Origin of the sequence: Mesorhizobium sp. C120A, from assembly GCF_030323105.1 — a bacterium.
GTDB lineage: Bacteria > Pseudomonadota > Alphaproteobacteria > Rhizobiales > Rhizobiaceae > Mesorhizobium.
On sequence record NZ_CP100476.1, the window covers coordinates 3,122,336 to 3,237,678 of the forward strand.

Genomic DNA, 115,343 nt, shown 5'->3' on the forward strand with positions numbered 1-115,343 from the left:
GCGGCTTTTTCGGTTTCGCCAGGCTGGCGCCGGCGCTGTTGTTTGCCGTGCTGGTTTCGGCGGCGGTCCAGCAGGGCACCTACGCTTTGATGCCGGTCTTCGGTGCTGCCTATGGCTTGCCCGAAAGGACGCTGGCGGCCCTGGTGATGGCACTGTCGCTGGGAAACATCTTCCTGCAAATCCCGCTCGGCCTGCTGGCCGAGCGTTTCGGCGGGCGGGCGATGATCATCTTCTGTGCGTTGGCGACAACGGCCTGCGCGGTTTTGCTGCCGTTGCTGATCACGACGCCGGCGATCTGGCTCGTCCTTCTCGTCATGGGCGCGGTCGGCTATGGCGTCTACACCATGGCGCTGGTGGAGCTCGGCAGCCGCTTCAGGGGAACCGTGCTGGTCGCCGGCAACGCCGCCTTCGCATTGATGTGGGGCGCCGGCGGCATTGTCGGCCCGCCTGGCGCCGGTGCCTTGATGCAGACCATCGGTCCGCTCGGTCTGCCGGTGGTGATCGCCGGCCTCGACGCGCTGCTGGTGAGCTTCGCGCTCTATCGATCGTTCAAGCGCCAAAACTCCTGACGGCCCAAAACTCCTGATAGGCCAAAACTCCTGACAGGCCCAAAAACTCCTGACAGGCCTTGTCTGGAGCAAACGGTTTTTCCCGGGGCGGGGCTTACCCGTGTCGGACAGAAAAGCTAGTCCTGAACCTGGTTTAGGTCCCAATGATGAACCTGGCGGAAGCTGACAACGAGAAGATGCAGTGGGCGGCGATCAGCGGCGTGATCGCGACCGTCTCGGTGTTCGCCATCGCGCAAGGCCTGTCCTATCCGCTGCTGAGCTTCATCCTGCAACGCCAGGGCGTTTCGCCGGCCATCATCGGGCTCTCGGCGGCAATGACGCCGATCGGCTTCATTGTCTCGTCGCCGCTGATCCCGGCACTGGCGCGCCGGTTCGGGGCAGGGCGCACCGCGCTTACCTGCGCGGCGTTTTCGGCTATTGTGCTTGCGCTGATCGGCTGGACGCAGAATGTCTATCTGTGGTTTCCGCTGCGCTTCTTGATCGGGGTGGTGACCAATCCGCTCTATGTCTTGAGCGAAATCTGGGTCATTGCACTGGCGCCGCCATCGCGCCGCGGTCGCGTCATGGGTGTCTATTCAACCATCATCTCGGCCGGCTTCGCTGCCGGGCCGCTCTGCCTGCTCGCTGTCGGCACCGTGGGATGGCCGCCATTCCTGGTGGGGATCGCCGCCTTCATCTTCTGCGGCGCCTGCCTCGCGCTGGTGCTGCCGCGACTGCCGAAGGTCGACGAAGCTGGGCGCCGGGTTTCGGTCATGGGCTTCGTGCCACTGGCATGGCTACTGCTGTCGGCGGTGGTCGTTGCCGCCGGTTTCGAACAGGGCGTGCTGGCGCTGCTGCCGGTGTACGGCACGCACTATGGCATCGCGGAAGCGCGCATGTCCGCGCTGCTGTCGGTGATGATCGCAGGCAACATCGCCATGCAGGTGCCGCTCGGCTTGCTGGCGGAACGGCTGACGGCGCGGCTGGTGCGATTCGTCTGCGTCGTGGTGACTGTGCTGGGCTGCGTGCTGCTGCCGCTGCTGATCGAGACGCCGTTGATCTGGCCTTGCGTCTTTATCTGGGGCGCGGTCTCCTATGGCATCTACACCATGTCGATCATCGAGCTCGGCGAGCGCTTTACCGGCTCGGCGCTGGTCGCCGGCAATGCCGCCTTCTCCCTGATGTGGGGCATCGGCGGCATCGTGGTGCCGCCGCTGGCGGGTGGCGTCATGGATGTGATCGGCGCCTCCGGCCTGCCGATCACGCTGGGCACGATTTGTCTGGCACTGGCTGTGGCCACGGTCCTGCGTCGGCGGATGGTTTGAGGTCGCATTCCCACCCATGACCGAACGTCACCATCTTGAATAAAACCGCTTGGAACGCGATGTAGGCAGGGCTGCCCGCCACTAGCCTGGAGACCGTGCGTGACCCAATCGACGACAAAACGCCAGACGGATGCCACCGTGGAGGACAAGTTCCTCTGGCTGGAGGACCGGACCAGCAAGGAATCGCTCGACTGGGTGCATCGCCAGAACGAGATCACCGTGGCCGAACTACAGGGCGATCCGTCCTACCAGGCGGCCTTCGAGACGGCGCTCGACCTGATGACGGCCGAGGACAACATTGCGGCCGGTGCCGCGCTCAACGGCCAAGTCTATAATTTCTGGCAGGACAAGACCAATGTGCTCGGCCTCTGGCGCCGCACGACGGTCGCTTCCTACAAGACCGAGAAGCCTGTGTGGGAGACGATCATCGACTTCGACGTGCTGTCGGCCAAGGAGGGGGTGAAGTGGGTGTTCAGCGGCGCCAGCCGCCTTTACCCCGATTTGAACCTTTGCCTGGTGGCGATGTCGCCGGATGGCGGCGATGCCAGCGAGATGCGCGAATTCGACATCGAGACCAAATCATTCATCGAGGGCGGCTTCCGCGCTCCCGCCTCGAAATCCGGGTTTTCCTGGCTGGACAAGGACACGGTCATTGTCTCGGCTGCCTTCCATGAAGACGACAAGACCCAGTCCGGCTATCCGCGCGTCGTCAAGCTGTGGAAGCGCGGCACCCGGTTGGAGGATGCGACGCCGATCTTCGAGGCCGAGAAGCAGGATCTCGCGGCCGGCGCGGGAGTCGAGCATGATGGCGACAGGCAGTATTTGTTTCTGGCCCGCACGATCGCCTTCTTCTCCTCGCACAGTTTTCTGCGCCTGCCGTCGGGCGAAAACCGCCGCATCCCGTTGCCGGACGATGTCACCGACACCGCGCTGTTCAAGGGCCGGTTCGTGTTCGGGGTGCGCAGCCCATGGACGGCGCCGGGCGGCACTGAGTGCTTGCCGGACGGCCTCTATTCCTTCGATTTCGAACACTGGATGGACACCGGCGACCTGGGCCCTGTTGAAACCATGCTCGCGCCAGCGCACCGTGTTTCGGTCGCCGGCATTGCCCGCACTCAGGACCGGCTGTTCATCAATCTGATGGACAATGTGCGCGGCAAGGTCGTTGTCGCCGAGCGCAGCGGCGACCGCTGGTCGCTGAAGCCGGTGGCGCTGCCCGAGAACGGCAATGTCGGCATCGCGCATGCCGAGCATTTCGGTTCCAGCGTCTCCTTCTCCTTCACCGATTTCCTGACGCCGAGTTCGATCATCTGGTCGGATGATGACGGGGTGACGCTGGCCACCGTGAAATCGCAGCCGGCGCGGTTCGACGCCGGTCCGCTGGTCTCCGAACAGTTCGAGGCGCGCTCGAAGGACGGCACCATGATCCCGTATTTCGTCGTCAGGCGGCGCGACCAGAAGGGTCCGGTACCGACGCTTCTCTATGGTTATGGCGGCTTCGAAATACCGCTGCTGCCCGGCTATGCCGGCGTGCGCGGCAGGCTGTGGCTGGAGAAGGGCAATGCCTATGTGCAGGCCTGCATTCGCGGCGGCGGTGAGTTTGGGCCGGCCTGGCATCAGGCGGCGCTGACGGGCAATCGCCAGACTGCCTTCGACGATTTCGCCGCGGTGGCGCAGGACGTCGTCAGGCGCGGCATCGCCACGGCTGCTTCCCTCGGCATCCAGGGCGGCTCGAATGGCGGCCTGCTTACCGGCGTTTCCCTGACGCAGCATCCCGAACTGTTCGGCGCCGTCATCATCGAGGTGCCGCTGCTAGACATGCTGCGCTACACCGAACTGCCGCCAGGCGCCTCGTGGATCGGCGAATATGGCGATCCGGCAAAACCGGAAGAAGCCAAGTGGCTCGCCGCCTATTCGCCGTACCATCATGTCTCGGCCGATGCCGTCTATCCCCCGGTGCTGCTCACGACATCGACCGCCGACGACCGCGTCCATCCCGGCCACGCCCGCAAGATGGCGGCGAAGCTGCAGGAAGCAGGTCACGGCAAGACGTTGTTCTTCGAGGAGACGGAAGGCGGCCATGGCGGGCGCGGCGACCGCCGGCCGCAAGCGGCGCAAACCGCCATGAAATACGTGTTCCTGCAAAGGGTATTGAGCGGCACCGCTTGAATTCCGGGCCTCGGGCGGCATAGACTGCCGCCATGGTCTACATGAGCACATCCGGCGCCTTCGGGGTCGCGGTGACACCGTCGCCGCGCACGCTGCGCGCCGAACTGCTCAGGCTGTGCGCCCGCATCGGCTATTCGCCGCCCGCCGTCCTCTGACGAAGTCGCCCCGGCAGCTTGCCGGTTTGATTCCAGAGGAAAGAGCAAACCCATGACTTACCAGAATTATTCGCTGAAGCAGCTTCAGCAGATTGACGCCGCGCATCATCTGCATCCCTTCACCGACCACAAGGAATTGCGCGAGACCGGCTCGCGCATCATCACCCGCGCCAACGGCCCGTTCATCTACGATGCCGACGGCACCGAAATACTCGACGGCATGGCCGGGCTGTGGTGCGTCAATGTCGGCTATGGCCGCGACGAGCTGGCCGACGCCGCTTACGCGCAGATGAAGGAATTGCCCTACTATAATTCCTTCTTCAAATGCTCGACGCCGACGCCCGTGCTGCTGTCGAAGAAGCTGGCCGAGCTGGCGCCCAAGGGCATCGCCCAGGTGTTTTACGGCTCCTCCGGCTCGGAGGCCAACGACACGGCGCTGCGGCTCGTGCGCCACTATTGGGTGCTGGAAGGCAAACCGGAGAAGAACCGCATCATCTCGCGCAAGTCGGCCTATCACGGCTCGACCGTCGCCGGCACGTCGCTCGGCGGCATGGATTTGATGCACAAGCAGCTCGGCGGGGCGGTTCCCAACATCGTCCATGTGATGATGCCCTATGCCTATGAGTTGGCGCTGCCTGGCGAAAGCGACCATGATTTCGGCCTGCGCGCGGCCAAGGCGGTCGAGGATGCCATTCTGGAGGCCGGCGCCGACAAGGTGGCTGCCTTCATCGGCGAGCCGGTGATGGGAGCGGGCGGGGTGAAAATACCGCCGATGAGCTATTGGCCGGAAGTGCAGCGCATCTGCCGCAAATACGATGTGCTTTTGATGCTGGACGAGGTCATCACCGGCTATGGCCGCACCGGCGAATGGTTTGCGGCGCAGACCTTCGGCATCGAGCCCGACACCATCACCACGGCCAAGGCACTGACCTCGGGCTATCAGCCGCTGTCGGCGCTGCTGGTCGGCGACCGTATCGCGGCGACGCTGGTCGAAAAGGGCGGCGAATTCTACCACGGCTATACCTATTCGGGTCACCCGGTGGCCTGCGCGGTGGCGCTGAAGAATCTCGAGATCATGGAGCGAGAAGGCCTGGTCGACAGGGTCAGGAACGACACTGGACCTTACTTCGCCCAGGCGCTGCAGGAGCGCATTGCCGGCCACGAACTGGTCGGCGAGGTGCGATCGATCGGGCTGATGGGCGCGGTCGAGATCGTCAAGGACAAGGCGACCAAGGAGCGCTTCCTGCCGGCGGGCAGTGCCGCCGTCACCGTCCGCGACCACGCCATCGCGCAAGGCCTGATGCTGCGCGCCACCGGCGACACGATGATCCTGTCGCCGCCGCTGATCTGGACCCGCGCGACGATCGACATGGCTTGCGATCGCATCGCCAAAGCGCTGGATCTGGCGCAAGCGGATTTGCGCAAGAAGTAGATGGAACGACAGCCGGACGCCTTGCAATCAGGGCGCCCGGACTGTGCGCCTGCTTATCGTCAGGGTCGAAGGGGTCAGCGCACCGATCGTGCTGGTCAATGAAGACCATCAGGCAATTCCGAACGCTGCAATCGGAATATAATTCAGATCGAACAGTATAGGACTGCAAAACGCAAAAACCGCGCTCCATCGGAACGCGGCTTTGCCAGATACGCATGGCATTTCGCCAACAATACACTTGCGAAACTTACGGGCTCCGGTACGCGAGACCTGATCCGGAGCGCCGGGCGGATGCGATATGTCCGCCTCGCCATCCGTTATATAGGCACATCGTTACCGCCGGGTTATCGAGAGCTTAAGCAAATCTAAATTTGCAATTTTTCCGCGCAATAAAAATCGAGAAAAGCGCTGCCAAATTCGAAACTTATAGAGAACTGCCGCGAAGGAAATTTATGATGCCGGAAAAATCCGATCCGCCATTTCCCTGGGCGTTGAACAGCGCATAAAGCTGGGCCGCTTCGGCCCCCATTGGCGTCACCGCGCCGGCGCTTTGGGCCGCCTCCTGCGCCAGTTTCAGGTCCTTCAGCATGAGTGCCGCGGCAAAGCCCGGTTTGTAGTCGCGGTTGGCGGGTGAGGCCGGCACGGGACCCGGCACCGGGCAATAGGTGGTCAGCGACCAGCACTGGCCCGACGAAGTCGAGGCAACGTCGAACAGGGCCTGATGCGAGAGGCCGAGCTTTTCGGCCAGCACGAAGGCCTCTGCGACGCCGATCATCGAAATGCCGAGCATCATGTTGTTGCAGATTTTGGCTGCCTGACCGGCGCCGTCGTCACCGCAATGGACGATGCGGCCTGCCATCGGCTTCAGGACCGGTTCGGCCTTGGCGAAGGCATCCTTGGCGCCGCCGGCCATGAAGGTCAGCGTTCCCGCAGCAGCACCGCCGGTGCCGCCGGAGACGGGGGCGTCGATCGAATGCAGCCCGTGCTTCCTTGCTACGGCATGCGCCTTGCGGGCCGACTCGACATCGATGGTCGAGGAATCAATGAACAGGGCGCCTGGTTTGGCCTTGGGTGCGATGTCCTCGTAGACCGAGAGCACGTGCTTGCCGGCGGGAAGCATGGTGATCACGACATCGGCGTCCTTCACCGCCGCCACGGCATTCGCCATGACAATGACGCCATGCTCGCGGGCGACGGTGAGGTTTTCCGGCATCAGGTCAAAGCCGTGCACCGCGTGCCCCGCCTTGACGAGATTGGCAGCCATCGGATTGCCCATATTACCCAAGCCGATGAAGGCGATCGTCGTCATTGTTCTCTCCTGGTCTTGCTGGCTTCAGCGGCCAATCAACGCCCGCGCGATGATGACGCGCATGATCTCGTTGGTGCCTTCGAGGATCTGGTGGACGCGCAGGTCGCGCACCAGTTTTTCGATACCGTAATCATGAAGATAGCCGTAACCGCCATGCAGCTGCAGCGCCTCGTTGGCGACGTTGAAGCCGATGTCGGTGACGAAGCGCTTGGCCATGGCCGACCATTTGCCGGCGTCCGGCGCCTTGCGGTCTAGCTTCGAGGCGGCAGCATAGAGGAAAATGCGTGCCGCCTGCAGTTCGGTTTCCATGTCGGCCAGCCGGAACTGCAGCGCCTGGAACTGGTTGATCTTCGAGCCGAAGGCTTTGCGTTCGCCCGTATAGGCCAAAGCCTTGTCGAGCGCCGATTGCGCGCCGCCGAGCGAGCATGCCGCAATGTTGAGGCGGCCGCCGTCAAGGCCGGCCATGGCGATGCCGAAACCTGCGCCTTCCCCCGACAGCAGGTTTGCAGCCGGCACCTTGCAGTCCTCGAAGATCACCTGGCGGGTCGACTGCATGTGCCAGCCCATCTTGTGCTCGTTGGCGCCGAAGGACAGGCCGGGCGCATCCTTCGGCACGACGAAGGTGGAAATGCCCTTCGGCCCGTCGGCGCCGGTGCGCGCCATGACGACATAGAGGTCGCTGTCGCCGGCCCCGGAGATGAACTGCTTGGCGCCGTTAAGCACATAGTCGTTGCCGTTCTTCACCGCGCGCGTCTTCAGCGCCGCGGCATCCGAGCCTGAACCCGGCTCGGTCAGGCAGTAGCTCGCCAGCCATTCCATCGAGGTCAGCTTCGGCAGGAAGCGTTGGCGCTGCTCGTCGTCGCCGAAGCGGTCGATCATCGACGCCGCCATATTGTGGATCGAGATGAAGGAGGAAAACGCCGGATCGGCGTGCGACAGTGCCTCGAAGATCAGCACGGCGTCGAGCCGGCCGAGCGCCGAGCCGCCGACATCGTCCCTGACATAGATGCCGCCGAGGCCGAGCGGGCCGGTCTCGCGGATTACATCGGCAGGAAAGTGTCTTGCCCGGTCCCATTCGAGCGCATTGGGCGCAACGCGATCGGCGGCGAAGGCCTGTGCCATCTCCTGGATGGCGCGCTGTTCCTCGTTGAGCTCGAACTGGCTGGTGCTCGCATCGACCGCGGCGTCCATGGCGTGCTCCCTGTGTTCCCCAGCTGGGGTTGGCTTGCTGGCCTGTTGTTTTTGGCTTTGCGCGCCGCTCAATCTAGACCAATGATGCCGCCGCGCAACCCGGCTCGCCGCGCAGCCGCTGTGCATGAATGGATCAAGGGAGCATTGCGTGCCGACATATTTCGACGAATTGCTCGACCGCTTCCATGCCTATCTCCGGGGCGTGGACAACGCGCTGGTGCGGGACGCCGTGACCCGGATCGGCTGGAATATGACGGCGCGCGTGCTCGAAGCGCATCCGCTGCCTTGCCTTGGTCTGCTCGACCGCATTGTCGAACTGGCGCCGCCGGACCCGCAGCCTCTGGTGCAACTGCTGGCGGAGCGTCGTGACGATCTGTGCTGGGGGCAGACCTACAACGCGAGCGATTTTGGTGAAGCGTTCTTGCAGAAATACGGCTGGCTGGAGGTGTTTGGCACGCGCGGCCATTTCGCCAATGAAGAGGTCGCGGCCGGATTGCTGATCCTGGGGCCCGGCATCACCTATCCCGACCATCATCACATTGCCGAGGAGATCTACATTCCGCTGACCGGCGGCACCGAGTGGCGCATGGGCGAAGGCGGCTTTCACACCCGCCAGGCGGGCGAAATTATCCATCACGCCTCCAATGTCAGCCATGCCATGCGCACCGGCAGCGAAGCGTTGCTGGCGCTCTACATCTGGCGCGGCGGGCCGCTGGCGCAGAAATCGACCGTTTCCGGCGCGCAGGGCAGGGGCTGAGCATGGCCAAGGCGATCATGCTGCAAGGCACGGGTTCGGATGTCGGCAAGACGGTGCTGGTGGCGGGGCTCTGCCGCGCGGCCAGGAATCGCGGGCTGAAAGTCAGGCCGTTCAAGCCGCAGAACATGTCGAACAATGCCGCCGTCGCCGACATTCCGGGCGACGACCGCCCCGGCGGCGGCGAGATTGGCCGTGGGCAATGGCTGCAAGCGCTGGCGTGTGGTGTTCAGCCGACCGTGCATATGAATCCGGTGCTGCTCAAACCCCAGAGCGACATCGGTTCGCAGGTGATCGTGCAGGGCAAGGTGTTCGGCGAGGCGCGAGCGCGCGACTACCAGACAATGAAAGCGGGGCTGATGGACGCCGTGCTGGAGTCCTGGACGAAGGTCGGTGAGGGCGCCGATCTGGTCGTCGTCGAGGGCGCCGGATCGCCGGCCGAAATCAACCTGCGCAGCCGCGACATCGCCAATATGGGCTTTGCCACGCGCGCCGACGTGCCGGTCATCCTGGTCGGCGACATCGACCGCGGTGGCGTCATCGCTTCGGTCGCCGGCACGCATCTGATCCTGCCGGAGGGAGACAGGCGCATGATCGTCGGCTACCTCATCAATAAGTTCCGCGGCGATGTCTCGCTGTTCGACGACGGCATCCGGTCGATCGAAAGCTTCACCGGCTGGCGCTGCTTTGGCGTCGTGCCGTGGCTGAAGGCGGCGGCGCGATTGCCTTCGGAGGATTCGGTCGTGCTCGAACGCCTGGCATCGGGCGAGAAGCGGGCGTTGAAGGTCGCCGTGCCGATGCTTGGCCGCATCGCCAATTTCGACGACCTCGACCCGCTCAAGGCCGAACCGCAGGTCGAAGTGGTGTTTGTGCCGCCGGGGCAGCGCTTGCCGGAGGATGCCGGCCTGGTGGTCATTCCCGGTTCCAAATCGACGATCGGCGATCTCATGAAGTTCCGCGAGAATGGCTGGGATCGCGATCTCCTCGCGCACCGCAAACGCGGCGGCCATATCGTCGGCATTTGCGGCGGCTTCCAGATGCTCGGCCGCCTGGTGCGCGATCCCGATCGCATCGAGGGCAGCGTCACCGAGGCGGAAGGTCTTGGTCTGCTCGACATCGAGACGGTGATGGAGCCGGAAAAGACGGTGCGCAATGTCAGCGCCCGCTCAGTGCCGTTCGGCCTGGCGCTCGAGGGCTACGAAATCCATCTCGGCCGTACCACCGGGCCGGACATGGCGCGGCCGTCGGCTGTGATCAACGGCATCGACGACGGTGCCATTTCCGCCGATGGCAAGGTTTTTGGCACCTATCTGCACGGCCTGTTTTCCGCCGACGCTTTCCGAGCGAGATTCCTGGAAAGCCTCGGCGTGAAAGGCGGCGGCGTCGACTATCGGGCGGAGGTGGAAAACGCTCTGGACGAGATCGCAACCGAACTGGAGCGCCATCTCGATTGCGATGCGATTTTTGGGTTAGCGAGGTAGGGCCGCCCATCGTTTCGTCATCCTCGGGTCTGCGCTTCCGCTTCGTTTCCACTCCGTGGATGTCGAAGTTCGGGCGCTTTCGCCGACCTTCGACGCGGCGCTGAAGGACCAAGGCCGATGGCGAAGGATTCTGCGAAACTGATCACCAGCGGGACGGTGAGCGAGGCGTATTCGACATTGCGAAAATGGCCGGGCGCCGTTTCGCGATAGCCACAAATGTCGGTGACCGCGTTCTGCAGCCGCAGGCCCGGCGCGCGCCGCACCATCTCGAACCGGTCGGCTACCGGGCGGTGCTGTTGATCGTGGCGCTCCGTCTCGCCGGACATGGTCATCCTTCCGCGCGGAAGAGCCTAACGGACCATGCATCCAAAGCAAAAGCGCCCGGCTTTTGACCGGGCGCTTCGAATTGCAGAAGTCTCGGGTGCCTAGGCGCCGCGCATCAGGCAGGCGGCGGCAAGCACAATGTATGCGATGAGGACAATCCACACCGCAGCCAGAGGAATGAACGCAAGAACGCCAAGCGCGGCGAGCACGCCGATGATGGCGATGACTAGGGATATGATGAAAACAAGCTGAGTGGGTGCACTAAGATTCATGTGTGGTCCCTCCAACATGATTCGTACAACGGCATCCTATCAGGCGTGAGGCTTATACACCAATCAGCTGGCGCAATGGGTTCGCCGGGTCGGCCAGCAGCTTCACCGCCAGCGCCAGGCAGATGATCACCAGCAGCGGCTTGATCAGCCGGGCGCCGATGCGGATGGCAAGGCTGGCGCCGAGCCGGGCGCCGAGGAACTGGGCGACGCCCATCATCAGCCCGATCTTCCAGTAGACGACGCCGGCGATGGCAAAGACGATGAAGCCGCCAATGTTGGAGGCGAAATTGAGCAGCTTGGTGTGTGCCGTCGCCTTGAGCACGCCGAAGCCGGCAAGGCTGACGAAGGCCAGCATATAGAAGGAGCCGGCTCCCGGCCCGAACAGCCCGTCATAGAAGCCGACCAAAGGGGCGATGATCAGCCCGAACAGGAAGGGCGACAGGCGCTCGGCGCGGTCGACATCGTTCATGTTGGGTTTCACGGCGAAGTAGATCGCGATGGCGATCAAAAGCAGCGGCAGCAGCGCCCGCAGGAGATCACCTGGCACGAATGCCGCCAGCAAGGCGCCGACGGCACTGCCGGTAAGGGCCAGAAGCGCCGATGGCAGCTGTCGACGCAGATCGACATGGCCATTCCTGGCATAGTGGATGGTCGCCGAAGCGGTGCCGAAAATGCCCTGCAGCTTGTTGGTTCCAAGTGCTGCGACCGGCGGGAATCCGGCAAGCAGCAGGGCCGGGATGGTGATCAGCCCGCCGCCGCCGGCTATCGAATCGACAAAGCCGGCTGCAAAGGCGGCGAAGGCAAGCATGATGACGGTGTGGGTAGCGAGGTCGAGCATCGGGATTTCTGAACATTCCGGCGGGAAAGGTGATGCCGCGCCTTCTCATGGCCATCTGGTTTGCGCAAGGCCGATTCCGCGCTACGTCCATCCAAGCGCGTTGCGCTTGGATTTCCTGTGGTGCATGTCATTATCCCAATACCGCTGGGCAATTTTGGGTCATGTGCACTGGGCGGACTCGGAAAAGGGATACTGTTGGCGATGGCATTGCTCGACCAGATACGCTCGATCTTCGATGGTGACCCCGGCGTGCGCAAGGTTGCCGACGACCCGGTGCTGTCGGCGGAACTCTTGATGCTGTTTCGCATGATCCTGGCCGACGGCTCGGTTTCGGAGAGCGAGATGGTCGCCTTCCGGCGCATCTGCAAGGACGCCTTCGGCATCCCGGAAACCAGCATCGACGCGGTCATCGAATATCTCAATGATTTCGGCTACGAGACCAACGGTTCGCAAGCCATTGCGCTGTTCCGCGATCTCGATGTCGAACGGCGCAAGTTGCTGGCGCTCCACATGGCGGAGATCGCCAAAGCCGATTCCAAACTGGCAGAGAGCGAAGTGCGGCTGTTGCGCCGCACGCTCGATTTGCTCGACATCAGCCCGGTCGATGTGGTGAAGCCGGAGGAGTGAGGCAGACCAGGGGCAACGGCCGCCCGGCCGGGTCCCCGCTGCTTCGCAGCGTCCCAGCGTTCGTGACCTTTCATCGTGCCACTGGCACGATGAATTCGCTGCGCGAACCGGTCACTCACCCCTGTTCCTGCATACGGTGAGCGATCGCCCGATGCAGATCGGGCGCAGCCGCGACCAGCGCCCTGGCCGCCTCCGACTGCGGATGATCGAGCACGTCGCCGGTCTTGCCGCGCTCGACGATCCTGCCGTCATGCATGACCAGCACCTCATCGGTGATGGCGCGGGCGACGGTCAAATCGTGAGTGATGAAGAGATAGGCGATGCCGAGCTTCTGGTTGAGCTCTGCGAACAGATCGAGGATCTGGGCGCGGATCGAGACGTCGAGCGCCGAGACCGGCTCGTCGGCGACGACCAGCTTCGGCCTGGTGATAATGGCGCGGGCGATCGACAGGCGCTGGCGCTGGCCGCCGGAAAACTCATGCGGATATTTGTCCATGTCGCTGACGCCGAGGCCGACCTCGTGCAGCGCATGCGCCACCATCTCGCGCCGCTCGGCCGGTGTCGGCTTCTTTTCCAGTACATGCAGCGGCTCGGCGACCAGTTTCTCGACCTTCTTGCGCGGGTCGAAAGAGCCGTAGGGATCCTGGAACACCACCTGCATGTCGCGCCGCGCGGCTTTGAGCTCCGCCTCGCTTTTGCCGGTGATGGTCTCGCCGCGAAAGCGGATCGTTCCCGATGTCGATTTGTCGAGCGCCAGGATCATGCGGGCAAGCGTTGACTTGCCGCAGCCGGAGCGGCCGACCAGCGCCACCGATTGGCCCGGCGCCAGCGACAAGGACACGTCGTCGACGGCGCGGATTGGAGCCGCTGACTTGAACAGGGAGGTGCGCCGGCCCGGATAGTCCCGTGTCACGCCTTCGACCTCAAGCAGCGGTTTGCCCTGGCCGGTGGCGTGAACCTTGGCGCGCGCGGGCACGTGCATGGAGGCCAGCGCCAGCTGGCGCGTGTAGGGATGCAGCTGTTCCGATAGCGTGCGTGCGGTGTCGCCGGCTTCCATCACCTCGCCATGACGCAGGATGGTGATGCGGTCGGCCATTTCGGTGACGACGGCGAGATCGTGCGAGATCAGAAGCAGGCCCATGCGGTTTTCGCTGACAAGGCCGCGCAAGAGGTCGAGGATCTGCGCCTGCAGCACCACGTCGAGCGCCGTGGTCGGCTCGTCGGCGATGAGCAGCTTGGGTTTCAATGCGCAGGCAATGGCGATGACGACGCGCTGGCGCTGGCCGCCCGACAATTCGTGCGGATAGCGCGACAGCGGGAATTTGGCCTCGGGCAGGCCGACGCGGTCGAGCATTTTGCGCGCGCGGTCTTCGGCGTCGGCACGGCTTGCCCTAGTGTGCCAGCGTATGCCTTCGGCGACCTGCTCGCCGATGGTCTTGACGGGGTTGAGCGCCGTCATCGGCTCCTGGAACACCATGCCGATGTCGTCGCCGCGCAGCGCGCACATCTGGTCCTCGGTTGCGGCCAGAATATCGATGCCGTCGAAGGTCACGCGGCCGGTGGCGCGCGCAGCATGCGGCAGAAGCTGCATGATGGTCAGCGCCGTCATCGATTTGCCCGAGCCGGATTCGCCGACCAGCCCCATCACCTCGCCGGGCGCGACGGAGAGGTCGACCCCTTTCAGGATCGGCGTGTCGCCGATGGCCAGCGACAGGTTCTCCATCTGCAGCAGGCTCATCGCTGCCGCCGCGATTTCGGGTCGAGTATGTCGGCGATGCCGTCGCCGAGCAGATTGAGCCCAAGCACCGTGACGACGATGGCCATGCCGGGGAAGATGGCCATCCAAGGCGCCACCACCATGCGCGTCTGAGCGTCGAACAGCATGCGGCCCCAGCTCGGCATTGGCGGCTGGGCGCCGAGGCCGACATAGGAGAGGCCGGCTTCGGCCAAAATGCCAAGCGCGAACTGGATGGTGCCTTGCACCAGAAGCAGCGTGGCGATGTTGGGCAGCACGTGCTCGGTTGTAATCTGCGCTTTGCTCTTGCCGGCGGCGCGGGCGGCGAGGATGAATTCGCGCGGCCAGATCGCCAGCGCGCCGGCGCGGGCGACGCGCGCAAACACCGGGATGTTGAAGATGCCGATGGCGATGATGGCGTTGATTGCGCCCGGTCCGAAGATGGCGGTGATCATGATCGCCGACAGCAGCGCCGGGAAGGCGAAGACGAGGTCGGTCAGCCGCATCAGCGCCTCGTCGACCAACCCGCCGCGCGCCGCGGCGAAGGCGCCGAGCGGCACGCCGACGCCCATGCCGATGCCGACCGCGACCAGCGCCACGGCAATCGAGTTGCGGGCGCCGACCATGATCATCGACAGGATGTCGCGGCCGAAATGATCGGTGCCGAACCAGTGCGCCGCAGAGGGCGCCAGCGTCTTGTCCGAGATCACCAGTTTGGTCACGTCGTAGGGCGTCCAGACGTAGGAGATGACCGCTATTGCAGCCACCAGCACCGTGATGGCGAAGCCGATGAGGAAGGAGCGGTTGCGGAAGGCCTTGGCCAGAATGCTGCCCAACGTCTCCTGCGGGATGTCGATGTGCAGCGTCATTGCCGGCCTCGAAGGCGCGGATCGACGATGGCGTAGGAGACGTCGACGACGAGGTTGACCGCAATGACGGCGACGACCAGCAGCATGACGATGCTTTCCACCACGATCAGGTCGCGCTGAGTGATCGCCTGGAACACCAGCCGTCCGAGGCCGGGGAGATAAAAGACGTTCTCGATGATGATGGTGCCGGCGAGCAGGAAGGCGAATTGCAGGCCCAGAATGGTCAGAACCGGGATCATCGCGTTGCGCAGCGCGTGCCGCCATAGCACGGCGCGGTAAGGCAGGCCCTTGGCGCGGGCGGTGCGGATATAGTCCTCGTTCAGCACCTCGATCAGCGCCGAGCGGGCAACGCGCGCCAGGATCGCCGCCTGCGGCAGAGCGAGGGCGATGGCCGGCAGCAGCAGCGATTTCAGCGCCGGCCAGGCGCCGGCGCTCCAGCCGGGAAAGCCGCCGGCCGGCACCAGCCGCAGCCAGACGGCAAAGAGGTAGATCAGCATCAGCGCGAACCAGAAGTTCGGGATGGCAACGCCGAGCTGGGCGGCGCCCATGGCGATCGTATCGCCGGCCCGCCCGCGCCGGCTGGCGGAATAGAGCCCGACCGGGATGGCAATGATGGTGGACAGCGCCAGCGCGATCAGCGCCAGCGGCAGGGAAACCGCCATGCGCTCGCGGACAAGGTCGATGACCGGCACTGAATAAGTGTAGGAGCGGCCGAAATCGAGGCTGAGCAGACCGCCGACCCAGTGGAGGTAGCGCAGGAGAAGCGGCGCGTTGAGGCCCATCTGGTTGCGCAGGAGTTCGACCTGCTCGGCGCTGGCGTTGAGGCCAAGCATCAGCCGCGCCGGATCGCCGGGCAGGATTTCTAGCACGGCGAAGACGACCATCGAGGCCAGGATCAAGGTTGCGATGGCGATGGCGAGGCGTTTGAGGAGGTAGGCGGTCATGGTGGAGGGGCGCCCGGTGCGGCTGCGCCTTGAAAGTCGAGTTCCCCCCACCCCCCTCTGTCCTGCCGGACCCGGCCCTTCGCTGTCGCTTCGGGCGTTCGTTGTTCGGAAAGCCAAGCAGTTGGCTTTCCGTCCGCTGCGCGGACCACTCCTCACCCCCCGCAAGGGGGGAGATCAGCAGGTTCTGTGTCGTCGACCAGCGTTCAACGTTCGCGATAGGCGAAAGCGGAGATGAGAGCCCGATCTCCCCCCTTGCGGGGGAGATGCCCGGCAGGGCAGAGGGGGGTGTGACGGAGCGCAAACGCCGCCCTTTGGCCCGCCGCCTCAATCCGTCCACTTCACCTTGGTCAGATCATTCGCCTGGATCGGCGCATTCTCCCACAGGCCCTGCAGCTTGGCGTCCCAGACGCCGACCTTCGGCAGTTCATAGAGGAAGCCGACCACGGCGTCGTCGGCCAGGATCTTCTGTGCTTCGCCGAGCAGCGTGTTGCGCTTGGCGTCGTCGGAGGTGAGGTTCAGCTCGGCGATGATCTTGTCGAAGGCGGGGTTGTCGTAGTTGAAGTAGTAGTCCTTGCGCGAGTAGATATCGATGTCGTTGGGCTCGGTGTGGGAGACGATGGTCAGGTCGTAATCCTTCTTGGTGAACACCTGGTCCAGCCACTGCGCCCATTCGACCGGAATGATTTCCAGGTCGATGCCGACATCGCGCAGCTGCGAAGCGATGATCTCGCCGCCAAGCCGCGCATAGGAAGGCGGCGGCAGTTTCAGCATCGCCTTGAAGCCGTTCTCCAGGCCGGCCTGCTTCAGCAGCTCCTTGGCCTTGTCGACATTGTGCGGATAGAGGCCGGTGAGGTCGACATAGGCTTTGCTGGCGGGCGACATGTGCGAGCCGATCGGCACGCCGAGGCCGGCCGAGGCGCCGTCGATGATCGCCTTGCGGTCGAGCGCGAAGGCAATCGCCTGCCGCACCTCGAGCTTGTCGAAAGGCGGCTTCTTGTTGTTGATCGCCAAAATGGTCTCGCCCTCGGTCGAGCCGATCACCACCTTGAAGCGCGGATCGTCCTTGACCTGCGCGACGCTGTCGGGATCGAAGAAAGGGAAAGCCTGGATGTCGCCCGAGAGCAGCGCCGGCACGGCGGCGGCGGCGTCGGGAACGATGCGGAACTCGGCTTTGTCGAGGAACACCGGGGCGCCCCAGTAGTTGTCGGATTTGACCAGCGTGATCGACGAGCCCTTGGCCCAGCTCTGGAATTTGAACGGGCCGGTGCCGATAGGCTTTTCCTTGTTGGTGTCGGCGCTCTCGGGCGCCACAATCACCGCGTCGCCCCAGCCCAGATTGTAGAGGAACGACCCCTGCGGGTTCTTCAGCGTCACCTTGACCGTTGCCGGATCGACGACTTCGACCGTATCGATGGCGGCGAACAGGGCCTTTTGCGCGTTTACGGAATTGTCGGCACGGGCGCGGTCGAGCGAGAACTTCACGTCGCCGGCGTCGAAATCGCTGCCGTCATGGAATTTGACGCCGGTGCGCAGCTTGAAGGTGTAGACCTTGCCGTCGTCGGAAATGGCCCAGCTCTCGGCAAGGTCGGGCAGCACTTCGCCATTCGGGCCGATGCGGGTCAGGCCCTCGAAGACGTTGGCGTAGAGCACTTCGTCGATCGCCGCGGCAGCACCGGCGGTCGGATCGAGATGTGGCGGCTCGAGCGTAATGCCGATCACCAGGTCGGTGCGTGCGGCAAATGCCTGACTGCCGGCCAGTGCCAGCACTGCGGCGGCAAGAATGGTTTTCCACAATTTCATCGTGCAACTCCCAAATGCTCGAACCCTGGTGCGATAGAAGCGTGATTTCGAGGTGGAGTAAATTGCGTTTCGTGCTCTGCAGCGGCGCGGGGAGGAATGTTTTTTCAGCGAAGCCGATGGTTCAGTCCGCGGCCGTGCCCCTGAGCAGCACATTCAGCCCGATCGCCATCACCTTGGCCGACTCCACCATATCAGAGATGCCGACCCATTCGTCGGACCGGTGGGCGAGGTCCAAAACGCCCGGGCCATAGGCGATGCAATCATAGATGTGGCCGATGCGGGCGATGTGCTTCTGGTCGTAAGTGCCTGGTGAAATGACATATTCCGGCTCGCGGTCGAAGATCGCCATGATGCCTTGCGCCACCGCCTTGACCACCGGCGCGTCGCGCTCGGTCATCAGCGGCAGCACCTCCATCAGGTCGCGAATCTCGTAGTCGAACTTTTTGCGCTCGCGCTTCAGCCGGTCGAGGATATCGGTCACCTCGCTCTTGACCGTGGCAAGGTCCTCCTCGAGCAGGAAGCGGCGGTCGATGGTCAGCCGGCAGGCGTCGGGCACGTTGGGCGAGGGCAGGCCGGGGCGGAAATCCTCGGTCTGGCCGCCATGGATCGAGTTGATGTTCATGGTCGAGCGCTTTGCGCCTTCGGGCACGACAGGCATGCGCGTCACCTTGCGGTCGAGCGCCGGAAACAGGTCATCCTCGAAGGCCTGCAGCACGGCGCCCATGTGGCGCACCGCATTGTCGCCGAGGAACGGCATCGAGCCATGCGCGATCTCGCCCTTGGTCTCGATCTCCGCCCACCAGACGCCGCGATGGCCAAGACAGATGCGGTCCTTGTTCAGCGGCTCCGGGATGATGACGTGGTCGACCTTGGGTTTCGAGAAATAGCCAAGCTTCGCCAGATGGGCGACGCCGCCGAAGCCGCCGGACTCCTCATCGACCGTGCCCGAAATTTCGATGGCGCCGGGAAAGTCGGGGAATACCTCCATGAAGGCTTCCGCCGCGATGATCGAGGCGGCCATGCCCCCTTTCATGTCGCAGGCGCCGCGGCCGTAGACCTTGCCGTCCTTCACCACCCCGGCAAAGGGATCGACGCTCCAGCCTTCGCCGGCTTCGACCACATCGATGTGCGAGTTGAAATGGACACAGGCTCCAGGCGAGCGGCCGTCGAAGCGGGCGACGACATTGACGCGGGGATAGCGGTCGGTGTCGCCGGGCGTGCCTTCGGCGCGGATGAATTCGGTTTCGAAGCCAAGCCTGCCTAGGCGCGCACCGATATATTCGGCGCAGGGGCGATAGGCTTCGCCAGGCGGGTTGATGGTCGGGAAGCGGATCAGGTCGGCGGTCAGTGCGACCAGGTCATCAACACGGGCGTCTATCGCTTTGAAGAGTCGTTTGTTCATTCCCGGATTTGAGCAGGCAAGGGGGTGGTTTTGCAAGCATCGCGCCACTGGCGCCGAAACTTCGTGTCGCAGCGGCAACTATGGCGGAAAATCGTTCAAATTCGCTGCTTTAGATTGGCGAATTTATCAAGGAGTGTGTGTTAGATCACTCACCTGTCGTTAAAAAGATGAAAAACCGCGTGATGACAGGGCAGGCAAGGGGCATCAAAGGGGTTTGATCTCATGACTAAAATCGTTCTCATGGCAGCTGCTTTTGCGGCGATGCTGTTCGGCACGTCCATCGAAAGCAGGGCTGCCTCGCTGGTGGCCAGCATCGACGTCTCGTCGCAGACCATGACCGTCAGCCAATACGGCCAGGTGCTTTATCGCTGGAGCGTGTCGACCGCCCGCAGTGGCTATTTCACGCCGCGCGGCACCTATCGGCCGCAACGCACGGCGCGGATGTGGTATTCGAAGAAATACCACATGTCGCCAATGCCTTACTCGGTGTTCTTCCACGGCGGCTACGCCATCCACGGCACCGGCGCGGTCAGGCAGCTAGGGCGTCCGGCATCGCATGGCTGCGTGCGGCTGCACACCGCCAATGCCGCGATGTTCTATGCGATGGTGCGCGAAGTCGGCTTCGGCAATACGCGGATCGTTGTGACGAACTGAGGCTTTCGACGACTTAAGATTGACGCTGCCCCTGGCCGGTGGCGTTGGCCTGTCCGCGCCGGCGGCGACGCCGGCCTGAGATTTCCCACCTTTTGTGGAACCACATCCACTGTCCCGGATCTTCGCGCACCCAGCGCTCGACCACGTCGGCGAGCAGTTGGGTGGTGGCCGCGACATCGACGCTGCCGCTTTCATTGCGCGGCAAGGTCAGCTTGTCCTCGATCTCGAGGCGGAAGCGGTTGCCTGGCAGCCGCACACATCGCGCCGGATAGACGTCGCAATCATAGTGACGGGCGAGCATGCCCAGAACCGGATTGCTCTGGCATGGGCGATTAAAGAAGATCGTCTCCAGTCCGCTGGAGAATTTCTGGTCGACCAAAACGCCGATATTGCCGCCTTTCTCCAGAATCGACGCCAACGCGAAGGAGGCGCCGGTCGAAGACGGCAGCAAGGCGCCCATGCTCGAACGCCGCGTCGAATGGATATAATCGGCGAGGTAAGGATTGTTCGGCGGACGAAACAGCGCCGTGATCTTCATGCCGAACGTCGCGGCAGCCACCGGCAGCAATTCAAAATTGCCGAGATGGCCGGTGAACAGGATATGCGGTTTGTCCTCGCCAGCTATCTGATGGAAATGGTCGGCGCCGCCAACTTCGACGCGGCCGGGCGTCGCTGCGTTCGGATCATAGTCGAAGAGCGCGTCAAGAAAGATGTATTCGGCGGCGAGCCGGGCCATGTTGCCCCACATGTCGGAGGCGATGGCCTCGATCTCGACATCGCTCTTTTCGGGATAGGCAAGGCGCAGATTGCTGATGGCGACGCGGTGGCGCCCGACGCGCGGACCGATGCGGCGTGCGGCGCGGTCGGCAAAATTGAGCGCGCTGTCGGCGGGCAAAAGGCGCAGCAGCGAAATGATCGTCATCGCCGCACGCGCCACCAGCCAGTGCTCCATCTGGCGCAGCCGCCTGCCATAGCGGAACATGAAGTCCCGGCGGGCTTTCTTGAACACCTTGCCGACCATGGTCCTAAGAAACGCGCAGGATGATCTTGCCGAACACGTCGCGGCCTTCCATGCGCTTCAGCGCGGCGTCGATGCCGTCGAAGCCGACCTCGGTGTCGATAACAGGTGCTACCTGTCCCGCCGCCATCTTCTGCATGGCGTTGGCCATGTTCTCCATGCGGCAGCCGAAGGACCCGAGCAGCTTCAGCTGCTGCTGGAACAGCTGCATCAGATTGATCTGGGTCGACACGCCGGAGGTCGAGCCGCAGGTAACGAGGCGGCCGCCGCGCTTGAGGCACAGCATCGAGGCGGCAAAGGTGTCGGCGCCGACATGTTCGAACACGACATCGACGCCCTTCTTCCTGGTAAGCTTGCGCACGACGCCTTCGAAACGGTCGTCGCGGTAGTTGATGATATGGTCGGCGCCGAGCGCCTTGGCCTTGTCGATCTTGTCGTTGGAGCCGACCGTGGTGATGATGGAGCAACCCATGCGCTTGGCCAGCTGGATCGCCGCCGAGCCGATGCCGGAGCCCCCGGCATGGATGAGGATGGTTTCGCCGGGCTGCAGCTTGGCATTGTCGAACAGCATGTGCTCGACGGTGCCGAAGGTGACGGGGGCGACGGCAGCGCCGACATCGGTCACGCCTGGAGGGGCCGGGACCAGCAGGCGCGCCGGCAGGTTGATCTTCTCCTGCGCAAAGCCGTCGAGATGGAAGCCGTGGACGCCCGAGACATGTTCGCAGAGATTGTCACGGCCTTCGCGGCAGGCGCGGCAAAGGCCGCAGGTGCGCGCGCCGTAGATCGACACCAATTGTCCGGGCAGCAGGCTGGAGACGCCGGGGCCGACAGCTTCGACCTCGCCGGAGGCTTCGGCGCCGACGACCAGCGGCAGCTTACGCTTGGCGAAGGCCATGCCACGCCAGCCCCAGACGTCGATATGGTTCAGCGCCACCGCCTTGATGCGCAGCGTGACTTCGCCCAATGTGGGGGGCGGCGGGGGCGGCAGGTCCACCGTTTCAAGACGGCGGTCCTCGATAAGTTGCAGTGCGCGCATGGAGCCTGTCAGTTCAGTCTGGCTGAAAAAAGTCGCTTAGACCGGTTCCCGCGCCATGACAAGGCAAGTGTTCTGGCCGCCGAAGCCGAACGAGTTCGACAGCACCGTGCCGACTTCGGCATTGCGCTTCTTGTTGGGCACCACGTCGAGCACGATTGCCGGGTCGGGATTGTCGTAGTTGATGGTCGGCGGAATGACGCTTTCGCGCATGGTCATCAGCGAAAACGCCGCTTCGACGGCGCCGGCCGCCGACAGCGTGTGGCCGATCATCGACTTGTTGGACGAGACCGGCATCGAGCCGATGCGATCGCCGAACACGGTCGACAGCGACAGATGCTCCATCTTGTCGTTTTCCGGCGTCGAGGTGCCGTGAGCGTTGACGTAGTCGATCTCGTCCTTGCTCAGGCCGGCATCCGCAAGGGCGGCGCGGACTGCTGCGATCGCCGGCGAACCGTCGGGCTTGGAACGGGTGCGATGGAAATCATCGGCCTTTTCACCGCAGCCGCGCAGGATGCCGAGAACGCTGGCGCCCCGGGCAAGGGCTGCCTCAAGCGATTCCAGCACCAGAGCGCCGGAGCCTTCCGCCAGCACAAAGCCGTCGCGGTCCTTGGAGAAGGGTTTTGACGCCTTTTCAGGGATGTCATTGTGGGTCGACAGCGCCGAGAGCAGCGAAAAGCGGATCAGCGCCTCGGCGGTTGCCGAACCGTCGGCGCCGATCGACAGCGCCCGGTCGCATTCGCCGCGGCGGATCGCTTCGACGCCGAGCTGGATGGCGGTGGCGCCCGAAGCGCAGGCCGTCGACAGCGTGATCGGCAGGCCGCGCGTGCCAAAGCGGTCGGCCAGCCGGTCGGCGATCGCGCCGAACTGCGTGCTTGCGAACGTATCTGTTTCCTTCAGCCCGCGCGCCACCCTGAGCAGCCTTTCGGCGCCGGCGCCTTTGCCGTCGGAATTGTAGAGCGCGAAGCGATCCTGCCAGTCGAGTTCGACCGGCGGCGAGGCGAGGAACAGAGGCCCGCCAAAATCAGAGGAATCGAGGCCGGATTCGGCCACCGCCTCATTCGCGGCGGTTTCGGCCAGTTCGTAGGTCAGCAGGCTGGCGCCTTTCGAGCTTGAGTCGAGGAAATCGACCATGCCGGAGATGCGGGTGTTGAGGTGGTCGACGGGAAAGCGGGTGATCGGGTGGATGCCCGATTTGCCGGAGGTCAGTGCCGCCCAGTTATCGGCCTTGCCGATGCCGAGCGACGTTACCACGCCGATGCCGGTGACGGCGACGATCGGCCTGCCCATGTGATCTCTGAGATTGGCCATCCGGAACCTCTTAACTTTGCAGCATGATCGCGCAGCGCTGCTTCAAGCAGCAGCGTTGACCAGAGCCATGCCCTCGAATTGGTGATAGCCGATCGCCGTTGCGATCACGGTTTCGGGAATGCCTTCGAACGGCTTCTCGGCCGCGGCGTCGAAAACGGGGTAGGCGGCCTTGCGGTCGACGGCCAGGGCGGCGAGGGCGACCGCGAATGGAAACTGCGCTTCCTTCATATGCCCGGTCAGCGTCGCGAAGCCGCGCGCCGATATCGCCGGATTGGCATCCAGCGCTGCCTTTTCGGCTGACGTTGCGGTATGCGCCCCGGATGCGCCCGACAGGGCCAGCAACTTGCCGTTCGGGAGAGCCGCCTGTTTGAGCAATGCCGCGATCTCGGCGTCAAGCTCGCCGCGCGAGCGCCGGGCGCGGCCTGAGATGACCGGTCCGAGCTCGGCATAGATTTTCCGCCCACGGCTTTGCGCGTGTTCGCGCTGCTCCAGCACCAGGAAGGCGCCACCGGAGCCGGAGACCAGGCCGCCGCCCTCGGCGCCCTGTCTCTGCCAGACCGGCTTCCATGGGCCGCGATGCAGATAACCGGCCAGCTCATAGCCGAGCAGCATGTCGGAATGTTCGGTCTGGAAGGCGCCGCCGACCAGTATGTGCGTCGACTGTCCGGAGCGGATGCGCGCGGCGGCGGTCTCGACGGCGGCGACGCCAGCACCTTCCTCGCCCATGAAGGTCCTCGACGACCCCGTCACCTTGTGGACGATGGAGATGTTGCCGGCGAGCAAATTGGAGAGCTGGGCCAGGAAAAGCGTCGGCCGCAATTCGGTGGTCAGTTTCTCGTTGAGCAGCACGTCGCGGTCGTTGCGGCTCTCGGACGCGGCGAGGATGGCGGCATCGACCGCCTCGTCCCGCTCGCCGCCGCCGGCGGCCACCACCATGTCCATCGTCGTGCAGAGATCGTCATTGCCCTTGATGCCGGCGTCGTCCAGCGCCATGCCGGCGGCATAGGTGCCCAGCCTCTGCCAGGTTTCCATCTGCCGCTGGTCGCCGCGCTTGGCGATCTGCAGGTTCCAGTCGATCTCCGGCAGGGGATGCACGGTGTAGGGCGCAAAGCGCGCGGCTTCGAGCACCGGCTGCAAGCCGGGCTGCGCCAGCTTCTGCCAGTGGGTATCCGGACCCTCTCCCAGCGAGGAGACAAGGCCGATACCGGTGATGACGACGTCGCGACGGCTGCTCATGAGCGGCTTTGTGGGTCAGGCGGCGCAGCCCGTCAAGGCCGCGCGCCAGCCGATATCAGGCGGTCTTGGCGGCGACCAGCGCGTCGATCTTGGCGCACAGGTTCTTCATGACGAAGTAATCGTCGGTCGAAGCCTTGCCGTCATTGACTTCCTGGGTCCACTTTTCCAGCGGCACCTTGATGCCGAATTCCTTGTCGATGGCAAAGACGATATCAAGGAAATCGAGACTGTCGATGCCGAGATCGTCGATCGTGTGGCTCTCGGGAGTGATGGTGTCGATATCGATCTCGCTGGTGTCGGCAATGATCTTGGCGACTTTGTCGAACGTGGTGGACAAGGGCTCTTCCTTCGGTTGCGGGCGGAATCTGTCCGCATCTGGTTTGGGCGCTGTCTAATCGGTTTTTCCCGGCAGGAAAAGGCCTGATGCGCCGGGCGCAGATGGGATGGCCCTTCCGTGAAGACAAGAAGGGCAGCCCGACAAGCCGGCGGCCCTCCCAGTTGACGTTACGTCAGCTCAGTTTTCGCGGAGCTTGACCACTGGCTTTCTCAGAACGTGACGCGGCCGAGCACGCGCAAGCCATCGCCCTGCGGCTCGACCACCACCGCTTCGCCCTCGCGCGGCGAGACGCCGGTCAGCGCGACGATGTTTTCGAGATGCGTGACCATGACCAGATTGTCGGAACCGGTGTAGGCGCGGATTTCCTTCATCACCGCGTCGAGCTGCGCGGCCTTCTCGGTCGGATCGCTCCTCAGGAGGTCTAGCGGCGCAAAGAGCTCCGGCTCCGCTTCGAAGGCGATGCGGGCAGTGTCGAGGCAGCGGCAATAGCGGCTGGACAGCACCCGCTCGATGGGGGCGGCGCGGGCGCCGAACAAGGCGCCGATCTTGCTCGCCTGCTGCTTGCCGCGCGCCGATAGGTTGACCTGGGTGGCGCAGTTGTCGATGACGAAATTGGCGGGGTCGGTGGTGCCGGTGACCAGTGCATGGCGAAGCAGCACGACATGGCCGCCGTCACGCAGCAGCGCCCAGCCGGCGTCGGTCGCGTGGGCGACGGCGGGAACAGCAAGCAGGAACAGCGACAGCACAAACCGAATCATCGAAACCTTTCCGGGAGCCGGATGCCGCTCCGGTCATTCTGATATAGGGATCGGAAAGCCGGCACAAAGACAAGCGAAAGGCGAACCCTCGGTTCGCTTCACATTTTCGCCATTTGCTTCTTCGCCAGCTCGATCTTCTGATCGGTGAGCGGGATAGGGATCGTGTAGCCGGCTTCGGTGAAGCCCTGCTTGGCGTTCTCGAAGAATTCGATCGCCTTGAGATATTCCGGCTTGCCCGCGCCATAGCTGGCGCGGTTCCAGTGGACGTCGCCGATATTGTTCTGCTCGAAGGCCCACTGCAGCGGCTGACTTTCGCGCGTAAACACCTTCAGCGCCGCCGTGAACGCCGCTTCGGCGTCGTTGAGATATTTGTCGGTCCGCTGGAGATTGCCGAGATTGAGCAGGCTCATACCGATGCCATTTTGAGCGTTGGCCCAGTCGACCGGCGCGGCCTCGATGGTGAGTATTTCGAGCGCTGCCCGCCGCGCCGCAATCGAATCCTGCAGCGTCTTGGCATCGCCATTGCTCATGCTCAACCAGTGCAGCGTCGAGCCCAGGCCGGCCTGGGCCATTGCCCATTGCCGCGGGTTGGTCTCGCGCTTGTACTCGCGCAACGCATTGCCGTAGGCGTCGACCGCCTCGCTGTAATGCTCGGGCTTGTCGGTGACGCCGCCGAGAAGCTGCAGCGTGTTGCCGAGATTGTAGTAGCTCATCGCCCAGTCCTGCGGGAACTTCCGCCTGACATAGACCTGCCGTGCCGCCTGGAAGGCTGCCGCCGACTGTTCCAGCTTGGCCGCATCACGCGTGCGCTGGCCCAGCGTCTGATAGATCGAGCCGAGATTGTTCTGGGCTGACGCCCAGTCCATCGGGAAGCGCTTGCGGGTAAACACCGTCAGAGCGTCGTCATAGGCAGCAGCAGCTTCTTCGAGCGTAGCCGTGCCCATATCGAAGCGGGCGATACCGCTCAGCGCATTGCCCAGGTTGAGGCGGCTGGTCGCCCAGGACACCGGGAAAGTTTCGCGGGTTCGCACTTCCAGCGCGGCGCGAAACGCGTCGGCCGCCTCGTTGATCTTCGCCTTGTCGTTGAGCTGGATGCCAAGCGTTACAAGCGTGTTGCCGAGATTGTTCTCGACCATCGCCCATTCCACGGGTGCTTTCTCGCGTGTGTATTCCTCAAGCGCCAGCCGGTAGGCTGCTTCGGCCTGGGTGAGATGCTCGCCGGCAGGCTCACGCTCGGAGAGTGCATAGAGCGCGAGGCCTAGATTGTTCTGCGAACCGGCCCAGTCCAACGGCAGCTTGTCGCGCGGACGCTTCTCAAGGGTGGCGCGCGTCGCCGCCACCGCTTCATTGAGACGCTTCGGGTCGCTCTCGCGTTCGCCGATCTTCAGAAGCACGTTGGCCAGGTTGTTCTGCGCCGCGGCCCAGTTGCGGTCGTCCTTCTCGCGCTCGAACACCACCAGCGAATCGCGGAAAATCACCGCTGCTTCTTCGAGATGCGCAGTCTCGGTTTCGCGCTCTCCAATGGTCTGCAGCACCACCGCCATGTTGTTGCGGGTGATTGCCCAGTCGCGATTCTGTTCGCCGTTGGGGATGAAGTTCAAGATGGTGCGATAGGCCTCGATGGAGTGCTGCAGCGCATCGAGGTCGCCGGTGGCGTAGCCATGAGCGTTCAACGCCTCGGCCTCCTGGTTCTTGTAGTTCCAGCGCAGCTTTTCGTCCCACTTCTCGACCAACGAATACGCCTTGGCATAGTCGTTGGCGGCGGATTTGTAGTCGAAGACCAGCGCGGCGGCGTCGGCGCGTTTGGCATAGATGGCGGCGTCGGCGATGCGCTTTTGCCGGAGCAGGTCCTCGGCCTCGTCGACCGCACCGCTGTTTTCCTCGATCCGGCCGACCGCGTCGTCGAGGAATTTGCGCGCCGTCACCATGGCGCCCTGGCCTATGGCCTTGTCGGCGGATGCGACCAGGCGACTGATCTCGGGATCGTCGGTGCGTAATGCGGCGCGCTCGGCCATCATCTTCTTCAGACGCTCGGCCTGGCTGTCCAGCACCTTCTGCAGGTCGTTGGGATCCTCAGGGATCTTTTCCGTGCCGAGCGCCTTGAGCACGCCGTAGAGCGCGTCAAGGGGCACGCCGTCCTGCAGAGAAGCCAACTCCACCTGAGCCCGTTTGGGATCGGGCAGGTCGGAAATGGTCAGCAGCAATTGCCGCCGCTCACCGGTGATCAGCCCGTCGTCGCCGGTCGGTTCCGGCGGCGCGACGCCGAAATAGAGCAGGCGACGCAGACTCTCGCTGACCCAGGGGCGCTGCTTTGCCTTGGTGTCGAGATAGACCTCCTCGGTGACCATGCGCATGACCGAGCCGAATTCCGTGCCTTTCATCGCGGTGAGGTGGCGCAGCAGGGCGGCGGCGTAGGGGCTGTTTTCGCCGGCGGCGCCATCAAGTGCGGGTCGGCCCGGCTCAGCGGCGAAGCCGACCACGGTTCCCAGGCTGGCATTATCCAATGAGGCATCGGCGAGGGCTTTTGCGCCGCGCACCGGTTCCAGCCCGCCGGCGCCGACAGGCTCGGCGGAAGCCGTCGGCCCGCGTCGCACGACCGCGTCCGGCGGAAACGGGTTGGTGCGGCAGGCGTCAAGCAGCACGATCGTCACCGGCACGGTCTTTTTCAGCTCGTCCATGACGGCTGAAATCGGCACCAGCGCCTCACCAGCATTTTTCAACGACGAGACGTCGGCATCGACCGGCACCAGATAATTCTCGCCGCCCGCCTCGATGCCGTGGCCGGAATAATAGATGAAGGCGACGTCGGCGCCTTCGGCGTCCTCGACAAACCGATCGAGATCGCGCTTCAGCTTGGCGGCATCGCGATCGGTGACGTTGCGGGCGTCGAAGCCGAGGTCGGTCAGCATCTTGGCCATGTCGCGGGCGTCGTTGGCCGGGTTGGCAAGGGCTGCGATGTGTTTGTATTTCGACTGGCCGATGATCAGCGCCACGCCCTTGAGACTTTTGGTCTCGGCGGCCTGGGCCTCAGATACGCCAAGGCAAAGCAGTATAGCGACGAAACCCGCCAGCCACCCCTGTCTGAAATGACGCTGTTTCGGCGTCGCAACCATTCGCTGTGTGTCCGCCCTGATGATCCCAAGCCTGTATAGCGCTGCCACCCGACCATGATCAAATTCAGGCGCCGGGCGGATCGAGGATCAGTTTCTGAAGATCATGGCGATTGCGCTGGAATCCGGGCTCGCCTATCCCTGAAAAATGTCTCCGCTTACCGAAACCGTTCTTTTCGTCTTCAGCCTCGTTGCGCTCGGCTATGTCACCGGGCTCACCGGCTATCTGAAACCGGCCAGCGGGGACGGCATCTCCGAATTCGCCATCAACGTGGCGATGCCGCTGCTGCTGTTTCGGACGATGGTGAATTCCGATTTCCACGGCGTGGCGCCCTGGTCGCTGTGGGGTGCTTATTTCGCGGCGGTTGCAATGACATGGGCCGCCGGCCATCTGGTGACGACACGGATCTTCGGGCGGGACGCGCGCACCGGCATCGTCGGTGGAGTGTCGTCATCCTTCTCGAATGTGGTGTTGCTGGGCATTCCCTTCGTTCTCGGCGTATTCGGGTCCAGCGGATTCGAAGTGCTGTCGCTGCTCGTTTCCGTGCACCTGCCGACCATGATGATGGCTTCGATCATCATGTTCGAGATATTTGGCCGCGGCGGCAGCGAGCCCGTACACCCGCTGCGCATCATCCAGAGCTTTCTGAGAAGACTGTTCACGAACCCGCTGATCATCGGCATCCTGGCCGGGCTGGCATGGCGCCTCACCGGCGCGCCGCTGCCGAACCTTGCGACGCGGCTGGTCGATGCGCTGGCTAACACCGCCGGGCCGGTGGCGCTGTTCGCCATGGGGCTCAGCCTGCGCCGTTTCGGCATTTCCGGTAACATCCGACCGGCGCTGGCGCTGTCGACGCTGAAACTGTTCCTGATGCCGGCGCTGGTGCTCGGCCTGGTCTGGCTGTTTGGCCTGCCGCCCTTGACGGCCAAAGTGGCGGTCGTGGTGGCGGCGCTGCCGTCCGGCATCAATTCCTATCTCATCGCCGTTCAGTTCAACACCGGCCAGGCGCTGGCGTCGAACCAGATGACCATCGCCACGGCAAGCGCGGTTGTTACAACCGCCTTTTGGCTGACGGTGGTGGTTCATGTCTTTGGGTAGGCTTGGTCTTCGGCAAGGCTGGGGCCCAAACTAATTTACATGTGAATTTTCTCTGGCGTTTGGCTGGCCCAAAGCCTATATGCCATCTTGCAATTGCTTGCCGAGCTTGCCCTAGGTAAAGAGCAGTGGCTCAGCGTGTCGGGCATCCAGGCCATTGCGCGCGCTCATCGAAGACATCCACAGACCGGCCCGTCAGTGCGCCGAACGGAGGCTAGACCATGCTGCAGAAAACCAGCCATTTCATGCGCCAGGCCAATCTCATCAATGGCGAATGGGTGCAGGCCGACAGCGGCCAAGCGGTCGACGTCAACAACCCGGCCACCGGTCTCAAGATCGGCACCGTGCCGAAGTCGGGCAAGGCGGAAACCCGCCGCGCCATCGAAGCCGCAAGCGAAGCCTTCAAGACCTGGCGCAAGACGACCGCGCTGGAGCGCTCGAAGCTGCTGCGCAAGCTGCATGACGCGATGATGGATAATCAGGATGTGCTGGCCGAACTGCTCACCATCGAGCAGGGCAAGTCGCTCGCCGAATCCAAGGGCGAGATCGGTTCGGCCGCCGCCTACATCATGTGGTTTGCCGAGGAAGGCCGCCGCACCTATGGCGATGTCGTGCCATCGCCGTGGGGCGATCGCCGCATCCTGGTGACCAAGGAGCCGGTCGGCGTCATTGCCGCCATCACGCCGTGGAATTTCCCCTCCTCGATGCTTGCCCGCAAGCTCGGCCCCGCGCTTGCCGCCGGCTGCACCGCCGTGGTCAAGCCCGCCTCGCAGACGCCGTATTCCGGCCTTGCATGGGGCGCGCTCGCCGAGGAAGTCGGCTTCCCAAAGGGCGTCATCAACATCCTCACGGGTGCTGCCGGCGAAATCGGCGACGAGATCTGCGCCAATCCGCTGGTGTCGAAGATCACCTTCACCGGCTCGACCGAGATCGGCAAGCTGCTGATCCAGAAGTCGTCCGTCACCGTCAAGAAGGTCTCGATGGAACTCGGCGGCAATGCGCCGTTCGTGGTCTTCGACGATGCCGACCTCGATCGCGCCGTCGCCGGCGCCATCACCGCCAAATACCGCAATTCAGGCCAGACCTGCGTGTGCACCAACCGCTTCCTGGTGCAGGCCGGCATCTACGACAAGTTTGTCGAGAAGCTGGCCGCTGCCAGCAATGCGCTGAAGGTTGGCTCGGGCCTGGAAGAGGGCGTGCAGCAGGGACCGCTGATCGACGTGAAGGCGGTCGAGAAGGTCGAGGAATTCATCGCCGACGCCACGTCGAAGGGCGGCAAGGTCGTTGCCGGCGGCAAGCGCCACGCGCTTGGCGGCTCATTCTTCCAGCCGACCGTCATCGCCGATGCGAAGCCTGACATGCGCTTCATGAAGGAAGAGATTTTTGGCCCGATCGCCCCGGTGTTCAAGTTCGAGACCGAGGAGGAAGCCATTGCGCTTGCCAACGACACCGAGTTCGGCCTTGCCGCCTATTTCTACACCGGCGACCTCGGCCGCGCCTTCCGGGTCATGGAAGGCCTGAAATACGGCATGGTCGGCGTCAATGAAGGCCTGATCACCACGCCGGAAGCGCCGTTCGGCGGCGTCAAGGAATCGGGCCTCGGCAAGGAAGGCGGACATCAGGGCATCGAGGACTATCTCGACACCAAATATGTCTGCATCGGGGGTCTCGGCCTCTAAATCATTGACGGGCAGGGCAGGCCGCGGGCCGGCCCTTGCCAGACGACATTCAGCCGGCCTGGAGCGGTTCAGCGTTTCACGGAAACGCCGAACCGCTCCAGTTCTTTGTTTTTTGCAATTCCGGACGGAAAACCGTTTCACACTTTTCCTGGAATTGCTCTAAGTCGATAGATCGACGAATTAGCATTTGGACATAGCGATGAAGGACGGCGAAGTCTTCGGCACGACGCAGGCGGGCGAACCCGTTCGCCGTTTCACCATCCGGGGCGGCGGCATCAGCGCCAACATCATCGGGCTCGGCGCAATCATCCAGGATCTGCGCCTCGCCGGCCACGATGCGCCGCTGGTGCTGGGCTACGACCGCTTCGAGCCTTACGAGACCGACCGGGCCTTCTTCGGCGCGGTCGTCGGCCGTTACGCCAACCGCATCCGCGACGGCCGCTTCACCATTGCCGGCCAGCGCTACCAGACCGAGCGCAATTTCCTCGGCAAGCACACGCTGCATGGCGGTTCGGAGGGCTTCTTCCAGCGGCCGTGGACGGTTTCGCTGCATGGCCGGGATTTCGTCACCCTGACCCTGCACGATCCCGAGGGCACGATGGGCTTTCCCGGCGCGCTCGACGTCACCTGCACCTACCGGCTGAAGATTCCCGGCACGCTCTCGATGGAGCTGACCGCCACCTGCGAGGAGCCGACGCTGTGCAATCTGGCGCAGCATTCCTATTTCAATCTCGACGATGGCGGCACCGGTGACATTCTCGACCACCGGCTGATGCTGAATGCCGGCGCCTATACGCCGGTCGATGGCGAGATGATCCCGACCGGCGTCGTCAAACCTGTCGACGGCACGCCCTTCGACTTCCGCCAGGCGCGGCCGCTGCGCATGGAAACGGAAGGCGAGCAGCTTCCCTACGACGTCAATTTCTGCCTGGCGTCAGCCCGGGGCCCGCTTCACCAGGTGGCGTGGGCGCAAGGCGCCAATTCCGGCGTCGAGATGGAAGTCTGGACCACCGAGCCGGGCCTGCAGCTTTACACCGGCCAGTATGTCGCGCCGACCTCGGGCGGCCTGGACGGACGGCGCTACAAGGCGTTTTCCGGCTTTTGCCTGGAAGCGCAGACCTGGCCCGACGCGCCGAACCGGCCCTATTTCCCGCAGGCCACGCTGTGGCCGGGCCAGATCTATCATCAGGTGACGGAATATCGTTTCAGGCTTCCCTAAGGTCTTAGCCCTCGAAAGCGGTTCTTAGAACCTCGAACGGCGCCAGCGCGCCTCGCACCTGCACGACAGCGGCGGCGACGCGATGCGCGCGCTGCACGGCATCCGCCGGGGCATGGCCGGCAAGCCGGGCGGCGAGATAGCCGCCATTGAAGGAATCGCCGGCGCCGGTGGTGTCGACCGGGGTGGCGACATGCTGGGCCGGAACCGGCTGCAGGGCTCCGCCAGTGGCGATCAGCGCGGGTTCCTCGCCATTCTTGACGACGACTTCGCCGACCAGTTTTCCGAACCGCTCGGCGGTCGCTTGCGATGCCGTGTCGCCAAACAGCATCTGCTCGTCGGGAAAGGTCGGCAGCGCGATGTCGGTGACGGCAAGCGCGTCGAGGATCGCGGCTTGCGCCTCCTCGCGGCTCTGCCACAGGCGCGGCCGGTAGTTGGGGTCGAAGGCGACGAGCGAACCGGCAGCCCGCGCCTTGGACACTTCCGCCAGCAACGTCTTGCGCGCGGCGGCATCCAGAATTGCCAAAGTGATTCCGGAAAAATACACAACAGCCTGGTTTTCAAGGCTTTTTGCCAAGGCGGCCGGGTCCGAGGCGAGCCGCCTGGCCGCCGCGTCGCTGCGCCAGTAGGTGAAGGCGCGTTCGGCGCCGGTCAAGGTGATGGCGTAGAGGCCGGGCCGCGCGCCTGGGATGACCGGGCTGGCGCCGATGTCGATGCCGTTTTCGGCGAAGAACGAAATCTGGCCCTGCGAGAAGGGATCGTCGCCGAAGGCCGAGACATAGGTCGCCGGCCGCTCGCCGCTCAGCGCATGCAGCGCCCACAGCGTGTTGAACGTGTCGCCGGCAAAGCCCATGCGCCAGTTCGGCCCGGCCTGGCCGGACAGCTCGAGCATGCATTCACCGATCGAAGCGACGCCGTCTGCTGCCATGTATCTGTCTCCGGATCAGTTCGCTGCTGTAGCTTTTTGCGGCCGGCAGCGCCATGCTTGGCGGCGGCGGTTTTTTGCGCCAGAAGCGTTTTCCCACAGAAGCGGCGGGACGCGAATTGCTTCCCGAGACGTTATGCCCAGAAGAGGAACCGGTTTGGCATCGATATGGCGTTATCTTCTTGCGGGCGTTGGTCTGGCCGGCTTGCTGGCTGGCATATTGGCGATCGTCTATCTGACCGCGCCGCAGTCGGCGCCGGGCCCGGATATTTCGCGCTCGAAGAAGACGGCGAACGGCTTGTTTGTCGCCAGCATTCAGCCGGAACGCGGCGTTATCCGGCAAGGCGAACTGCAATCCTGGTTGCTGACCCTGAAGACGGTCAACGGCGATTCCGTGGAAGGTGCGGCGATCTCGGTGTCCGGCGGCATGCCGCAGCACAATCACGGCTTGCCGACCAGTCCGCAGGCGACCGATTATCTTGGCGAGGGGCGCTACAGGATCGAGGGGCTGAAATTCACCATGAGCGGCGTGTGGCAGTTGCGCTTCGCCATTTCGGCGGCGGCCGGTTCCGACACGGTCGTCTTCAACGTGGTGCTGTGAGCGGATGAACGGCCTGTTGCGCCTTCTGGCATTGGCGGCGGTCGTGCTCGTTGCCGGCTGCGGCAAACCGGATTTTTCCGATGCCGAGAAGAAGACCATCGCTTCGCTGGCGCTGAACACCTTGCCGGCGCTCAAACCCGACACCACCAACCGCTTCGCCGACGTGCCGGCCGCCGCCGCCCTGGGCTCCACTCTGTTCTTCGATCAGGGGATGAGCCGTGACGGGAACGTATCCTGCTCGACCTGCCACAAGATCGACCGGCAATTCCAGGATGACCTGCCGCAATCCGTCGGCGTTGGCCGAACCAACAGGCGCTCGATGCCGCTGGCCGGCATTGCCCGCAATCCGTGGCTCTTCTGGGATGGACGGCGCGACAGCCTGTGGGCGCAGGCGCTGACGCCGCTGGAAAACCCGCTTGAGCAGGCGGGGAACCGCGCGGCCTTCGCGCATTACATCCAGAAGCGGTTCGGCGAGCGCTATGAGCGCATCTTCGGGCCACTGCCGGATCTTTCCGCCGTGCCGGCCAACGCCAGCCCGCTCGGCAATGAGGCCGAGCAGGCGGCGTGGAAGGCAATGACCGCGGCGCAAATGGACGACGTCAACCGCGTCTTTTCCAACATCGGCAAGGCGATCGCCGCCTTCGAACGGTCGATCGAACCGGCACAGACGCGCTTTGACCGCTTTGCCATCGATCTTGCGTCAGGCGCCAAGCCGAAAGCCGACGATGCCTTTTCGCAGGAGGAGATGCTCGGGCTGAAACTGTTCATCGGCAAGGCCAATTGCGTCACCTGCCATAACGGCCCGCGCTTCACCGACAACGCTTTCCACAACACCGGCGTGCGGCCGGTCAGGGATTTGCCATTGGATCGCGGCCGTTTCGATGCGGTGGCCCAGGTTCAGGCCGACCCATTCAACTGCTTCGGCGCCTTCCGCGATGGCGACGCCGGCGCCTGCGGAGAACTGCGCTTCATCGTCAAGGCAGCACCCGAACTGATGCGTGCCTACAAGACGCCGTCGCTGCGGGGCGCGGCGACACGGCCGCCCTATATGCATGCCGGACAGTTCTCCACGCTGGAGGAGGTGGTGGCGCACTACGCGAAGGCGGAGGCGGCCGTTGAAGGCACCTCCGAAGTGCACCCGTTGCAACTGTCGGACCGCGAACGCGCGGCGCTGGTGGCGTTTTTGAAGACGCTGTCGGAGTGAGCTAGCGATCCTTCACCGTCTCCATCGCCACGAAGGTCGAGGTCTGGGCGACGTGGGGGAGCGCCGAGATGCGCTCACCGAGAACACGGCGATAGGCGGCGATGTCGGTGGTACGGACTTTCAGGAGATAATCGAAGCTCGACGCCATCATGTGGCACTGCTCGATCTCCGGCACGGCCTGCACCGCGCGATTGAAAGCATCGAGCGCGGCCGAGCGTGTGTCCGACAATTTGACCTGGACGAAGGCGACATGACCTTCGCCCATGCGCTCGCGATCGATGATCGCCTGATAGCCCCTGATATAGCCGTCCTTCTCCAGGCGCTTCACCCGCGCCTGCACCGGCGTCTTCGACAGGCCGACCTTGCCGGCCAGTTCCGACATGGACAGCCGCCCGTCGCGCGCCAGCGCCGACAGGATGTTTCTGTCGATGCGGTCCAATTGGTCTCCTGTCACGGATATCACAGTCCATCTGATAACAATTTAGCCGCATGATAGACCGCTCGGCCTGCCATGTCGATTTCTTTGGACCGGCCGAAAATGCGGCTCTGTGCTAGCTTGCGCCATTCGGTCCGGCGACCGCCGGCCCGCTCCCAGATGCTTGCTCCGCAGGACCGCCATGCCGCTCGACACCATCCGCCAGCAGATCCGCGCCAACTACCTGCCCGACGAAGACGCGGCTGTGAAGCGCCTGGCTGCCGCGACAGAACTTTCGGCCGATGACCGCAAAGCCGTCTCGGCCCGTGCCGCGGATCTGGTGCGCGCGGTGCGCGGCTCGTCCGACCCGCGGCTGATGGAGGTTTTTCTCTCGGCCTACGGCCTCTCCACCAAGGAAGGAGTGGCGCTCATGTGCCTGGCCGAGGCACTGCTGCGCGTGCCTGACACCGAGACCATGGACGACCTGATCGCCGACAAGATCGCACCGCATGACTGGTCGGCGCATTCGGGCGGTTCGAGCTCGATCTTCGTCAACGCCTCGACCTGGGCGCTGATGCTGACCGGCCGTGTGCTCGACGAAGGCGAGGGCGGCATTGAAGGCACGCTGCGCTCGATGGTTCGCCGGCTGGGCGAACCGGTGATCCGCAAGGCGGTCGCCGCCGCCATGCGCGAAATGGGCGAGCAGTTCGTGCTCGGCCGCACCATTGCGGAAGCCGTCAAGCGCGGCAAGTCGATGATCCAGAAAGGTTATCTCTATTCCTTCGACATGCTGGGCGAGGCCGCCCGCACCGAGGCCGATGCGCTGCGCTACCTCAAGGCCTATGCCGACGCGATCTCCTCGCTGGATTCAGGCTCCAACGGTCCCGATATCCGCCAGAACCACGGCATCTCGGTCAAACTGTCGGCGCTGCATCCGCGCTATGAAGAGGCACAGAAGGAAAAGATGCTGCCGGTGATGGCCGAGCGGCTGCTGTCGCTGGCGCTGGCCGCACGCCATTCGCGCATGGGCCTCAACATCGACGCCGAGGAGGCCGACCGGCTCGACCTGTCGCTCGATGTCATCGAGCGCGTGCTGGCTGAGCCGGAGCTTGCCGGCTGGAACGGCTTTGGCGTCGTCGTCCAGGCCTACGGCCCGCGCGCGGCCTTCACAATCGACTGGCTCTATGCGCTGGCGAAAAAGTACGACCGCAACATCATGGTGCGGCTGGTCAAGGGCGCCTATTGGGACACCGAGATCAAGCGGGCGCAGACGCTGGGGCTTTCCGGCTACCCCGTCTTCACCCGCAAGGCCAACACCGATGTTTCCTATATGGCCTGCGCTAGGAAGCTGCTTGGCATGACCGACCGTATCTATCCGCAATTCGCCACGCACAATGCCCATACCGTCGCCGCCATCCTGTCGATGGCTGACAACCGTGACGCTTTCGAATTCCAGCGCCTGCACGGCATGGGCGAAGCGCTGCATGAGACGGTGCGCCGGGCCGAAGGCACGCGCTGCCGCATCTATGCGCCGGTCGGCGCGCACTCCGACCTCTTGGCCTATCTGGTTCGCCGCCTGCTGGAGAATGGCGCCAACTCCTCCTTCGTCCATCAGCTCACCGACGAGGACGTCGAGCCGGAGGATATTGCGCGCGATCCGCTCGAGACGGTCGAGAGCCAGGGCCCCGCCGCCAATCCGGCAATCGCTCGTCCTGCGACGATCTTCGGCGCTGGTCGGCGCAACTCGAAGGGGTTCGACATCACCGATCCGGTGACGCTGGCGGCGATCGACAAGGCCAAGGCGGCCTTTGCCGGGCCCGAGCGCTGGCATGCCAAGCCGATGACGCGCGCCGCCGGCTACGGCAAGCAGCGCCCGGTGGTCAATCCGGCAAAGCCTGCCGAGATCGTCGGCACGGTCGCCGAAGCCGCTGCCAAGCAGGTCGCGACCGCGGTGCGCTTTGCTGTGGAAGCGCAGCCGTCCTGGGCGAAGCGTCCCGTTGCCGAGCGCGCCGCCATCCTCAACCGCGCCGCCGACCTCTATGAGGCCAATGCGGTCGAGTTTTTCGCGCTGGCTACAAGGGAAGCCGGCAAGTCGCTGGCCGACGGCGTGGCTGAAGTGCGCGAAGCCGTCGACTTCCTGCGCTACTACGCTGCCGAAGCGGCCAACAACGAAGCGGGCACCGAGGCGCGCGGCGCGATCGTGTGCATTTCGCCGTGGAATTTCCCGCTCGCCATCTTCACCGGCCAGATCGCGGCAGCGCTCGTCACCGGCAATTCGGTCATCGCCAAGCCAGCCGAACAGACCCCGCTGATCGCCTTCCGCGCCGTCGAGCTGCTGCGCGAGGCCGGCGTGCCGGAAGATGTCATCCAGCTTCTGCCGGGCGACGGTCCGTCGGTCGGCGGACCGCTAACTGCGGATCCGCGCATTGCCGGCGTATGCTTCACCGGCTCGACCGAGGTTGCAAAGCTGATCGAGAAGCAACTGGCCGAGACAGCCGCGCCCGACGCCATGCTGATCGCGGAGACCGGCGGTCTCAATGCCATGATCGTCGATTCCACAGCACTGCCCGAACAGGCGGTGCGCGACATTCTGGCATCCGCCTTCCAGAGTGCGGGTCAGCGCTGTTCGGCGCTGCGCGTGCTCTACGTGCAGAAGGATGTCGAGAAGAAGATGCTGGAGATGCTGAAGGGCGCCATGGAAGCGCTCACCATCGGCGATCCCTGGCAGATTTCGACCGATGTCGGGCCGGTCATCGATGACGAGGCGCAGGAATCGATCCGCGAGTATTGCACCAAGATGGGGCTGCAGGGCCGGTTGATTGCCAAACTCGAAGCACCGAAGGACGGCCGCTTCGTTGCGCCGCATGTGTTCCGGGTCAAAGGCATCGAGGAGATGGAGCGCGAAGTGTTCGGCCCGGTGCTGCATGTCGCCAGCTTCGACGCCGACGGGATCGACGCCGTCATCGCCGCCATCAACCGCAAGGGCTATGGCCTGACCTTCGGCCTGCACACCCGCATAGAAGGCCGCGCCCAGCATTTCGTCGACGGCATCCATGCCGGCAACATCTATGTCAACCGCAACCAGATCGGCGCCGTCGTCGGTTCGCAGCCCTTTGGCGGCGAGGGGCTTTCGGGCACCGGGCCGAAGGCCGGCGGGCCGCATTATCTCCGGCGGTTCCGCAAAGGGCCGGAGGCGGGCACGGAGATTGCCGAGGGCCACAAGGTGACTGCGACCGAACTCGCCGACAATCTGCCCGATCCGACGCTTGGCGGCTGGTCGACGCGGCCGGATCGCATCGCCATCTTGAGAAAGCATTTGCGTGGCAAGGGCGCTGCAGCCATCGGCGCTGCAGCCGCCATCGATTTCGGCCAGGTCGACCTGCCCGGACCGACCGGCGAGGCCAACACGCTGTCGCTGTCGCCGCGCGGCCGGGTGCTGTGCCTCGGTCCGGACGCCGAAACGCTGCTTGCCCAGACGATCCAGGCGCTGGCCGCCGGCAATGCGGTGCTGGCCGTGGCGCCGGGCGCGCCGGCAGCACTGTCGGCGCTGACCGGCAAGGGGTTGCCGCTGGCGGCCATAGACGGTCGGCCAGACCCAGTCGAAGCGCGTTCGCTGCGCGTCGATGTCGTCGCCTTCTCGGGCAGGCCCGAGGCGGCGCGGATCGTGCGCAAGGTCATTGCCGACCGCAGCGGGCCGATCGTGCCGCTGGTCAGCGAGGTGCTCAACCCGGCGGCCTATGCGCATGAACGCGCTGTCTGCGTCGACACCACGGCTGCCGGCGGCAATGCCAGCCTGCTCGCGGCGGCCTAGGGGGCTTTTCGCGGCTCGCTTGCCTGCGTCGGGTTGCAAGGGTATGCGCAAGGGACAGAGAGCAACTCGAGCGGGGCAGCCGAACAGATGGAAGACACGTCCCGACCGTTTGAGCTGCCGCGCGTGGCGGTGGTCATCACTTGCTTCAACTATCGGCCGTACGTCGAACAGGCGATCCGCTCGGTGCTTGCGCAGACCTACCGGAATTGGGAATGCGTCATCGTCGACGATGCCTCGACGGACGGCTCGGCCGACCATGTCCGACAGCTTCTAAGGGATATAGAAGACCCGCGCCTGCGCCTGTTGGCGCGCAAGGAGAATGGCGGCCAGACCGCGGGATTCCGCGACGGCTTTGCCGCAACCGACGCGCCCTTCGTCGCGTTTCTCGACGCCGATGACGTGTGGCTGCCGGATTTTCTCCTCGCGCATCTGTCCGCCCACCTCAACACGACGCATTCGGCCGCACTGTCGAGTTCCGATGTGTTCCTTGTCGATGGCGACGGCACCTTGCTGGGCGGTACCTTCCTTGCCTTGCGCAAACCGCGGTCCGGAGCGGATCGCAATGGCGTCGCCATCGCGCCCGGTGGCCGGCTTGCCGGCATGGCGCCCGGGATCGCCTACGCATCGGAGCATCCGGTAACCTATTTCGCACCTGCGGTGACGGGCTGGCTGTGGTCGCAATGCTCGGCGATCATGTACCGGCGTGGCGCGCTGGAACCGGTATTGTCCTTCCCGTTCAAGGCCAAGGTCGGGACGGATTATCTGACGGCGACACTCGCGCACCAGGCCGGCGGCAGCCTCATCCTGTCAGAAGGTCTCGGCCTCTATCGCCTGCATGGCTCCAACCTGTCCACCGGAACTGCCTTTGCCGGCGGCAATGTGCGGCAAACGCCTGCATACAGGAGCTACAGGAGCGTGTTGGCGGCGGATGCCGCAGACTATTTGCTGGCGAATTCTGCCTGGCTCAGCGATCTCAACGGGCGAAATTTCATACCTGCATTCCTGATGCAGCATGTGCGCCAGTTCCCGGAGCTGGCCGGTGATCCGCGGTTGGCGCGCTACCTGACACGCGGACAGCCCTGGCGGCGGCTGCGCCTGCACATTGCCCAGTGGCTTCGGCGACTGGGCGGCCGGAATTCAACCGGAACATGACGGCATCTGCAGGTCGTCAGATCTCGTCGACGGGTGAAATCTCAATCAGGCGCCTTCGACAACCGAAAAGCCTTCGAACTGCGGATGGCCGAGATAATGCACCTTCGAGGTGCCGGTGTTGCGATGGGCGGCGCGAAAATTCTCGGATTTGGTCCAGGCGACGAAATCCTCATGGCTTGCCCACACCGTGTGCGAGGCAAACAGCGTGTAACCCTCGGCCTCGTTGACCGGGCCGCGCAGCAAGTGGAATTCCCTGAAGCCTTCCATCTTCGAAAGGCTGGAATCGCGGTTCTTCCAGACATCCTCGAAGGCAGTCTCCGAGCCGTTCTGGACCTTGAAGCGGTTCATGGCGATGTACATTGGGCTTCCTCTTGAATTGGTGGACGACGACATTTGGCGAAGGTCTGCGAGCTGGTTAAAACGGACCGATCCGCGCCCTGAACACCCAACTTGATAATCCGGTCTCGGGTGGAATGGGCGGGAACGGGGCTTGCTGGCGCACCAGTTTCAAAGCGAATTGGTCTAGCTCGGCAGACCCTGAACTTTCGATAAGCTGCAAGTCGCTGACGCTGCCGTCGGCCATGACGACGAAATAGACCCTGGCATTGTTGCGAGCCTTGGCTTGAACCGCCTTCGAAACGTGGCGGTTGGCGCGGACAAGCTTGTTCTGAACTTCAACGCTGTAGCCGGATTCCATCGAATTGCCCGCCGCGCCCTGTTTTCCGCCTTTGCTGGCAACCGCCGTTGCCTCGCGCTCCTCGCCATCTGCCGTGCCGCCAGTCTCTCCCGGTATTGGTGCGCCTGATATTGATGTACTTGGCCTCGGGCTTGGGACTGGTGGCCTCGCGGTAGGCAATTCAACGGCAGGCTCATTGGCGGGAGACGCCTCCGAACTATGCGTTTGAACCGGTGACGGTGCAGGCGTCTCACCCTCCGGGGCGACACTTTGATCATCCGGGATGGCAGCCGTCGGTGCATCCGGAGCGACGACTACCTGCTTGGCAGCTTCCGGCGCAGATTTGGGCGCCGCCGGCTCCTCTACGGCTTGAGGCGCCTCGGTTTGCGGCGTGGGTTGGACGGGGTTGGCCGGCTGAGGATCGGTTACCAGGGTAACATCCACTGCGTCGGGTACCGGGTTTTGCAAAGCGGTGCCGAGGACGTCTGCGCCTGATCGATCGGCGCCTTCGGCCTGTATTGCCTTTCCGGTATCGAATGTCCCGGCGGGTGCGACCATGAACGCCGCTGCGGCAGCGGCATGGAGCAGGCAGGACGCGACGATCGCCACAGTCCATTTGCGGTCCGCGGCCGCCGGCTGTACGAGCTCGTCCATTGTTATCGCCGGTTCGTTGCCGGCGTCGGGGAGGGGGGTGATGTCCTGCATGGTTCGCGGCGAGACCTGCCGCGAGCGCGGCGGGATTGTCAAATCAAGATCGGTTGCCGGCCATAACGGCGGAGCTGCGACGGGTCGTGTCGCATTGTCGTGCAGGAAGGCGGGATGCAGACCCACCTCAAACGCCGAATGCGATACCGGTCTTGGTCTGCGTCTTCAGGCCGCGCATGCAGGCGCCCGGTTCGACGCCGGCGCATTCGGTGGCGCTGTTGATCAGCACGCGGCTGAGTTTGGTGCAGTCGGTGCCGGCGAGGTCGAAGCGGATCACCTTGGTCTTGCCGGCCGGCAGGTCCTTGAAGTCGAGCACGCTCAGGCGGTCGACCACGCCGGCCTCGTTGAACAGCGCGATTTCGAAAGCCGCCTTGGACAGATCGGCGCCGAGCGCATTGTTGACGACGAAGGTCAGCCGGCAACCCTTGTCCGAGGGCTGCGCGGCATTGAGCTCGAGGCTGAGTTGCGGAGCCGGCGCGGACTGAGCCCACGCCGGCATCAAGCCAAGCGACATCGCCAGCGTCGAGGTCAGGAGCCGAAGCGATGCCGTCAAACTTGTCATGGGTGTCAGCCTCCAAAGCGCATGGTTGCGGCCAGCTTCAGCGTGATGCCGGGTTCATAGATGACGGCGGTGGTGCCGCCGTTCAGCGGGTTGGTGTATTTGACGTCGAACAAATTGTCGGCGCGGAAGTCCACCTTCAGATTGTCGGTGGCCTGGTAACTGGCGAAGGCGTTGACCAGAGTATAATCCTTGGCTACGGGGTTGCCCTTCGGCTTGCCGTTGTACTGCACCTCGCCGCCGACGGTCAGCTTGTCCTGAAGGAAGCGGAAGCCGAGCTGCCCGGTGACCTGCGAGGACGGGATGGTGGCAAGGTCGGCGCGCTCACCTTCATCGGAGATGGTGTGGCCGTTGGTGATCGAGGCGGAGAGCCCGGCATAACCCCAGGCGGCATCGTAGACGCTTTCCAGTTCGAAGCCGTTTATCTTGGCCTGGGCGACGTTCTGGTACTGGAAGCAGATCGGAATGCCGGGGCCGAACGGGCAGCCGCTGGTCGGGTCGAATGCCGACAGTGTGACGCCTTCGATGTAGTCATCGACATCGTTGTGGAAGTAGGCGGCCTTGAGCCGGAACGCGTCGCCGGCCTCGATGAGGTCGTTCAGCTTGTAGTTGACGCCGAACTCGGTGGTCTTGCCGGTTTCAGGCCGCAGGTTTGGGTTGGGCAGGAACGGGAAGGTGACGCCTGCCGGATGGTTGCCGCTGATCAGCGTTTCGGTCAGCGACGGCGAGCGGTAGCCTTCCGCGTAGGTGCCATAGAACTGCAGGCCCGCCAGGCTGGCGCTTTCGAAAGGCGTGACACCAACGGTGATGCGCGGCGACAGACGATCACCTGACGTTTCGTGGGTGCTGTCTTCGAGGCTGTAATTGTCGTAACGCAGCCCGGCAATGACCTCGAGCCAGTCCCAGGTGAGCTTGTCCTGGATGTAGGCGCCCGAAACACTACGCTTGCCCGATGGGGTGTAGAAGCTGTCGCCGCCGGCGTGCCGCCGGTCTCGACATCGTCACCCACCCAGTCGCCGCCATAGGTCAATTCGTGCGCAACACCGGCTGTTTCGAAGCGCGACGTGTTCCAGATGTCGACGCCGGCCGTGCCAACGTCGAAGGTCGAGGTCGAACCGACGGGCAGCAGCACGGGAAGGCCGGTCGACGGATCGAAGCGGTTCTGCGGGACCAGCGTGGTGAGGTCGAGATTGGTCTTGTTGTAGGAGGCGTTGATGTGGAGATCGAGCCAGCTCCTGGCGTCGTCAGTGATGTTGTAGCGGGCGGTGAAGGTGTTCGACTTCAGGTCGACGTCGTTGGCCGGCACGCCGCCGCTGGTTTCCGTCCAGCCGTCGCTCGAGCCGACCCAGCCGAGCTTCAATTCGCTGTCTTCGCTGGGGCGGATTGTGGTCTTGAGCAGGCCGCTCAGCAGGTCGAAGCCGGTGCCGGCGACGGTGTCGCCGCTGCCATTCTTGTAGTCTCCGTAGTCGCGGTAGACGATGTTGCCCAGCACATCCAAATCGTCGTTGAATTTGTAGGCGCCGCTGGCACTGGCGGTCCAGCCCTTGCCGTTGCTTTCATAGCGCCCGGTGACGGAGCCGGCCCAGGTTTCGCCCGGTCTGAGGAAATCCACCGCATCCTTGGTGTCGAAGAAGACGACGCCGCCAATGGCGCCGGAGCCGTAGGTGTTGGCGGTCGGTCCGCGAATGACGTCAACGGATTTGATGAGCTCGGGATCGACATAGAAGGTCGACTGCGTGCCGTGGTCTGAGCGCTGGAAATTCTGCCTGGCACCGTCGACGATGACCGCGACGCGACCGAAATCCTGCAGGCCGCGGATGTTGATGCTGGAGCTGACGCGTCGCGCATCGGCCTGCACGGCGACACCAGGCACACCGAGCAGCATTTCGTTCGGCGTCGTCGCCATGCGGCGGTCGAGCTGTTCCTGGTCGACATGGCTGGCTGAGGCCAGCGATTCGATTGCCGTCTTGCCGGTGCGGCTGATGACGAGGATCTTGTCCAGCAGGGTCGCGCCGGCGGGCGCCGGCTTGGTGTCCTCGGTTTTCCTGGTCTGGTCGGCCTGGTCAGCGGCCGGCTGAGCGGCCTGCTGAGCGCTGGCCGGCGATGTCAGCAGCGCGATCGTCGCTGCCCCCGCAAGCAAGGCTGCCATTGCCTTTGCCATAGGCCGATGCACCGGATCGGCGTTCGCCAGACCCAGTCGTCCACAATTTCCCAAGCCCATGCCCCAACTCCAAAATTCCAGGTTCGATGCTGGCTGGCTTGGTGCTCGCTGGCATTTTTCATTCTGTCCGGCGTCTTAAATGTTGACTCATTTGGTCCGGTATTGCACTGACTAATAAACATGATTATTCGTGTCAAGAAATGAATCGGCATTTTTGCAACGCCTAGCCAGTTGCCCGGCACAGGAAAGGGATCGAAAGAGATGAACACCCACAATCCCAACGACTTTCGTTACCGCGTCCGCCGTTCCGAGGAGACGCCGACCCGCTTCGACCGGGTGCCGCTGGCGGTGCGGACGCTGTCCTCCAACACGCTGTTCCAGGGCGAGCACGAGATCGGCATCGAGCACCATGGCGCGCTCTATCGGCTGAAGATCACCCGCCAGGGCAAGCTCATCCTCAACAAGTGACGAAACGACCAAACACGGCAGACAGGTAAGCAGGACATGGACCAGCGCGCAAAACCCGCCCCGCATGAAATCCGGCGGGCGCGGGCAGACAATCCGAAAGCGCGCGAGCGCGATCTTGCCGCCGAGCTCGGTATTTCCGAGGCCGAGCTGGTGGCCGCGCATTGCGGCGACGGCGTCGTGCGCGTCGAGCCCTGGGTCAACGATCTTCTGACCGGCCTCGACGCCGTCGGCGAAGTGATGGCGCTGACCCGCAACGAAAGCGCGGTGCACGAGAAGATCGGCGTCTACGACAAGGTTGTCACAGGCACGCACAACGCCATGGTGCTGGGCGAAAACATCGACCTGCGCATTTTTCCCAAAGTCTGGGCGCATGGCTTTGCCGTGGAAAAGCGCGACGGCGGCGACATCCGCCGCAGCCTGCAATTCTTCGACGCGGCCGGCGATGCGGTGCACAAGGTGCATCTGCGGCCGGCTTCCAATCTCTATGCCTACCAGAAGCTCGTGGCCGCACTCGAATCGCCGAACCAGGAGGCGACCGTGTCTATCGCAGGCCTGGCCGACGACGACGCGGAGACGTCGGGCATTGCCGCAGACATCGATGATCTGCGCGACCGCTGGAGCCGGCTGACCGACGTGCATCAGTTCTTTGGCATGTTGAAAACGCTGAAGCTCACCCGCCGCCAGGCCGTGCGCATGGTCGGCCAGGACTATGCCTGGCTGCTCGACAATGACGCCATCGGCGCCATGTTCCACCATGCCGCCGCCGACGGCATGCCGATCATGTGTTTTGTCGGAAACCGAGGCTGCATCCAGATCCATTCCGGTCCCGTCAAGTCGATCAGGCCGATGGGGCCGTGGATCAACGTGATGGACGAGACGTTCCACCTGCATCTGCGCACCGACCACATCCAGGAGGTGTGGGCGGTGCGCAAACCGACCAAGGACGGTCATGTCACCTCGCTCGAAGCCTATGGCGCCGACGGCAAGATGATCATCCAGTTCTTCGGCGAGCGCCATGAAGGCGAGGGCGAGCGCGACGACTGGCGGTTTCTCGCCGAAAATCTGCCGCGCATTCCAAGCCCGACCGCAGCCTGAGGAAACGACGATGATTTCACTGTTCAGGATGCTTGCCGCGGCCATGGGCCTGTCGCTGTTTATTGCCGCCCCAGTGCCGGCCAGCGAGAACGTGGCCGTGTTTGCCGACACGTCGCGGATCGTGGCGATCGGCGGTTCGATCACCGAGATCGTCTACGCGCTTGGCGAGGAAGGTCATCTCGTCGCCCGCGATTCGACCAGCCGCTACCCCGCCGCCGCGGTCGCGCTGCCCGACGTCGGCTATATGCGCCAGCTGTCGCCGGAAGGCGTGTTGTCGGTCAATCCTTCGGGCATTCTGGCGCTGCATGGCAGTGGGCCGAAGGAAGCGGTCGATGTGCTGAAAAAGTCGAGCGTTCCGTTCATCGACGTGCCCGAGCATTACAGCCATGACGGCATCCTGGAAAAGATCCGCATCGTCGGCAAGGCGCTCGGCGTCGACGCCAAGGCCGAGACGCTGGTGGCTGAGACCGATGCCAAGCTGAAGGCGGCCGAGAAGCAGACGGCGTCGATCAAGCAGCGCAAGCGCATCCTGTTCGTGCTGTCGATCCAGGGCGGCAAGATCCTGGCCGCCGGCACCGACACCGCCGGTGACGGCATCATCAAGCTCGCCGGTGCGGTCAACGCCGTCGAAGGTTTTTCCGGCTACAAGCAGATGTCCGACGAGGCCGTCGTAACCGCCAGGCCGGACGTGATCCTGGCCATGAAGAATGCCGGCCCGCCGATTGCGGAGGCCGAGCTTTTCGCCATCCCGTCGATCACCTCGACGCCGGCGGGTGAAGGCCGCAAACTGACCCTGATGGATGGCAGCTATCTCCTCGGCTTCGGGCCGCGCACGGCCGATGCCATCCACGATCTGGCCGCCTCGCTCTATGGCAGCCAGGTCACGGACTGAGCCGATGGTGGATCAGTCGATCGCCGGCGCGGCGGGCAAGGTGGCCGAGGGCGATCGCTCCGGGCGCGCTCGCCTGGTTATTGTGCTCCTGTGTGTGGCGCTTGCCCTTTCGCTGTTCCTGTCGCTGAGGTCGGGCGCTTCCGATGCATCGGCCGTTGGTGTCATTCGTGACTGGCTGACCGGCGCCATGCCGGACGACGCCGCGCTTGGTGCCCGCGACCGGTTGATCGTCTACGATATCCGCATGCCGCGCGTACTGCTCGGTGTGCTCATCGGGGCGGCACTGGCCGTATCGGGTGCGGTCATGCAAGGCCTGTTTCGCAATCCGCTCGCCGATCCCGGCCTGATCGGCGTTTCAGCCGGTTCCAGCCTCGGCGCGGTCGCCGTCATCGTGCTCGGCACGACGTGGCTGGCGCCGCTCACTCTGGCGCTCGGCAGTTTGGCCTTGCCGTTGGCCGCCTTTTGCGGTGGCCTTGCGGTCACGCTGGTGCTCTACCGTGTCGCCACGCGGCAGGGACAGACCTCGGTCGCCACCATGCTGCTTGCCGGCATTGCGCTGGCAGCCCTTGCCATGGCTCTGACCGGCATTCTCATCTTCATGGCCGACGACCGGCAGTTGCGCGACCTGACGTTCTGGCAACTGGGCTCGCTGGGCGGCGCGACCTGGCCGAAGATCGCTTCCGTCGGTCCGATCATCATCCTGGCGCTTGCGGCAATGCCGTTCCTGGCCAAAGGCCTCAACGCCCTGGCGCTCGGCGAGGCGACGGCCGGACATCTCGGCATCCCGGTACAGCGCCTGAAATACACCGCGATCGTCGGCGTCTCGGCAGCGGTCGGCGCCTCTGTCGCAGTCAGCGGAGGCATCGGTTTTGTCGGCATCGTCGTGCCGCATCTGCTGCGGCTGCTGATCGGTCCGGACAATCGCTATCTCTTGCCGGCATCGGCGCTGCTCGGCGCCTCGATGCTGCTGATCGCCGATGCCGTTGCCCGCGTGGTCGTGGCCCCGGCCGAACTGCCGATCGGCATCGTCACCGCGATCGCCGGCGCACCGTTCTTCCTCTGGATCCTGCTGCGCAAGCGCGGCGTAATCGACTTGTGAGATTTGAAACCTATGAGGCCGGCATGATCGAAGCACGCGATGTCTCGGTAGCGATCGGCGGCAAGCGCATTGTTGCCAATGTCGATTTCGTCGCGCGGCCGGGCGAAATTGCGGCAGTCGTCGGACCCAACGGCTCGGGCAAGACGACGTTTTTGAAGGCGTTGTCGGGCGATCTGGCGTTTGCGGGGACAGTGGCCGTCAACGGGCGCGACCTCTCCGCGATGAAGCCGGTGGAGGCCGCGACTGTGCGTGCCGTGCTGCCGCAGGCCGCGACGCTGTCCTTTCCCTTCACCGTGCACGAAGTGGTCAGGCTCGGCCTTATCGGCGGCCGTTCCGGCGTTCTGCCGGGCGAAGATGATCGTCTGCCCGAGCGGGCGCTGGTGCGGGTCGACCTCGACGGCTTTGCCGGCCGATTCTATCAGGAGCTTTCGGGCGGCGAACAACAGCGTGTGCAACTGGCGCGCGTGCTGTGCCAGGTCTGGGCGCCGGTGCTCGACGGCAAGCCGCGCTATCTCTATCTCGACGAGCCGGTCTCCAGCCTCGATATCAAGCACCAGCTGATCATCATGAACATCGCCCGCGATTTCGCCCGGCGCGGCGGCGGTGTGATCGCCATCCTGCACGACCTCAATCTGACGGCCATGTATGCCGACCGGATTTTCGTGATGCATCGCGGCCGGCTCGCCGCCGACGGTTCACCGCAGGAGGTGCTGAGCGACGATCTGATCGAAAAGGTGTTCGATTGTCGGCTAAGGGTCGGTGTGTTGCCGGCGGCGAGCATGCCGTTCGTCTTGCCGCAGTCAGCCGCCTAAAAGCGCGTCGCGTTTGAACGGACTCAGGCGACGCGCTTTAGGTCTTTGTTTTTATGCATGTCGTTGTCTCAAAACCGGGGCCACTTTTGAGCGACATGCACTAGAAAACTCAGGCGGCCGGAGCTCGCTGGACCAGCATGTCGATGCCGAGCAAATGACGCACATTCGGGCGCGCCGCCACCATATCGGCGATGGTGTAGCGGGAGAGTACGGCAAAGAAGGCGTTGAGCGCCTCGCGCAGCGCCGAATTCAGCTGGCAGCTGTCGACCAGCGGGCATTCGGCGGCGTCGTTTTCGAAGCACTCGGCCATGGCGAAGCTCTCTTCGGTCACCCGTACGACGTCGAACAGGCTGATCTGCTCGGCGGGGCGGCCGATCCTCACGCCGCCATTCCTGCCGCGCACCGTCTCGACCAGGCCATGCTCGACCAGCGGCTGCAGGATCTTGAACAGGAAAAGCTCCGACACCGAATAGGCGGCCGCAATCTCGGGGATGCGGCTCAGGCGATCGTTGTTGGCGGCGCAATACATCAGGATGCGCATGGCGTAGTTGGTCTGGCGCGTCAGCCGCATTTAATTCCTCACCCGAGTGCTGGCGCGCTGGAACTGCACCAGATTTTAGATTGTGCTGGTGCGGCTTTCTCACCCGGAGTTTCGGATTCGCCCACACTGGCCCGATCGGAATATGGCCTATACCTTGGAACAATTCCAGACTGGGATTGCATGATAGATGAACATTCTTGTCAACTTTGCGTGCGAAACCGGCAATTCCCGGACGAAATCGGCCCATCCGATCATGCTACGGGCCCAAACACCCCCTAAATAGCCCATGCCAGATAGCCAAGAGATCGATGAGGAGCGGCGTATCATGTCCCAATCGGCTTCGTCCCTGGCGCCTGGCGGTTTTGATGCCGAGACGGGCGCCAAGCTTTTCGCGTTGCGGCGGACAAAGTTCCTCGCCACGGCTGCGCTGGTGCTTTGCGTCGTGGTTTTTGCCGTGGCCAAATCGTTCGAGGCCAAGTATCCGTGGCTGGGCTTCGTGGCGGCCTTCGCCGAGGCGGCGACCATTGGCGGCCTGGCCGACTGGTACGCGGTGGTGGCGCTGTTCAAGCGGCCGCTGGGCCTGCCGATCCCGCACACCGCCATCATCCCAGCGAACCAGAACCGCATCGCCGATAATCTGGGCCGCTTCATCGAGGTCAATTTTCTGGCGCCGGAGCCGGTGCGGGAAAAGCTGGCCGAGGTCGATTTTGCAGCACTCGTCGCCGACTGGCTGACTGACGCCGAACGCTCTGCCGGCCTGTCACGCTTCGTCGTACGGCTGGTCCCGCAGACGCTTGCGGCGATCGAGCAATCCGGCCTGCGCGGCTTCGTCACCAGCCGCATGCTGGAGCAGATCGACAAGGTGCCGCTGGCGCCGCTCGCGGCCGAATTGCTGTCGGCACTGACCGACGACCGCCGCCACCAGAAACTCTTCGACGAATTCACCAGGGTGATCGGCCGGTTCCTGAACGATGAAGAGGCGCTGGCGACCATGCGCGAGAAAATCCGCGAGGAATTGCCGTCGCTGTTCAACCTGTTCAGAGCCGACGCCTATCTGCTGAAAAAGATCGTCGCTTCCGCCGGTTCGCTGCTTGACGAGGTGCGGGCCGACCCCGACCATCCGATGCGCGCCGAATTCGACCGTTTCGCGCACAGCTTCATCGAGCGGCTCAGAACCTCGAAGCAATACGCCAAACGGGCCGAGAAGCTGAAGCGCGATTTCCTGGCGCGGCCGGAAGTGAAGTCGCTCGCCGGCGACATGTGGCAGAGCCTCAGCGTGTTCATCGAACAGGACGCCAAGGCGGAGAATTCGATTGTTCGCGCGCATCTCGCCAACATGTTCGTCGAGGTCGGCCGCCATCTCTCAGGCGATCCGCAGATCAGGGCCGACATGAACCGGGGCTTTGTCGTGGCGCTGTCGTCGTTCGTGGAGAGCCAGAAGAGCGGTGTGTCGACATTCATCGCCGACCAGGTCAAGCGCTGGGACCTCGCCCAGCTGACGAGGCTGATCGAGATGAACATCGGCAAGGACCTGCAATATATCCGCTTCAATGGCATGATTATTGGCGGCCTGACCGGTCTCGTGCTCTACACGGCTGAGAGGCTGTTTCTCGCTGGCTGATGCTGCATTTGCCGCTGAATTGCTTGGGCGTGCGAATGGACACACGGCGCGCGAGTGCTATTGTCCAGAACAGGGTTCAGCATTTGCGACAACTGGGGAGCACGAGCAATGGCCAAACAACCCGACTCCGATTCGTTCCTGGACATGTTCAGCCGGTTCGGCCGTGACCTGAAGGTGCCGAATGTCGAGGCGATCCTCGCGCATCACCGCAAGAACCTCGAGGCGCTGGAAAGATCCGCGCGGGCGGGAGCTGCCGGCGCGACCTCATTGTTGTCCAGACAGCGCGAGATGCTGCAGGACACGCTGCGTGAAGTCAGCGACATGGCGCAGAGCTACAAGGCGCCGGGCAATCCCCAGGAACTGATGACAAAACAGGCGGAGTTCGCCAGGAAATCCTTCGAAGCCGCCCTGAAAAATGCCGGCGAAGTGGCCGAGCTGGTCAAGAAATCCGGCACCGAATCGATCGAAATCCTGCGCAGCCGCATCAAGGAAGCGATGGAGGAAATCCGCTCGGGCTATGACAAGAAGTGACTCTCAACGCAACCATGAGAGGAGTGGCCGGTTGCGGCGCATGAGCATGGACGAGGGACGCTGTTTGGCGGAAAATGGCGGAACGGAATCGCAACGGGCGAATTGACAGGAGCCGTCCGTTCGTGGTCCGAGGCACTGGGAGCCACCGGGAAAGCAGGAATGACGGAACTACGGCCGAAAACGCCGCCGACCTTCGAGCAGTTAAGGGCGATGGCCGGGCAGGAGCTCGGCGTGTCGGAATGGACGACCGTCGACCAGAACCGCATCAACCAGTTTGCCGAATGCACAGGCGACCATCAGTGGATCCACGTCGATCCGGAGCGGGCGAAGCGGCAGAGCCCATTTCGCACCACGATCGCGCATGGCTATCTGACGCTGTCGATCATCGGCGCGCTGGCGCTGGGCATGGGCATCGTCCCCGAAAACACGCAAGCCGCCTTCAATTACGGCTTCGACAAGGTGCGGTTCTTGGCGCCTGTCAGGGTCGGCGCACGCATCCGGCTGCGCACGACGCTGTTGTCGGTGGAGGACAAGGGGCCGGGCCAGTATCTGATGAAGGCCGCCAACACTGTCGAGATCGAGGGCGAACAGAGGCCGGCTCTGACCGCCGAAACGCTGGTCATGCTTTATGAGCGGCGCAAGCGGGCGGGAGCGTAAGCTCCCCATCTTCGGTCATGATGGCTGTTGCCGCACCGACAGCCTTGCCGCCGGCGCGGGTCGAGAGCAGTGCCAGCAACAGCGCAGCCACCGCCAGGACCGTTGCCGTCTGAAAGGTAACCTGCATCCCGTGGGCGGCTGCCGCTGAGGTCAGCATGTCCTGGCTTTGCCGTTCTCCCGTCGAGGCAGCCGCAAAAATGGCGCCCATAAGCGATGCGCCGGTGATCAGGCCGAGATTGCGCAACAGATTGAGCAGGCCGGACACCACGCCGCGCTCGCCGGCAGCGACACCGCTCATGGCGGCGGCATTGTTGGATGTCTGGAACAGGGCGTACCCGAAGCAGGTGACGGCGATCGGCACGATATAGCTGGCAATGCCGAGTTTTGTTGCGGCGAGCGACAACAATGAGGTTCCGACGGCAAGACTGAACAGTCCGACGACCATCATCCTGTGCGCGCCGAAGCGATCGGTGAGGCGGCCGGCGACGAGCGCCGAGAGCGCGGAGACCAGCGGACCTGTCGACAGGACCACGCCGACCATCGCAGCATTGAGCCCCAGCCCTCGCGACAAATAGAACGGAGCGACCACCAGGGTCGCCATCATCACGGTGGCGACAACGAGGTTCGCGGCGAGGCTGGCGCTGAGCCGGATGTCGTACAACCGGGCAAGCCGGATCAAGGGACTTTTCGCCTTCGTCTGCGCAACGCCGAACAGAACGACGCCGATGCCGGCGGCCACCAGGAGGCCGATGTTGAGGGCGCCGAAATGGCCGCGGCCGAGCGTCATGGCCAATGCATAGGCGGCCAGCGTCAGGCCTAGCAAGACCGTCCCGATCGCGTCGAACCCGCCTTGAACGCCCGCAGCCTTGCCGCGGGCAGGCAGGGCCAGCGAGGCGAGGGCAAAGGTCAGGAGGCCGAGCGGCACATTGACGAGGAAGATCGCCCGCCAGCCGAAGCCGGCGATCAGCAAGCCGCCAAGCGAGGGGCCGAGCGTCGTGCCGATTGCCGACATGGCGCCGAGCAGGCCCATGGCGCTGCCGGTTCTCTCCCTGGTCACGGTCTCCGCGACAAAGGCCAGCGTCAGCGCCATCATCAGCGCGGCACCCAGCCCTTGCACGGCGCGCGCCGCGATCAGCAGCCAGAGCGTCGGCGCGAGGCCGCAGAGCACCGAGGCCAGTGTGAACAGCGCGATGCCCCCGAGCAGCAACGGCCGGCGGCCGACCATGTCAGCCAGGCGCCCGGCGCTGACGATCAGGGCGGTGATGGCGAGCAGATAGGCGAGAACCACCCATTGCACGGACTGGAAGGACGCACCGAACGCCTGCATGAGGGAAGGCAGTCCAACGCTGGCAATGCTGGTTCCAAGCGAGGACAGCAGCGTGGCGAGCGACAGGCTGGCCAATGCCAAGACAGGAGAGTGGGCCAGGCCTGCGGACCGGGTTTTCTGCGGCGCCGATGCGCACTCGTTCTGCTCGGCAGTTGCCATGGCGATTTCCTCCTTGTCAGTCCCGCAACCGAGATCTAGTCGTCGGGGCGGAATGGCGGAAGGCGCAGCATTTGCATCTTATTCGTGCGCCAAACGCCATGGCATGTGCTACAATCCGCCGATGGCATCGCCCGATCTCAATCTGCTGTTCGCGCTCGACGTTTTGCTCGCCGAAGGCAGCGCGGCGCGCGCCGCCAGCCGGCTACGGCTCAGCCCGTCGGCGATGAGCCGCACGCTGGCGCGGCTGCGGGAAGCGACCGGCGATCCGCTGCTGGTCCGCGCCGGCCGCGGCCTGGCCCCGACGCCGCGCGCGGAGGCATTGCGGCAGCAGGCCGGCCGTGTCGTCCACGATGCGGAAACGCTATTGCGTCCCGCCAGGCTGCTCGATCTGGCAAAGCTGAACCAGATCTTCACGCTGCGCACCAATGAAGGGTTCGTCGAGGAGTTCGGGCCGCGTCTTGTCGCTCGCATCCAGGCCGAGGCGCCGGGCGTGCGGCTGCGATTTGCGCCGAAAGCCGACAAGGATGTCGCCTCGTTGCGCGACGCAGCGATCGATCTGGAAATCGGCGTTGCCGGCGAGACCGGACCTGAAGTGCTGATACAGGCGCTGTTCCGTGACCGGTTCGTCGGCGCCGTAGGAGCCGGCCATCCCTTGAGCGAAGGCGCGGTGACGCCTGAACGCTACGCGGCCGGCCGCCACATCAGCGTTTCACGGCGGGGTCGGGAAAGAGGGCCGATCGATCAGACTTTGGCGCTGCTCGGCCTGCAGCGAACCGTGGCGTGCATGGTCTCCGGCTTTTCGGCTGCACTCGCCATGGCGCGCGCTTCGGACCTTATCGCCAGCGTGCCCGAACGGCACACGCAAGGCGCACGCGCCGGCATGGTCAGCTTTCCGCTGCCGGTCGCCACGGTGGAGGTCACCATCTCGATGCTCTGGCATCCACGGCTCGATGCCGATCCGGCGCAACGCTGGCTGCGAGATTGCGTTCGGGAGGTCTGCGCGGCCTCCCGCTGAGCCCTCAGCGCGCCATTGCCCCCTTGAGCACCCTGAAAATCCGCTCGTCCTGGCACTGGGCAACGTTGAAGCGCAGGAAGCGGCTGGCGGTTCCCGACAGGCTGAATGCGTTGCCGGGCGCCAATACGATGTTGTCGGCCAGCGCGCGGCGGGCGATTTCGGCTGCGTCCACGCCATCGGGCAGGCCGCACCACAGGAACAGTCCGGCGGGCTGGTCGATCCAGGGCGCGATGCCGATCGCCTTCAGGCGCGCGCTCGTCTCGCCCATGGCGCGGGAAAGGCGCGCGCGCAGCAGATCCATGTGCTTGCGGTAGCTGCCATCCCTAAGCAGCGTCAGCACCAGTTCGGCCGCCAGCCTGCCCCCGCCGAAGGTGGTGGCGATCTTGAGGTCGGTGAGCTGTTCGATCCAGTCGCGGGGTGCGGCGATAAAGCCGCAGCGCACCGAGGCCGACAGCGTCTTGGAGAAGCTGCCGATATGGACGACGCGGTTGAGGCCGTCGAACGCCGCCAGCCGAGGCGCTGGGCTGTGCTCGAAATCGGCGAAGATATCGTCCTCGATGATGGTCAGGTCCGACTGGTCGGCGAGTTTCAGCAGCCGGTGCGCAGTGACCGGCGACAGGATCGCGCCGGTCGGGTTGTGGATGGCGGAATTGGTGATGTAGAGGCGCGGCCTGTGCTCGGCGAGCGCCTGCGCGAACATCTCGATGTCCGGCCCCGATGGCGTGTAGGGCACGCTGACGACCTTGGCGCGGTGGGCGCGCAGCAGTGCGTGGAAATTGAAATAGCAGGGGTCGTCGACCAGCACGGTATCGCCGGGTTCGATCAGGAAGCGGCACAGAAGATCGATGGCCTGCGTGCCCGATTCGGTCAGCATGATCTGTTCGGGCGAGACCTCGATGCCGTGGCCGGCCATGCGCCGCGCGAGCAATTGCCTGAGCGGCGGCAGGCCGAGCGGCGTGCCGTAATCGGCTAGGTCGACATCGTCGGCGCGCGCCACGGTGCGCAGCGCCCGGCGCAAGGCCGATTGCGGCATCCACGAGGCCGGCATCCAGCCGCAGCCTGGTTTCAGCATCTCGTCGCCGGCTTCCAGCGACTGGCGCGAGACCCACAGCGGATCGATGGCGCGATCGAGCCGGGGTCCAATCTCGGCCAGCGACAGTGGCGCCAGCGATCCGGCGGCATAAAAACCCGAACCCGGCCGGGAGCGAATCGCGCCTTCGGCGGCAAGCCGTTCATAAGCTTCGACGACGGTGGATTTCGACACCTGCATGGCCTTGGCGAAGGCGCGGATCGAGGGCAGCCGCGCGCCCGGCGTCAGGCTGCGCGCCGATATCCGCTGGCGGATGGTCGCCATCACAGTTTCGACCAGAGTGGTCGCGAGAACGGTGGGCGCGCCGTCCGCTTCCAAAGCGAGTTCCTTCATCCGTACTGCTCGACCTGCCATTACAGTTTTGCGGAATTGTACTGCATTGTCTCTGGCTGCACCATAGGCACTTGCCCGATAGAGGTCGAAAGCAATGGAGCCTGGAATGGACAAGACCGCGAGCGGCTGGGTGAACGGATTCGTCGGCGTGCTGATCTTCTCAGGCTCGCTGCCGGCGACGCGCGTCGCCGTGGCGGAGTTCGATCCGACGTTCCTGACCTCGGCCCGCGCCGCGATTGCCGGGCTGCTTGGTCTCGCGATGCTCGTCCTGTTCCAGCAGAAGCGCCCGGCGCGCAGCGATTTTCTGTCGCTGGTGATCGTCGCCCTTGGGGTGGTTGTCGGCTTTCCCTTGCTCACCGCTCTGGCGCTCAAGCACGTCACCTCTGCCCACTCCATCATCTTCGTCGGCCTGCTGCCGCTGGCCACCGCGATCTTCGGCGTGCTGCGCGGTGGCGAGCGTCCGCGCCCGGCCTTCTGGCTGTTTTCCTGCATCGGCAGCGCGCTGGTCGCCGGTTTTGCCCTGATGCAAGGCGTGACGGCCTCACCTGTCGGCGACGGCCTGATGCTGGCCGCCATCATCGTCTGCGGCCTGGGCTATGCCGAGGGGGCGGCATTGTCGCGCAGGCTGGGCGGCTGGCAGGTGATCTGCTGGGCGCTGGCGATCTCGCTGCCGATCATGCTGGTTCTGACGTTCGCGACGCTGCCGTCGTCCTTCGCCGGCGTCGGCTCCGGCGCCTGGATGGGTCTCGCCTATGTCTCGCTGTTCAGCATGCTGATCGGCTTCGTGTTCTGGTACCGCGGCCTCGCCCAAGGCGGCATCGCTGCCGTCGGGCAGTTGCAGCTACTGCAGCCCTTTTTCGGCCTGGCGCTGGCAGCGTCGCTGCTGCACGAGCAGGTCAGTCCGCTGATGATTGTTGTCACGCTCGGCGTGGTGGCCTGCGTGTTCGGGGCGAAGAAATTTGCACGCTAGGAGTTTGGTGGTGGAGGGCGACTCCGCCCTAGAACTTCGTCACCACCCCAATGCCAATCCCCTCGAACCCGCCCATCGCCATCAGCGCCGCAGGCGCCTCATCAAGGCTGATCTTCTTGCCGACCAGCAGTTCGGGCTTGAGCTTGCCGGTGCGGATCATCTCCATCATGGCGGGGTAGCGGTAGGCCTGCATGCCGTGGCTGCCGAGGATTTCGAGCTCGAAGGCGATCACCTTGTCCATCGGCACTTGCGGGCGGGCATGTTCGCCCAGCATCAGGCCGACCTGCACGTGGCGGCCGCGCCGGCGCAGATTGGCAATCGAGTTGAACGATGTCGTGGGGTGGCCGAGCGCGTCCATCGACATATGCGCGCCGCCATTGGTGATCTGCTTGACCGCCTTGACCACGTTCGGCGTGGTCGCGGCGTTGATGGTCGCCACGGCGCCGATCTTTTTGGCGAAGTCCAGTTTCTCGTCGGTGAGGTCAATGGCGATGACATTGGCGCCCATGGAACTGGCGATCATGATCGCCGACAGGCCGACGCCGCCGCAGCCATGCACCGCCACCCATTCCCCCGGCGTCACCCGGCCCTGGTCGACAATGGCGCGAAACGAGGTGACGAAGCGGCAGCCGAGGCTGGCGGCGGTGGCGAACTCCATCTCCTCGGGCAGGCGTACGAGATTGGTGTCGGCATGCTCGATAGCGACATATTCGGCAAACGATCCCCAGGCGGTGAATCCCGGCTGCGTCTGGTGTTCGCAGACCTGATGATTGCCCGAATTGCATTCGAAGCAGCGGCCGCAGCCGACGCAGAACGGCACGGTGACGCGCTCGCCGGCCTTCCAGCGGGTGACCTGCTTGCCGACGGCGACGACGATGCCGGCCAGTTCATGGCCCGGCACATGCGGCAGTGTGATGCCATCGTCATGGCCCATCCAGCCATGCCAGTCGCTGCGGCAGAGCCCGGTCGCCTCGACCTTGATGACGACGCCGTCGGCGGCCGGTTTAGGATCCGGCACGGTCTGGATTCTCGGCGCTTCGCCGAATTTTTCGAAGACGACGGCTTTCATCGGCAACTCTCCGTGCTCTGCTCCGGCATTGTGAGCCTATTCGGCATCTATCTGATTCTCCGGCGCTGCCTTCTGAAAGGCCGGCAGCGCCATGCAGGCGGCGTGGATGCGCGAGATCTCGGGGTAGGGTGTCAGGTCGACTCCGAAGCGGGCGTTGCTGGCGATCTGGGCGACCAGGCAGATGTCGGCGAGGCCCGGTGCGTCGCCATGGCAAAATGTGCCGGTCTCATCCGATGAAGCCAGAATCTTTTCAAGCGGCTGGAACCCTTCGTTCACCCAGTGGCGAAACCAGTGGATGACATCCTGGTCGCCGGCGCCGAACAAAGTGCGCAGCGAGGTCAGCACGCGCAGATTGTTCACCGGGTGGATGTCGCAGGCGATCATCTGCGCCAGCATTCGCACGCGCGCCCGGCCGAGCGCGTCCTTCGGCAACAGCGGCGGTTCGGGATGGGTCTCGTCGAGATATTCGATGATCGCCAGCGACTGCGTCAAAAGCGTGCCGTCGCCCAGGATCAGCGCCGGCACCAGCCCCTGCGGATTGACCGCTAGGTAAGCCGGCTCCAGATGGTCGCCATGACGCAGATGATGCGGCACGTAATCGTAGGTCAGGCCCTTCATCTCGAGCGCAATGCGTGCGCGATAGGAGGTGGAGGAGCGGTAGTAGTTATGGAGGACCAGATCGCTCATCGGATCACGGCTTGCCCATCGAATCTTGGCCGATGGTGATCTCGATGGTGCCGATGCCGTCGACACCGCCGGTCATCGTCTGACCCGGCGCTACCGCGCCGACGCCGGCCGGCGTGCCGGTGAAGATCAGGTCGCCCGGTTGTAGTGCAACCGCACTGCTGCAGATCGAAACGATATCGGGAATCGGCCAGATCAGTTCGGCGAGGTCCCCATCCTGCTTCACCGCGCCGTCGACGGCGAGCCAGATGCGGCCCTTTTGCAGGTGGCCGGATTTGGCGGCTGATACCAACGGGCCGCAGGGCGCCGAGCGGTCGAAGGCCTTCGACCAGTCCCACGGCCGGGCTGCTTTCTTGGCCTCGTCCTGCAGGTCGCGGCGGGTGAGGTCGATACCGACGCCGTAGCCCCAGACATGGTCGAGCGCCTGCGCGCGAGGAATGCGGAAGCCGGCCTTGCCGATCGCAGCGACCAGCTCGATCTCATGGTGCAGGTTTTTGGTCAAAGGCGGGTAGGGGACCGTGGTGCCGGAATCGACCACCGCATCGGCCGGCTTGGTGAAGAAGAAGGGCGGGTCGCGCTCGTCATTGCCGAGTTCGCGGGCATGCGCGGCGTAGTTGCGGCCGACGCAGAAGATGCGGCGCACCGGAAAACGCTCGGCAGAGCCGGCGACGGCCACCGACGGGGTTGCGGGCAGGGGAAGGACGAAGTCTGTCATGCGCGGGTCTCTGCTTCAACTGAGGGCACATTTGACCGATTTGGACCGCCGGGCAAGGCATCAGCGCTGGCAAAAGCGTCGGCTGCGCTCCGTGGACCAAGATGGCGATAGACTATTTGCCAATAAGCTGGCCATACCAGCGGGAGTATCGTGCCCACGGAGAACTGAAACGAACACCATGACCGCAATCAACGATCGCGCCCGGTTTCTGATCATCGACGACCATCCGCTGTTTCGCGAGGCGCTGCACAGCGCCGTGCAGATGGCCTATCCGGAAGTCGACACCGTGGAGGCGCGCTCGATCGCCGAGGCGCTCGATCTCCTGGGTGGGATAAAACCGTTCGATCTGGCGCTGCTCGATCTCAACATGCCTGATGTCCATGGCTTCGATGGACTGCTGCAACTCAGGACCCGCCATCCGCGGCTGCCGGTGGTCGTCGTCTCGGGCTATGAGGAGCCGAAGATCATCTCCGAGGCGTTGTCCTATGGCGCTGCCGGCTTCATCCCGAAATCGGCGCGCAAGAGCGATCTTGCGGCCGCAATCCGCTCGGTGATGGAGGGCGCGATCTATGTGCCGGAGACATATGAGGGACAGCCGCCCGACGCCGACAGCGCCGACCGCGCCGATATGGTGCAGCGGCTGGCCAAACTGACGCCGCAGCAGCTGCGCGTGCTGCAGATGCTGCGCCAGGGCCTGCTGAACAAGCAGATCGCCTACGAGCTGCAGGTCGGCGAGACCACGGTCAAGGCGCATGTCTCGGAGATCCTGCGCAAGCTCAACGTCTACAGCCGCACGCAAGCGGTGATTGAGGTGTCGAAGCTGGACAATGCGGAGCTGTTTCGCGATCAGGCCGGGTTTTGATCTTTACCCTCCCCCTTGTGGGGAGGGTCGATCCGCGAAGCGGAGCGGGGTGGGGGAGCTTGGCGCTGCACCCCGCCCCGGCGCTGCGCGCCGACCCTCCCCATCGAGGGGAGGGTATGGGGCTCAAGCCAGCAGATGCGCCAGCAGCGCCCTTAGCTGCGCCGGCTTTAGCGGCTTCCGCATCAGCTCTATGCCTGCGGCGCGGGCTGCCTTGGCGACGGCCTCCGATCCGTCGGCGGTGACGATCAGCGCCGGCACGGCGCGGCCGAGATAATCGCGGACTTCGGCGATGGTGGCGGTGCCGAGGTCGCCGTCGTCGAGATGCTGGTCGGCAATGACGATGTCGGGCACCCAGTCGGTGTCGCCAAGCAGGCTGATCGCAGCCTCGGTCGAAGTCGCGGCGCGCACCAGGCACTGCCAGCGCTCGAGCAGGAAGGTCATCGCCTGCAACACGTCGGCGTCATTTTCGACCAGCAGGACCTTGGTGCCGAACAGGCCGTAGCCGCGCGGCCGCTCCATCTCGGCAAGGCTGGCGATGGCGTCGGCGCTGGCGCCGATGCCGACCGGCACGTCGATGTGGAAGATGGTGCCGCGCCCAACCCTCGAGGAGAACGTCACGGGATGACCGAGCGCGGCGGCCATGCGCCGCACGATGGCAAGGCCCAGGCCCAGCCCGCCGCCGGAGATCCCGGTATCGGCTGGAATGGCGGAGCCGCGATGGAACTCCTCGAAAACCGCCTCGCGCTGATCCTCGGGAATGCCGCAGCCGGTGTCGGCGACATCGATGCGGATGGTGTCGCCGCGATGCCTGGTGCCGACCAGCACGCCGCCGAAGCGGGTGTAGCGCAGAGCGTTGGACAGGATATTCTGCAGGATGCGGCGCAAGAGCGTGCGGTCCGAACGCACCACGGCGCTGACCGGGCGGAACTTCAGCGCCAGCCCCTTCATCTCGGCCACGGGCAGGAAATCCGACCGCAGCGAGGAAAACAGCGTCTCCAGATTGACATCGCCGATGTCGGGCTGGACCACGCCGGCATCGAGCTTGGAAATGTCGAGCAGCGTGCGCAACAGGTCTTCCATGGTCTCCAGCGAGCGCTCGACCTGGCGGACCAGCTTCTTGCCCTCGTCGCTGGTCTGCACTTCGGCCAGCGCCGAGACGGAGAGGTGGGCGGCGTTCAGCGGCTGCAGCACGTCATGGCTGGCGGCGGCCAGGAACCTGGTCTTGGACAGGTTTGCCAGCTCGGCGTTTTCCTTGGCGGCGCTGAGGTCGATGTTCGACTGTTCCAGCCGGCGCAAGGTCGAGTGCAGTTCCTCGGTGCGCATACGCACGCGGTTTTCAAGTGAAATCGCGGTCTGGAACAGCGAGAAGGCATTGCCTTGCTGGTCCATCGAGCGCTCGACGCGGCTGACCAGAGCGGCGTTGATCTTCTTCAGCCTGTCGACGTCGTCGATGTCCCTGAGCGGCATGGGCTATTCCGCCGCCTGGCGTTCGCCGAAGGCGATGCCGGTGAAGGTTTGGTTCAGATGCATCGAGCGGTACTGTTCGCCATAGGTGCCGAAGCCGATGACATTGTTGACCCGGTAGAGCTCCGAAATGTCGCGGAACACCTGGCGGTTGCGCGCATCGAGCCGGCGCAGCACGCAATCGAAGCCGAGGATCATGTCGATGCCGCCGAGCCGTTGCTCGACGTCGCGCAGTGCGGCGCGCGTGGATTCCACCATGTCCTTGGGCTGGGCGATGGACAGCACGACGCCGTCGTCTATGGCGCAGAAGAATGACAGCGAGCCGTCGGGATGCATCTTCTGGATCGAGCGGCAGTAAAATTCGCCACCCACTTTCACCACCACCGGGTGCGAAGCGAAGCTCATCGGCGTCAGGTTCTGCGCAACGATGCCGACGGAGGCTGCATACTCCTCAGCCGCATTGGTGGCGTTGAATTCGCGCACGGTGCGGTGGTCCGGATCGGATGCCGTCACCACCAGCTTCTCGTCGGTGGGGATGAAATTGTCGGTCTTGAAGACATGGAACGGAATCTCGGTGGCGATCAGCACAATGATGGCGCTGTCGGACGCTACCTTGCCGTTCGAAATCAGCCTGGTGGTTTCGAATTTCAAATCGTCGCCCGCCGAACCGCCGATCAGCGGGATGTCGTCCAGCCCCCAATGGATGGCCGAGGTCACCGCTTCCTCTGCAAAGGACAGGCCGTCGATGAAGCAGAGCGCGAAGGTGCTTTTGGCATGGCAACTGCCGGTGCGTCCGCGCAGCAACCGCCGCAAGGCCTCGACTTCATCAGTGATCCTGTCCATGCCCGACGAGGAGAGATTGTCGACCATGGTGCTGACCGCCGAAAACGACGCGGAGGGAAAGAGCATGGCGAGCACATGACCTTCCTCCAGGCCTTGCGGGGTGATCTCGCCGGCGGTCGAGCAGGCGGCGTAGGCCAGCGTCGGCGCTTGGGTCTTCAGCGCTTGCGAAAGGACGCTCGCATCAAGCAGGCTCTGGGAAAAGAACAGCAGGGCAAAGCCGGCATCGATGGCTGCGGCCTCGGCGGCGACCGCTCGGGCGAATGCATCGGCGTCGGGCTCGTCGGTGGTGAGCGCCGACAGACCGGATGCATAGCTCGTCCGTGAACTGGCCAGAGGCTTCCTCCCGATATCCTCCGACGCTTCCTGCGCGCGCCCGTTTTATGTCTCTCGGCGCGCTGGCGTCGAGGGCATTGTTGCCCCCTATTCGCTCTTTGGCAATGGGGCGGACAGGCCCATGATTTTCGTTTTGTCCATGACCGAAAGTACAATGAGCGCCGTGTGTTTTTTGCGCTTTGTGCAGTGTACCAATAGGGCATGGCCGAGCGCCAAAGCCGCATCGGCAGCATGACTACCAAGGTCATACCCAGGGAGGATGCATGTCGGACGTTTCGTTTGTCGTGAACGGAAAACGGATCAGCGGCGCTGCCGAGGACCGAACGCTTCTGGTTCATTTCCTGCGCGAAAATCTTGGTCTCACCGGAACGCATGTCGGTTGTGACACCTCTCAATGCGGCGCCTGCGTCGTGCATGTCGACGGCAGGGCAGTGAAGTCCTGTTCGATGCTGGCTGTGCAGGCCTCCGGGTCGACCGTGGTGACGATCGAAGGGCTTGCCAATGGCGGCGACCTGCATCCGATGCAGGCCGCGTTCAAGGAACATCATGGGCTGCAATGCGGCTTCTGCACGCCGGGCATGATCATGACCGCGACCGACATGATCGCGCGCCATCCCGAAGGCCTTGACGAGGCGACGGTGCGCGCCGAGCTCGAAGGCAACATCTGCCGCTGCACCGGCTACCACAATATCGTCAAGGCGATCCTTGCCGCATCGCAAACGATGGCGAAGGCGCCGAAGGGCAGGGTGAAACAAGCGGCGTAGAAAGAAGCGAGTAGTGAATAGTGAATAGCGAGTAGTCGGTTTAGCCGAACCGCTCCGAGCACAATTCCCTACTCACTGTTCACTATTCGCTACTCACTATTCGCTATTCCGGAGGAATTCCTATGGGCATTGAAGGCATCGGCGCTCGGGTCGTGCGCAAGGAAGACAAACGGTTCATCACCGGCGCCGGCCGCTATGTCGACGACATGGTGGTTCCCGGCATGAAGCATGCCGCTTTCGTGCGCAGCCCGCACGCGCATGCTCAGATCAAGAAGATCGACGTCAGACGAGCGCAGGCGATGCCCGGCGTCATCGGCGTCTTGACCGGCAAGGAGCTCAAGGCCGACGGCATCGGCAACCTGATCTGCGGCTGGATGATCCATTCCAAGGACGGCTCGCCGATGAAGATGGGCGCGTGGTCGCCGCTGGCCGTCGACAAGGTGCGCTATGTCGGCGACGCGGTCGTCATCGTGGTGGCGGAAACCAAGGGCCAGGCCCGCGACGCGGCCGAAGCGGTCGAGATCACCTACAAGGAATTGAAGGCGGTGGTCGATGCCACCAAGGCGCTGCAAAAAGGTGCGCCGCAGGTCCATGCCGAAGCCGAGGACAATCTTATCTTCGACTGGGAGATCGGCGATGCCAAGGCGACCGATGCGGCGATCCAGGCGGCGGCCCATGTCACCCGCATGAAGATCGTCAACAACCGGCTGGTTCCCAACGCCATGGAGCCGCGCGCGGCCCTTGGCCATTACGACAAGGCCGAGGACCATTTTACCTGCTGGACGACGTCGCAGAACCCGCATGTCGCGCGGCTGGTGATGAGCGCCTTCTACAATGTCGCACCGGAAAACAAACTGCGCGTCATTGCGCCCGATGTCGGCGGCGGCTTCGGCTCGAAGATCTACATCTATCCCGAAGAGATCGTCTGCCTTTGGGCGTCGAAGAAGACCGGCGTCCCGGTCAAATGGGTCGCCGACCGTACCGAAAGCTTTCTCACCGACGCGCATGGCCGCGACCATGTCTCGACGGTCGAAATGGCGTTCGACAAGAACAACAAGATCACCGGCTTCAAGGTAGACACCATCGCCAATCTCGGCGCCTACATGTCGCTGTTCTCGTCTTGCGTGCCGACCTATCTCTACGCGACGCTGCTGTCGGGCCAGTACAACATCCCGACGATCCACGCCAATGTGCGCACCGTCTACACCAACACGGCACCCGTCGACGCCTATCGCGGGGCAGGGCGGCCGGAAGCCACGTATCTGCTCGAACGGACAATGGAGACGGCCGCGCGTGAACTTGGGGTCTCGCCGGCGGAGTTGCGGCGCGCCAATTTCATCACCGAGTTTCCGCATCAGACGCCGGTCATCATGAACTATGACGCCGGCGACTATGGAGCTTCACTCGATGCGGCGACACAGGCGTCCGACTATGCCGGCTTTGCCAAGCGCAAAGCGGCGGCCGGCAGCCAGGGCAGACTGCGCGGCATCGGCATGAGCTGCTATATCGAGGCCTGCGGCATCGCGCCGTCGGCGGCGGTCGGTTCGCTCGGCGCCGGCGTCGGTCTGTGGGAATCCGCCGAAGTGCGGGTCAATGCCGTCGGCACGATCGAGGTGCTGACCGGCTCGCACAGCCACGGCCAGGGCCATGAGACGACCTTCGCGCAACTCGTCAACCAGCGTTTTGGCGTGCCACTGGACTCGGTCTCGATCGTCCATGGAGATACCGACAAGGTGCAGATGGGTATGGGCACCTACGGCTCGCGCTCGGGCGCGGTCGGGATGTCGGCAATTGCCAAGGCGCTCGACAAGGTCGAGGCCAAGGCCAAGAAAATCGCCGCCCATCTGCTCGAGGCCGACGAGGGCGACATCGTCATCGAGAATGGCGAGGTCAAGGTTGCCGGCACCGACAAGAGCCTGCCCTGGTTCCAGGTGGCGCTTGCCGCCTACACCGCTCACAATCTGCCGGCAGGCATGGAGCCGGGACTGAAGGAAACAGCCTTCTACGATCCGGCGAACTTCACTTTCCCGGCGGGCTGCTACATCTGCGAGGTCGAGATCGATCCGGAAACCGGCACGACCGAGATCGTCCAGTTCGTCGCGGCGGACGATTTCGGCAACATCATCAACCCGATGATCGTCGAGGGTCAGGTGCATGGCGGCATCGCCCAGGGCATCGGCCAGGCGCTGCTGGAAGGCGCGCACTATGACGATAGCGGGCAGCTGCTGACGGCGAGCTACATGGACTACACCATGCCGCGCGCGGACGACCTGCCGTCATTCAAGGTGTCGACCTCGAACACGCCGTGTCCGAGCAATCCGCTCGGCATCAAGGGCTGTGGCGAGGCCGGCGCCATCGGCTCGCCGCCAGCGGTCATCAACGCCATCACCGACGCTTTGGGGATTGTGGACATCGCCATGCCGGCCTCGCCGTCGACGGTGTGGGCGGCGATACGGGCGAAGAAATGAGTGAGTAGGGAGTAGTGAGTAGGGAATGGGCATCGCCGGAGATGACAGCGTCCCTATTCCCTATTCCCTACTCCCTACTCACTACTGCCTAACCACTTCAGGGGAGGATCCCATGTACGCAGTCAACTACCACCGCGCCGCCTCGGTCGCCGACGCCGCCAAGCTGGTGAAGAGCGGCGACGCCAGGCTTTTGTCAGGCGGCATGACGCTGATCCCGGCGATGAAGACGCGGCTCGCCGCACCCTCCGACCTGATCGACCTGTCGCGGATCAAGGAACTGCAAGGCGTCAAGGTGTCGGGCAAGACCGTGACCATCGGCGCCGCCACAACCCATTACGACGTCGCCAATGACGAGAAGCTGCGGAAGGCCTGTCCGGCGCTTGCGCACCTTGCGTCGCTGATTGGCGATCCCGCGGTGCGCCACAAGGGCACGATCGGCGGCTCGGTCGCCAACAACGACCCAGCCGCCGATTATCCGGCGGCGCTCTTGGCGCTGGGCGCCACCATCGTCACCAACAAGCGCGAGATTTCAGCCGCGAAATTCTTCACCGGCCTGTTCGAAACGGCGCTGAAAGAAGGCGAGATCATCACCGCGGTGAGTTTTACCGCGCCGGCCAAGGCTGCTTACGAAAAATTCCGCAACCCGGCCTCGCGCTATGCGATTGTCGGCGTGTTCGTGGCCAAGGGCAAGGACGGGGTCAGCGTTGCCGTTACCGGTGCCGGCGATGACGGCGTGTTCCGCTCGAAGGAGATCGAAGCCGCACTGGCGAAAAATTTTGCCGCATCGGCGCTCGACGGCGTGAAAGTGCCGGCGAAGAATTTGATGACCGACCTCCACGCTTCGGCCGAATACCGTGCCAATTTGATCGCCGTGATGGCCAAGCGCGCGGTGGCGGCAGCCAACGCCTGACATCATAAAGCTACTGACAAGGAAAGGGGCCATCGCGGCCCCTTTGTTCGTCTGCGGCGGGCTGTAACTGCCCAGTCCTTGCGGGTTCGCTGCCACGCGCAAATCCGTTGTTTCAGGTAATTCCCGTGCAAGAACAGGCGCATACTTCCCAAGGACTGCCCAGCCCCATTCTCGCACTTGCACAATCTGATATTGCACTGCAATATGTATAGCTTGGCGGAACACGGGGTGGATTCTGCGCGCGGCGGTGTGAGCTGCGCCAAGATCTTGCGTCGTAGAGGATCGGCATGGCCGACATCTCCGCAGCGTCTGTTGCCCTGCCGCGGGCCACAGCCGACAAAGCAGCCAGAGCAAGACTGGCCTATCTCGATGGCTGGCGCGGGCTTTCGATCGCACTGGTGCTGATCGGCCATTTCTTCCCCGTTCGCGGGATCAATCTCGGCGTGCTCGGCGTCGAGTTCTTCTTCGTGCTCTCAGGCCGGCTGATGGGCGAGATACTGTTCATCGAACGCTTTCCGCTGAAAAAATTCTTCAAGCGCCGCTTTTCGCGCATCTATCCCGCGCTGCTGGTGTTCGTGACATCAGCCATGATCGGGCTCTCCGGCACCTTTATCGGCTTCAAATGGAAGGCGGCGCTGACGGCGCTGACATTCACCTACAACTATGCCGGAATTCTCATCACCCGCGCCGGCGCGCTCGACCACATCTGGTCGCTATGCGTGGAAGAGCATGCCTACATCATCCTGGCGCTGATCAGCGTGGTGGTGACCGGGCGGGGTAATGTCGTTCGGCTGCTGGTGACGCTGTCGCTGCTGGCGATGGCCAATGGCGCCATTTCGTACTGGGCACTCGGCATGGATTACGAGCACAGCTATTGGCGCACCGATGTGCATATCGCCTCGATCCTGCTGTCGGCATCGATCTGCCTGCTCAAGCACGATGACCGGCTGCCGGCATTCCTGAAGAGCCCCTATGTCAGCCTCGTGTCGGCGGCGGCGGCTATATTGCTGTTCCTCGATCCGGTGCCGACGCCGATCCATTACCTACTGGCGGTGCCGTTGCTGGCGCTTGCCGTCAATACGCTGGACACCAGCAGCCGGCACCTGACCGGCCTGCTATCGTCCAGGCCGATGGTGATGATCGGGCTGTGGTCATACTCGCTCTATCTCTGGCAACAGCCCTTCTACAAATTCGTCGCCGAGCAGGGCAGTGCGCCGATCCCGATGCTGGCGGCTGTCTTCGCCTGTGCACTATGCAGCTACTATCTGGTCGAGAAGCCCGCGCGGGCCTGGCTGAACCGGAATTGGTGAGGGCTACGGACTCCTAATCTTATGCTGCCGTGGCGATCTGCTTGCCGATCATCAGCCAGCGATGCGTCAGCGCGCAATCTGCCTGAGGTAGTAGCGCACGGTCTTCTGGCCGCCATGGATCGCCGCTTCGCCGACTTGCGCAAAGCCAAGCGCGGCATGGAAGGCGTCCGAAGCCGGATTGGGCGGTTCGGCATTAACCTCGCAGGTGACGATGCTGTGGCCCGCGCGTGCGACTTCCCCGAACAGATCCTCGTAGAGCCGGCGGGCATGGCCGCGGCCGCGCGCTTGCGCCGCGACGACGACGCGGTCGACATAGACGAAGCGTGGATAGCGCTCGCGGAACCAGAGGAAATTCGGGCTGTCGTAGGCCGCATTCTGGCCGAAGGTCATGATGAAGGCTTCGAGCGTGCCGATGCGCCTGACGTAAAACGCTTCGCCAAGCAGGAAAGACAGCCGTTCGGGCTCGAGCCATGACAGTTCGGCGGCGTGCTCATTGTTGAGTGCGAGGATGGCCGCTTCGTCCTGAGGCGAGACACGGCTGATCGGCGACGGCCCAGTCACGGCTTCGCTCATCATGCTCTGGCCGCCGCAATCGTCGCGGCAACCAGCGCCCCATAGGTGACTGTGGTGCGGTATTCGCGGTCCAGATCGCCGCCGCCCATGCCGACTTGCGGGTTGCGGTAGGCCATGGCGCTCGGTACGTCCTTGAGCGCGGCGAAATGCATTTCCGTCAGCCCGGTTGATGCCAGCACCCCGGCGATGTTTTCGGGGTCCAGCGCGCCGCAGCCGAGGATGATGATGCGGCCGTCGGCCTGGCGGACGAGATCCGCCAACAGGCCGGCGCCTTCCACCGCGGTGTCCCTCTGGCCGCTGGTCAGCACGCGGCCGACCTTGCAGCGGATCAGCGCTTCCAGCGCCTCGGCCGGGTCGCGCGTCATGTCGAAGGCGCGGTGGCAGGTGACGGCGAGCGGACCGGCGGCATCGACCAGCGCGCCCATGCGGGTTTCATCGATGGTGCCGTCGGCATTGAGGCAACCGACAACGACGCCGGCGACTCCGAGGTCACGAAGCGCTGCGACATCGGCGAGCATCGAGCTGTATTCGGCCTCGCTGTAGAGGAAATCGCCGCCGCGCGGCCGGACGATGACATGGAAGGGAATTGTCGCGCTCTCGAGTGCGGCGCGCACCGTGCCGAGGCTGGGCGTGATGCCGCCTTCGACCAGGCTGGCGCAGAGCTCGACCCGGTCTGCGCCGGCGGCCTGCGCAGCCAGCAGTCCATCGATGCCTTCGACGCAGATTTCGATCAGGGGGCGAGCATTTCCGGCCAAGGGGCGATCCTTCATGATTGCATGACGGCCAGCCCTAGCATCGGCTCGGTTGGTGGGGAAGCCGGAACAGCCAGTCGCTGCTTGGGCCAGCCCGGCAACCCTGCCTAGGTCCGTAGCGAGAGATCTATTGTTTCTGCAGCACCGTGTTCTTGGCGCCTCGTTCGGCCTGGTCGATGACCAGCAGCTTGACCGGGGCGTCGCCGATGTTGGTGGCCTAGTGCCATTGGCCGATCATCTCGATGATGAAATCGCCCGTCTTGTAGGTGTTGCTGTTGCCGGTCTCGACATTCGTCACTTTGAGTGTCCCGGCCTCGACATAGGCGTAGCGGGCAAACGGGTGCTTGTGCACCGGCAGAGTGGCGCCGACCGCAATGTCATAGGTTGAAACCAGCACTTGGACATTTTTCTGCGGCAGCACGATCGGCTGGCCGGACGCCGTCTGGCTGCGATCGGCAAGCGGCGTGACGACAACCGGCGGGCTGGTACTGTCCAGCGCCCGAGCGGGGTTTGCAGATAGCGCCGCCGCGAACAGCAGCATCGATGCCAGGATCTTTCGCATGGTTCCTCCAGGTTTTACCGCCACCGCGCGGGCGCGACGCCAAACTTCTATCTCTCGTCAGTTACTGGAGACACAACGTCATCCGCCGGTGCCGTCGTCCATCATCGTATTCGTGAGCGCTTCATAGATGTTGCTGCATACCTGGGACCGCGGACAGTGTTTTACGATGAATACCGGCACGACAGTCAGTGCGGCGGCGATCAGGATTTGCAGGAAGAGAGGAGCAGGCTCGAAGCGTTTGCCAAACAAGGCTCGGCAAGCGAAGTAGAGACTTTGAGCCAGGCATGCCCAGACAAGGACATGCAACAGCGTGCTCGTTGCTTGGGCATAGGGCGTTATGTATCCGTCGGGAAAGCCGACCATGCCAAGGTCGACGAGCCACTGCAGAGCCAGAACGCAGGACAGGCATGCCGCCAGAAAGAGCGCCACGCGGGTAACCAAAACTCTGCTGCGATCCACGCTCATGTGCGATCGAAGCACAACTGCGCTCGGTCTTCCAGAGCGGCTGCTGCGTGGCTTGGAGTGTGGCCTATTTCAGAGTGCGCAGCGTGATCGAATAGCGGTGCCCGGCGACCGGCGGAATGCTGTGCTCCCACTCGTGGCGCGCCGGGCCGTCAATGAGATAGACAGATCTCGGCTGAACCTCGATCGTCTTGCGATCCCATTTCGAGCCGTTTTTTCGGCGCAGCCGAAAGCTGCAGGGCGCCAGCAGCGAGACGCCGGCGACGAGATCGAAATGCGGCTTGTCGCGATGCCAACCTATGCCCGCGCCCGGCCGATACTCGTTGATGAGCACTTGCGCGAATTCCGTGGCCTGCCTGCCGGCAAAATCCGCGACCTTGTCGCGAAGCGGCAGCAGGAATTTCGGGATGGGCGGCGCTTCGACGACCTGGCGCCGGTCGTAGTCGTAGCGCCAGCCGAAGCCGGCGACCTGCCGGTTGGCAAGGTGGCCGTGGAAATCGAACGGCTTGAAGGACAGTTCATTGAGGTGACGGACCAGTTCCGCCTCTTCGTCCGTTGTGATCAGGCTAGGCCGGTAAGAAAATCCTTCCGGCAGCGTGTCGGCCGCGCCGAAGAGATCGCCCTGGCTGGCATACGCTGTTGTACTGGATTTCGTCTGTGCCATCTGACGGAGAGATAGGAAGCCTCGCCACCCGGGCAAGATTTTCGGCGTTGTGGTGCGCCTCCCTGTCGGAACCTCCGCATCGTTGCGGCATTACGCATGTTCGAAGCAGGATTTGGAGAAGATTTGGGGACGATGGGATTTTCGACATGCCGTCCACTGCCATCCGCAATACCCACTACGACCCGTCGACGAAAATCCTCTCGGTCTGGTTCGTCCCGAGCGGAGCCCGCTACGACTACGAGGAGGTCGAGCCCGAGACCTACGCGGCGTTCCGCGCCGCCTTCTCGAAAGGGCAATTTTTCAACGAGTTCGTGCGCGATCGCTACCGGTTTCACCTGGTTGAAGAAGGGCGTCCGCGAGCAACCGGGTTCTGAAGGTGCGGTGATCCGTATAAGGTCGCGAACCCCAATTGCTTTTCAAATTGACTTGTTTCAACCTGCTTTGTGGGGACGGACAATGCCGTGGTCGAGATGGCCGTAACATTGGGGGAGGCAGCTTTTGAAATGCATATTGATTATACTCGGCGTGGTAGGTGTCCTGTCCTCCGCTGCGTCTGCAAAAGATAATCGACAACACATCGACCCTGCCTATCAAAAAAACATCAACTATCTGGCCGGGCTGTCCGACGCCCAGTTGAAATTGGTCGTAACATGGTCAGCTAACGTCATCGCCGTTACGACGCGATGCCCGGCGCTGCAGCTGACTCCAGACGGAAAATCCAAAATAACGGCGATATACATCTTGTACGATGTGCAAGATAAACACCTGATACCCAATCCCCCCGAATTCAAGAGAGCCATCAGGTTTTATGAAGGCGCTTACCGCACGGCGGCGCAACGCACTGACAGCTGTCGGGCGGAGAAAGCCAAGGACCCGGGAAGCTACCGGTAAATAGTTGTCGGCATGATCGACTAGCAGTGATTTGGCTCGCCGGAACCCCGGCGAAGCGCGAATTCTCTATAGCCCCTTCGCCAAATCGCCGCGAGAACTCACGGCCCGAAAACGCGACCGGACCGCGCGGACGCGCTTCGCCTTGCTGGTGACGCCCCCACCGTCACTTCGCAACCGAGCCCCCGAGAAAATGGACCTAGAGGCTTCTAGCGCGGGCATCGATTGTCTGGAAAGGCAACGGCGCACTGGCTTGGTTGAATTATCGGCCGCCACCGCGGAAATCGTGCGGACGGAAGCCAAACGGCGACTGCATAGCCGCTCATCAAAGCCCTGTTCAACTCCTCAATTTGTGGTAAGGTGATCATACCAGTTAATAACGTGACGATCGGCGCGGCCGTCGTTTGAATCGGGAGTAGGGATTACATGACGACGATTGCGCTGCTCGGTGCCGGCGGCAAAATGGGTTACCGCCTGTCGACCAATTTTCGCGGATCGCTCTACACGGTACGCCATGTCGAGGTGAGCGAGGCCGGCCGCGAGCGGCTGAAGACCGGACTGGGCTTTGACGCGGTCAGTGCCGATGCGGCGCTGGACGGGGCGGATATCGTCATCCTGGCCGTTCCCGATACGCATATCGGCAAGGTGGCGGCTGATATCGAGAGCAAGCTCGCGCCTGGCACGATGGTGATAGTGCTCGACGCGGCCGCACCCTTCGCCGGCCATCTGCCCAACCGGCCGGACCTGACCTATTTCGTCACCCATCCCTGTCATCCGCCGATCTTCAACGACGAGACCGACATGGCGGCCAAGAAGGATTATTTTGGCGGCGTCAAGGCCAAGCAGCATATGGTCAGCGCGCTGATGCAGGGGCCGGAAGCGGACTACGCCAAGGGCGAGGCGGTCGCAAAAATCATCTGGGCGCCGGTCATGCGCTCGCACCGTGTCACCGTCGAACAGATGGCGCTGCTGGAGCCCGGTCTCTCGGAGACGGTGTGCGCGTCACTGCTTGTCGTCATGAAGGAAGCCGTCGACGAGGTCGTCGCGCGAGGCGTCGACCAACAGGCGGCGCTCGATTTCCTGCTCGGCCACATGAACGTGCTCGGCGCCGTGATTTTCGGCGAGACCAAGGGCGTATTCTCGGATGCCTGCAACAAGGCGATCGAATTCGGCAAGCCGGTGCTGATGCGCGACGACTGGAAGCGGGTGTTCGAGCCCGAAGAGATCGCCGCCAGCATTCGGCGCATTACTTGAGACAGAGCGAGTCGGGCGCTTGCCGGAGCGCCTCCATGGCTCGACACACCCGCCATGCCCAGATGCTTTCGCTCAGTGGGCACATGTCACCTCAATTAGTGATTGACTCATCATACCAGTTGGCTTAGCTGTTGATGGCTTGGGCAAGGATTCGCGAGAAGTACGAAGATTGGGCGAGTGGAGGGACGGCGGGGGAGCAGCGATCGTTTGGGAAGCCGGCACCGGCATTCAGCCTGAACGGATCGGCGGCCCGCGTTGCGCGACGAATTCGAGTGCAGAGGCCTTGATTGATCAAGGCAATTTTTCAAACGGGAGGACATCATGAAACTCACACGCAGAATGACACTTGCGGCTTTTGCCGGCATGCTGGCGCTTGGCACGGCGGCGCCCGCCTATGCGGCCGACCTCATTGCCATCATCACGCCCTCGCACGACAACCCGTTCTTCAAGGCGGAAGCCGTCGGCGCCGAAGCCAAGGCCAAGGAACTCGGCTACGAAGCGCTGGTGCTCGTCCATGACGACGATGCCAACAAGCAGTCCGAATTGATCGACACCGCGATCGGTCGCGGCGCCAAGGCGATCATCCTCGACAATGCCGGCGCCGACGCCACCGTCGCTGCCGTGCAGAAGGCCAAGGACGCGGGCGTGCCGTCGTTCCTGATCGATCGCGAGATCAACGCCACCGGCGTCGCCGTGGCTCAGATCGTCTCCAACAACTACCAGGGCGCCCAGCTCGGCGCGCAGGAGTTCGTCAAGCTGATGGGCGAGAAGGGCAATTTCGTCGAGCTGGTCGGCAAGGAATCCGATACCAATGCCGGCATTCGCTCGAAGGGCTATCATGACGTCATCGACGATTATCCGGATCTGAAGATGGTCGCCCAGCAATCGGCAAACTGGAGCCAGACGGAAGCCTATTCCAAGATGGAATCGATCCTGCAGGCCAACCCGGATATCAAGGGCGTCATCTCCGGCAACGACACGATGGCGATGGGCGCGTATGCGGCGCTGGTCGCGGCAAACCGCAAGGACGTCATCGTCGTCGGCTTCGACGGATCCAACGACGTGCGCGACTCCATCACCGCGGGCGGCATCAAGGCGACCGTGCTGCAGCCGGCCTATGCGCAGGCGCAGATGGCGGTCGAGCAGGCCAACGACTTCATCAAGAACAAGAAGTCGCCGGCCAAGGAAAAGCAGCTGATGGACTGCGTCCTGGTCAATGGTGACAATGCTGCCAAGTTGGAAACGTTTGCGCTGACCAACTGAGCCGGCGTGACATGAACAGCGAGGGGCGACCCAAGGGTCGTCCCTCGTCGGCATTTTCCGTGGGTATTGATCACATGCTCAACAAGCCATCATGCTGAACAACAAGCCGACCTGGCCGATCCTTGCCGTGATACTCGGCATCAGCTTGACCGCCTGCAAGATCCTCCCGACCCCTTCGGGGGGCAGCGGCAATGCCGCCGTCTTCAATCCGGACAAGATGGTCGAGGAGATCTGGGCGGCGAAGGTCGTGCCTTACCTCCAGCAGAAGGCCGGGCCGTTTGCCGAGGTCCACGCTCTGGCGAAAACCGATCCTGCTTCCGCTGGCGCCAAATATGGCAATCCGAAGAAGCAGGCGAATTCGCCATGGACCTTCGCGGTTCGCGTCGAGGGCAAGATCATCGCCGCCAACACGCAGTCGCGGGCAGCGACCATGGATGTCGATGTCGACGGCGACGGCAAGGCCGATGCGCGGGTACAGATCGGACCGGCGATGCGCGGAACCGCGCTGCGCGACAGTCTCGATTTCATCCAGTTCAACGATTTTACCAACCAGATCGACTTCGCCCAGTTCGGCAAGGCGTTCAACGCCTATGCCGTCAAGGCCGTGCTTGCCAAACTGCCGCGTGACGCGCTGGAAGGCCGGACCGCCAAGGTCCTCGGCGCCTATACGCTCGAAAACGGCCAGGACCTGCCGCTGGTGACGCCGGCGGAGGCAGAAATCGGGCCGAAGCCATGAGCGCTGCGGTTGCTCACGATGTCGTCTTGAAGCTGGAAGACGTCTCGAAGGTCTATTCCGGCACCGTCGCGGTCAAGCGCGCGAATTTCGAGGTGCGCAAGGGCGCCGTCAATGTGCTGGTCGGCGAAAACGGCGCCGGCAAATCGACGCTGATGAAGATCATCGCCGGCGTCGAACAGCCGACGCTCGGCCGGATCCTCCTGGAAGGGGAGGAGGTCTCCTTCTCGTCATCGGGCGACGCGGTGAACCGCGGCATCGGCATGGTGTTCCAAGAGCTGAACCTGTTTGGCAATATGACCGTCGCCGAGAACATCTTCGCCACGCGCGAGATCACCAACCGGTTTCGCAAGATCGACCGCAAGGAGCAGGAGCGCCGTGCGGCCCAATTTCTCGAACGCCTGCAGGCCGGGATCCGACCGGACATGCTGGTCGAGGATCTGCGCATCGGCCAGCAGCAGCTGGTCGAGATCGCCAAGGCGGTTTCGCTCGATGCGCGCATCCTGATCATGGACGAGCCGACCTCGGCGCTCAGTGCGGCGGAAGTCGAGATCCTGTTCAAGGTGATCGCCGACCTCAAGGCGCGCGGCGTGGCGATCGTCTACATCTCGCACCGGCTGGAAGAACTGATCCGCATCGGCGACTACATCACCGTGCTGCGCGATGGGCACATCACCGGCCAGGAGGAGATGAAGAACGTCGACACCCGGTGGATCGTGCGGCAGATGATCGGCTCCGACGCCAAGGATTTCGCCAAGGCCGACGGCCATGTTCCTGGCGAAGAGATATTCCGCGCCGAGGACATCTGCCTGCCGCGCGCGACCGGCGGGCTGGCGGTCGATCACGTCTCGCTGTCGCTGCGCGCCGGCGAGATCCTCGGCATATACGGCCTGATGGGCGCCGGGCGGAGCGAGCTGTTCGACTGCATCATGGGCCGCCATGGCCAGGCGACCGGCGCGATCTTCATCGCCGGCAAAAAGGTCAAGGAGCGCGACACGACGCGGCGTATCCGGCGCGGGCTGGCGCTGATCCCCGAAGACCGCCAACGCGAAGGGCTAGTCTCGATCCTGTCCGTCGCGAGCAATCTGACACTGGCCAGCCTGTCGCGTTTTGTCCGCCTGTTTCACATTCGCGGCGGCCAAGAGAAGCAGGCGGTGACGCAGATGGTGCGGGAACTGGCGATCAAGGTCGCCGACCCGGCGCAGGAGGTCTCATCGCTGTCGGGCGGCAACCAGCAAAAGGTGGTGATCGGAAAGGCGCTGCTCACCGGGCCGAAGGTGCTGCTGATGGACGAGCCGAGCCGTGGCATCGATGTCGGCGCCAAGGCCGACGTCTTCCGCACCATGCGCAAACTGTCGCGAGACGGGCTCGGCATTCTGTTCGCCACCTCGGATCTCGATGAGGTGATGGCGCTGTCCGATCGCATCGCGGTGATGAGCAATGGAAAACTGACGGGCATGTTCGATCGCGCCGAGGCGACGGAGGCAGCCCTTGTCGCCGCCTCGGCACTTGGCCACGGACCGGCCCCGCACACGGAGAACCCATGACTGACATCCCGGCCAAGGCGGCTGTCTCCTCCGTTTCGAGCGGCTCGCTGCTGCTGACGCTGATGAAGGCGAGGACCTTCATCGCGCTGATCGCCGTCTTGATCTTCTTCTCGATCGCGGCGCCGAATTTCCTGTCGACAGCCAATCTGATCCTGATGTCGAAACATGTGGCGCTGAACGCCTTCCTCGCCATGGGCATGACCTTCGTCATCATCACCGGCGGCATCGATCTCTCAGTCGGCTCGATCGTCGGCCTGTGCGGCATGGTCGCCGGCTACCTCGTGCTCAACGGCATCGACCTGCAATTCGGCTACACCGTCTATTTCAACGTCGTCGAGATCGCGCTGATCACGCTGGCGGTCGGCATATTGATCGGCGCCGTCAACGGACTGCTGATCACCAGGCTGAACGTCGCGCCGTTCATCGCCACGCTCGGCGTGCTCTATGTCGCGCGCGGCCTGGCGTTGCTGTCGTCGGACGGCCGCACCTTCCCCAACCTCGTCGGCAAGCCGGAGCTTGGCACCACCGGGTTTGGTTTCCTCGGCGCCGGGCGGCTGCTCGGCCTGCCGGTGGCGATCTGGATACTGATCGTCGTTGCGCTGGCGGCGGCCTACCTCGCCAAATACACCCCGCTCGGCCGCCACATCTTCGCCGTCGGCGGCAATGAACGGGCGTCGCGAATTTCGGGCGTTCGTGTCAACATGGTGAAAATGTTCGTCTACATGTTCTCCGGCTTCTGCGCGGCGATCGTCGGCCTGATCATCTCGTCCGAACTGATGGCCTCGCACCCGGCAACAGGCGAAAGTTTCGAGCTCAACGCCATTGCGGCGGCGGTGCTCGGCGGCACCTCGATGTCGGGTGGGCGCGGCACGATCGGCGGCACCATTGTCGGCGCCTTCGTCATCGGCATTCTTTCGGACGGGTTGGTGATGATGGGCGTGAGTTCCTTCTGGCAGATGGTGATCAAGGGCCTTGTCATCATCGTCGCCGTCGTCGTCGACCAAGCGCAGCGCCGGCTGCAGAGCCGGGTGACGCTGATGCAGATGGCAAAGGCAGGCTGAGCATGGCGGAGTTGCGGGGAGGGCTCATCGGCTGCGGCTTCTTTGCCATCAACCAGATGCATGCCTGGCGCGACATTGAAGGCGCCGCGATGGTCGCCATTTGCGACCGCGACCCGGAGCGGCTGCGCATCATCGGCGACCAGTTCGGCATTGCGAAGCGCTACACCGACGCGGCAGAGATGTTTGCAAGCGAAAGCCTCGACTTCGTCGATATCGCCACCACCGTTCCCAGCCATCGTCCGCTGGTCGAGATGGCGGCGCTGCACCGTGTGCCGGTGATTTGCCAAAAGCCGTTCGCGCCGACGCTTGCCGACGCCAAGGCGATGGTGAGGGCCTGCGTGGAAGCCGGCGTACCGCTGATGGTGCATGAGAATTTTCGCTGGCAGTCGGCGATCCAGGCGGTGCGTGCCGTGCTCGACAGCGGCGAGATCGGCACGCCGTTCTTCGGGCGCATCTCCTTCCGCTCTGCCTATGACGTGTTTTCCGGCCAGCCCTATCTCGCCAAGGGAAAGCGCTTCATCATCGAGGACCTCGGTATCCACAGTCTCGACATCGCCCGTTTTCTACTGGGCGACGTGTCGACGATCACGACGCGAACCGCGCGCATCAACCCCGGCATCGCGGGCGAAGATGTCGCGACGATGCTGATGGACCACAAGAGCGGGGCGACGTCAGTGGTCGACTGTAGCTACGCGACGAAGCTCGCCACCGAACCGTTTCCCGAAACGCTGATCGAGATCGACGGCAGCGACGGCACGATCCGCTTGGCGCAGGGATATCGGCTCACCGTCACCGGCAGGAGCGGCACGAAGATCACCGACGTTTCGCCGCCCGTACTCGCCTGGGCATCGCGCCCATGGCACAACATCCAGGAGAGCGTCGTCGCCATCCAGCAGCACTGGGTCGACTGCCTGGCAAAGGGAACCGAGCCGGCGACCTCGGGCGCCGACAACCTCAAGACATTCGCGCTGGTCGAGGCGGCCTATCTGGGCGCCGCGAGCCACGAACCTGTCCACCTGGATGGCTTGCTGACATGACAGCCGACGCCTTCCTCCTCTACGGTACGCATGCCGTCGAGGCGGAGCCGGTCAGGCTGAATGCCGGTCTGCTCAGCGCCGACTTTGTCAACGGCAACCTGCGCACCATCCGTTACGGTGGCATCGAAGTGTTGCGCGCCATCGCCTACATCGTGCGCGACCGCGACTGGGGCACCTATGAACCGGCGCTGACGGACCTTGCCGTCGATCAGGACGCCGACAGCTTCTCCGTCAGCTACTCCGCAACTTGCTTAGCGCCGGGCGGAAGCCGGCTCGACTTTCGCGCTACGATCAAGGGCTCCGCCAACGGTCACCTAGTGTTCGACGTCAGCGCGGTCCCTGAAAGCGATTTCGAGACCAATCGCTGCGGTTTTTGCGTCCTGCATCCGATCGCCGGCCTCGCCGGCAGCCCGGTCACGGTCGAGCATACCGACGGCAGCGTGGTGGCGACGAAACTGCCACTGCTGATCGATCCCTGGCAGCCTTTCAAGGATTTGCGCGCGATCACCCATGAGGTCCGGCCGGGCATCACTGCCGAATGCCGGATGGAGGGCGACACTTTGGAGATGGAGGACCAGCGTAACTGGTCGGACGCGTCATACAAGACCTATGTGCGGCCGCTGGCGCTGCCATGGCCCTATGTGCTGCCGGCCGGCCAAACTGTAAGCCAGACGGTCAGCCTGCGCATCACCGGCGAGGGGAAGATGCCGGCTGGCGCAGCAAGCGCCGAACCGGTCCGTGTCGAGCTCGGTGAGGCCGGGCAGAGGTTGCCGGATCTCGGCGTGATCATCTACCCGGATGAGGTCGAAGCAGCGCTCGCAAACCTTTCGACATTGACTGAGCTCGGCCCGCAGCAACTTGTCTTCCACTACGATCCGACGCGCGGCCACGGTCTCGAAGCATTGCGGTCTTATGCAAGGCTCACTGCTGCCTATCCAGTCGGCACCACACTCGAATGCGTCGTTGCCTGCGCGGGCGATCTCGACGCTGAACTTTCAGCCGTCGCGAACCTGGTGCGGCAGGCCGGACTAAAACTCTCGGCCATTGCCGTCTCGCCTTCGGTCGACCGGCAGTCGACGCCGCCGGGCAGCGCGTGGCCGGACTGTCCGCCGCTGGAAGACGTCTATGCCGCTGCCCGTCGCGCCTTTCCGGGTATCAAGCTTGGCGGCGGCATGTTCAGCTATTTCACCGAGCTCAACCGCAAGCGCGTGCCGGCGGGCCTGCTCGATTTCATCACTCACTGCACGTGCCCGATCGTGCACGCCGCCGACGATCTCAGCGTCATGCAGTCGCTGGAGGCGCTGCCCTTCATCACCGCGTCGGCGCGGGCAATCTTCGGGGCAAAGCCTTACCGCATCGGTCCGTCGACGATCGCCATGCGCCAGAACCCCTACGGGGGCGCGACCAAACCCAATCCCGAGGGACAGCGCATCGCCATGGCCGATCGCGACCCTCGCCATGCCGGCCTCTTCGCAGCCGCATGGGCGATCGGCTATGCCGCGCGTGTCGCGTCGGCCGGGCTGGAACTGCTCACGCTCTCCGGCTTCGCCGGACCGTTCGGCGTGCTCGCAGCATCCGGCGAACCCGTCGCGGAAGGATCGCCTCGGCCGATCTTCGGTGCCATCAAGGGGCTTTGCGAACTGGCCGGCCTTGCGCATGTGGCGGCAAGGACGAGCGATCAGACGAAGGTGCTGGCGCTGGCCGGCCGCTCCGCTTCGGGCAAGACCGTGGCGTGGCTGGCGAACCTGACGGCGAACGACGTGACGGTCGACATCTCAGCGTTTGGCCGAGGCCAACTGGTGATGACCCCTTACGCGATCACGCGGATCGGCTGAATCAGTTGCCGGAGTTCATCACATAAAGCGCGCGCGAGCGCTCGAGGTGCTTGATCATCGCCTTCTCGGCGCCGTCGGCATCCTTCTTCTCGATGCGGCCGATGATCTCTTCATGCTCGGTCAGCGTGAACTGTTCCTTGCCGGTCCAGATCAGCATTTCGGTGTGATATTCCTTCAGCCAACCGAGCATCGCCTCGCTGACGGCGATATAGATCGGGTTGCCTGAAATGGCCGCGATCTGGGTGTGAAACTTCATGTCGGCTGAAATGAAAGCCTCGGAATCGCCGCGAAAGCCACGCTGTTCGGCAATTGTGGCCCGCAGCTGCTCAACGTCCTCGGCAGTGGCATTTTCGGCGGCTTCCCTGACCATGCCGCGCTCGAAGAAGATGCGCGCCGTTTTCAGGTGCTCCAGCGTGTCCTTCGACGACGACAGGATGATCTTGGCTGCGCCGTCGACCTGCTTGATGATCGACTTGGCGGTCAGCTGCAGCACCTTGGCGCGTTCCCCATGCGAGATCGCGACGAGGCCCATATTGCTCAGCGCCTGCATCGCCTCGCGGATCGCGGGACGGCCGACCTCGAAGCGCTCCATCAACTCGCGCTCCGACGGCATGTCGTCGCCCGGCGTCAATTCTCCGCTGGTGATCAGGCGCTTCAGCCGCAAAAAAACTTCGTCGGAAAGTTTGCGCCGGACGATCGGCTCCGAACGGTTCATCGTCGCGAATCACTCCCTTGACCTGTGTCTATCTAGCACTGCCGCAGCTGTTCCCGGAATGGCTGTCGCCCCGATCGGCCATAGCCGCAAGACAGGATATTGCTTGCAAAGCTTATGTACTCATTATACCAGATTCTGACGATCAAGGAACTAATTTCGAACCTCCGCGGCCTCAGACAACGAACCATGATCACGCTCACCTACCGCATCGAAACGTCAGGTAGCATCGAGGCGCTGGCGACCAAGATCGCCAGCGACCAGTCGACTGGAACTTTCGTCGCGCTGCCCGGTGAGACCGAGGAACTGAAAGCCCGGGTGGCCGCGCGTGTCCTGACCATTCGGCATTTGCCTGAGGCTGACAGGCCATCGCTTCCCGAGGCCGGTGACGGGCCGTTCAAGCGCGCGGATGTCGACATCGCCTTTCCATTCGATGCCATCGGGACCGACCTGTCGGCGCTGATGACGATTGCCATCGGCGGCGCCTATTCGATCAAGGGCCTGTCCGGCATTCGCGTCGTCGACATGAAATTGCCGGGGGAATTCAGTGGCGCCCATCCGGGTCCGCAGTTCGGCGTCGCCGGCAGCCGCAGGCTGACAGGTGTTGCGGACCGACCGATTATCGGCACCATCGTCAAGCCGGCGCTGGGGCTTCGGCCACACGAGACCGCCGCAATGGTGGGGGAGCTGATCGCCGCCGGCGTCGATTTCATCAAGGACGACGAGAAGCTGATGAGCCCGGCCTATTCGCCGCTGGCGGAGCGGGTGAAGGCAATCATGCCGCTGATCCTCGACCACGAGCAGAGGACCGGCAAGAAGGTGATGTATGCCTTCGGCATCTCGCATGCCGACCCGGACGAGATGATGCGCAACCACGATCTGGTGGCCAAGGCGGGCGGCAATTGCGCGGTGGTCAACATCAATTCGATAGGCTTCGGTGGCATGGCGTTTCTTAGAAAACGCTCCAGCCTGGTGCTGCATGCCCATCGCAACGGCTGGGACATTCTTACCCGCCATCCCGGCCTCGGCATGGACTTCAAGGTCTGGCAACAGTTCTGGCGGCTGCTCGGCGTCGACCAGTTCCAGATCAACGGCATCCAATCGAAATACTGGGAGCCGGACGCGTCTTTCGTCGAGTCCTTCAAGGCGGTGACGACGCCGATTTTTGCGCCTGAGGATTGCGCCTTGCCTGTGGCGGGCTCCGGCCAATGGGGCGGGCAAGCGCCCGAGACCTATGAACGGACCGGCCGCACGGTCGATCTGCTCTATCTGTGCGGCGGCGGCATCGTCAGCCATCCGGATGGACCGGGCGCCGGGGTGCGTGCCGTGCAGCAAGCCTGGCAGGCGGCGGTCGACGGCATTCCGCTGGCGGATTTCGCCTTGAGCCATCCGGAGCTGGCGCGGTCGATCGAAAAATTCGGCGACGGCAAAGCGGCCTGAAGCAATGCAAGACCTGCTTCTCAGCTATTATGGCGACGACCTCACCGGCTCGACCGACGTCATGGAAGCGCTCGAACTCGGCGGCGTCCCGACCGTGCTGTTCATGCGCCAGCCGGACGCGGCCATGGTTGAGCAGTTCAGCCATTGCCGCGCCATTGGCCTGGCCGGCACCAGCCGCAGCGAGACGCCGCAATGGATGGACACGCATCTGAGCGATGCCTTCGCTTGGCTGAAGACGCTGAATGCCGCGATCTGTCACTACAAGGTCTGCTCGACCTTCGATTCCAGCCCGGCGATCGGCAGCATCGGCCGGGCGATCGAGATCGGCCGCTCGGTCTTCGCGCAGGACAGCGTGCCGCTGCTGGTCGGGGCGCCGCAACTCAAGCGTTACACTGCCTTCGGTCATCTATTCGCGGCCTATCGTGAAAAGTATTTCCGCATCGACCGCCATCCGGTGATGAGCCGCCACCCGACGACGCCGATGGATGAATCCGACCTGCTGATCCATCTGTCGCGGCAGACGGAGCTCACGTCGGGGCTGGTCGATCTCGCGACGTTGCAGTCGGCGTCGCGCTCGGAAGCCTTCGACCGCTTGCTCGCAAAGGGCACCGACATCGTACTTGTCGATGTCGACAGCCTCGAGACGCAGGCGCTTGCCGGCAAGGAGATATGGCGCGCCCGCAAGCCGGGCGGTTCGTTCGTCGTCGGCTCGTCGGGGATCGAATATGCGCTGCTGGCCGAATGGGTGTCGAACGGGACAGTCAGAGCTGAACCAGAATTTTCGCCGCCGGGTGCCGCCGACCGGATCGCGGTCGTCTCGGGCAGTTGTTCGTCGACGACCGAACGACAGATCCGTCACGCTTTGACTGACGGCTTCGACGGCATCGAGGTCGATCCCGTCGAACTGGTCTCCGAAGCTTCCGGAGATGCGATCGCACGCGCAGCAGCAGCCGGTCGCGCCAGCCTGGAAGGCGGACGCAGCGTCGTTCTCTACACGGCCCTTGGACCCGCGGCCGATAGGGGGGGCGACATCGACCGCCAGGAAGGCGCCCGCCACAAGCTCGGGCGGGGCCTCGGCGAACTGCTTCGCGCGCTGACCATCGAGCAGAAGTTGCAGCGCGTGGTCGTTGCCGGCGGCGATACGTCGAGCCACGCGCTCGGCCAGATGGGTGTCGATGCGCTGACCGTGCGGATGCCGTTGCCGGCGTCGCCGGGCTCGCCGCTTTGCGTCGCTCACTCGCGCGTCAAGGCGATCGATGGGCTGGAGGTGGCACTCAAGGGCGGGCAGGTTGGAACCGACCGCTATTTCAGCGCCATCCGTGACGGCCTTAGCAGCTGATTACGCGTCGCCTGGCAACCGCGAGATCCATCCGTGGCTCCCTGGCGCCGAAGCCTTTTTGTCGCGTATGTTGACGTTAAATTCACATAAAGGTATGAGTTCTTTGTTGCGGCGAGGTGCTTTTGCCGTTTGTCCCCCTTGCTCAATCGGGGTTGTCGCCATGTGTTTCGCCCTTGCATCAGACTGCAGGATCGCCCTGTAGCAATCGCCAGTTGCTGAAAGAGGCGGTGATCATGCCCAGCCTGCTCGGAATCGATAACGGCCTCACGGTCACCAAGGCGGTCATCTTCGATGCCGACGGCACGCAATTGTCCGTGGCCCGTCGCCGGGTGCCGCAATCGATGCCCCACGCGCGCTGGGTGGAGCGCGACATGTCAGGCCTGTGGCAAGCAACAGCCGACGCCATCAAGGAGGCGATCGCGCTCTCCGGCAGGCCGGCGGAAGACATCAAGGCGGTGGCGGCGACCGCGCATGGCGATGGTCTCTATCTGCTCGATCATGATCGTCAGCCTTTGGGACCAGGCATCCTGTCGCTCGACAGCCGCGCCGGCGACATTGTCGAAAGGTGGTCCGCCGGTACCGTTTTCACCGATGCACTGGCGACGACAGGCCAGACGCCGCATGTTTCGGCGCCGTCGGCGCTGCTGGCGTGGCTTAAGCAGAACGATCCTGATCGCTATGGCCGCATCGGCCATGTGCTGGCCTGCAAGGACTGGCTGCGCTTTTGCCTGACCGGCACGATCGGGACCGACCGCACGGAGGCCAGCACTTCATTCACGGATTTTCGCACGCAAGCCTATGCGCCTGAAGCGCTGCGCATCTTCGGGTTGGAGGATCTGTTCAACGCGCTGCCGCCGGTGGCGCATTCCGCTGACATCGCCGGTCAAGTCACAGCCGATGCCGCCGAAAGGACCGGCCTTCGCAGGGGAACACCGGTCGCCTGCGGCCTGCACGACGTGGCCGCCTCGGCGCTTGGCATGGGCGGCCATGAAGACGGCGTGCTCGCCATCGTCGCCGGCACGTATTCCATCAACGAAGTCGTCTCTTCGCAACCGCGCGTCGACCGACGTTGGTTCTGCCGCAACGCCATCGATGCGGGGCGTTGGAACAACATGTCGATCTCGCCGGCCTCGACCGCGAACTACGACTGGTTTCTCGACACTTTCTGTCGCTTGGAGCAAGACAGGACAAACGCGGATGGCGGCTCGCTCCACGAATTGCTGGCGGGAGAGATCGACGCGGCGTTGAAGAAGCCTTCGACCATCCTGTTTCATCCCTATCTGTTCGGCTCTCCCTATGGCGATTTGGCCAGCGGCAGCTTTGTCGGCCTGCATGGCTGGCACAATCGCGGCGACATGCTGAAGGCGGTTCTGGAAGGCATCGCCTTCAATCACCGCACCCATGTCGAGGCTTTGCGCGACGGCTTTGCCGTCAGCGAGATCCGCCTGACCGGCGGCGGTTCGCGCAATCCTGCTTTCGTCCAGATGTTTGCCAACGTGCTGAACGCCCCGGTCACCGTCACCTCGACGGATGAGACCGCGGCCCTCGGTGCCGCGCTTTGCGCAGGTGCTGCGGTCGGCTTGTTCAAGACGCCGCAAGAGGGCGCCAGGCAGGTCGGCATGACGGAGCGGACGTACCAAACCGTGCCCGCCTCCAGTGCTGTGTTCAATGAGCGGTTTTCGCTCTACTGCCGCATAGCCGAGCAGCTGAAGTCGCATTGGCCTGATATCGAAAGGCTGGCGGGGGTAAACGCATGATCAAGGCCGACGAACGACGCGAAGAGATCGCCGATTATGTGATCAAGCTCGGCCAGGTGCGCATCGATGATCTGGTCGAGCATTTCGGCGTGTCGCGCATGACCATCCACCGGCATATCGACCGGCTGGCGCAGCAGGGCGTGCTGCGCAAGCTGCACGGTGCGGTGACGGTCCAGCCTTCCGGCCTCTACGAGAGCGCTTTCCGCTACCGGGTGACCGTCAATCGAGCCGAGAAGGATGCACTGGCGCGGGCGGCACTGGATTATATCGAGGCCGGCCAGGTGGTGATGCTGGACGATTCATCGACGGCAAACGCGGTCGCGACGCTGCTGCTCGACGTCAAGCCGCTGACCGTCATTTCCAACAGCGTCTCGACGGCGGGCCAATTGATCAATGTGGACGATATCGATTTCATCTGCCTCGGCGGCCAGTATCACGGCACCTACAATGCCTATATCGGCATCGTCTGCGAGAACGCCGTGGCGCAGTTGCGCGCCAATGTGCTGATCTGTTCGGCTTCGGCCGTCACCGGAACCACGGCTTTCATCCAGGATCCGAATGTCGTGCGGGTCAAGCAGGCGATGATGACCGCCTCCGTGAAGCGCATCCTTTTGGTCGACCACGCAAAATTCGACCGGATCGCGCTGCATGTCTTCGACGATCTGACCAGTTTCGACGCCGTGCTGGTGACCGAGGGCCTGGGCGATGCGCAGGCGCAGAGCCTCGAACGGGCGGGGGTGAAGTTGCGCATCGTCAAGACGAAGGCGCCATGAACCCAGCAGATGGAGCCGGGGCGGACAATCCCGCCGGGCGTCTCGCCGCGATGGCCGGGACCGGCGAAGTCGACGTCGTCATTCTTGGCGCCGGCATCAACGGGGCTGGGCTGTTTCGCGATCTGTGCGCGCAAGGTGTCAGCTGCCTGATCGTCGAAAAGGCGGATTTCGGCTCGGGCACCAGTGCCGCGCCGTCGAGGCTCATCCACGGCGGCTTGAAATATCTCGAGACCGGCGAGTTCGGGCTGGTGGCGCAGTCGACGCTCGAACGCAATCTGCTTCTTCAAAACGCGCCGCACTATGTCAGCCCGCTGCCGACCGTCATCCCGATCTTCTCGTGGAGCAAGGGCATGCTCGCGGCGTTGCGAACGCTGTTCGGCTCGACCAGCGCGCCGCGCAGCCGCGGCGCCATACTGATCAAGATCGGCTTGATGATCTACGATTTCTACGGTTCACGAAACCAGGTCATGCCGCGCCACCGCATGGTCGGGCGGCGGCAGGCGCTTGTTGAGATGCCGGCGCTCAATCCGGCGATCGTCGCCACCGGCACCTACTACGACGCCAAGATAAGTCACCCGGAAAGGCTGGTGCTGGAACTGATCCTCGACGGCTTGCAGGCTCACGCGGCGTCTGCCGGTGCCAACTACACGACACTGGCGGCTTCAGCCAATGGCGTGCTCACATTCCAGCCGGAAAACGGCGCGGCCTTTTCGGTGCGGCCGAAGCTGGTGGTGAACGCCGCCGGTCCGTGGATCGACGACGTCAACGCGCTGCTTGGTGCTCCATCGAAGATGATCGGCGGCACCAAGGGCTCGCATATCCTGTTAAGGCATGACGAACTGGTCAAAAGCCTCGCCGGGCGCATGCTCTATTTCGAGGCCGATGACGGCCGCATCTGCCTGGTCTACGACTATCTCGGCCTGGCGCTGGTCGGCTCGACCGACATCAAGGCCGACAATCCGGACGCGGTCCGCTGCGAACCCGAAGAAGTCGACTATCTGCTCGACAGCGTGCGAACGCTGCTGCCGGGCATGGCGTTCGAGCGCGACCAGATCGTCTACGCCTATAGCGGCATCCGGCCGCTGCCGACGTCCGAGGCGTCGACACCAGGGCTGATCAGCCGCGATCATTCAGCGCCGGTCGCCGAGCCGGACGGCAACAGGCCCTTTGCAGTCATTTCGCTGGTCGGCGGCAAATGGACGACGTTCCGCGGCTTTGCCGAGGAAGTCGCTGACACGGTACTCAAGCGCCTGCAGCGCAGCCGCAAGGTGACGACGCGAGCCATGCCGATCGGCGGCGGGAGGAATTTTCCGGCCAATGCCGCCGCGCGCGCGGACTGGCTGGCTAAGGCACAGCAGGCAACAGGCGCCGGGGAAAGGCGCCTTGACCAATTGCTGTCGCGCTACGGGACCAGAGCCGTTGAGATCGCCAGGCACGGGTCGGATGATGAGGGTCGTCGTCTGCCGGACTCGGACGGCTACGGCAAGGCGGAAATCGACTACATCGTGCGCAACGAATTCGTCGAACATCTGGCCGATGTCGTTATGCGCCGCAGCACGTTGGCGATAGGCGGCTCGCTGACGAGCCGCGACCTGCAGGAGATTGCCGCGATCGCGGGGCGGGCGTTGGGGTGGAGCACCGAGCGCCTCACGCGGGAGGTCGAATCCGCTGTTGTCGAGCTCGAGGGCAGGAACCTGATGCGGCTGGACTGATCGCTTGATCGCCGACGCCTAGCTTTTCCTGAGGCAATCCGATCGATTTGCCCTTGTTGCGCCGTGTGCATCACCTTCCCATTTTGCACCCGGATTGGGATTTGCCGGCGCCTACGGGCTCATGCTGTCACTGGATACGGTAACACAAATTGACGTTAAATTAACACTACCGTATGGTCATATTATATGCTTACCTTCTAATAGGCTCGCGTTGGCTGCGGAACGTCGGCTGAGGCAACCATCTGCGGAGGGATTGACAGCGGTGCAAAGGTATGAAAATTTTTGCACACAAAGATAATATTATCACCCTGGGGAGGGGATGGCTTGAATTCCGGCGGAAGCGCAAACCGCGACCATGAATCCAGCCTCGCCACGCGCGCGGCCTGGCTGCACTATGCCGGTGGTCTGACCCAGGCCCAGGTGGCCAAGCGGCTTGGCCTGACCAGCCTCAAGGCGCATAGGCTGATCACCAAGGCCAACCAGGAAGGTCTGGTCAGGGTCTTCATCGACGGCGACGTCGCCGAATGCGTCGACCTGGAACAGCGCCTGATCGCCGCCTTTGGGCTCCACTATTGCGAGGTGGTTCCCGATCTCGATCAGGACGAACTGCCGCTGAAGGGGCTGGGCATTGCAGGCGCCCAGTTCCTGAAGCGCGAAATCGATCGCGGCGAAGACATGCTGATCGGCGTCGGCCATGGCCGCACGCTTGCCGCCAGCGTCGAATATCTGACGCGCGCAACTGCTGCTCACATCCGTTTCGTCTCGCTGCTTGGCGGCGTGACGCGCAAATTCGCCGCCAACCCGCACGACGTCATGCATCGCCTGGCAGAGCGGACAGGCGCGCAGGCCTTTGTGATGCCGGTGCCTTTTGTCGCCAATACCGCCGAGGACCGTGAAGTGCTGCTTGGCCAACGCGGCATCAGCGATGTGTTCGCTCTCGCCAGCCGGTCCGACCTGATGTTCGTCGGAATAGGCACGGCCGAGCGGGAGGCGTCGCTGGTCGCCACCGGCATGATCGAGCCTTCCGAAATCGATGAGGTCAAGCGGGACGGCGGCGTTGGTGAATTGCTGGCGCATTTCTTCGACGACAAGGGTGGTCCGGTCGAAACGGCGCTGTCGGAAAGAATACTGGCGCTTCCGCGGGATCAGTTGAAGGGCCGCAGGATCGTTGCCGTCGCCGGCGGCAAGGTGAAGGTGCGCGCCATCAAGGCAGTACTCGAAAGCCGTTATCTCAGCGGCCTGATCACCGACGAATGCACGGCCCGCGCGCTGGTCGAGCTCGACGATGCAGCCGGGACCGCGAAGCGCCGCGTGAACGGAGGAACTTCGAATGCGTGACAACGGAAAATCGCTGGTGGTTGCATCATGAGCGCGAAGGCTGCCACCGCCCGGCAAGCTTCGCCCCGCTTGCGCCGGGTGCTTGCCGGCGCCGCGGTTGTGGTTCTGCTCGGCGCCATGGCGCTCGACACCAAGGTGATCAAGATCGGCTCTGCCGGCGATGTCCGCAACGCCGTGTTTTCGGCGGCCGACTACGGCAAATCTGAATTCCCCAAGGTGCAAGCCGATGTCGAAGCGCGTGCCGCCGACGCCGCGACGGTGGCGACGGCGATCGCCAAGGACAGGGCGACGGCCGAAAAGGAATATGGCGTGCCGGCGGGAGTCGGACCGGTCATCTCGGTCAAGTTCACCGGCGTCGTCGGCGAGGGAAAATCGGGCATCTACAAGGTCGCCGTCGACGGTTTGCCGGACACGTTGACCGTCCGCGTACAGACTGGGCCGGCGATCAACGGCACCGAGCTTCGCGACGCCACCGGCAAGATCACCTTTGGTCAGTTCACCAACCAGATCGAGTATCAGGACGCCGGCTCGGCGCTGAACAACGAGATGAAGAAGGAGGTGCTGGCGAAAGTCGACACCAGCGCCTTGACCGGCAAGACAATAGCGGTGGTCGGCGTCTTCAAGCTGGTCAATCCGAAGAGCTGGCTGGTCACACCGGTGAGGCTGGACGTCAAATGACAATGGCTGCCGGCACAGAACCCGCGACTGGCGATGCCGTGCTTTCGGCGCGCAATGTCGTCATGTCGTATGGCGGCGTCCACGCGCTCAAGGGCGTCAATTTCGACATCCATCGCGGCAAGGTCACCACCCTGTTCGGAGAGAATGGCGCCGGCAAATCGACGCTGATGAAGATCCTGTCCGGCGTGGTGACGCCGACATCCGGCGACATCGTACTCGACGGCAATCTCGTCAGCTTTGCCTCGTCTTCAGACGCGCGCGATCGCGGCATTTCGATCATCCACCAGGAGCTCAGCCTGGCGCCGAACCTCAGCGTTCGCGACAACATCTTCATGGGCCGCGAACTGCGCACCAGAACCGGCCTCGACTTCGCCGAGGAGTCGCGCCAGGCGCGGGCGCTGATGGCCGACCTCGAAGAAGACATCGATCCGATGACCCTGGTCGAGGACCTGCGCCTGGGGCAGCAGCAGATCGTCGAGATCGCACGCGCGCTGTCGGTCGATTCCCGCATCCTGATCATGGACGAGCCGACCTCCGCGCTGAGCGCCACGGAGGTCGAAGTGCTGTTCAAGGTGATCCGCGACCTGACCAGCCGCGGCGTCTCCATCGTCTACATCTCGCATCACCTCGAAGAGGCGCTGCAGATCACCGACTACGCCGTCGTGCTGCGTGACGGGGCGATCACGGCGACGGCCGAGGCCAAGGACATCGACCTCGAATGGATCGTCCGCAACATGGTGGGCGAGAATTTCGATCTCGGCTCGCCGCCGACCGGCCACGAGTTCGGCGCGGTGGCGCTGTCGATCGAGGATGTCAGCGTCACCGACGCTTCGGGTTCAGGCTACGTCGTCGATCATCTGTCGCTGGATGTCAAAGCGGGCGAGATCGTCTGCATCTATGGGCTGATGGGCGCGGGCCGCACGGAATTGCTGGAGGCCGTCGCCGGCCGTGTGCCCATGGCGGGCGGGCGGGCGCTGCTGGAGGGTGAGGACGTTTCGGGGCTGACCATTGCCCAGCGCATCGCCCGAGGTCTGGTTCTGGTCCCCGAGGATCGCCAGCGCGACGGCCTGGTTCAGACCATGACCGTCGGCCGCAATCTGTCGCTTGCCAGCATCGAGGCGTTCGCGAAAGGCCTGTTCCTCTCCCGGCCGAGGGAACGCGCACTGATCGACGATTCGATCCGCAAGGTGACCATCAAGACCGCGGGCGGCAACGCCATGATCGGATCGCTGTCGGGCGGCAACCAGCAGAAGGTCGTCATCGGCAAGATGCTGACGACAGATCCCAAGGTCATCCTTCTCGACGAGCCGAGCCGCGGCATCGATGTCGGCGCCAAGGCCGAAGTCTTTCGCTTGCTCAGCGAGCGTGCCGCGCAAGGCCTGGCGGTCGTCTTCTCGACCTCGGAGGTCAATGAGTGCCTCAGCATCGCCCATCGCATCGTCGTGATGCGGCGCGGCAAGATTTCAGCCGAATTCGGCGCCAACGCCACCAAAGAGCAGATCATGGCCGCCTCCGGCGAAGCCGTGGTCGCCTGACCATAGAATTTCGGAGCCCCGACCCATGAGCGATGTCAGCCAGGCCAGCAAACAGTCCAGCCCCAATGCGGGCGGCGAGGGCTTCGACGTGGCCAAGCTGCTGCTCGAAGGCCGGGCCTTCTTTGCCCTGATCGTCATCATTGTCGTCTTCTCGATCCTGTCGCCCTACTACCTCTCGGTGGCGAATTTCCTGACCATGGCCTCGCATGTCGCCATCTTCGGGATTCTCGCCGTCGGCATGCTGCTGGTCATCCTCAATGGCGGCATCGACCTGTCGGTCGGCTCGACGCTCGGGCTTGCCGGCGTCGTCGCTGGGTTTCTGATGCAGGGCGTGACGCTGACCTGGCTGGGCGTCGTTCTCTACCCGCCGGTCTGGATGGTCGCGGTGCTGGCCTGCATGCTGGGTGCGGCCGTCGGGCTTATCAACGGCGTGCTGATCGCGCGGTTCAAGGTTCCGGCCTTCGTCGCCACGCTCGGCGTCATGTACATGGCGCGCGGCCTGGCACTGCTGATGACCAGCGGCCTGACCTACAACAATCTCGGCGGCAAGCCGGAGTTGGGCAACACCGGTTTCGATGCTCTCGGCTTCAACCGCCTGTTCGGCGTGCCGACCGGCGTGGTGGTGCTGGCGGTTATCGCGCTGATCGGCAGCATCGTCCTGAACCGCACCGCCTTTGGACGCTGGCTCTACGCCTCGGGCGGCAATGAGCGCGCCGCCGAACTCTCCGGCGTTCCGGTCAAGACCGTGCAGATTTCGGTCTATGTGCTGTCGGGCATCTGCGCCGCCATTGCCGGCCTGATCCTGTCCTCGCAGCTGACCTCGGCCGGGCCGACCGCCGGCACCACCTACGAACTGACGGCCATCGCCGCCGTGGTCATCGGCGGCGCCGCACTCACCGGCGGGCGCGGCAACATTCGCGGCACCTTGCTCGGAGCCTTCGTCATCGGCTTCCTGTCCGATGGTCTGGTGATCATCGGCATCTCATCCTACTGGCAGACAGTGTTCACCGGCGCCGTCATCGTGCTCGCCGTGCTCCTCAATGCCGTTCAGTATCGCCGCCGTAGCAAGCTTCCAGCTTCGACGGGCGGCCAACCGACTTCTCAGAAACGGGGGAAGGCCGAACCGGCCAATCCTGCCCAAGGGAAGACTGCCAGCTGACTGGCAGCAAGACCGCGTAAAATCATTGGAGGAATGTACATGAAAATCGTGCTTAGAAGTTTGCTTGCCGCCGCGATGGTGGTCGGGTTTAGCGCAGCCGCATCGGCCGCGGGCCTGATCTCGATCATCGTCAACGATCCGGCCAACCCCTACTGGCTGACCGAAGGCAACGTCGCCAAGGCCGAAGCCGAAAAGCTTGGCTATACAGCCAACGTCGCCGCCCACAAGGGCGACACCAATACCGAAAGCAATCTGATCGACACCGCCATCACCAACAAGTCGGTGGCGATCATCCTCGACCCGGCCAATGCCGATGGTTCGGTCGGCGCGGTGAAGAAGGCGATTGCCGCCAACATCCCGGTTTTCCTCGTCAATGCCGAGATCAACCAGGAAGGCCTCGCCAAGGGCCAGCTCGTCTCCAACAACGCGCAGGGTGCGGCTCTCGGCGCCCAGCAGTGGGTGCAGGCGGTCGGTGAAAAGGGCAAGTATGTCGAACTGCTCGGCGCCCCGTCGGACAACAACGCCGCCACGCGCTCGAACGGCTACGCGACTGTGCTGAGCCAGTATCCGGATCTCGAAAAGGCCGCTTCGCAGGTCGCCAACTGGGATCGTACCCAGGGACACGACAAGATGCAGAGCATGCTGCAGGCCAATCCCGACATCATCGCGGTGATCAGCGGCAACGACGAAATGGCGCTTGGCGCGGTTGCGGCGCTGAAGGAAGCCGGCAAGCTCGCCGGCATCAAGGTCGGCGGCTTTGACGGCTCCCCGGATGCGGTTGCGGCCATCAAGTCCGGCGAACTGCAGTACACCGTGCTTCAGCCGGTGGCCATCTTCTCGGCCAAGGCCGTGCAGCAGGCCGACTCGTTCATCAAGACGGGCGCTACCGGCGCCACCAGCGAGAAGCAACTGTTCGATTGCCTGCTCATCACCAAGGACAATGTGGACAAGTACACCGCACCCTTCGTGCTGTCGGAATAAAAACCTGCTCAGGGGGTGTCCTTCGCGGACACTCCCTGGCTCTTCCATGGCTTCGAGACAACAAAGACTGCTCCTTGTGACTTGCCTTCATAACCATCCGGAACTTGCGGCATGAAAGACCTGCTGATCGGGATCGACGCGGGAACGTCCGTGATCAAATCGGTCGCTTTCGATCTATCGGGGCGGCAGCTCGCCATGGCATCGGTGACCAACAGCTTCGTCACGCTGGAAGGCGGCGGCGCCGAACAGGACCTTAATCAGACCTGGCGCGACATGGTGCTGACCGTTCTCGATCTGGCGACGAAAATTCCAGACCTCGCGCGGCGAACCGCGGCCGTCGCGGTCACCGGGCAGGGCGACGGCACCTGGCTGATCGATGGCGACGGCATGCCGGTCGGGCGCGCGTGGCTCTGGCTCGATGCGCGCGCCGGACATCTGGTGGACGAGATGCGCGGCGATCCCCGGGATCGCACGCGGTTCGAGATCACCGGCACCGGGCTCAACGCCTGCCAGCAGGGCGCTCAGCTCAGCTGGCTGAAGAAAAACAGCCCGGAAATCCTGGAGCGCGCCGCCACTGCCTTTCACTGCAAGGACTGGCTCTATTTCAAGATGACCGGCGAGCGCGCCACCGATCCTTCGGAGGGAACATTCACCTTCGGCGATTTCCGCGCGCGCAGCTATTCCGACGAGGTGCTCGACATTCTGGATCTGACGTCGCACCGCCGCCTGCTGCCCCCCATGCTCGAAGGCACGACCGACCATCATCCGCTTTCTGCGTCGGCAGCAGGCGAGACCGGCCTGCTTGCGGGCACGCCGGTGGTGCTGGGCTACGTCGACATGGTCAGCACCGCGCTCGGCGCCGGCCTCTATGATCCAAGCGGCAATGTCGGCTGCACGGTCATCGGCTCGACCGGCATCCACACACGCCTGGCGCGCACTCCTGATGATGTCGTCCTCAACGACAATGCCTCCGGCTACACGATCGCCATGCCGGTTCCGGGCGCCTATGCGCAGCTGCAATCCAATATGGCGGCGACGCTCAACATCGACTGGCTGCTTGGCCTGGCGCGCGACGTGCTGACCGCCAGCGGCGCAAAACCTTCGCGCGACGAGCTGCTGAAAGCGCTCGATGTCTGGGTCGAAGGATCGGAGCCGGGATCGCTGGTCTATCAGCCCTATATCTCGCTCGCCGGCGAACGCGGACCGTTCGTTGACCCCGACGCACGCGCGGGCTTCATCGGCCTCTCGGTCAAGCACGGTTTTGGCGATCTGGCGCGCGCCGTTCTCGAGGGATTGGCCTTCGCGGCCCGCGATTGCTACCAGGCCATGGGCAGCATGCCCAGCGAGATCCGCCTGTCTGGCGGCGCGGCGCGCAGTCCGTCGCTGCGCCGTATTATCGCCGCGGCAACCCGCGCGCAGGTCAGAACCAGCAGCCGCCAAGAAGCAGGTGCCGCGGGTGCGGCGATGATGGCCGCGGTCGGGCTCGGCTTTTATCGCTCGATGGATGATTGCTGCGCCGAATGGGTGACGCCGCTTCTGGGCGAATGCGACGCCTATGACGAGGCGCTTTCGCAAACCTACGATGCGCTGTTTCCGTCTTTTGTCGCGGCGCGTCAGGCGCTGCATCCGGTGTGGAAATCGATGGCGCACCGCACAGGAGCTAAGTCTTGAGCGATACAACGGATATTGTCGATCTCTTCGTGATCGGCGGTGGCGTCAACGGCGCCGGCATAGCGCGCGATGCCGCGGGTCGCGGGCTGTCGGTCATCCTGTGCGAGAAGGACGATCTGGCGCAAGGCACCAGCTCGCGTTCCGGCAAGCTGGTGCATGGCGGCCTGCGCTATCTCGAATATTACGAGTTCCGGCTGGTGCGCGAGGCGCTGATCGAGCGCGAGGTGCTGCTTGAGGCGGCGCCGCACATCATCTGGCCAATGCGTTTCGTGCTGCCGCACAGCCCCGAGGACCGGCCGGCATGGCTGGTGCGGCTCGGGCTGTTTCTCTACGACCATCTTGGCGGCCGCAAGCGGCTGCCGGGAACGAGGACACTGAACCTGAGAACGGCGCCGGAAGGGGCGCCGATCAGGGACGAATTCAAGCGTGGCTTCGAATATTCCGACTGCTGGGTCGATGACGCCAGGCTGGTGCTGCTCAATGCGCTCGATGCCAGTCAGCGCGGAGCAAAAGTCTTCACTCGCACTGCCTGTATTGCTGCCTGGCGCGAAGACGGCCTGTGGTCGATCGACATGCAGGACGGCCGCACGGGCGCTGTGACGAGGGTCCGCGCACGCGGGTTGGTCAACGCGGCCGGGCCATGGGTGAATGACATCGTCAGCCGCGTCGCCGGACAGAATTCCACCCGCAACGTTCGCCTGGTAAAAGGAAGCCATATCGTCGTGCCAAAATTCTGGGAGGGACGGCAGGCCTATCTGATCCAGAACAACGACAAGCGGGTGATTTTCGTCAATCCGTATGAGAACGATCTGGCGCTGATCGGCACCACCGACATACCCTATGAAGGCAGGCCTGAGCTAGTGGCGGCCGAAGCCAGCGAAATCGATTATCTGATCAAGGTGGTCAACCGCTACTTCAAGCGCCAACTCACCGCGCAGGACGTGGTCTACAGTTTCTCGGGCGTGCGGCCGCTCTATGACGACAATGCCGACAACCCGAGCGCGGTGACGCGCGACTACATCTTCGAACTCGACGCCCCGAACGGTGGCGCGCCGCTGCTTTCTGTGTTCGGCGGCAAGATCACCACCTTCCGCAAACTGTCCGAACATGCGCTGGAAAAGATCCAGCCCTTCTTTCCGACCATGAAGAAGGCCTGGACAGCCAAAATTCCCCTGCCGGGAGGCGACCTGCCCAACGCGGATTTCCAGCAGTTCCTGGGCGATCTGCACGCCGAGTTTTCGTGGCTTAGCCCGTCGCTGGTGAAGCACTATGCCCGCAGCTACGGCACGCGCACGCGCGCCTTGCTGAAAGGCGTAAAAGGCGAAGCCGATCTCGGCCGTCGTTTCGGCCCGGATTTCTATGAGCTCGAAGCTGTCTTCCTGTTCGAGACCGAATGGGCGATGACCGCCGCCGACGTTCTCGAACGCCGGACCAAACACGGGCTGCATATCAATGCGGCCGAGCGGAAAACATTCGAAGACTGGTGCACAAAGACAATGGCGGCGGTGAACTGATGGCCTTCACGCTTTCGCTGAACACCAACCCGCTGGTCAATCGCTTCGCCGATCCCGACGATCTGATCGACGCCATTGCCTATGGCATCGGCATCCGCGACGTGCAACTGACGCATGAATTCGTCAATCCGGGCTGGCCGGCGGCAACGATCGCCAAGTTCGTTCGCCTGTTCAACAGCGCCCTGGCGCGGACCGGCGTGCGGATCACTTCGGGTATGACCGGTCCCTATGGCCGGCTCAATCATTTCGGCCATCCGGACGCGGATGTGCGCCGCTATTATGTCGATTGGTTCAAGACCTTCGCCGACATCTCCGCCGAACTCGGCGCGTCGGGCATGGGCACGCAGTTCGCCATATTCACCTACAAGGATTTTGACGATCCGCAGCGGCGCGCGGCGCTTCTCGACATCGCGCTCGAATGCTGGCGCGAAGTGGCCGAGCACGCCAAGGCGGCGGGCCTGACCTACCTTTTCTGGGAACCGATGTCGGTCGGCCGCGAGTTTGGCCACACGATCGAAAGCTGCGTCGAATTGCAGGGCGCCATCGATGCGGCCAAGCTGCCGATCCCGATGCAGATGATGGTCGACATCGACCATGGCGACGTGACCTCGCCCAATCCTGACGACACTGATCCCTATGCCTGGGCGAAAGCGTTCCCGTTGCAATCGCCGATCATCCACATCAAGCAATCGTCGATGAACAAGGGCGGGCACTGGCCGTTCACCGCCGCCTACAACAAGGATGGCCGCATCATCCCGCAGAAGCTGCTCGACGCCGTGCGGGCGGGTGGCGGAACCGACAATGAAATCTGCCTTGAACTTTCCTTCCGGGAGAGGGAACCGGTCGATCATCAGGTTATTGCAATGATCCGTGAGTCGGTGGATTTCTGGGCGCCTTACATCGACAGCGGCCGCGAAAGTCTCAAGCCTCGCGCTTGAGGCAAACCGCCGGCCCGAAGGCCGGCGCAGACCCGGAAACACGCATCATTCGAATTTCGGATCGAAGGAGAGAAGAATGGCCCCATATTGGGTCGGCACGAGCTGGAAGATGAACAAGACGCTGGCGGAGGCGCTGCAGTTCGCCGAGGCATTGGCTGCCTTCGTGCCCGGCTTCGATCCGGCGATACAGCCTTTCGTCATTCCGCCCTTCACCGCGGTGCGGCAGGTCAAGGCGGCGCTCGCCAACACCCGCGTCAAGGTTGGCGCCCAGAACATGCATTGGGCCGATGCCGGTGCCTGGACGGGCGAGATTTCGCCGGTGATGCTGAGGGATTGCGGGCTCGACCTGATCGAACTAGGCCATAGCGAACGCCGCGAGCATTTTGGTGAGACGGACAGGACCGTAGGACTGAAAACGGCGGCGGCGGTCAGGCACGGCTTTGTGCCGCTGATCTGTGTCGGCGAGACGCTGGCCGAGCGCGAGGGCGGCCGCGCCGACGAAATTCTGACCGCGCAGGTCTTGGGCGCGCTGCAGGGTCTCGCAAACAATGAGTTGTCGGCAGAGATACTCTTTGCCTATGAACCGGTGTGGGCGATCGGCGAGAAAGGCATTCCGGCCAGCGCCGACTATGCCGACAAGCAGCAGGCGCTGATCAAGCAGGTCGCAGCAACCCGGTTGCCGACCGCCCCGCTTGTGCTCTACGGCGGCAGCGTCAATCCCGGCAACGCGGCTGAACTGATTGGCCAGCCGCGTATCGATGGGCTGTTCATCGGCCGCTCGGCATGGCAAGCGGAAGGCTATATCGACATTCTCAAAAAGGCGTCGGCCGCCATCGCGCGCTGACCACGAAAACGAAGGAGTTCATTGCCATGAAGATCGCACTCGGAGCCGACAGCGCCGGCAAGCCGCTGCTCGATGTCATCGCCAAGCATCTCGCCACCAAGCCAGAACTGCAGGTCGTCGATCTCAGCCAGGCCGGATTCTACGCCGATATTGCCGCTGCGGTCGGCCACGAAATTGTCGACGGCAATTACGACCGCGCCATCCTGTTTTGCGGCACCGGCATCGGCGTCAGCATCTCGGCCAACAAGGTGCCCGGAATCCGTGCCGCGCTAACCCACGACACCTATTCGGCGGAACGCGCTGCGAAATCCAACAATGCCCAGATCATCACCATGGGTGCGCGCGTCATCGGCCCCGAACTGGCCAAATCGATCGCCGACGCCTGGCTGGCCTCGGAGTTCGATCCGAACGGTCCCTCTGCCGCCAACGTGCAGGCTGTCGACAAGCTCGACGCGAAGCGCTGAGGATCCGCTCCCGACCTAGCCGGTCAAGGCGATCCGCATCGCCTCGATGACGGTTACGGCGGACGCCGCGCCTGGATCCATATGGCCAAGCGAGCGTTCGCCGAGGCGGGAGGCCCGGCCCTTGGTGGCGATCATCGCCTTGGTCGCCTCCGCGCCGGCCTTTGCCGCCTCGGCTGCAGCCGCGAGGCTGCCGGCCAGCCCCTTGCCGGCGGCCAGTGCCTCGCCCGCAGCCGTCGCGGCCGGCGCCCACGCATCGATCATCGTCTTTTCCCCAGGCTCGGCCTTGCCGCGATCCTGAATGCCTCTGGCCATCGCTTGGAACATAGCGACCGCGTCGGCGTCGTCGAGCGTCGCCTTGCCCTTGACGGCGGCCGCGCCGCGCATGAATGCCGTGGCATAGAGCGGGCCCGAGGAGGCGCCGACGGCATTGAGGAACGACTTCGCCGCCGTGTTCAGCAAGATGGTCGGATCGGTGGTGCCGGTATCCAATGCGGCCACCGCATCGCGTGCCGCGGAAAATCCAAGCTCCATGGCAATGCCGTGGTCGGCATCGCCGATCACCCCGTCAAGCGCGCACAACCGATCCCGGTCGGCTGACATGGCGTCGGCGATGGCCGCGAACATCGCGGCAAGGCGGGTGGTGTCGATTGTCGTCATCTCTTGTTCCTTGCCGGTCACCAAGTTTACCCGGCGCGAAACATGGCGCAGTCGCAAGGGTGGTCGAGCATCGTTTGCAACTCGTCGTCGAGGTGGTGCAGCGTAATCGAAGCGCCGGCCATTTCGAGCGAGGTGCAGTAATTGCCGACCCAGCTTGCGTGAATGGATACACCGATATCGTCAAGCCTCTGCTTCACGCGCCGGTTCATGATGTAGAGTTCCATCAGCGGCGTCGAACCCAGCGAATTGACCAGCACGGCGACCTTCTCGCCGCGTGCCGGCGCCATCTCTGCGAGAATCCTGTCCAGCATTTCGTCAGTGATCTCGTCGGCCGTTTTGAGTTTTCCGCGTGCGATGCCGGGTTCGCCATGGATGCCCATGCCGATCTCCATCTCGTCGGGTCCGATTTCGAAATTCGGCCGGCGGGTTTGCGGCAACGAACAGGGCGCCAATGCGACGCCCATGGTAAAGGTGTGGTCGTTGGCTTTCCCGGCAATGCGTTGGCATTCATCGAAAGACAACATGCGGTCGCAAGCGGCGCCTGCCGCCTTGAAGATGAAGAAGTTCCCTGCGACACCGCGCCGCTTGTGCCTGTCGCCAACGGGCGCGGAAGCGACGTCGTCGGTGCTCAGCACCGTGCGCACCTCGATGTCGTCCATCGCGGCCATCTCGGCCGCCATGTCGAAATTCATGACGTCGCCGGCATAGTTGCCGTACATGAACAGCACACCGGCGCCGCCGCTCGCCGCCTTGGCGCATTCGAGGATCGGGTCGGGCGGCGGAGAGGCGAACACATTGCCGATCGCCGCCGCGTCGGCCAGCCCCTTGCCGACGAAGCCGAGAAAACTCGGCTCGTGGCCCGAGCCGCCACCAATGACGAGGCCTACCTTGCCTTGGCGCGGTCCATCGCGGGCGATGATCGAGCGCGGGCTTCCGTCAACGGCTTTGAGATGGCGGGGATGCGCTGCCAGGATGCCTTCCAGCATCTCGTCGACGGCGCGATTGCCGTCATTGATGATCTTCTTGGTTTGCACCGGCATCCTCCCGATTTGGGTATTTTCATAGATGATACAGGGCGTATCAGGCTGCCTCGGGCGGGGGCAGGGGCGCGATGCCCACCAAACTGCCTTCGATCGGCTTCGTAGCTGTTTACCAGCCGTTCTGGCAGAACCGAAGCGGACCGACGTGCACGGACAATGGCACTGTAGTGTACAAGATCGCACCACGGCTTAGATAAGGCGGTGGCTCCCCGGGCCGGATTCGAACCAGCGACCAACCGGTTAACAGCCGGTTGCTCTACCACTGAGCTACCGGGGAATAGAGGCTCTCATGTGAGTGGCGCAGCCTATAGCAAACCCTTTTCGGCTTTGCAAAGAAGCATTTCGCATTTTTTTAGCGCATTTTCACCCAATGGTTTCTGGCAATCGCCGGATGACACCACATATGAGCCGTCTTGGGCGCCGTCGGACCTTGGTCGGCGGAACCTGAAAGGCGATTGCAGCCTTTAGCGCATATGGCTTTATCGAAGGCAACCGGATCGACTTTCGACATGACTGCAGCAGACGAAAACCAGGCACCGGCGCGGAAAATCTCGGTGTTCGGGCGCGAGTTCACCATGCCGCGCTCGCGCGGGCTGAGGATCGCCATCGGTATCGTGCTGGTGTTTTTCGGCCTTCTCGGTTTCCTGCCGATTCTCGGCTTCTGGATGATTCCGCTCGGCCTTTTGGTGCTTTCCTACGAATTTGCCGCGGTGCGCCGCCTGCGGCGCCGGTTCGTCGTCTGGTGGGAACGGCGTCGCCGGCCAAATTGAAAGCGATGGCGCGCGGTCCCGGTTCAGCGGACGCTTCGCTTCCAGCCCCTCGCAGACCTTCCCCTCGAATATCTCCTTGAGAACGGCAGCCCTGGTGTCAGCCGCGCGTTTACGGTGGAAGCCAGTTTGCACCCGCTGCGTAAAGCCGCGGGTTCGAGTTTCGCCGGTCGCGCAGCCATGCTTGAGGAGCGGCCAATATGCCGGTGCGCCAAGCGCTGAAACCGCTCGGGAACCACGTTGCGGCGGCTGATGAGGAAAGCGCGCCGGAATGCCGCGCGGACGCTTGACGACCTTTCGCTGCCACCATATTGAGTTCGCTCGCCGGGAGCGATGAGGCCTCGTGGCGGAGTGGTTACGCAGAGGACTGCAAATCCTTGCACCCCGGTTCGATTCCGGGCGAGGCCTCCAATCGCTTCAACTCCCGCATGCCGGGGGCTTGAGTTCCGGTCGAATGCGCCGCAGTGTCGGCGCGACAAGCGCATTTCAGCGCATTGGCTTTGACGGATTGGTTGGGACATGAGCGCTGATTTCTCCGAACTTCGCGTCAAGATGGTCGACGGCCAGGTCCGCACCACCGATGTGACCGACGCAGCATTGCTCGATGCCATGCTTGCCGTGCCGCGCGAGGCCTTTGTCGGGGCCGGCCAACAGGCTCTCGCCTATATCGACGAGGATATCCGCATCTCCGACGGCGCCGATGGCAGCGGTGCGCGCTACCTCATGGAGCCGTCGCCACTGGCCAAGCTTTTGCAGTTGGCCGAGATCGACGCCGGCGATTCGGTGCTCGATGTCGGCTGCGGCACCGGTTATTCCGCGGCGCTGCTGTCCAGGCTGGCCAAATCCGTCGTGGCGCTGGAAAGCGATACCACACTGGCGGAAGCAGCCAAAGCGGCGCTTTCGGCGCAGGGCTGCGATAACGTCACCGTGGTCACCGGCCCACTGCCGCAAGGTCATGCCGCCAAGGCGCCCTACAATGTGATTCTCATCGGCGGCAGCGTCGAGAAAGTGCCTGCGGCGCTGCTTGACCAGCTTGCCGAAGGCGGCCGGCTGGTGGCTGTGGAAGGGCAGGGCAATGCGGGCGTAGCCCGGCTCTTTTTCAATGCAGGGGGGTTGTAACCGGAAGACGGGCATTTAATGCGGCAATTAAGCCACTACCCGGATTTGAACGCATTCATGCCTTCGAGTTCTAAGTGATTTTGCCTTGCAGCAAAGACTCTGTCATGTTGGCTTGCGATTGAACAATCGTTGCTGATTGGTTAACCGGGGTTTCGGGAGGCTGTCAGCGGGGGAACGATACATCGACGCGGCGCTGGCCGATCCCTAGGGATGGGCTGGCGTGGCGTGGTTCCCGTGCAAAACGAATGAGGGATATAAAGTGCCGTCCTTAGCCAAGAGTTTGTTTGTTACTGTCCTCATTTCCGCGACAGCGCTTTCGCCGATAGCCGCCTCGGCGGAAACCATTCTCGGCGCGCTTTCCAAGGCCTACCAGAACAATTCCTCGCTGAATTCGGCCCGTGCCGGCGTGCGCGTCACCGATGAGGGCGTGGCGATCGCCAAGTCGGGCTATCGCCCGGTGATCACTGGTTCGGCTGATATCGATTACACCTCCAGGCACCTAAACGGCAGGAACGCGAGCCTGGCATTGACCACCGGCAGCTTCGGCGTTCGGATTGATCAGACGCTGTTCGACGGCTTCCAGACCAAGAACAGGGTCGCGTCGGCCGCTGCACAGGTGAGGGCCTCGGTCGAGGGCCTGCGCAACACCGAAGAGAACACGCTGTTCAACGCGGCGAGCGCCTATATGGACGTGATTCGCGACCGCCAGGTGGCGGTGCTGACCGAACAGAATCTGCAGTTCCTGACCGAGCAGGCGCGCGCGGCACGCTCGCGTTTCGAGGTCGGCGAGGGCACGCGCACCGATGTGGCGCAGGCCGACGCGTCGCGTTCGGCCGCGGTGGCGCAGTTGAGTGCCGCCCGTGCGCAGGCTCTGGCCAGTGCGGCAACCTATCATCAGATCGTCGGCGACGAGCCGGGCAAGCTCAAGGCCGCGTCGCCGTTGGCGAAGCTGTTGCCGAGGAGTCTCGAGGCGGCGATCGGCATTGCATCGAACGAGCATCCGGCCATCCTGGCCGCCCTACATTCCGTCGATGCAGCCGGATTTGATGTAAAGACGCAGGAGGGTGCGTTGCTGCCGCAGTTGACTGCCAGTGCCGGCCTTTCCCATGTCTATCAAAATACCGTACCTGGCGCGGGGGATTCGGACGGCGATTCCAATGCCGCCACCGTCGGCGCGACGCTGACCGTTCCGATCTATTCGGGCGGCCGTACCTCCGCACTCGTTCGTCAGTCGAAGGAATCGCTCAGCCAGGCTCGCATCGAGGTGGATGTCAGCCGTGACTCGGTGCGCCAGGCCGTGACCTCGGCATGGACGCAATACATCGCAGCGCGTGAAAGCGTCGACGCTAATCGGCAGGTGATCGCGGCCGCACAGTTGGCGCTCAACGGCGTCATCGAGGAGCGCAATGTCGGACAGCGCACCACGCTCGACGTGTTGAATGCCCAGAACGCCGTCATCTCGGCAAAGATCGACCTCGCCAGCTCCGAGCGCGATGTGGTTGTAGCGAGCTACGCCATCCTGTCGGCCATGGGCCGCCTGTCGGCCGATCGCCTGGCGTTGAATGTGGTGAAGTACAAGCCTGAAGAGCACTACAGAGCCGTCAAGGACAAATGGATCGGGCTGCGTACGCCGGACGGTCGTTGATCGCGACTGAGCGGTTCAAATCCCGCCAAGATTGAAAGTATCGTAGCGCCGCGCTTCCCAAGGATGCGCGGCGTTTGTCTTTTGTAGCCTAAATTGTTGAAATCCGGCGTCTTCCGAGATTGGGGATTCTCGGATGGCGATCCGTCGGCTACGCTGTCGCCATGATTCGTATCCGGCTTTGCCGGACAGGAATCCAGGAACGGGTCACTACAGCGCCACGCGTCCGATGGATGCGCAAAGGAGGCTGTAGAACTTTGATTTTGCGCCTGATCCTCTTCGAAAATCGAAGATCGATTTTCGGGATCATGCGCGGGGGCGGCGGATGTGACGATGGCGACGGCAAGCAGCGCACAGCGCGAACCTTCCATGGAAGAAATACTGGCTTCCATCAGGAGGATCATCGAAGACAGCGACAGCGGCCGCAAGGGCGACGCCGATGAGTTGCGGCAGGACCTTGTGCCGGCCGCCGGGCCTGTTTCGGATGTCGAGGCCTTCCGCAGCGAATTGCACAGCTCGACCGAAAGCAAGAAGCCGGTGACGCTGGCCGAGGTGCAGGCCCAACTGGCCGAGCCGGTGGTTGCGCGGCTGGAGCCGCGCTCCGAGCCGTCGCCAGTGAAGCCGGCCATTGCGGCAAATGCCACGACCGCCGCGCCACCCGCGCATGCTCCAATGACCCTGGCGGAAGTGAGCGCCAGGATAGCCAGTGAACCTGCCCCCGCCGTCGGGGCAGAAGCTGCAGTGCGGGCAAAGACGGAAACCACCGACTCGATCGTCACGGATTGGCGCCGCGAAATCGCGGCCGTTGGCAATCAGGCAAAACCGGCTGACACAGTACGGCGGCCCGAGATCAGGCAGCCGGAGACTGAAAATCGGCAGGCAGCAATCGCGGAGGTCGAGGCTTTCGAAGACGATCTCGCTGCCGAGCCGGCTTTCGAGCCTCGTCCTTCGCGCAGCGAGCACGCGCGCCCGGCCGATACAACCCCGGCCCGTCCGGCGATCGTTTCGGAACATACGGGACGGCAGGTCGCAGCCGCCTTCGGCGAGCTCTCCGACGCCTTCGCCAGCCGCAGCAAGAAGACCTTCGACGAGATGGCCGAGGAGATGCTGCGGCCGATGCTGCAGGATTGGCTGGACAACAACCTGCCGACGCTGGTCGAGCGCCTGGTACGCGAAGAAATCGAGCGCGTCGCGCGCGGCGCGCAATAGGCATCACCACAGCCCGTTCCGGATTAAAGCGCCGCCTTCGGGCGGCGCTTTCTCGCTGCAGGCCAGCGTCCGGCTGATGTCGCGAATGCGATCAGCTTCCCGTCGGGATCGCTGACGATGAAGGTGCGGGCATGGCCTTCCCGTTGAAATGACCAGGGCCCCGCCTATTTGCGTTGAAGGACTGAGGCAGCCCTCGCGGTTGACTTGGCCAAAACCTTCCGATTTACACCGGGTCAGCAAAACTCCCGACCGCGCGGACCACTTTCCCATGCTTGAAAAGACCTACGACGCCAAGACCGTCGAACCCAAGATCGCCAAAATCTGGGAAGAGGCGGACGCATTTCGCGCCGGCGCAGGTGCGGAAGAGGGGGCCGAGGCCTTTACCATCGTCATCCCGCCGCCCAACGTCACCGGCTCGCTGCATATGGGCCACGCACTCAACAACACGCTGCAGGACATACTCGTGCGCTTCGAGCGCATGCGCGGCAAGAACGTGCTGTGGCAGCCGGGCATGGACCATGCCGGCATCGCCACGCAGATGGTGGTCGAGCGCCAGCTGATGGAGAAACAGATCCATCGCCGCGATCTCACCCGCGAGGAGTTCATCGAGAAGGTCTGGGAGTGGAAGGCCGAGTCCGGCGGCGCCATCTTCAACCAGCTGAAGCGGCTCGGCGCCTCGGCCGACTGGTCGCGTGAACGTTTTACCATGGATGAAGGCCTGTCCAAGGCCGTGCTCGAAGTATTCGTCAGCCTCTACAAGGAAGGGCTGATCTACAAGGACAAGCGCCTTGTGAACTGGGACCCGAAGCTGTTGACGGCGATCTCCGACCTGGAGGTCGAGCCCCAGGAGATCAACGGCAATCTCTGGCACTTCCGCTATCCGATCGAAGGCGAGATTTTCGATCCGGAAAATTCGGCGACCTTCATTACCGTGGCCACGACACGGCCCGAGACGATGCTTGGCGATACGGCGGTCGCCGTGCACCCGGACGACGAGCGCTACCGGCATCTGGTCGGGAAAAATGTCGTGCTGCCGATCGTCGGCCGGAAAATCCCGGTTGTGGCTGACGAGTATTCCGACCCGGAAAAGGGTTCCGGCGCGGTCAAGATCACGCCGGCGCACGACTTCAACGATTTCGAGGTCGGCAAGCGCCACAAGCTGCCGGCGATCAACATCCTGACCATCGAGGCGGCAATAACGCTCAGGGATAATGAGGATTTTCTCGCCGGGCTCGACGTGACGCCGGAGCGTCAGGCCGTCTGGGACGAGCTCGACGGTCTCGACCGTTTCGTCGCGCGCAAGAAAATCGTCGAGCTGATGGAGACCGGCGGCTTCCTCGACAAGATCGAGCCGCACCGCCACGCCGTGCCGCATGGCGACCGCGGCGGCGTGCCGATCGAGCCGTTTCTGACCGAGCAGTGGTATGCAAACGCCGCCGAGCTGGCCAAGCCGGCGATCGCATCGGTGCGTGAAGGCCGTACCAACTTCGTGCCGAAGAACTGGGAAAAGACCTATTTCGACTGGATGGAGAACATCCAGCCCTGGTGTATTTCACGCCAGCTATGGTGGGGTCACCAGATCCCGGCCTGGTACGGGCCGGACGGCCGGGTCTTCGTCGAGAAGACCGAGGAAGAGGCGCTGGGCGCCGCGATCGAATATTATCTGGCGCTGGAAGGTCCATGGAAGGCCTGGGTCGAGGACAAGCTCGAGACCTTCAAGCCGGGCGAGATCCTGACCCGCGACGAGGACGTGCTCGACACCTGGTTCTCGTCGGCGCTTTGGCCGTTCTCGACACTGGGCTGGCCGGATCACACGCCGGAGCTGAAAACCTATTACCAGACCGACGTGCTGGTGACCGGTTTCGACATCATCTTCTTCTGGGTCGCCCGGATGATGATGATGGGCCTGCATTTCATGCACGAGGAGCCGTTCCACACCGTCTATGTGCATGCGCTGGTGCGCGACAAGAACGGGCAGAAGATGTCGAAGTCGAAAGGCAACGTCATCGATCCGCTCGACCTCATCGACGAGTTTGGTGCTGACGCACTGCGCTTCACGCTGACGGTGATGGCGGCGCAGGGGCGCGACGTGAAGCTCGATCCGGCGCGCATCGCCGGCTACCGCAATTTCGGCACCAAGCTGTGGAACGCGACACGCTTTGCCGAGATGAACGAGGTCGCGCGCAATGACGATTTCTGGCTGAACGACGCCAAGCTGCCGGTCAATCGCTGGATCCTGACCGAGCTGACCAGGGCGTCGCGCGCGATCACCGAGGGCATCACCGGCTACCGCTTCAACGAGGCGGCCGGCGCCGCCTACCGCTTCGTCTGGAACCTGTTCTGCGACTGGTATCTGGAACTGCTGAAGCCGGTGTTTATGGGCACGGACGAGGCTGCCAAGGCCGAAAGCCGTGCCTGCGTCGCCTTCGTGCTCGACGAGATCTACAAGCTGCTTCACCCCATGATGCCGTTCATGACCGAGGAGCTGTGGGCGCAGACGGCAGGTGAGGGCAGGACGCGCGCAACGCTGCTTTGCCACGCCGCCTGGCCATCACCGGACTTCGAGGACGCCGATGCAGCCGCCGACATCAACTGGCTGGTCGATCTGGTCTCCGGCATCCGCTCGGTGCGCTCTGAAATGAACGTGCCGCCGGCGGCGATCGCGCCGTTGGTGGTGGTTGGCGCCAGCGTCGAGACCCAGCAGAGGCTGGATCGCCATGCGTCCGCCATCCAGCGGCTGGCGCGGGTCGGCGATATCTCGCTGGAGGACGCGGCACCCAAGGGCTCGGCCCAGATCGTGGTCAACGAGGCGACGATCTGCCTGCCGCTCGGCAGCCTGATCGATCTCTCCGCCGAGGCGGCGCGGCTGCAGAAAGAACTGGCCAAGGTGACCGAGGAAATCGCGCGGTTGCACAAGAAGCTGTCGAATGAACGGTTCGTCGCCAGCGCGCCGGAAGAGATCGTCGCGGCCGAGCGCGAAAAACTCGACGAATACCGCGATCAGCAGGAGAAGCTTTCGGTGGCGTTGACTAGGGTGCGCGACGCTGGTTGAGCGCTGGATTCGCAAGGCGCCGGCAAGTGCTTGGCGGCGGTTCTTTTGCTCGAACAACAGGCATTCCGTAAGGTTAATATTGACGTAAACGGAAAGTTTCAGCCCCATTGTTGCCATAATGTAACAATCGGGCCAAATAGCTCCGAAAGGGCTTGTTTTTGAGCTTTTTGTGACGGGTTTCACAGAATTCTTTCGCTGATCTGCCCCCGGAAAGCCGTTTTTCGGCCTTGCTTCGGAACCAGCCGCTGTGCCGGAAAGGCAGCCGGCTCAGGTGTACATGTACGCTATGTGAATTCATTGTTGCGCCGTTAACCCGAATTGGTTCTAGCTTGACCCACTAGTATTTCGGGGAGGATATCCATGAACAATCTGCGTTTTAAAGCACTGCTGGGGGCGGGGTGTTTTTCGCTGGGCTTGATCGGTTCCGTACATGCCGGCGGCATCGAGCGCGGTGGCTACGACATCGACCTTCTGTTCGATCCGGCGCGCTTCGCCACCGAAGCCGAGGCGACCTACGTGATGCCTGAGCGCAAGCTCAAGAATGCCGTCGACGGCAACGCGACGCTCAACTTCAAAAGCACAGCTGATGACAGCGAAGGCTACTGGGTGCCGCGCATAGGCTTCAAGGCCGAGGTGGTTAAAGACGTCGACTGCATGGCTGACTATTCGCAGCCTTGGGGCGCGCATACGAATCCTGGCATCTGGAACGGCTCTTTCTCCAACATCGAAACCGATATCAAGAGCAATAATTACGCAGCCACCTGCTCCTACAAAATGGATGCCGGCAAGGGCCAGCTACGTTTTATCGGCGGTGTCTTTTACCAAGAAGTCTATGGTTTCAAGGAAAGCTTCATCACGCCGCTGGCGCCTGGCGCCGTTGGCCGCGTTGACCTAAAGGGTACCGGCTGGGGCTGGCGCGCCGGCCTTGCTTATGAGATCCCCGAAATCGCGCTGCGTGCCAGCCTCGTTTATAACTCGCAGGTCAAGTTGGACAATCTTGAGGGTGCGCTCGACCTATCGCAAGTCGCCCAGGGTAAACCTGACATCTACGGTTCCGCGTCTATGCCGGATTCGGTGGAATTGAAGCTTCAGTCAGGCATCGCGCCTGGCTGGCTCGCTTTCGGCTCGATCAAATGGGTCAACTGGAGTGTGCTGCAGAGCATTCCGATCTGCTCGCAAGCAACCAAGGGCCTTGCACCTTGCACGACGATTTCCCCATTTCCAGTTAGGCTAACCTCGCTCGACCTGATGTACCGCGATGGCTGGACGGTGACCTCCGGCATCGGCCACAAGTTCAATGAGCAGTGGAGTGGTGCCGCCCAGCTATCTTGGGATCGCGGCACGTCGCACGGTGTTGGCTCGCAGACCGATACCTGGACGCTCGGTGGCGGCGTCGCTTACACGCCAACCGCCAACATCGAAGTGCGGTTGGCCGGCGCGGTTGGTGTACTGACCAGTGGTCACTCAGGCACGTTGACTGACGAGAATGGCTATGAGGCCGGTACCGACGTCAGCTACGACTTCGGCAACGATCTGGTCACGGCAATTTCGGGCGGCGTCAAGATCAAGTTCTAAGGCTCTGAAAATTATAACGAAAGGCCGGGTATAGCCCGGCCTTTTTGTTTTGTGGGTGGACCATCGAGCGATGACGGAAAACTTGGTGTTGCAAATCCGTCGCATCACTTTCACCTCTCGCAATTGTGACGTTTTGGCAACAGTTCCCGACCAACCCCCGCGCTACAGCCTCGCCCGAAGAAATTGCCCATTTCCCGCCATAAACCCGGCGCACCTCGAATTCGTCTCGGGACACGCGCCACAAGGCTCGGCGATGAGGCAGGCCGCACCGCCCGCGGCAAGGAAGAGAATGGACGCCAAAGTCATTTCCAAGGCTAAGCTCCCTAGCCGCCATGTGACCGTCGGTCCGGCGCGTGCGCCGCACCGTTCGTATCTCTATGCCATGGGCCTGTCTGCCGCCGAGATCGGGCAGCCGCTGGTCGGCGTTGCTTCCTGCTGGAATGAAGCGGCACCTTGCAACATCTCGCTGATGCGCCAGGCGCAAGTGGTCAAGAAAGGTGTGGCGGCCGCAAACGGCACGCCGCGCGAATTCTGCACCATCACCGTCACCGACGGCATCGCCATGGGGCACCAGGGCATGAAGTCGTCGCTGGTGTCGCGCGATGTCATTGCCGATTCGGTCGAACTCACCATGCGGGGCCATTGCTACGATGCGCTGGTCGGCCTTGCCGGCTGCGACAAGTCGCTGCCCGGCATGATGATGGCCATGGTGCGGCTCAACGTGCCGTCGATCTTCATCTATGGCGGCTCGATCCTGCCGGGCTCTTATCGCGGCCGCCAGATCACCGTGCAGGACGTGTTCGAGGCGGTCGGCCAGCATTCGGTCGGCACGGTCAGTGATGCCGAACTGCTCGAGATCGAGCAGGCGGCGTGTCCTTCCGCCGGCTCCTGCGGGGCCCAGTTCACCGCCAACACCATGGCCACCGTCGCCGAGGCCATCGGCCTGGCGCTGCCGTACTCCTGCGGCGCGCCGGCGCCTTACGAGATGCGCGACCGCTTCAATTTCGCCTCGGGCGAAAAGATCATGGATCTGATCGCCAAGAACATCCGTCCGCGCGACATCGTCACGCTGAAGGCGCTGGAGAATGCGGCAACCGTGGTCTCGGCCACCGGCGGCTCGACCAATGCGGCTTTGCACCTGCCGGCGATCGCTCATGAGGCAGGCATCAAGTTCGACCTGTTCGACGTTGCCGCGATTTTCGAGAAGACGCCCTACATCGCCGACCTCAAGCCGGGCGGCAAATATGTCGCCAAGGACATGTTCGAGGCCGGCGGCATTCCGCTGTTGATGAAGACGCTGCTCGACCACGGCTATCTCCATGGCGACTGCATGACCGTGACTGGCCGTACTTTGGCCGAAAACATGGAGCATGTTGCCTGGAATGATAGCCAGGATGTGGTCCGTCCCGCCAACCGACCAATCACCCAAACCGGCGGTGTCGTGGGCTTGAAGGGCAACCTTGCCCCCGAAGGCGCGATCGTGAAGGTCGCGGGCATGACGGAGCTGAAATTCTCAGGTCCGGCACGGTGTTTCGATTCGGAAGAGGAATGTTTCGAGGCGGTCACGCACCGCAACTACCGGGAAGGCGAGGTTCTCGTCATCCGTTACGAAGGTCCGCGCGGCGGCCCGGGCATGCGCGAGATGCTGTCGACGACGGCGGCGCTCTACGGCCAGGGCATGGGCGGCAAGGTCGCCCTCATCACCGACGGTCGTTTTTCGGGCGCGACGCGCGGTTTCTGCATCGGCCATGTCGGGCCCGAAGCTGCCGTTGGCGGCCCGATCGGGCTCTTGAAAGACGGCGATGTGATCTCGATCGATGCAACCAAAGGCACGATCGCGGTCGACCTGTCCGAGGCCGAACTGGCAACGCGGGCGAAGGCCTGGAAGGCGCGCACGACCGACTATCAGTCGGGCGCGATCTGGAAATACGCACAGACGGTAGGGCCTGCCCGCCACGGCGCGGTCACCCATCCGGGCGGTGCCAAAGAAACACATTGCTATGCGGATATCTGAGTTGTTGAGGTCGTCTGTCCTTCCGGCACTGGTCGCTGTTGCGATCTTTGGCGCCGTGGGCCAGGCCATGGCCTTCGACGACAAGGTGTTCGACGACAAGACCGGCGTGAAGCCGCAATCGAGCCCATGGGCCGTGTTCCAGTTCGGCTTCTCCGCCTACAAGAGCGGCCATAAGGAACAGGCGGTCGAGGCCTATAAATACGCCGCCGAGAACGGCCAGATCGGCGCCACCTGGAAGCTCGCGCGCATGTACGCCGAAGGCGACGGCGTGACGCGCGACGACTATGCGGCCTTCAAATTCTTCTCCGAGATCGTCGATCAGGATGTCGAGCCGGGATCGCCGGAGGAAAGCTATGTCTCCGACGCGCTGGTGGCGCTGGGCGACTATCTCCGGACAGGCATCCCCGGCAGCCCGGTCGAGGAAAACGAGGTCGCGGCGCAGGAATATTACATGCGCGCGGCCGCCAATTACCGCAACCCGAACGCCCAGTTCGAGATGGGCCAGATGTTCCTGAAGGGCGAGGGCGGCGTCAAGGCCAGCGTCAAGCAGGCCGGCCGCTGGTTCCAACTCGCCGCCGAAAAAGGCCATGCCGGCGCCCAGGCGACTCTCGGCAATCTTCTGTTCCAGAGCGGCAAGATCGTGCGCGGGCTGGCCATGATGACCGCCGCGCTCGAACGCGCCTCGCCGAGCGACCAGCCGTGGATCCGCGGCATGCAGGAAGAGGCATTTGCCGCCGCCGGCGAAGCCGACCGTCGCACTGCCATTTCGCTTGCCGACGACATCCTGACCAAGGGCGGCGGCGACCAGTGAAATTGCCAATCTCCCCCCTTGAGGGCATAGGCGCTAAGATAGGTATTGCCTTGCGGAATCGGGTGTGATTCTACACTGCGATGACACACGAATCGCTTGTTGACGACGGCTGGGCCGAGACGATTGAGCTTCTCGGCGGCGAAGATTTGCTCACGCAGAGCGCCCGCGAGACGAAGGCGTTCCTGCGCCCGCGCGGCGTCAGGTCGGCGAGCGACCTGTTGCGCCTGACACTGGCTTACTGCCTTGGCAAGGTTGGCATGCGGGGCGTCGTGGCCTGGGCGGCGGCGAGCGGGATTGCCGACATTTCGGACGTGGCGTTGCTTGGCCGGCTGCGCAATGCAGGACCATGGCTGCAGCAGTTGATGGGGCACCTTTTGAAGCGCGAGGATGCAGGTTTGGCCAAAGGCCGGCTGATCCGCATCCTCGATGCGACAGCGGTTGCCAAGGCCGGTGCGTATGAGAAGAAGAACAATGGTCTTTGGCGCATGCACTGCGCCTTCGAGCTTGAGCGCGAGCAGTTCGACTTCATCGAGATCACCGATCAGAGCGAGGCCGAGTTGATCGACCGCGTGCCGGTGGTGCCGGGCGAGATCCGCATCGGTGACCGCGCCTATCTGCAGGCCGAGCGGATCGCCAAGGTGATGGCGCAAGGCGGTGATGTTGTTGTGCGCGCGTCGTGGAAAAACGCGCGATGGCTCGACGCCAACGGCAGGGCGTTCGATCTCATCGGCTTCCTGGAGAACTGCCGGGAGGAAGTCTGCGAAACGCCTGCCCGGCTGGCACTCAAGAAGGGCGAGCCTGTGAAGATGCGCCTGATCGCCTTGCGCAAATCCGAGGCCGCGGCACAAGAAGCGCGGCGCAAAATCAACAAGGAAGCCAAGGCCAAGGGCAACAAGGTTCAACCGCAGACGCTGATTGCGGCCGGCTTCGTCCTGCTTGTGACCTCGCTTGACCGGGAGGAGTTTCCCGCCGATACGGTCCTCAAGCTCTACCGCATGCGCTGGCGCATCGAGCTCGCCTTCAAGCGCCTGAAGAGCCTGATCGGGCTGCGCTCTCCTCCCGCCAAAGACCCAAGGATCGCAAAGCCTTGGATCCTTGCACACTTCC

At 63.5% G+C, this 115,343-nt stretch carries 99 protein-coding genes, 2 tRNA genes and 4 pseudogenes (2 of these 105 running past the window's edge); 65 read left to right on the plus strand and 40 right to left on the minus strand.

Annotated features, from left to right (window positions below; translation table 11 throughout):
* From NL532_RS15085 to NL532_RS15105, 5 genes are all read left to right on the plus strand, one after another.
* On the plus strand, positions 1-569 hold the end of the coding sequence (locus NL532_RS15085) for an MFS transporter (protein ID WP_023706073.1). Its footprint begins 607 nt before the window's first position; 569 of the gene's 1,176 nt are visible here — the last part of the coding sequence; the start codon falls outside the window, past its left edge; it ends in the stop codon at positions 567-569.
* Between the two features lie 146 nt (positions 570-715).
* Complete coding sequence (locus NL532_RS15090) at positions 716-1,873, plus strand: MFS transporter (protein WP_023753422.1); 1,158 nt, start codon at positions 716-718, stop codon at positions 1,871-1,873.
* Between the two features lie 99 nt (positions 1,874-1,972).
* Entirely contained in the window at positions 1,973-4,042 is a 2,070-nt protein-coding gene (locus NL532_RS15095; RefSeq protein ID WP_023829384.1) for a prolyl oligopeptidase family serine peptidase, read from the plus strand.
* Positions 4,043-4,074: 32 nt separating this feature from the next.
* Positions 4,075-4,197, plus strand: a complete 123-nt coding sequence (locus tag NL532_RS15100; RefSeq protein ID WP_023670422.1) for a hypothetical protein — start codon at positions 4,075-4,077, stop codon at positions 4,195-4,197.
* 52 nt (positions 4,198-4,249) lie between these two features.
* Complete coding sequence (locus NL532_RS15105) at positions 4,250-5,629, plus strand: aspartate aminotransferase family protein (protein ID WP_023691029.1); 1,380 nt, start codon at positions 4,250-4,252, stop codon at positions 5,627-5,629.
* Between the two features lie 424 nt (positions 5,630-6,053).
* Here NL532_RS15105 and mmsB read toward each other — a convergent pair whose 3' ends face one another.
* Positions 6,054-6,938 carry a 3-hydroxyisobutyrate dehydrogenase gene (mmsB, locus tag NL532_RS15110; RefSeq protein WP_023691030.1) on the minus strand — a complete coding sequence of 295 codons (885 nt, stop codon included), beginning with the start codon at positions 6,936-6,938 and terminating at the stop codon, positions 6,054-6,056.
* Positions 6,939-6,962: 24 nt separating this feature from the next.
* Positions 6,963-8,129 (minus strand): isobutyryl-CoA dehydrogenase, encoded by a 1,167-nt coding sequence (locus NL532_RS15115; RefSeq protein ID WP_023829383.1) that lies wholly within the window; start codon positions 8,127-8,129, stop codon positions 6,963-6,965.
* A 148-nt stretch (positions 8,130-8,277) separates the two neighbouring features.
* On the opposite strand from NL532_RS15115, the gene NL532_RS15120 reads away from it, so the two are divergent.
* Positions 8,278-8,886, plus strand: coding sequence for a dimethylsulfonioproprionate lyase family protein (locus NL532_RS15120; RefSeq protein WP_023670427.1), 609 nt, complete (start codon positions 8,278-8,280; stop codon positions 8,884-8,886).
* Positions 8,887-8,888: 2 nt separating this feature from the next.
* Positions 8,889-10,364, plus strand: a complete 1,476-nt coding sequence (locus NL532_RS15125; protein ID WP_286488138.1) for a cobyric acid synthase — start codon at positions 8,889-8,891, stop codon at positions 10,362-10,364.
* Positions 10,365-10,471: 107 nt separating this feature from the next.
* Here the strand turns inward: NL532_RS15125 and NL532_RS15130 are convergent.
* The 3 genes and pseudogenes from NL532_RS15130 to NL532_RS15140 all read right to left on the minus strand — a co-directional run.
* A pseudogene (locus tag NL532_RS15130) lies at positions 10,472-10,690 on the minus strand (AraC family transcriptional regulator); the annotation flags it as partial.
* A gap of 99 nt (positions 10,691-10,789) precedes the next feature.
* Positions 10,790-10,960 carry a hypothetical protein gene (locus tag NL532_RS15135; RefSeq protein ID WP_023670429.1) on the minus strand — a complete coding sequence of 57 codons (171 nt, stop codon included), beginning with the start codon at positions 10,958-10,960 and terminating at the stop codon, positions 10,790-10,792.
* A 52-nt stretch (positions 10,961-11,012) separates the two neighbouring features.
* Complete coding sequence (locus NL532_RS15140) at positions 11,013-11,798, minus strand: TSUP family transporter (protein ID WP_023823063.1); 786 nt, start codon at positions 11,796-11,798, stop codon at positions 11,013-11,015.
* Between the two features lie 195 nt (positions 11,799-11,993).
* Here NL532_RS15140 and NL532_RS15145 point away from each other — a divergent pair, with 195 nt between their 5' ends.
* Positions 11,994-12,425, plus strand: a complete 432-nt coding sequence (locus NL532_RS15145; RefSeq protein ID WP_023688142.1) for a TerB family tellurite resistance protein — start codon at positions 11,994-11,996, stop codon at positions 12,423-12,425.
* A 115-nt stretch (positions 12,426-12,540) separates the two neighbouring features.
* Here the strand turns inward: NL532_RS15145 and NL532_RS15150 are convergent, their stop codons facing one another.
* The 5 genes from NL532_RS15150 to NL532_RS15170 form a co-directional block, all read right to left on the minus strand.
* Positions 12,541-14,163 carry an ABC transporter ATP-binding protein gene (locus NL532_RS15150; protein ID WP_023829382.1) on the minus strand — a complete coding sequence of 541 codons (1,623 nt, stop codon included), beginning with the start codon at positions 14,161-14,163 and terminating at the stop codon, positions 12,541-12,543.
* Complete coding sequence (locus NL532_RS15155; protein ID WP_023706066.1) at positions 14,160-15,029, minus strand: ABC transporter permease; 870 nt, start codon at positions 15,027-15,029, stop codon at positions 14,160-14,162. The genes NL532_RS15150 and NL532_RS15155 overlap by 4 nt, the downstream gene beginning before the upstream one ends.
* Positions 15,026-15,973, minus strand: coding sequence for an ABC transporter permease (locus NL532_RS15160; RefSeq protein ID WP_023710755.1), 948 nt, complete (start codon positions 15,971-15,973; stop codon positions 15,026-15,028). The genes NL532_RS15155 and NL532_RS15160 overlap by 4 nt, the downstream gene beginning before the upstream one ends.
* A gap of 324 nt (positions 15,974-16,297) precedes the next feature.
* Positions 16,298-17,773, minus strand: coding sequence for an ABC transporter substrate-binding protein (locus tag NL532_RS15165; protein ID WP_023829381.1), 1,476 nt, complete (start codon positions 17,771-17,773; stop codon positions 16,298-16,300).
* A gap of 121 nt (positions 17,774-17,894) precedes the next feature.
* Positions 17,895-19,175 carry an acetylornithine deacetylase/succinyl-diaminopimelate desuccinylase family protein gene (locus NL532_RS15170; RefSeq protein ID WP_023829380.1) on the minus strand — a complete coding sequence of 427 codons (1,281 nt, stop codon included), beginning with the start codon at positions 19,173-19,175 and terminating at the stop codon, positions 17,895-17,897.
* A gap of 222 nt (positions 19,176-19,397) precedes the next feature.
* On the opposite strand from NL532_RS15170, the gene NL532_RS15175 reads away from it, so the two are divergent.
* The gene (locus NL532_RS15175) at positions 19,398-19,829 is read left to right on the plus strand and encodes a L,D-transpeptidase (RefSeq protein WP_023681747.1); all 432 of its coding nucleotides are present in this window, start codon (positions 19,398-19,400) and stop codon (positions 19,827-19,829) included.
* A gap of 13 nt (positions 19,830-19,842) precedes the next feature.
* Here NL532_RS15175 and NL532_RS15180 read toward each other — a convergent pair whose 3' ends face one another.
* The 7 genes from NL532_RS15180 to NL532_RS15210 all read right to left on the minus strand — a co-directional run bounded on the left by NL532_RS15180 (position 19,843) and on the right by NL532_RS15210 (position 28,635).
* On the minus strand, positions 19,843-20,850 hold the full coding sequence (locus tag NL532_RS15180; RefSeq protein WP_031201580.1) for a lipid A biosynthesis lauroyl acyltransferase: 1,008 nt from the start codon (positions 20,848-20,850) through the stop codon (positions 19,843-19,845).
* A gap of 4 nt (positions 20,851-20,854) precedes the next feature.
* Positions 20,855-21,883: a zinc-binding dehydrogenase gene (locus tag NL532_RS15185; protein ID WP_023696479.1), complete on the minus strand. Its 1,029-nt coding sequence runs from the start codon at positions 21,881-21,883 to the stop codon at positions 20,855-20,857.
* Positions 21,884-21,919: 36 nt separating this feature from the next.
* Positions 21,920-23,191 (minus strand): beta-ketoacyl-ACP synthase, encoded by a 1,272-nt coding sequence (locus tag NL532_RS15190; protein WP_023696480.1) that lies wholly within the window; start codon positions 23,189-23,191, stop codon positions 21,920-21,922.
* Positions 23,192-23,233: 42 nt separating this feature from the next.
* On the minus strand, positions 23,234-24,427 hold the full coding sequence (locus NL532_RS15195) for a beta-ketoacyl-ACP synthase (protein WP_023696481.1): 1,194 nt from the start codon (positions 24,425-24,427) through the stop codon (positions 23,234-23,236).
* Positions 24,428-24,482: 55 nt separating this feature from the next.
* Entirely contained in the window at positions 24,483-24,764 is a 282-nt protein-coding gene (locus NL532_RS15200) for an acyl carrier protein (RefSeq protein ID WP_010909964.1), read from the minus strand.
* A 209-nt stretch (positions 24,765-24,973) separates the two neighbouring features.
* A complete protein-coding gene (locus NL532_RS15205; protein ID WP_023670442.1) occupies positions 24,974-25,522 on the minus strand; it encodes a histidine phosphatase family protein in 549 nt (182 codons plus the stop codon).
* A gap of 98 nt (positions 25,523-25,620) precedes the next feature.
* Positions 25,621-28,635 (minus strand): caspase family protein, encoded by a 3,015-nt coding sequence (locus NL532_RS15210; protein ID WP_023744739.1) that lies wholly within the window; start codon positions 28,633-28,635, stop codon positions 25,621-25,623.
* Between the two features lie 145 nt (positions 28,636-28,780).
* Between NL532_RS15210 and NL532_RS15215 the strand changes: the two genes are divergently transcribed.
* The 3 genes from NL532_RS15215 (at position 28,781) to NL532_RS15225 (ending at position 32,626) form a co-directional block, all read left to right on the plus strand.
* Entirely contained in the window at positions 28,781-29,731 is a 951-nt protein-coding gene (locus NL532_RS15215; RefSeq protein ID WP_023670444.1) for an AEC family transporter, read from the plus strand.
* A 218-nt stretch (positions 29,732-29,949) separates the two neighbouring features.
* Complete coding sequence (locus NL532_RS15220; protein WP_023714372.1) at positions 29,950-31,407, plus strand: NAD-dependent succinate-semialdehyde dehydrogenase; 1,458 nt, start codon at positions 29,950-29,952, stop codon at positions 31,405-31,407.
* A gap of 193 nt (positions 31,408-31,600) precedes the next feature.
* Positions 31,601-32,626 carry an aldose epimerase family protein gene (locus NL532_RS15225; protein ID WP_023714373.1) on the plus strand — a complete coding sequence of 342 codons (1,026 nt, stop codon included), beginning with the start codon at positions 31,601-31,603 and terminating at the stop codon, positions 32,624-32,626.
* Between the two features lie 4 nt (positions 32,627-32,630).
* Here NL532_RS15225 and NL532_RS15230 read toward each other — a convergent pair whose 3' ends face one another.
* Positions 32,631-33,551, minus strand: coding sequence for a sugar kinase (locus tag NL532_RS15230; RefSeq protein WP_023829379.1), 921 nt, complete (start codon positions 33,549-33,551; stop codon positions 32,631-32,633).
* On the opposite strand from NL532_RS15230, the gene NL532_RS15235 reads away from it, so the two are divergent.
* Complete coding sequence (locus tag NL532_RS15235; RefSeq protein ID WP_245260578.1) at positions 33,475-34,149, plus strand: FixH family protein; 675 nt, start codon at positions 33,475-33,477, stop codon at positions 34,147-34,149. The two genes, NL532_RS15230 and NL532_RS15235, sit on opposite strands and share 77 nt — an antisense overlap.
* A gap of 4 nt (positions 34,150-34,153) precedes the next feature.
* Positions 34,154-35,353, plus strand: coding sequence for a cytochrome-c peroxidase (locus tag NL532_RS15240; protein WP_023829378.1), 1,200 nt, complete (start codon positions 34,154-34,156; stop codon positions 35,351-35,353).
* A gap of 1 nt (position 35,354) precedes the next feature.
* Here the strand turns inward: NL532_RS15240 and NL532_RS15245 are convergent, their stop codons facing one another.
* On the minus strand, positions 35,355-35,807 hold the full coding sequence (locus NL532_RS15245) for an Lrp/AsnC family transcriptional regulator (protein ID WP_023688158.1): 453 nt from the start codon (positions 35,805-35,807) through the stop codon (positions 35,355-35,357).
* A gap of 163 nt (positions 35,808-35,970) precedes the next feature.
* On the opposite strand from NL532_RS15245, the gene putA reads away from it, so the two are divergent.
* Both putA and NL532_RS15255 read left to right on the plus strand, forming a co-directional pair.
* Positions 35,971-39,579: a bifunctional proline dehydrogenase/L-glutamate gamma-semialdehyde dehydrogenase PutA gene (gene putA, locus NL532_RS15250; RefSeq protein WP_023815476.1), complete on the plus strand. Its 3,609-nt coding sequence runs from the start codon at positions 35,971-35,973 to the stop codon at positions 39,577-39,579.
* Positions 39,580-39,666: 87 nt separating this feature from the next.
* On the plus strand, positions 39,667-40,731 hold the full coding sequence (locus NL532_RS15255) for a glycosyltransferase (protein WP_023829377.1): 1,065 nt from the start codon (positions 39,667-39,669) through the stop codon (positions 40,729-40,731).
* Between the two features lie 45 nt (positions 40,732-40,776).
* Here NL532_RS15255 and hmuQ read toward each other — a convergent pair whose 3' ends face one another.
* From hmuQ to NL532_RS32395, 4 genes and pseudogenes are all read right to left on the minus strand, one after another.
* A complete protein-coding gene (hmuQ, locus tag NL532_RS15260; protein WP_023688161.1) occupies positions 40,777-41,091 on the minus strand; it encodes a heme-degrading protein HmuQ in 315 nt (104 codons plus the stop codon).
* A gap of 55 nt (positions 41,092-41,146) precedes the next feature.
* On the minus strand, positions 41,147-42,238 hold the full coding sequence (locus NL532_RS15265) for an energy transducer TonB family protein (RefSeq protein ID WP_245270318.1): 1,092 nt from the start codon (positions 42,236-42,238) through the stop codon (positions 41,147-41,149).
* A gap of 1 nt (position 42,239) precedes the next feature.
* Positions 42,240-42,674, minus strand: a complete 435-nt coding sequence (locus NL532_RS15270) for a hypothetical protein (RefSeq protein WP_023821471.1) — start codon at positions 42,672-42,674, stop codon at positions 42,240-42,242.
* A gap of 5 nt (positions 42,675-42,679) precedes the next feature.
* Positions 42,680-44,832: pseudogene (locus NL532_RS32395) on the minus strand (TonB-dependent hemoglobin/transferrin/lactoferrin family receptor).
* A gap of 261 nt (positions 44,833-45,093) precedes the next feature.
* Between NL532_RS32395 and hemP the strand changes: the two are divergent.
* The 5 genes from hemP to NL532_RS15305 are packed head-to-tail and all read left to right on the plus strand — an operon-like array spanning position 45,094 to position 49,198.
* Entirely contained in the window at positions 45,094-45,300 is a 207-nt protein-coding gene (hemP, locus tag NL532_RS15285) for a hemin uptake protein HemP (RefSeq protein WP_023673860.1), read from the plus strand.
* 36 nt (positions 45,301-45,336) lie between these two features.
* On the plus strand, positions 45,337-46,395 hold the full coding sequence (locus NL532_RS15290; protein ID WP_023829375.1) for a hemin-degrading factor: 1,059 nt from the start codon (positions 45,337-45,339) through the stop codon (positions 46,393-46,395).
* Positions 46,396-46,405: 10 nt separating this feature from the next.
* Positions 46,406-47,287 carry a heme/hemin ABC transporter substrate-binding protein gene (locus tag NL532_RS15295; RefSeq protein ID WP_031203268.1) on the plus strand — a complete coding sequence of 294 codons (882 nt, stop codon included), beginning with the start codon at positions 46,406-46,408 and terminating at the stop codon, positions 47,285-47,287.
* Between the two features lie 4 nt (positions 47,288-47,291).
* Positions 47,292-48,386: a FecCD family ABC transporter permease gene (locus tag NL532_RS15300; protein WP_023829373.1), complete on the plus strand. Its 1,095-nt coding sequence runs from the start codon at positions 47,292-47,294 to the stop codon at positions 48,384-48,386.
* Between the two features lie 23 nt (positions 48,387-48,409).
* Positions 48,410-49,198: a heme ABC transporter ATP-binding protein gene (locus tag NL532_RS15305; protein WP_023829372.1), complete on the plus strand. Its 789-nt coding sequence runs from the start codon at positions 48,410-48,412 to the stop codon at positions 49,196-49,198.
* Positions 49,199-49,307: 109 nt separating this feature from the next.
* On the opposite strand, the gene rirA is transcribed toward NL532_RS15305, so the two are convergent.
* Complete coding sequence (gene rirA, locus NL532_RS15310) at positions 49,308-49,769, minus strand: iron-responsive transcriptional regulator RirA (RefSeq protein WP_023672640.1); 462 nt, start codon at positions 49,767-49,769, stop codon at positions 49,308-49,310.
* A 295-nt stretch (positions 49,770-50,064) separates the two neighbouring features.
* Between rirA and NL532_RS15315 the strand changes: the two genes are divergently transcribed.
* From NL532_RS15315 to NL532_RS15325, 3 genes are all read left to right on the plus strand, one after another.
* A complete protein-coding gene (locus NL532_RS15315; protein WP_023829371.1) occupies positions 50,065-51,360 on the plus strand; it encodes a DUF445 domain-containing protein in 1,296 nt (431 codons plus the stop codon).
* Positions 51,361-51,468: 108 nt separating this feature from the next.
* Entirely contained in the window at positions 51,469-51,891 is a 423-nt protein-coding gene (locus NL532_RS15320) for a phasin family protein (RefSeq protein ID WP_023672638.1), read from the plus strand.
* A 159-nt stretch (positions 51,892-52,050) separates the two neighbouring features.
* The gene (locus NL532_RS15325; protein WP_023681725.1) at positions 52,051-52,548 is read left to right on the plus strand and encodes a MaoC family dehydratase; all 498 of its coding nucleotides are present in this window, start codon (positions 52,051-52,053) and stop codon (positions 52,546-52,548) included.
* Here the strand turns inward: NL532_RS15325 and NL532_RS15330 are convergent.
* Positions 52,511-54,034, minus strand: a complete 1,524-nt coding sequence (locus tag NL532_RS15330; RefSeq protein WP_023829370.1) for an MFS transporter — start codon at positions 54,032-54,034, stop codon at positions 52,511-52,513. The two genes, NL532_RS15325 and NL532_RS15330, sit on opposite strands and share 38 nt — an antisense overlap.
* A gap of 121 nt (positions 54,035-54,155) precedes the next feature.
* Here NL532_RS15330 and NL532_RS15335 point away from each other — a divergent pair, with 121 nt between their 5' ends.
* The gene (locus tag NL532_RS15335; RefSeq protein WP_286488139.1) at positions 54,156-55,049 is read left to right on the plus strand and encodes a LysR family transcriptional regulator; all 894 of its coding nucleotides are present in this window, start codon (positions 54,156-54,158) and stop codon (positions 55,047-55,049) included.
* A gap of 4 nt (positions 55,050-55,053) precedes the next feature.
* Here the strand turns inward: NL532_RS15335 and NL532_RS15340 are convergent, their stop codons facing one another.
* Positions 55,054-56,472 carry an aminotransferase-like domain-containing protein gene (locus NL532_RS15340; RefSeq protein ID WP_023688169.1) on the minus strand — a complete coding sequence of 473 codons (1,419 nt, stop codon included), beginning with the start codon at positions 56,470-56,472 and terminating at the stop codon, positions 55,054-55,056.
* Between the two features lie 106 nt (positions 56,473-56,578).
* Between NL532_RS15340 and NL532_RS15345 the strand changes: the two genes are divergently transcribed.
* Positions 56,579-57,442, plus strand: a complete 864-nt coding sequence (locus NL532_RS15345) for a DMT family transporter (protein WP_023829889.1) — start codon at positions 56,579-56,581, stop codon at positions 57,440-57,442.
* Between the two features lie 28 nt (positions 57,443-57,470).
* On the opposite strand, the gene NL532_RS15350 is transcribed toward NL532_RS15345, so the two are convergent.
* The 3 genes from NL532_RS15350 to NL532_RS15360 are packed head-to-tail and all read right to left on the minus strand — an operon-like array spanning position 57,471 to position 59,910.
* Positions 57,471-58,511, minus strand: a complete 1,041-nt coding sequence (locus tag NL532_RS15350; protein ID WP_023688171.1) for a zinc-dependent alcohol dehydrogenase family protein — start codon at positions 58,509-58,511, stop codon at positions 57,471-57,473.
* A 36-nt stretch (positions 58,512-58,547) separates the two neighbouring features.
* Positions 58,548-59,198: a maleylacetoacetate isomerase gene (gene maiA, locus NL532_RS15355; protein WP_023688172.1), complete on the minus strand. Its 651-nt coding sequence runs from the start codon at positions 59,196-59,198 to the stop codon at positions 58,548-58,550.
* A 4-nt stretch (positions 59,199-59,202) separates the two neighbouring features.
* Positions 59,203-59,910 (minus strand): fumarylacetoacetate hydrolase family protein, encoded by a 708-nt coding sequence (locus tag NL532_RS15360; protein ID WP_023829890.1) that lies wholly within the window; start codon positions 59,908-59,910, stop codon positions 59,203-59,205.
* A 178-nt stretch (positions 59,911-60,088) separates the two neighbouring features.
* Between NL532_RS15360 and NL532_RS15365 the strand changes: the two genes are divergently transcribed.
* Entirely contained in the window at positions 60,089-60,772 is a 684-nt protein-coding gene (locus tag NL532_RS15365; RefSeq protein ID WP_023672627.1) for a response regulator, read from the plus strand.
* 123 nt (positions 60,773-60,895) lie between these two features.
* On the opposite strand, the gene NL532_RS15370 is transcribed toward NL532_RS15365, so the two are convergent.
* Together NL532_RS15370 and NL532_RS15375 are read right to left on the minus strand one after the other, a co-directional pair.
* Positions 60,896-62,239 (minus strand): hybrid sensor histidine kinase/response regulator, encoded by a 1,344-nt coding sequence (locus tag NL532_RS15370; protein ID WP_023805427.1) that lies wholly within the window; start codon positions 62,237-62,239, stop codon positions 60,896-60,898.
* A gap of 3 nt (positions 62,240-62,242) precedes the next feature.
* Positions 62,243-63,427, minus strand: coding sequence for an FIST N-terminal domain-containing protein (locus NL532_RS15375; RefSeq protein ID WP_348524292.1), 1,185 nt, complete (start codon positions 63,425-63,427; stop codon positions 62,243-62,245).
* Between the two features lie 248 nt (positions 63,428-63,675).
* Between NL532_RS15375 and NL532_RS15380 the strand changes: the two genes are divergently transcribed.
* The 4 genes from NL532_RS15380 (at position 63,676) to NL532_RS15395 (ending at position 68,864) form a co-directional block, all read left to right on the plus strand.
* Positions 63,676-64,176, plus strand: a complete 501-nt coding sequence (locus NL532_RS15380) for a (2Fe-2S)-binding protein (RefSeq protein ID WP_023672624.1) — start codon at positions 63,676-63,678, stop codon at positions 64,174-64,176.
* Between the two features lie 122 nt (positions 64,177-64,298).
* Positions 64,299-66,644, plus strand: coding sequence for a xanthine dehydrogenase family protein molybdopterin-binding subunit (locus NL532_RS15385; protein ID WP_023829891.1), 2,346 nt, complete (start codon positions 64,299-64,301; stop codon positions 66,642-66,644).
* A gap of 112 nt (positions 66,645-66,756) precedes the next feature.
* Positions 66,757-67,554: an FAD binding domain-containing protein gene (locus NL532_RS15390; protein WP_023672622.1), complete on the plus strand. Its 798-nt coding sequence runs from the start codon at positions 66,757-66,759 to the stop codon at positions 67,552-67,554.
* Between the two features lie 287 nt (positions 67,555-67,841).
* Positions 67,842-68,864 (plus strand): acyltransferase family protein, encoded by a 1,023-nt coding sequence (locus tag NL532_RS15395; RefSeq protein WP_023829892.1) that lies wholly within the window; start codon positions 67,842-67,844, stop codon positions 68,862-68,864.
* Between the two features lie 66 nt (positions 68,865-68,930).
* On the opposite strand, the gene NL532_RS15400 is transcribed toward NL532_RS15395, so the two are convergent.
* The 5 genes and pseudogenes from NL532_RS15400 to NL532_RS15420 all read right to left on the minus strand — a co-directional run bounded on the left by NL532_RS15400 (position 68,931) and on the right by NL532_RS15420 (position 71,877).
* Positions 68,931-69,437 carry a GNAT family N-acetyltransferase gene (locus tag NL532_RS15400; RefSeq protein ID WP_023829893.1) on the minus strand — a complete coding sequence of 169 codons (507 nt, stop codon included), beginning with the start codon at positions 69,435-69,437 and terminating at the stop codon, positions 68,931-68,933.
* Entirely contained in the window at positions 69,437-70,207 is a 771-nt protein-coding gene (locus tag NL532_RS15405; protein WP_023829894.1) for a copper homeostasis protein CutC, read from the minus strand. Before NL532_RS15405 ends, NL532_RS15400 begins: the two co-directional genes overlap by 1 nt.
* A gap of 109 nt (positions 70,208-70,316) precedes the next feature.
* Positions 70,317-70,751, minus strand: a pseudogene (locus tag NL532_RS15410) (cupin domain-containing protein).
* Positions 70,752-70,829: 78 nt separating this feature from the next.
* Positions 70,830-71,216 carry a hypothetical protein gene (locus NL532_RS15415; protein WP_023672617.1) on the minus strand — a complete coding sequence of 129 codons (387 nt, stop codon included), beginning with the start codon at positions 71,214-71,216 and terminating at the stop codon, positions 70,830-70,832.
* A 64-nt stretch (positions 71,217-71,280) separates the two neighbouring features.
* A complete protein-coding gene (locus tag NL532_RS15420; RefSeq protein WP_023672616.1) occupies positions 71,281-71,877 on the minus strand; it encodes an alpha-ketoglutarate-dependent dioxygenase AlkB in 597 nt (198 codons plus the stop codon).
* A 146-nt stretch (positions 71,878-72,023) separates the two neighbouring features.
* Between NL532_RS15420 and NL532_RS15425 the strand changes: the two genes are divergently transcribed.
* From NL532_RS15425 to apnL, 9 genes are all read left to right on the plus strand, one after another.
* The gene (locus tag NL532_RS15425; RefSeq protein ID WP_023691072.1) at positions 72,024-72,251 is read left to right on the plus strand and encodes a KTSC domain-containing protein; all 228 of its coding nucleotides are present in this window, start codon (positions 72,024-72,026) and stop codon (positions 72,249-72,251) included.
* Positions 72,252-72,387: 136 nt separating this feature from the next.
* A complete protein-coding gene (locus NL532_RS15430; protein WP_023697645.1) occupies positions 72,388-72,768 on the plus strand; it encodes a hypothetical protein in 381 nt (126 codons plus the stop codon).
* Positions 72,769-73,191: 423 nt separating this feature from the next.
* Positions 73,192-74,019 (plus strand): phosphogluconate dehydrogenase C-terminal domain-containing protein, encoded by an 828-nt coding sequence (locus tag NL532_RS15435; protein WP_023706030.1) that lies wholly within the window; start codon positions 73,192-73,194, stop codon positions 74,017-74,019.
* Positions 74,020-74,340: 321 nt separating this feature from the next.
* Positions 74,341-75,282, plus strand: coding sequence for a D-ribose ABC transporter substrate-binding protein (locus tag NL532_RS15440; protein WP_023691074.1), 942 nt, complete (start codon positions 74,341-74,343; stop codon positions 75,280-75,282).
* A gap of 91 nt (positions 75,283-75,373) precedes the next feature.
* Positions 75,374-76,018 carry a DUF2291 family protein gene (locus NL532_RS15445; RefSeq protein ID WP_023823036.1) on the plus strand — a complete coding sequence of 215 codons (645 nt, stop codon included), beginning with the start codon at positions 75,374-75,376 and terminating at the stop codon, positions 76,016-76,018.
* Positions 76,015-77,562: a sugar ABC transporter ATP-binding protein gene (locus NL532_RS15450; RefSeq protein ID WP_023672611.1), complete on the plus strand. Its 1,548-nt coding sequence runs from the start codon at positions 76,015-76,017 to the stop codon at positions 77,560-77,562. Before NL532_RS15445 ends, NL532_RS15450 begins: the two co-directional genes overlap by 4 nt.
* Positions 77,559-78,623 (plus strand): ABC transporter permease, encoded by a 1,065-nt coding sequence (locus tag NL532_RS15455; protein WP_023688190.1) that lies wholly within the window; start codon positions 77,559-77,561, stop codon positions 78,621-78,623. The genes NL532_RS15450 and NL532_RS15455 overlap by 4 nt, the downstream gene beginning before the upstream one ends.
* Before the next feature lie 2 nt (positions 78,624-78,625).
* Entirely contained in the window at positions 78,626-79,660 is a 1,035-nt protein-coding gene (locus NL532_RS15460) for a Gfo/Idh/MocA family protein (RefSeq protein ID WP_023681700.1), read from the plus strand.
* Positions 79,657-81,495, plus strand: a complete 1,839-nt coding sequence (gene apnL / locus NL532_RS15465) for a D-apionate lactonase (RefSeq protein ID WP_023829895.1) — start codon at positions 79,657-79,659, stop codon at positions 81,493-81,495. Before NL532_RS15460 ends, apnL begins: the two co-directional genes overlap by 4 nt.
* Before the next feature lies 1 nt (position 81,496).
* Here the strand turns inward: apnL and NL532_RS15470 are convergent, their stop codons facing one another.
* Positions 81,497-82,210 (minus strand): transcriptional regulator NanR, encoded by a 714-nt coding sequence (locus NL532_RS15470; RefSeq protein WP_023672607.1) that lies wholly within the window; start codon positions 82,208-82,210, stop codon positions 81,497-81,499.
* Positions 82,211-82,396: 186 nt separating this feature from the next.
* Here NL532_RS15470 and oiaX point away from each other — a divergent pair, with 186 nt between their 5' ends.
* From oiaX to derI, 15 genes are all read left to right on the plus strand, one after another.
* The gene (oiaX, locus tag NL532_RS15475; RefSeq protein ID WP_023701694.1) at positions 82,397-83,647 is read left to right on the plus strand and encodes a 3-oxo-isoapionate-4-phosphate decarboxylase OiaX; all 1,251 of its coding nucleotides are present in this window, start codon (positions 82,397-82,399) and stop codon (positions 83,645-83,647) included.
* A gap of 4 nt (positions 83,648-83,651) precedes the next feature.
* A complete protein-coding gene (locus NL532_RS15480) occupies positions 83,652-84,986 on the plus strand; it encodes a four-carbon acid sugar kinase family protein (protein WP_023829896.1) in 1,335 nt (444 codons plus the stop codon).
* 233 nt (positions 84,987-85,219) lie between these two features.
* Positions 85,220-86,743 carry an FGGY-family carbohydrate kinase gene (locus tag NL532_RS15485; RefSeq protein ID WP_023829897.1) on the plus strand — a complete coding sequence of 508 codons (1,524 nt, stop codon included), beginning with the start codon at positions 85,220-85,222 and terminating at the stop codon, positions 86,741-86,743.
* Entirely contained in the window at positions 86,740-87,516 is a 777-nt protein-coding gene (locus tag NL532_RS15490) for a DeoR/GlpR family DNA-binding transcription regulator (RefSeq protein ID WP_031194761.1), read from the plus strand. The genes NL532_RS15485 and NL532_RS15490 overlap by 4 nt, the downstream gene beginning before the upstream one ends.
* Complete coding sequence (locus NL532_RS15495) at positions 87,513-89,228, plus strand: glycerol-3-phosphate dehydrogenase/oxidase (protein WP_023753379.1); 1,716 nt, start codon at positions 87,513-87,515, stop codon at positions 89,226-89,228. Before NL532_RS15490 ends, NL532_RS15495 begins: the two co-directional genes overlap by 4 nt.
* A gap of 324 nt (positions 89,229-89,552) precedes the next feature.
* Positions 89,553-90,566: a sugar-binding transcriptional regulator gene (locus NL532_RS15500; protein WP_023701690.1), complete on the plus strand. Its 1,014-nt coding sequence runs from the start codon at positions 89,553-89,555 to the stop codon at positions 90,564-90,566.
* 27 nt (positions 90,567-90,593) lie between these two features.
* Positions 90,594-91,244, plus strand: a complete 651-nt coding sequence (locus tag NL532_RS15505) for a DUF2291 family protein (RefSeq protein ID WP_023714401.1) — start codon at positions 90,594-90,596, stop codon at positions 91,242-91,244.
* Positions 91,241-92,779, plus strand: coding sequence for a sugar ABC transporter ATP-binding protein (locus NL532_RS15510; RefSeq protein WP_023829898.1), 1,539 nt, complete (start codon positions 91,241-91,243; stop codon positions 92,777-92,779). The genes NL532_RS15505 and NL532_RS15510 overlap by 4 nt, the downstream gene beginning before the upstream one ends.
* Positions 92,780-92,804: 25 nt before the next feature.
* Positions 92,805-93,938 carry an ABC transporter permease gene (locus NL532_RS15515; protein ID WP_023672598.1) on the plus strand — a complete coding sequence of 378 codons (1,134 nt, stop codon included), beginning with the start codon at positions 92,805-92,807 and terminating at the stop codon, positions 93,936-93,938.
* Positions 93,939-93,977: 39 nt separating this feature from the next.
* The gene (locus tag NL532_RS15520) at positions 93,978-94,919 is read left to right on the plus strand and encodes a D-ribose ABC transporter substrate-binding protein (protein WP_081726801.1); all 942 of its coding nucleotides are present in this window, start codon (positions 93,978-93,980) and stop codon (positions 94,917-94,919) included.
* A 111-nt stretch (positions 94,920-95,030) separates the two neighbouring features.
* On the plus strand, positions 95,031-96,590 hold the full coding sequence (locus NL532_RS15525) for an FGGY-family carbohydrate kinase (RefSeq protein ID WP_023672596.1): 1,560 nt from the start codon (positions 95,031-95,033) through the stop codon (positions 96,588-96,590).
* The gene (locus tag NL532_RS15530; RefSeq protein ID WP_023829899.1) at positions 96,587-98,104 is read left to right on the plus strand and encodes a glycerol-3-phosphate dehydrogenase; all 1,518 of its coding nucleotides are present in this window, start codon (positions 96,587-96,589) and stop codon (positions 98,102-98,104) included. Before NL532_RS15525 ends, NL532_RS15530 begins: the two co-directional genes overlap by 4 nt.
* On the plus strand, positions 98,104-99,042 hold the full coding sequence (locus tag NL532_RS15535) for a sugar phosphate isomerase/epimerase family protein (RefSeq protein WP_023710712.1): 939 nt from the start codon (positions 98,104-98,106) through the stop codon (positions 99,040-99,042). The genes NL532_RS15530 and NL532_RS15535 overlap by 1 nt, the downstream gene beginning before the upstream one ends.
* A gap of 76 nt (positions 99,043-99,118) precedes the next feature.
* Positions 99,119-99,886: a triose-phosphate isomerase gene (locus NL532_RS15540; protein ID WP_023823023.1), complete on the plus strand. Its 768-nt coding sequence runs from the start codon at positions 99,119-99,121 to the stop codon at positions 99,884-99,886.
* Positions 99,887-99,912: 26 nt separating this feature from the next.
* Positions 99,913-100,350, plus strand: a complete 438-nt coding sequence (gene derI, locus NL532_RS15545) for a D-erythrulose-4-phosphate isomerase (protein ID WP_023672592.1) — start codon at positions 99,913-99,915, stop codon at positions 100,348-100,350.
* Between the two features lie 15 nt (positions 100,351-100,365).
* Here derI and dhaL read toward each other — a convergent pair whose 3' ends face one another.
* The 3 genes from dhaL to NL532_RS15560 all read right to left on the minus strand — a co-directional run bounded on the left by dhaL (position 100,366) and on the right by NL532_RS15560 (position 102,324).
* Positions 100,366-101,007, minus strand: a complete 642-nt coding sequence (dhaL, locus tag NL532_RS15550) for a dihydroxyacetone kinase subunit DhaL (RefSeq protein ID WP_023706016.1) — start codon at positions 101,005-101,007, stop codon at positions 100,366-100,368.
* Between the two features lie 26 nt (positions 101,008-101,033).
* Positions 101,034-102,041 carry a dihydroxyacetone kinase subunit DhaK gene (locus tag NL532_RS15555; protein WP_023688205.1) on the minus strand — a complete coding sequence of 336 codons (1,008 nt, stop codon included), beginning with the start codon at positions 102,039-102,041 and terminating at the stop codon, positions 101,034-101,036.
* A gap of 208 nt (positions 102,042-102,249) precedes the next feature.
* A tRNA-Asn gene (locus NL532_RS15560) sits at positions 102,250-102,324 on the minus strand.
* A 232-nt stretch (positions 102,325-102,556) separates the two neighbouring features.
* Here NL532_RS15560 and NL532_RS15565 point away from each other — a divergent pair.
* The 10 genes and pseudogenes from NL532_RS15565 to NL532_RS15610 form a co-directional block, all read left to right on the plus strand.
* A complete protein-coding gene (locus NL532_RS15565; protein ID WP_027050334.1) occupies positions 102,557-102,817 on the plus strand; it encodes a PGPGW domain-containing protein in 261 nt (86 codons plus the stop codon).
* Between the two features lie 334 nt (positions 102,818-103,151).
* Positions 103,152-103,225 (plus strand) — tRNA-Cys (locus NL532_RS15570).
* Between the two features lie 108 nt (positions 103,226-103,333).
* Positions 103,334-104,007, plus strand: a pseudogene (locus NL532_RS15575) (protein-L-isoaspartate O-methyltransferase family protein).
* A gap of 185 nt (positions 104,008-104,192) precedes the next feature.
* Positions 104,193-105,578, plus strand: a complete 1,386-nt coding sequence (locus tag NL532_RS15580; RefSeq protein WP_023691095.1) for a TolC family outer membrane protein — start codon at positions 104,193-104,195, stop codon at positions 105,576-105,578.
* A 330-nt stretch (positions 105,579-105,908) separates the two neighbouring features.
* Positions 105,909-106,784, plus strand: coding sequence for a PopZ family protein (locus NL532_RS15585; protein WP_023829900.1), 876 nt, complete (start codon positions 105,909-105,911; stop codon positions 106,782-106,784).
* A gap of 268 nt (positions 106,785-107,052) precedes the next feature.
* Entirely contained in the window at positions 107,053-109,836 is a 2,784-nt protein-coding gene (locus NL532_RS15590; RefSeq protein ID WP_023829901.1) for a valine--tRNA ligase, read from the plus strand.
* Between the two features lie 360 nt (positions 109,837-110,196).
* Entirely contained in the window at positions 110,197-111,411 is a 1,215-nt protein-coding gene (locus NL532_RS15595) for an OmpP1/FadL family transporter (RefSeq protein WP_023829902.1), read from the plus strand.
* 289 nt (positions 111,412-111,700) lie between these two features.
* The gene (ilvD, locus tag NL532_RS15600) at positions 111,701-113,425 is read left to right on the plus strand and encodes a dihydroxy-acid dehydratase (protein WP_023829903.1); all 1,725 of its coding nucleotides are present in this window, start codon (positions 111,701-111,703) and stop codon (positions 113,423-113,425) included.
* Complete coding sequence (locus tag NL532_RS15605) at positions 113,412-114,236, plus strand: tetratricopeptide repeat protein (RefSeq protein ID WP_023667701.1); 825 nt, start codon at positions 113,412-113,414, stop codon at positions 114,234-114,236. Before ilvD ends, NL532_RS15605 begins: the two co-directional genes overlap by 14 nt.
* 374 nt (positions 114,237-114,610) lie before the next feature.
* Positions 114,611-115,343, plus strand: partial view of a transposase gene (locus tag NL532_RS15610; RefSeq protein ID WP_286488140.1) — the 5' portion only. Its footprint extends 305 nt past the window's final position; the window shows 733 of its 1,038 coding nt (coding positions 1-733); it begins with the start codon at positions 114,611-114,613; the stop codon falls past the right edge of the window.

Bases quoted from the DNA above. Each gene is read 5' to 3' on its own strand.
- NL532_RS15520 (WP_081726801.1), top strand. From the start codon at position 93,978: ATGAAAATCGTGCTTAGAAGTTTGCTTGCCGCCGCGATGGTGGTCGGG.
- NL532_RS15205 (WP_023670442.1), bottom strand. From the start codon at position 25,522: ATGATTCGGTTTGTGCTGTCGCTGTTCCTGCTTGCTGTTCCCGCCGTC.
- NL532_RS15230 (WP_023829379.1), bottom strand. From the start codon at position 33,551: ATGGCAGCAGACGGCGTCGCTTCGATCGGTGAATGCATGCTCGAGCTG.
- NL532_RS15480 (WP_023829896.1), top strand. From the start codon at position 83,652: ATGCAAGACCTGCTTCTCAGCTATTATGGCGACGACCTCACCGGCTCG.
- NL532_RS15420 (WP_023672616.1), bottom strand. From the start codon at position 71,877: ATGGCACAGACGAAATCCAGTACAACAGCGTATGCCAGCCAGGGCGAT.
- NL532_RS15125 (WP_286488138.1), top strand. From the start codon at position 8,889: ATGGCCAAGGCGATCATGCTGCAAGGCACGGGTTCGGATGTCGGCAAG.
- derI (WP_023672592.1), top strand. From the start codon at position 99,913: ATGAAGATCGCACTCGGAGCCGACAGCGCCGGCAAGCCGCTGCTCGAT.
- NL532_RS15535 (WP_023710712.1), top strand. From the start codon at position 98,104: ATGGCCTTCACGCTTTCGCTGAACACCAACCCGCTGGTCAATCGCTTC.
- NL532_RS15395 (WP_023829892.1), top strand. From the start codon at position 67,842: ATGGCCGACATCTCCGCAGCGTCTGTTGCCCTGCCGCGGGCCACAGCC.
- NL532_RS15135 (WP_023670429.1), bottom strand. From the start codon at position 10,960: ATGAATCTTAGTGCACCCACTCAGCTTGTTTTCATCATATCCCTAGTC.
- NL532_RS15445 (WP_023823036.1), top strand. From the start codon at position 75,374: ATGCTGAACAACAAGCCGACCTGGCCGATCCTTGCCGTGATACTCGGC.
- NL532_RS15185 (WP_023696479.1), bottom strand. From the start codon at position 21,883: ATGCGCGCACTGCAACTTATCGAGGACCGCCGTCTTGAAACGGTGGAC.
- NL532_RS15325 (WP_023681725.1), top strand. From the start codon at position 52,051: ATGACGGAACTACGGCCGAAAACGCCGCCGACCTTCGAGCAGTTAAGG.
- putA (WP_023815476.1), top strand. From the start codon at position 35,971: ATGCCGCTCGACACCATCCGCCAGCAGATCCGCGCCAACTACCTGCCC.
- NL532_RS15370 (WP_023805427.1), bottom strand. From the start codon at position 62,239: ATGCCGCTCAGGGACATCGACGACGTCGACAGGCTGAAGAAGATCAAC.
- NL532_RS15450 (WP_023672611.1), top strand. From the start codon at position 76,015: ATGAGCGCTGCGGTTGCTCACGATGTCGTCTTGAAGCTGGAAGACGTC.
- NL532_RS15415 (WP_023672617.1), bottom strand. From the start codon at position 71,216: ATGAGCGTGGATCGCAGCAGAGTTTTGGTTACCCGCGTGGCGCTCTTT.
- NL532_RS15340 (WP_023688169.1), bottom strand. From the start codon at position 56,472: ATGAAGGAACTCGCTTTGGAAGCGGACGGCGCGCCCACCGTTCTCGCG.
- NL532_RS15190 (WP_023696480.1), bottom strand. From the start codon at position 23,191: ATGGCCAATCTCAGAGATCACATGGGCAGGCCGATCGTCGCCGTCACC.
- NL532_RS15470 (WP_023672607.1), bottom strand. From the start codon at position 82,210: ATGAACCGTTCGGAGCCGATCGTCCGGCGCAAACTTTCCGACGAAGTT.
- NL532_RS15150 (WP_023829382.1), bottom strand. From the start codon at position 14,163: ATGAGCCTGCTGCAGATGGAGAACCTGTCGCTGGCCATCGGCGACACG.
- NL532_RS15385 (WP_023829891.1), top strand. From the start codon at position 64,299: ATGGGCATTGAAGGCATCGGCGCTCGGGTCGTGCGCAAGGAAGACAAA.
- NL532_RS15215 (WP_023670444.1), top strand. From the start codon at position 28,781: ATGTCTCCGCTTACCGAAACCGTTCTTTTCGTCTTCAGCCTCGTTGCG.
- NL532_RS15090 (WP_023753422.1), top strand. From the start codon at position 716: ATGAACCTGGCGGAAGCTGACAACGAGAAGATGCAGTGGGCGGCGATC.
- NL532_RS15270 (WP_023821471.1), bottom strand. From the start codon at position 42,674: ATGACAAGTTTGACGGCATCGCTTCGGCTCCTGACCTCGACGCTGGCG.
- NL532_RS15155 (WP_023706066.1), bottom strand. From the start codon at position 15,029: ATGACGCTGCACATCGACATCCCGCAGGAGACGTTGGGCAGCATTCTG.
- NL532_RS15170 (WP_023829380.1), bottom strand. From the start codon at position 19,175: ATGAACAAACGACTCTTCAAAGCGATAGACGCCCGTGTTGATGACCTG.
- NL532_RS15100 (WP_023670422.1), top strand. From the start codon at position 4,075: ATGGTCTACATGAGCACATCCGGCGCCTTCGGGGTCGCGGTGACACCG.
- NL532_RS15220 (WP_023714372.1), top strand. From the start codon at position 29,950: ATGCTGCAGAAAACCAGCCATTTCATGCGCCAGGCCAATCTCATCAAT.
- NL532_RS15365 (WP_023672627.1), top strand. From the start codon at position 60,089: ATGACCGCAATCAACGATCGCGCCCGGTTTCTGATCATCGACGACCAT.
- NL532_RS15305 (WP_023829372.1), top strand. From the start codon at position 48,410: ATGATCGAAGCACGCGATGTCTCGGTAGCGATCGGCGGCAAGCGCATT.
- maiA (WP_023688172.1), bottom strand. From the start codon at position 59,198: ATGAGCGATCTGGTCCTCCATAACTACTACCGCTCCTCCACCTCCTAT.
- NL532_RS15455 (WP_023688190.1), top strand. From the start codon at position 77,559: ATGACTGACATCCCGGCCAAGGCGGCTGTCTCCTCCGTTTCGAGCGGC.
- NL532_RS15165 (WP_023829381.1), bottom strand. From the start codon at position 17,773: ATGAAATTGTGGAAAACCATTCTTGCCGCCGCAGTGCTGGCACTGGCC.
- NL532_RS15425 (WP_023691072.1), top strand. From the start codon at position 72,024: ATGCCGTCCACTGCCATCCGCAATACCCACTACGACCCGTCGACGAAA.
- NL532_RS15505 (WP_023714401.1), top strand. From the start codon at position 90,594: ATGAGCGCGAAGGCTGCCACCGCCCGGCAAGCTTCGCCCCGCTTGCGC.
- NL532_RS15195 (WP_023696481.1), bottom strand. From the start codon at position 24,427: ATGAGCAGCCGTCGCGACGTCGTCATCACCGGTATCGGCCTTGTCTCC.
- hmuQ (WP_023688161.1), bottom strand. From the start codon at position 41,091: ATGTACATCGCCATGAACCGCTTCAAGGTCCAGAACGGCTCGGAGACT.
- mmsB (WP_023691030.1), bottom strand. From the start codon at position 6,938: ATGACGACGATCGCCTTCATCGGCTTGGGTAATATGGGCAATCCGATG.
- NL532_RS15235 (WP_245260578.1), top strand. From the start codon at position 33,475: ATGCGCCAGTTCGGCCCGGCCTGGCCGGACAGCTCGAGCATGCATTCA.
- NL532_RS15495 (WP_023753379.1), top strand. From the start codon at position 87,513: ATGAACCCAGCAGATGGAGCCGGGGCGGACAATCCCGCCGGGCGTCTC.
- NL532_RS15180 (WP_031201580.1), bottom strand. From the start codon at position 20,850: ATGGTCGGCAAGGTGTTCAAGAAAGCCCGCCGGGACTTCATGTTCCGC.
- NL532_RS15440 (WP_023691074.1), top strand. From the start codon at position 74,341: ATGAAACTCACACGCAGAATGACACTTGCGGCTTTTGCCGGCATGCTG.
- NL532_RS15295 (WP_031203268.1), top strand. From the start codon at position 46,406: ATGATTTCACTGTTCAGGATGCTTGCCGCGGCCATGGGCCTGTCGCTG.
- NL532_RS15315 (WP_023829371.1), top strand. From the start codon at position 50,065: ATGTCCCAATCGGCTTCGTCCCTGGCGCCTGGCGGTTTTGATGCCGAG.
- NL532_RS15525 (WP_023672596.1), top strand. From the start codon at position 95,031: ATGAAAGACCTGCTGATCGGGATCGACGCGGGAACGTCCGTGATCAAA.
- NL532_RS15400 (WP_023829893.1), bottom strand. From the start codon at position 69,437: ATGAGCGAAGCCGTGACTGGGCCGTCGCCGATCAGCCGTGTCTCGCCT.
- NL532_RS15175 (WP_023681747.1), top strand. From the start codon at position 19,398: ATGACTAAAATCGTTCTCATGGCAGCTGCTTTTGCGGCGATGCTGTTC.
- NL532_RS15330 (WP_023829370.1), bottom strand. From the start codon at position 54,034: ATGGCAACTGCCGAGCAGAACGAGTGCGCATCGGCGCCGCAGAAAACC.
- NL532_RS15210 (WP_023744739.1), bottom strand. From the start codon at position 28,635: ATGGTTGCGACGCCGAAACAGCGTCATTTCAGACAGGGGTGGCTGGCG.
- NL532_RS15585 (WP_023829900.1), top strand. From the start codon at position 105,909: ATGGCGACGGCAAGCAGCGCACAGCGCGAACCTTCCATGGAAGAAATA.
- NL532_RS15485 (WP_023829897.1), top strand. From the start codon at position 85,220: ATGCCCAGCCTGCTCGGAATCGATAACGGCCTCACGGTCACCAAGGCG.
- apnL (WP_023829895.1), top strand. From the start codon at position 79,657: ATGACAGCCGACGCCTTCCTCCTCTACGGTACGCATGCCGTCGAGGCG.
- NL532_RS15240 (WP_023829378.1), top strand. From the start codon at position 34,154: ATGAACGGCCTGTTGCGCCTTCTGGCATTGGCGGCGGTCGTGCTCGTT.
- NL532_RS15490 (WP_031194761.1), top strand. From the start codon at position 86,740: ATGATCAAGGCCGACGAACGACGCGAAGAGATCGCCGATTATGTGATC.
- NL532_RS15380 (WP_023672624.1), top strand. From the start codon at position 63,676: ATGTCGGACGTTTCGTTTGTCGTGAACGGAAAACGGATCAGCGGCGCT.
- NL532_RS15350 (WP_023688171.1), bottom strand. From the start codon at position 58,511: ATGAAAGCCGTCGTCTTCGAAAAATTCGGCGAAGCGCCGAGAATCCAG.
- hemP (WP_023673860.1), top strand. From the start codon at position 45,094: ATGAACACCCACAATCCCAACGACTTTCGTTACCGCGTCCGCCGTTCC.
- ilvD (WP_023829903.1), top strand. From the start codon at position 111,701: ATGGACGCCAAAGTCATTTCCAAGGCTAAGCTCCCTAGCCGCCATGTG.
- rirA (WP_023672640.1), bottom strand. From the start codon at position 49,769: ATGCGGCTGACGCGCCAGACCAACTACGCCATGCGCATCCTGATGTAT.
- NL532_RS15435 (WP_023706030.1), top strand. From the start codon at position 73,192: ATGACGACGATTGCGCTGCTCGGTGCCGGCGGCAAAATGGGTTACCGC.
- NL532_RS15540 (WP_023823023.1), top strand. From the start codon at position 99,119: ATGGCCCCATATTGGGTCGGCACGAGCTGGAAGATGAACAAGACGCTG.
- NL532_RS15345 (WP_023829889.1), top strand. From the start codon at position 56,579: ATGGACAAGACCGCGAGCGGCTGGGTGAACGGATTCGTCGGCGTGCTG.
- NL532_RS15515 (WP_023672598.1), top strand. From the start codon at position 92,805: ATGAGCGATGTCAGCCAGGCCAGCAAACAGTCCAGCCCCAATGCGGGC.
- NL532_RS15255 (WP_023829377.1), top strand. From the start codon at position 39,667: ATGGAAGACACGTCCCGACCGTTTGAGCTGCCGCGCGTGGCGGTGGTC.
- NL532_RS15360 (WP_023829890.1), bottom strand. From the start codon at position 59,910: ATGACAGACTTCGTCCTTCCCCTGCCCGCAACCCCGTCGGTGGCCGTC.
- NL532_RS15510 (WP_023829898.1), top strand. From the start codon at position 91,241: ATGACAATGGCTGCCGGCACAGAACCCGCGACTGGCGATGCCGTGCTT.
- NL532_RS15105 (WP_023691029.1), top strand. From the start codon at position 4,250: ATGACTTACCAGAATTATTCGCTGAAGCAGCTTCAGCAGATTGACGCC.
- NL532_RS15390 (WP_023672622.1), top strand. From the start codon at position 66,757: ATGTACGCAGTCAACTACCACCGCGCCGCCTCGGTCGCCGACGCCGCC.
- NL532_RS15590 (WP_023829901.1), top strand. From the start codon at position 107,053: ATGCTTGAAAAGACCTACGACGCCAAGACCGTCGAACCCAAGATCGCC.
- NL532_RS15115 (WP_023829383.1), bottom strand. From the start codon at position 8,129: ATGGACGCCGCGGTCGATGCGAGCACCAGCCAGTTCGAGCTCAACGAG.
- NL532_RS15140 (WP_023823063.1), bottom strand. From the start codon at position 11,798: ATGCTCGACCTCGCTACCCACACCGTCATCATGCTTGCCTTCGCCGCC.
- NL532_RS15335 (WP_286488139.1), top strand. From the start codon at position 54,156: ATGGCATCGCCCGATCTCAATCTGCTGTTCGCGCTCGACGTTTTGCTC.
- NL532_RS15160 (WP_023710755.1), bottom strand. From the start codon at position 15,973: ATGACCGCCTACCTCCTCAAACGCCTCGCCATCGCCATCGCAACCTTG.
- oiaX (WP_023701694.1), top strand. From the start codon at position 82,397: ATGATCACGCTCACCTACCGCATCGAAACGTCAGGTAGCATCGAGGCG.
- NL532_RS15300 (WP_023829373.1), top strand. From the start codon at position 47,292: ATGGTGGATCAGTCGATCGCCGGCGCGGCGGGCAAGGTGGCCGAGGGC.
- NL532_RS15320 (WP_023672638.1), top strand. From the start codon at position 51,469: ATGGCCAAACAACCCGACTCCGATTCGTTCCTGGACATGTTCAGCCGG.
- dhaL (WP_023706016.1), bottom strand. From the start codon at position 101,007: ATGACGACAATCGACACCACCCGCCTTGCCGCGATGTTCGCGGCCATC.
- NL532_RS15405 (WP_023829894.1), bottom strand. From the start codon at position 70,207: ATGAAGGATCGCCCCTTGGCCGGAAATGCTCGCCCCCTGATCGAAATC.
- NL532_RS15605 (WP_023667701.1), top strand. From the start codon at position 113,412: ATGCGGATATCTGAGTTGTTGAGGTCGTCTGTCCTTCCGGCACTGGTC.
- NL532_RS15290 (WP_023829375.1), top strand. From the start codon at position 45,337: ATGGACCAGCGCGCAAAACCCGCCCCGCATGAAATCCGGCGGGCGCGG.
- NL532_RS15460 (WP_023681700.1), top strand. From the start codon at position 78,626: ATGGCGGAGTTGCGGGGAGGGCTCATCGGCTGCGGCTTCTTTGCCATC.
- NL532_RS15595 (WP_023829902.1), top strand. From the start codon at position 110,197: ATGAACAATCTGCGTTTTAAAGCACTGCTGGGGGCGGGGTGTTTTTCG.
- NL532_RS15565 (WP_027050334.1), top strand. From the start codon at position 102,557: ATGACTGCAGCAGACGAAAACCAGGCACCGGCGCGGAAAATCTCGGTG.